The 115,343-nt window shown below is 39.2% G+C and carries 99 protein-coding genes and 1 tRNA gene (2 of these 100 cut by a window edge); 44 read left to right on the forward strand and 56 right to left on the reverse strand.

From position 1 onward, the window contains the following. Positions 1–426, reverse strand: the beginning of a protein-coding gene (locus tag D0T08_RS11965; protein WP_116982876.1) for an ABC transporter ATP-binding protein. It extends 1,335 nt beyond the left edge of the window; 426 of the gene's 1,761 nt are visible here — the first part of the coding sequence; its start codon is at positions 424–426; its stop codon lies beyond the left edge, outside the window. A gap of 200 nt (positions 427–626) precedes the next feature. Here D0T08_RS11965 and D0T08_RS11970 point away from each other — a divergent pair, with 200 nt between their 5' ends. Together D0T08_RS11970 and D0T08_RS11975 are read left to right on the forward strand one after the other, a co-directional pair. Continuing rightward, positions 627–1,313 carry a hypothetical protein gene (locus tag D0T08_RS11970; protein ID WP_116982877.1) on the forward strand — a complete coding sequence of 229 codons (687 nt, stop codon included), beginning with the start codon at positions 627–629 and terminating at the stop codon, positions 1,311–1,313. Between the two features lie 54 nt (positions 1,314–1,367). Continuing rightward, entirely contained in the window at positions 1,368–2,537 is a 1,170-nt protein-coding gene (locus D0T08_RS11975) for a glutathionylspermidine synthase family protein (protein WP_116982878.1), read from the forward strand. Positions 2,538–2,558: 21 nt separating this feature from the next. Here the strand turns inward: D0T08_RS11975 and D0T08_RS28225 are convergent, their stop codons facing one another. From D0T08_RS28225 to D0T08_RS12005, 6 genes are all read right to left on the reverse strand, one after another. Continuing rightward, a complete protein-coding gene (locus tag D0T08_RS28225; protein WP_116982879.1) occupies positions 2,559–2,813 on the reverse strand; it encodes a T9SS type A sorting domain-containing protein in 255 nt (84 codons plus the stop codon). Further along, on the reverse strand, positions 2,813–3,334 hold the full coding sequence (locus D0T08_RS11985; RefSeq protein WP_116982880.1) for a fibronectin type III domain-containing protein: 522 nt from the start codon (positions 3,332–3,334) through the stop codon (positions 2,813–2,815). Before D0T08_RS11985 ends, D0T08_RS28225 begins: the two co-directional genes overlap by 1 nt. A 42-nt stretch (positions 3,335–3,376) precedes the next feature. Next, on the reverse strand, positions 3,377–4,585 hold the full coding sequence (locus tag D0T08_RS11990) for a T9SS type A sorting domain-containing protein (RefSeq protein ID WP_147322765.1): 1,209 nt from the start codon (positions 4,583–4,585) through the stop codon (positions 3,377–3,379). Between the two features lie 39 nt (positions 4,586–4,624). Further along, entirely contained in the window at positions 4,625–6,625 is a 2,001-nt protein-coding gene (locus D0T08_RS11995; protein ID WP_116982882.1) for a TIM barrel protein, read from the reverse strand. 101 nt (positions 6,626–6,726) lie between these two features. After that, entirely contained in the window at positions 6,727–8,193 is a 1,467-nt protein-coding gene (locus D0T08_RS12000) for a DUF1501 domain-containing protein (protein ID WP_116982883.1), read from the reverse strand. Positions 8,194–8,264: 71 nt separating this feature from the next. Then, entirely contained in the window at positions 8,265–10,985 is a 2,721-nt protein-coding gene (locus D0T08_RS12005) for a DUF1553 domain-containing protein (RefSeq protein ID WP_116982884.1), read from the reverse strand. Between the two features lie 230 nt (positions 10,986–11,215). Here D0T08_RS12005 and D0T08_RS12010 point away from each other — a divergent pair, with 230 nt between their 5' ends. The 5 genes from D0T08_RS12010 to D0T08_RS12030 all read left to right on the forward strand — a co-directional run bounded on the left by D0T08_RS12010 (position 11,216) and on the right by D0T08_RS12030 (position 16,402). Further along, positions 11,216–12,136: an alpha/beta hydrolase gene (locus tag D0T08_RS12010; protein WP_116982885.1), complete on the forward strand. Its 921-nt coding sequence runs from the start codon at positions 11,216–11,218 to the stop codon at positions 12,134–12,136. Between the two features lie 120 nt (positions 12,137–12,256). After that, positions 12,257–14,401 (forward strand): hypothetical protein, encoded by a 2,145-nt coding sequence (locus tag D0T08_RS12015; RefSeq protein ID WP_199538148.1) that lies wholly within the window; start codon positions 12,257–12,259, stop codon positions 14,399–14,401. Between the two features lie 7 nt (positions 14,402–14,408). Further along, positions 14,409–14,810, forward strand: coding sequence for a hypothetical protein (locus D0T08_RS12020; protein ID WP_116982886.1), 402 nt, complete (start codon positions 14,409–14,411; stop codon positions 14,808–14,810). Positions 14,811–14,988: 178 nt separating this feature from the next. Next, entirely contained in the window at positions 14,989–15,591 is a 603-nt protein-coding gene (locus D0T08_RS12025; RefSeq protein ID WP_116982887.1) for a hypothetical protein, read from the forward strand. A 4-nt stretch (positions 15,592–15,595) separates the two neighbouring features. Further along, on the forward strand, positions 15,596–16,402 hold the full coding sequence (locus D0T08_RS12030; RefSeq protein WP_116982888.1) for a DKNYY domain-containing protein: 807 nt from the start codon (positions 15,596–15,598) through the stop codon (positions 16,400–16,402). On the opposite strand, the gene D0T08_RS12035 is transcribed toward D0T08_RS12030, so the two are convergent. Continuing rightward, positions 16,399–18,465 carry a histidine kinase gene (locus D0T08_RS12035; protein WP_116982889.1) on the reverse strand — a complete coding sequence of 689 codons (2,067 nt, stop codon included), beginning with the start codon at positions 18,463–18,465 and terminating at the stop codon, positions 16,399–16,401. The two genes, D0T08_RS12030 and D0T08_RS12035, sit on opposite strands and share 4 nt — an antisense overlap. Continuing rightward, complete coding sequence (locus tag D0T08_RS12040; protein ID WP_116982890.1) at positions 18,462–19,202, reverse strand: LytTR family DNA-binding domain-containing protein; 741 nt, start codon at positions 19,200–19,202, stop codon at positions 18,462–18,464. Before D0T08_RS12040 ends, D0T08_RS12035 begins: the two co-directional genes overlap by 4 nt. 165 nt (positions 19,203–19,367) lie before the next feature. Between D0T08_RS12040 and D0T08_RS12045 the strand changes: the two genes are divergently transcribed. Next, the gene (locus tag D0T08_RS12045) at positions 19,368–20,069 is read left to right on the forward strand and encodes a hypothetical protein (protein ID WP_116982891.1); all 702 of its coding nucleotides are present in this window, start codon (positions 19,368–19,370) and stop codon (positions 20,067–20,069) included. A 1-nt stretch (position 20,070) separates the two neighbouring features. Here the strand turns inward: D0T08_RS12045 and D0T08_RS12050 are convergent, their stop codons facing one another. Further along, positions 20,071–21,006: a LytTR family transcriptional regulator DNA-binding domain-containing protein gene (locus D0T08_RS12050; RefSeq protein WP_158561252.1), complete on the reverse strand. Its 936-nt coding sequence runs from the start codon at positions 21,004–21,006 to the stop codon at positions 20,071–20,073. Between the two features lie 250 nt (positions 21,007–21,256). Here D0T08_RS12050 and D0T08_RS12055 point away from each other — a divergent pair, with 250 nt between their 5' ends. The 7 genes from D0T08_RS12055 to D0T08_RS12085 all read left to right on the forward strand — a co-directional run bounded on the left by D0T08_RS12055 (position 21,257) and on the right by D0T08_RS12085 (position 29,347). Further along, positions 21,257–21,697, forward strand: a complete 441-nt coding sequence (locus D0T08_RS12055; protein WP_116982893.1) for a LytTR family DNA-binding domain-containing protein — start codon at positions 21,257–21,259, stop codon at positions 21,695–21,697. 2 nt (positions 21,698–21,699) lie between these two features. After that, positions 21,700–22,611, forward strand: coding sequence for a hypothetical protein (locus D0T08_RS12060; protein WP_116982894.1), 912 nt, complete (start codon positions 21,700–21,702; stop codon positions 22,609–22,611). Between the two features lie 13 nt (positions 22,612–22,624). Beyond that, entirely contained in the window at positions 22,625–23,515 is an 891-nt protein-coding gene (locus tag D0T08_RS12065; protein WP_116982895.1) for a hypothetical protein, read from the forward strand. A gap of 93 nt (positions 23,516–23,608) precedes the next feature. Then, the gene (locus D0T08_RS12070) at positions 23,609–24,811 is read left to right on the forward strand and encodes an SMI1/KNR4 family protein (protein ID WP_158561253.1); all 1,203 of its coding nucleotides are present in this window, start codon (positions 23,609–23,611) and stop codon (positions 24,809–24,811) included. A gap of 89 nt (positions 24,812–24,900) precedes the next feature. After that, the gene (locus D0T08_RS12075) at positions 24,901–27,531 is read left to right on the forward strand and encodes a 3-coathanger stack domain-containing protein (protein ID WP_116982897.1); all 2,631 of its coding nucleotides are present in this window, start codon (positions 24,901–24,903) and stop codon (positions 27,529–27,531) included. Positions 27,532–27,711: 180 nt separating this feature from the next. Next, on the forward strand, positions 27,712–28,065 hold the full coding sequence (locus D0T08_RS12080; protein ID WP_116982898.1) for a YciI family protein: 354 nt from the start codon (positions 27,712–27,714) through the stop codon (positions 28,063–28,065). Positions 28,066–28,120: 55 nt separating this feature from the next. Then, positions 28,121–29,347 carry an RNA polymerase sigma factor gene (locus tag D0T08_RS12085; RefSeq protein WP_116982899.1) on the forward strand — a complete coding sequence of 409 codons (1,227 nt, stop codon included), beginning with the start codon at positions 28,121–28,123 and terminating at the stop codon, positions 29,345–29,347. 83 nt (positions 29,348–29,430) lie between these two features. Here the strand turns inward: D0T08_RS12085 and nusG are convergent, their stop codons facing one another. From nusG to D0T08_RS12120, 7 genes are all read right to left on the reverse strand, one after another. Beyond that, the gene (nusG, locus tag D0T08_RS12090) at positions 29,431–29,982 is read right to left on the reverse strand and encodes a transcription termination/antitermination protein NusG (RefSeq protein WP_116982900.1); all 552 of its coding nucleotides are present in this window, start codon (positions 29,980–29,982) and stop codon (positions 29,431–29,433) included. Positions 29,983–30,005: 23 nt separating this feature from the next. Next, a complete protein-coding gene (gene secE / locus D0T08_RS12095; RefSeq protein ID WP_116982901.1) occupies positions 30,006–30,188 on the reverse strand; it encodes a preprotein translocase subunit SecE in 183 nt (60 codons plus the stop codon). Positions 30,189–30,213: 25 nt separating this feature from the next. Then, positions 30,214–30,284 (reverse strand) — tRNA-Trp (locus D0T08_RS12100). A 132-nt stretch (positions 30,285–30,416) separates the two neighbouring features. Further along, positions 30,417–31,736: a tyrosine--tRNA ligase gene (tyrS, locus tag D0T08_RS12105; protein ID WP_116982902.1), complete on the reverse strand. Its 1,320-nt coding sequence runs from the start codon at positions 31,734–31,736 to the stop codon at positions 30,417–30,419. 139 nt (positions 31,737–31,875) lie between these two features. Then, positions 31,876–32,577: a porin family protein gene (locus D0T08_RS12110; protein ID WP_158561254.1), complete on the reverse strand. Its 702-nt coding sequence runs from the start codon at positions 32,575–32,577 to the stop codon at positions 31,876–31,878. A gap of 66 nt (positions 32,578–32,643) precedes the next feature. Continuing rightward, on the reverse strand, positions 32,644–33,837 hold the full coding sequence (locus D0T08_RS12115) for an S-adenosylmethionine:tRNA ribosyltransferase-isomerase (RefSeq protein ID WP_116982904.1): 1,194 nt from the start codon (positions 33,835–33,837) through the stop codon (positions 32,644–32,646). A 24-nt stretch (positions 33,838–33,861) separates the two neighbouring features. After that, positions 33,862–34,368: a DUF1648 domain-containing protein gene (locus D0T08_RS12120; protein ID WP_116982905.1), complete on the reverse strand. Its 507-nt coding sequence runs from the start codon at positions 34,366–34,368 to the stop codon at positions 33,862–33,864. Positions 34,369–34,579: 211 nt separating this feature from the next. On the opposite strand from D0T08_RS12120, the gene D0T08_RS12125 reads away from it, so the two are divergent. The 4 genes from D0T08_RS12125 to purH all read left to right on the forward strand — a co-directional run bounded on the left by D0T08_RS12125 (position 34,580) and on the right by purH (position 40,479). After that, a complete protein-coding gene (locus D0T08_RS12125) occupies positions 34,580–35,602 on the forward strand; it encodes a hypothetical protein (protein ID WP_116982906.1) in 1,023 nt (340 codons plus the stop codon). Continuing rightward, positions 35,556–38,036 carry a hypothetical protein gene (locus D0T08_RS12130; RefSeq protein ID WP_147322766.1) on the forward strand — a complete coding sequence of 827 codons (2,481 nt, stop codon included), beginning with the start codon at positions 35,556–35,558 and terminating at the stop codon, positions 38,034–38,036. Before D0T08_RS12125 ends, D0T08_RS12130 begins: the two co-directional genes overlap by 47 nt. Then, a complete protein-coding gene (locus D0T08_RS12135; RefSeq protein ID WP_116982908.1) occupies positions 38,037–38,588 on the forward strand; it encodes a cob(I)yrinic acid a,c-diamide adenosyltransferase in 552 nt (183 codons plus the stop codon). A gap of 370 nt (positions 38,589–38,958) precedes the next feature. Continuing rightward, on the forward strand, positions 38,959–40,479 hold the full coding sequence (purH, locus tag D0T08_RS12140) for a bifunctional phosphoribosylaminoimidazolecarboxamide formyltransferase/IMP cyclohydrolase (protein WP_116982909.1): 1,521 nt from the start codon (positions 38,959–38,961) through the stop codon (positions 40,477–40,479). Positions 40,480–40,653: 174 nt separating this feature from the next. On the opposite strand, the gene gmk is transcribed toward purH, so the two are convergent. The 4 genes from gmk to D0T08_RS12160 form a co-directional block, all read right to left on the reverse strand. Then, on the reverse strand, positions 40,654–41,256 hold the full coding sequence (gene gmk, locus D0T08_RS12145; RefSeq protein ID WP_116982910.1) for a guanylate kinase: 603 nt from the start codon (positions 41,254–41,256) through the stop codon (positions 40,654–40,656). A gap of 112 nt (positions 41,257–41,368) precedes the next feature. Further along, complete coding sequence (locus tag D0T08_RS12150) at positions 41,369–41,629, reverse strand: hypothetical protein (RefSeq protein ID WP_229238950.1); 261 nt, start codon at positions 41,627–41,629, stop codon at positions 41,369–41,371. 176 nt (positions 41,630–41,805) lie between these two features. Then, entirely contained in the window at positions 41,806–42,417 is a 612-nt protein-coding gene (locus D0T08_RS12155; protein ID WP_116982912.1) for a sigma-70 family RNA polymerase sigma factor, read from the reverse strand. Between the two features lie 254 nt (positions 42,418–42,671). Continuing rightward, entirely contained in the window at positions 42,672–43,559 is an 888-nt protein-coding gene (locus D0T08_RS12160) for a winged helix-turn-helix domain-containing protein (protein ID WP_116982913.1), read from the reverse strand. A gap of 143 nt (positions 43,560–43,702) precedes the next feature. Here D0T08_RS12160 and D0T08_RS12165 point away from each other — a divergent pair, with 143 nt between their 5' ends. The 4 genes from D0T08_RS12165 to D0T08_RS12180 all read left to right on the forward strand — a co-directional run bounded on the left by D0T08_RS12165 (position 43,703) and on the right by D0T08_RS12180 (position 46,861). After that, positions 43,703–44,101 (forward strand): hypothetical protein, encoded by a 399-nt coding sequence (locus D0T08_RS12165; protein ID WP_116982914.1) that lies wholly within the window; start codon positions 43,703–43,705, stop codon positions 44,099–44,101. Between the two features lie 122 nt (positions 44,102–44,223). Then, entirely contained in the window at positions 44,224–44,835 is a 612-nt protein-coding gene (locus D0T08_RS12170) for a YceI family protein (protein WP_116982915.1), read from the forward strand. 7 nt (positions 44,836–44,842) lie between these two features. Next, positions 44,843–46,003: a trypsin-like peptidase domain-containing protein gene (locus tag D0T08_RS12175; protein WP_116982916.1), complete on the forward strand. Its 1,161-nt coding sequence runs from the start codon at positions 44,843–44,845 to the stop codon at positions 46,001–46,003. Positions 46,004–46,072: 69 nt separating this feature from the next. Then, a complete protein-coding gene (locus tag D0T08_RS12180; RefSeq protein WP_116982917.1) occupies positions 46,073–46,861 on the forward strand; it encodes an SDR family oxidoreductase in 789 nt (262 codons plus the stop codon). Here D0T08_RS12180 and D0T08_RS12185 read toward each other — a convergent pair. Both D0T08_RS12185 and D0T08_RS12190 read right to left on the reverse strand, forming a co-directional pair. After that, positions 46,858–48,201: an NAD(P)/FAD-dependent oxidoreductase gene (locus D0T08_RS12185; RefSeq protein WP_116983030.1), complete on the reverse strand. Its 1,344-nt coding sequence runs from the start codon at positions 48,199–48,201 to the stop codon at positions 46,858–46,860. The genes D0T08_RS12180 and D0T08_RS12185 overlap by 4 nt on opposite strands. A gap of 152 nt (positions 48,202–48,353) precedes the next feature. Then, on the reverse strand, positions 48,354–49,229 hold the full coding sequence (locus D0T08_RS12190) for an AraC family transcriptional regulator (RefSeq protein ID WP_116982918.1): 876 nt from the start codon (positions 49,227–49,229) through the stop codon (positions 48,354–48,356). A 142-nt stretch (positions 49,230–49,371) separates the two neighbouring features. On the opposite strand from D0T08_RS12190, the gene D0T08_RS12195 reads away from it, so the two are divergent. From D0T08_RS12195 to D0T08_RS12210, 4 genes are all read left to right on the forward strand, one after another. Further along, positions 49,372–50,229, forward strand: coding sequence for a sugar phosphate isomerase/epimerase (locus tag D0T08_RS12195; RefSeq protein ID WP_116982919.1), 858 nt, complete (start codon positions 49,372–49,374; stop codon positions 50,227–50,229). Between the two features lie 51 nt (positions 50,230–50,280). After that, positions 50,281–51,405 (forward strand): Gfo/Idh/MocA family protein, encoded by a 1,125-nt coding sequence (locus tag D0T08_RS12200; protein WP_116982920.1) that lies wholly within the window; start codon positions 50,281–50,283, stop codon positions 51,403–51,405. Positions 51,406–51,489: 84 nt separating this feature from the next. Further along, a complete protein-coding gene (locus D0T08_RS12205) occupies positions 51,490–55,179 on the forward strand; it encodes a PVC-type heme-binding CxxCH protein (RefSeq protein WP_116982921.1) in 3,690 nt (1,229 codons plus the stop codon). A 41-nt stretch (positions 55,180–55,220) separates the two neighbouring features. Continuing rightward, complete coding sequence (locus D0T08_RS12210; RefSeq protein ID WP_116982922.1) at positions 55,221–55,601, forward strand: hypothetical protein; 381 nt, start codon at positions 55,221–55,223, stop codon at positions 55,599–55,601. A gap of 81 nt (positions 55,602–55,682) precedes the next feature. Here D0T08_RS12210 and D0T08_RS12215 read toward each other — a convergent pair whose 3' ends face one another. Further along, a complete protein-coding gene (locus tag D0T08_RS12215; protein WP_116982923.1) occupies positions 55,683–56,132 on the reverse strand; it encodes a GatB/YqeY domain-containing protein in 450 nt (149 codons plus the stop codon). A 255-nt stretch (positions 56,133–56,387) separates the two neighbouring features. Here D0T08_RS12215 and D0T08_RS12220 point away from each other — a divergent pair, with 255 nt between their 5' ends. Together D0T08_RS12220 and D0T08_RS12225 are read left to right on the forward strand one after the other, a co-directional pair. Next, on the forward strand, positions 56,388–57,113 hold the full coding sequence (locus D0T08_RS12220; RefSeq protein WP_116982924.1) for a pyridoxine 5'-phosphate synthase: 726 nt from the start codon (positions 56,388–56,390) through the stop codon (positions 57,111–57,113). Positions 57,114–57,221: 108 nt separating this feature from the next. Next, entirely contained in the window at positions 57,222–58,136 is a 915-nt protein-coding gene (locus D0T08_RS12225) for a T9SS type A sorting domain-containing protein (protein ID WP_229238951.1), read from the forward strand. Between the two features lie 86 nt (positions 58,137–58,222). Here D0T08_RS12225 and D0T08_RS12230 read toward each other — a convergent pair whose 3' ends face one another. The 5 genes from D0T08_RS12230 to D0T08_RS12250 form a co-directional block, all read right to left on the reverse strand. Continuing rightward, positions 58,223–58,915, reverse strand: coding sequence for a molybdopterin-dependent oxidoreductase (locus tag D0T08_RS12230; RefSeq protein WP_116982925.1), 693 nt, complete (start codon positions 58,913–58,915; stop codon positions 58,223–58,225). A gap of 92 nt (positions 58,916–59,007) precedes the next feature. Beyond that, entirely contained in the window at positions 59,008–60,342 is a 1,335-nt protein-coding gene (locus D0T08_RS12235; RefSeq protein WP_116982926.1) for a GntP family permease, read from the reverse strand. Positions 60,343–60,354: 12 nt separating this feature from the next. Then, positions 60,355–61,704 carry a glutamine synthetase family protein gene (locus D0T08_RS12240; protein WP_116982927.1) on the reverse strand — a complete coding sequence of 450 codons (1,350 nt, stop codon included), beginning with the start codon at positions 61,702–61,704 and terminating at the stop codon, positions 60,355–60,357. 68 nt (positions 61,705–61,772) lie between these two features. Then, positions 61,773–62,978 carry an acetyl-CoA carboxylase biotin carboxylase subunit family protein gene (locus D0T08_RS12245; protein WP_116982928.1) on the reverse strand — a complete coding sequence of 402 codons (1,206 nt, stop codon included), beginning with the start codon at positions 62,976–62,978 and terminating at the stop codon, positions 61,773–61,775. 348 nt (positions 62,979–63,326) lie between these two features. Beyond that, positions 63,327–63,752: a DUF1573 domain-containing protein gene (locus D0T08_RS12250; protein ID WP_116982929.1), complete on the reverse strand. Its 426-nt coding sequence runs from the start codon at positions 63,750–63,752 to the stop codon at positions 63,327–63,329. Between the two features lie 283 nt (positions 63,753–64,035). Here D0T08_RS12250 and D0T08_RS12255 point away from each other — a divergent pair, with 283 nt between their 5' ends. After that, a complete protein-coding gene (locus tag D0T08_RS12255; protein ID WP_116982930.1) occupies positions 64,036–66,453 on the forward strand; it encodes a thiamine pyrophosphate-dependent enzyme in 2,418 nt (805 codons plus the stop codon). 627 nt (positions 66,454–67,080) lie between these two features. Here the strand turns inward: D0T08_RS12255 and D0T08_RS12260 are convergent. Then, complete coding sequence (locus D0T08_RS12260; RefSeq protein ID WP_158561255.1) at positions 67,081–67,725, reverse strand: response regulator transcription factor; 645 nt, start codon at positions 67,723–67,725, stop codon at positions 67,081–67,083. Between the two features lie 266 nt (positions 67,726–67,991). On the opposite strand from D0T08_RS12260, the gene D0T08_RS12265 reads away from it, so the two are divergent. The 7 genes from D0T08_RS12265 (at position 67,992) to D0T08_RS12295 (ending at position 76,264) form a co-directional block, all read left to right on the forward strand. Then, a complete protein-coding gene (locus D0T08_RS12265) occupies positions 67,992–69,626 on the forward strand; it encodes a glycosyltransferase family 39 protein (protein ID WP_116982932.1) in 1,635 nt (544 codons plus the stop codon). Positions 69,627–69,648: 22 nt separating this feature from the next. Continuing rightward, entirely contained in the window at positions 69,649–70,035 is a 387-nt protein-coding gene (locus tag D0T08_RS12270) for a VOC family protein (RefSeq protein WP_116982933.1), read from the forward strand. Positions 70,036–70,115: 80 nt separating this feature from the next. Beyond that, entirely contained in the window at positions 70,116–70,889 is a 774-nt protein-coding gene (locus D0T08_RS12275) for a type III pantothenate kinase (protein ID WP_199538149.1), read from the forward strand. Between the two features lie 24 nt (positions 70,890–70,913). Then, entirely contained in the window at positions 70,914–71,765 is an 852-nt protein-coding gene (nadC, locus tag D0T08_RS12280; protein WP_116982935.1) for a carboxylating nicotinate-nucleotide diphosphorylase, read from the forward strand. 197 nt (positions 71,766–71,962) lie between these two features. Then, the gene (locus tag D0T08_RS12285) at positions 71,963–73,585 is read left to right on the forward strand and encodes an FAD-dependent oxidoreductase (RefSeq protein ID WP_229238955.1); all 1,623 of its coding nucleotides are present in this window, start codon (positions 71,963–71,965) and stop codon (positions 73,583–73,585) included. Positions 73,586–73,628: 43 nt separating this feature from the next. Then, positions 73,629–74,648 carry a bestrophin family protein gene (locus tag D0T08_RS12290; protein WP_116982937.1) on the forward strand — a complete coding sequence of 340 codons (1,020 nt, stop codon included), beginning with the start codon at positions 73,629–73,631 and terminating at the stop codon, positions 74,646–74,648. A gap of 32 nt (positions 74,649–74,680) precedes the next feature. After that, the gene (locus D0T08_RS12295) at positions 74,681–76,264 is read left to right on the forward strand and encodes a Na+/H+ antiporter (protein WP_116982938.1); all 1,584 of its coding nucleotides are present in this window, start codon (positions 74,681–74,683) and stop codon (positions 76,262–76,264) included. Positions 76,265–76,401: 137 nt separating this feature from the next. Here D0T08_RS12295 and D0T08_RS27440 read toward each other — a convergent pair whose 3' ends face one another. Further along, complete coding sequence (locus tag D0T08_RS27440) at positions 76,402–76,626, reverse strand: hypothetical protein (protein ID WP_147322767.1); 225 nt, start codon at positions 76,624–76,626, stop codon at positions 76,402–76,404. 573 nt (positions 76,627–77,199) lie between these two features. Continuing rightward, complete coding sequence (locus tag D0T08_RS12305; protein ID WP_116982940.1) at positions 77,200–77,424, reverse strand: hypothetical protein; 225 nt, start codon at positions 77,422–77,424, stop codon at positions 77,200–77,202. A gap of 532 nt (positions 77,425–77,956) precedes the next feature. Between D0T08_RS12305 and D0T08_RS12310 the strand changes: the two genes are divergently transcribed. From D0T08_RS12310 to D0T08_RS12325, 4 genes are all read left to right on the forward strand, one after another. Continuing rightward, positions 77,957–80,695 carry a family 78 glycoside hydrolase catalytic domain gene (locus D0T08_RS12310; RefSeq protein WP_116982941.1) on the forward strand — a complete coding sequence of 913 codons (2,739 nt, stop codon included), beginning with the start codon at positions 77,957–77,959 and terminating at the stop codon, positions 80,693–80,695. A 187-nt stretch (positions 80,696–80,882) separates the two neighbouring features. Continuing rightward, complete coding sequence (locus D0T08_RS12315) at positions 80,883–82,367, forward strand: hypothetical protein (RefSeq protein ID WP_116982942.1); 1,485 nt, start codon at positions 80,883–80,885, stop codon at positions 82,365–82,367. Positions 82,368–82,591: 224 nt separating this feature from the next. Beyond that, complete coding sequence (locus D0T08_RS12320) at positions 82,592–83,119, forward strand: ABC transporter permease (RefSeq protein WP_147322768.1); 528 nt, start codon at positions 82,592–82,594, stop codon at positions 83,117–83,119. Between the two features lie 50 nt (positions 83,120–83,169). Then, positions 83,170–85,998, forward strand: coding sequence for a hypothetical protein (locus D0T08_RS12325; RefSeq protein ID WP_116982944.1), 2,829 nt, complete (start codon positions 83,170–83,172; stop codon positions 85,996–85,998). A gap of 135 nt (positions 85,999–86,133) precedes the next feature. On the opposite strand, the gene D0T08_RS12330 is transcribed toward D0T08_RS12325, so the two are convergent. The 5 genes from D0T08_RS12330 to D0T08_RS12350 form a co-directional block, all read right to left on the reverse strand. Continuing rightward, positions 86,134–87,594 carry a sulfatase gene (locus D0T08_RS12330; RefSeq protein WP_116982945.1) on the reverse strand — a complete coding sequence of 487 codons (1,461 nt, stop codon included), beginning with the start codon at positions 87,592–87,594 and terminating at the stop codon, positions 86,134–86,136. A gap of 90 nt (positions 87,595–87,684) precedes the next feature. Next, positions 87,685–88,023, reverse strand: a complete 339-nt coding sequence (locus D0T08_RS12335; protein ID WP_116982946.1) for an L-rhamnose mutarotase — start codon at positions 88,021–88,023, stop codon at positions 87,685–87,687. 3 nt (positions 88,024–88,026) lie between these two features. Then, complete coding sequence (locus D0T08_RS12340) at positions 88,027–88,800, reverse strand: SDR family oxidoreductase (protein WP_116982947.1); 774 nt, start codon at positions 88,798–88,800, stop codon at positions 88,027–88,029. Between the two features lies 1 nt (position 88,801). Further along, the gene (locus D0T08_RS12345) at positions 88,802–89,665 is read right to left on the reverse strand and encodes a fumarylacetoacetate hydrolase family protein (RefSeq protein ID WP_116982948.1); all 864 of its coding nucleotides are present in this window, start codon (positions 89,663–89,665) and stop codon (positions 88,802–88,804) included. 40 nt (positions 89,666–89,705) lie between these two features. Then, entirely contained in the window at positions 89,706–91,358 is a 1,653-nt protein-coding gene (locus tag D0T08_RS12350) for a UxaA family hydrolase (protein WP_116982949.1), read from the reverse strand. A gap of 141 nt (positions 91,359–91,499) precedes the next feature. Here D0T08_RS12350 and D0T08_RS12355 point away from each other — a divergent pair, with 141 nt between their 5' ends. After that, positions 91,500–92,378 (forward strand): AraC family transcriptional regulator, encoded by an 879-nt coding sequence (locus tag D0T08_RS12355; protein WP_116982950.1) that lies wholly within the window; start codon positions 91,500–91,502, stop codon positions 92,376–92,378. 4 nt (positions 92,379–92,382) lie between these two features. Here D0T08_RS12355 and D0T08_RS12360 read toward each other — a convergent pair whose 3' ends face one another. Beyond that, entirely contained in the window at positions 92,383–94,311 is a 1,929-nt protein-coding gene (locus D0T08_RS12360) for a c-type cytochrome (RefSeq protein WP_116982951.1), read from the reverse strand. A gap of 26 nt (positions 94,312–94,337) precedes the next feature. Next, positions 94,338–96,173 carry a family 16 glycoside hydrolase gene (locus D0T08_RS12365; protein ID WP_116982952.1) on the reverse strand — a complete coding sequence of 612 codons (1,836 nt, stop codon included), beginning with the start codon at positions 96,171–96,173 and terminating at the stop codon, positions 94,338–94,340. Between the two features lie 317 nt (positions 96,174–96,490). On the opposite strand from D0T08_RS12365, the gene D0T08_RS12370 reads away from it, so the two are divergent. Both D0T08_RS12370 and D0T08_RS12375 read left to right on the forward strand, forming a co-directional pair. Then, complete coding sequence (locus D0T08_RS12370) at positions 96,491–96,790, forward strand: phosphotyrosine protein phosphatase (protein WP_116982953.1); 300 nt, start codon at positions 96,491–96,493, stop codon at positions 96,788–96,790. A 187-nt stretch (positions 96,791–96,977) separates the two neighbouring features. Then, positions 96,978–98,015 carry a DNA/RNA non-specific endonuclease gene (locus tag D0T08_RS12375; RefSeq protein WP_116982954.1) on the forward strand — a complete coding sequence of 346 codons (1,038 nt, stop codon included), beginning with the start codon at positions 96,978–96,980 and terminating at the stop codon, positions 98,013–98,015. 32 nt (positions 98,016–98,047) lie between these two features. Here the strand turns inward: D0T08_RS12375 and D0T08_RS12380 are convergent, their stop codons facing one another. The 17 genes from D0T08_RS12380 to D0T08_RS12460 form a co-directional block, all read right to left on the reverse strand. Beyond that, positions 98,048–99,250, reverse strand: a complete 1,203-nt coding sequence (locus tag D0T08_RS12380) for a Gfo/Idh/MocA family protein (RefSeq protein ID WP_116982955.1) — start codon at positions 99,248–99,250, stop codon at positions 98,048–98,050. Between the two features lie 165 nt (positions 99,251–99,415). Continuing rightward, complete coding sequence (locus D0T08_RS12385; protein ID WP_116982956.1) at positions 99,416–99,673, reverse strand: hypothetical protein; 258 nt, start codon at positions 99,671–99,673, stop codon at positions 99,416–99,418. Positions 99,674–99,677: 4 nt separating this feature from the next. Then, positions 99,678–100,211, reverse strand: a complete 534-nt coding sequence (locus D0T08_RS12390) for a DUF420 domain-containing protein (RefSeq protein WP_116982957.1) — start codon at positions 100,209–100,211, stop codon at positions 99,678–99,680. A gap of 11 nt (positions 100,212–100,222) precedes the next feature. Next, positions 100,223–100,927, reverse strand: coding sequence for an SCO family protein (locus D0T08_RS12395; RefSeq protein WP_116982958.1), 705 nt, complete (start codon positions 100,925–100,927; stop codon positions 100,223–100,225). Further along, positions 100,924–101,262, reverse strand: coding sequence for a cytochrome C oxidase subunit IV family protein (locus D0T08_RS12400; protein ID WP_116982959.1), 339 nt, complete (start codon positions 101,260–101,262; stop codon positions 100,924–100,926). The genes D0T08_RS12395 and D0T08_RS12400 overlap by 4 nt, the downstream gene beginning before the upstream one ends. Positions 101,263–101,324: 62 nt before the next feature. Further along, on the reverse strand, positions 101,325–102,071 hold the full coding sequence (locus D0T08_RS12405) for a cytochrome c oxidase subunit 3 (RefSeq protein ID WP_116982960.1): 747 nt from the start codon (positions 102,069–102,071) through the stop codon (positions 101,325–101,327). A gap of 68 nt (positions 102,072–102,139) precedes the next feature. Next, entirely contained in the window at positions 102,140–102,718 is a 579-nt protein-coding gene (locus tag D0T08_RS12410) for a cytochrome c oxidase subunit 3 (RefSeq protein ID WP_229238952.1), read from the reverse strand. Positions 102,719–102,761: 43 nt separating this feature from the next. Next, complete coding sequence (gene cyoE, locus D0T08_RS12415; protein ID WP_116982962.1) at positions 102,762–103,643, reverse strand: heme o synthase; 882 nt, start codon at positions 103,641–103,643, stop codon at positions 102,762–102,764. Then, complete coding sequence (locus tag D0T08_RS12420) at positions 103,643–104,620, reverse strand: heme A synthase (RefSeq protein WP_116982963.1); 978 nt, start codon at positions 104,618–104,620, stop codon at positions 103,643–103,645. Before D0T08_RS12420 ends, cyoE begins: the two co-directional genes overlap by 1 nt. 66 nt (positions 104,621–104,686) lie before the next feature. Beyond that, the gene (locus tag D0T08_RS12425; protein ID WP_199538150.1) at positions 104,687–106,564 is read right to left on the reverse strand and encodes a cbb3-type cytochrome c oxidase subunit I; all 1,878 of its coding nucleotides are present in this window, start codon (positions 106,562–106,564) and stop codon (positions 104,687–104,689) included. Between the two features lie 37 nt (positions 106,565–106,601). Then, positions 106,602–107,744: a cytochrome c oxidase subunit II gene (locus tag D0T08_RS12430; protein ID WP_116982965.1), complete on the reverse strand. Its 1,143-nt coding sequence runs from the start codon at positions 107,742–107,744 to the stop codon at positions 106,602–106,604. Between the two features lie 83 nt (positions 107,745–107,827). After that, positions 107,828–109,180, reverse strand: a complete 1,353-nt coding sequence (locus D0T08_RS12435) for a quinol:cytochrome C oxidoreductase (protein ID WP_116982966.1) — start codon at positions 109,178–109,180, stop codon at positions 107,828–107,830. 87 nt (positions 109,181–109,267) lie between these two features. After that, positions 109,268–109,882 (reverse strand): cytochrome c, encoded by a 615-nt coding sequence (locus D0T08_RS12440; protein ID WP_116983032.1) that lies wholly within the window; start codon positions 109,880–109,882, stop codon positions 109,268–109,270. Between the two features lie 109 nt (positions 109,883–109,991). Then, a complete protein-coding gene (locus D0T08_RS12445) occupies positions 109,992–110,513 on the reverse strand; it encodes a DUF3341 domain-containing protein (RefSeq protein WP_116982967.1) in 522 nt (173 codons plus the stop codon). Positions 110,514–110,543: 30 nt separating this feature from the next. Beyond that, entirely contained in the window at positions 110,544–111,923 is a 1,380-nt protein-coding gene (gene nrfD, locus D0T08_RS12450) for an NrfD/PsrC family molybdoenzyme membrane anchor subunit (protein ID WP_116982968.1), read from the reverse strand. A gap of 61 nt (positions 111,924–111,984) precedes the next feature. Then, positions 111,985–115,038 (reverse strand): TAT-variant-translocated molybdopterin oxidoreductase, encoded by a 3,054-nt coding sequence (locus tag D0T08_RS12455; protein ID WP_116982969.1) that lies wholly within the window; start codon positions 115,036–115,038, stop codon positions 111,985–111,987. A 106-nt stretch (positions 115,039–115,144) separates the two neighbouring features. Further along, on the reverse strand, positions 115,145–115,343 hold the final stretch of the coding sequence (locus tag D0T08_RS12460) for a c-type cytochrome (RefSeq protein ID WP_116982970.1). 1,040 nt of this gene lie beyond the right edge of the window; 199 of the gene's 1,239 nt are visible here — the last part of the coding sequence; its start codon lies beyond the right edge, outside the window; it ends in the stop codon at positions 115,145–115,147.

Genomic DNA, 115,343 nt, shown 5'->3' on the forward strand with positions numbered 1-115,343 from the left:
AAAGGCTACGTTAATAAACGAAGTAATAAATTTCTCGGAATCGGTTCGTACTTTCTGTAAAATCGAAAGCGTCTCGCCGCTTCTCTGGTCTTCAAATTGTTGATACGGTAGTTTCAGCGTGTGTTTTAGTCCATCAGTAAATACATTTGCGCCCAATTTCTGAATAATCATATTTACCATGTAGTCCTGCAATGTTTTGGCAATTCTACTCACCATTGCTACGCCAACGATAGCTAGCAACATCAACAATACACCTTTCAGAAATTCGGGTTCGGTGTAATCTTTGGCACGATTGGCATATTTGTCAATAAGCTTTCCAAAGATATAAGGGTCAAGCAACGAAAAAGTTTGATTGATAGCGGCTAAAAACAATGCCAGCACAACCTGCCAGCGGTAGCGGCTAAGATAATGTAAAAGAAGTTTCATCTAATATTTCCCTGGGAATAAGTATAGGTTATGTATTAAGAGAACAATGGGTGATTATAAATAATTCCACGCTTTTTTATAGCTTAACTATAATTTCACATCAATTTTCACCCAAAATCATCCTATAAATTACCATTCTTCCAAAGATTCTTTTTTTCTCTTTATTTTTAAGAAAACTTTGTCTTATAAACTGAACCGATATGACACCCGTTAGTACTAATACTTTCATCAGGAAAGTGAAAGATATTACCATCAGCAGTACGCTTGCTCTGGCTATTTTAGGAAGTAGTTTCACGCTACAGAGTTGTAATAATGACTCTGACAGTGATTATGAATATGATCAGGTAGATGTCTATACCAAAGGTGTAAAAACATACATCTCTGAAACTTCTAAAGGCATTTTCAAAATCACAGACGAGGTAGAAGTACCAGCAGATAGTTCCATTGCCATTGTTACTTATTTAGATGGTAAAAAAGATACGCTTTCACCCAAAGCTGTAAAGGCTTTGATTGATAACGAGGTGCATACTAACCCTAATAATATCGGTAGAAGTGATAATTTATCGAATGCACTTTTATTTGGAGGAATGGGATATTTATTGGCTAAAACACTAAGCCCTAACTATGCCCAATATCGTCCTGATGTAACCCCAAACAACGGAATTGCTCAAAATCTTTCTTCAAAAAATGACACGACTCATCGTCGTCGTCATGGGTATTATGGTGGAGGTATGGGTATGCTGCATTATTATGCTACGGCAGCGGCATTTCAGAAATCAAGTGCTATACACCATAATATCAGTCAATCACGCACGACTATGTCCAGGCCGTCAGGTGGAAAAAGCGGCTTTTTCCATCGTTCAAGCCATAGTAGTCATCACTCTTAATTTTTATAACGACTTTAAAGTCGTTCAGCCTAAGTCTTAATTGAAATCCATTCTATGAAACTGAAAAAATTAGTAACACCTCCACAACAGTCGCTTAGAAACGCCGGTTGGGATTGGATGTTGGGAGAAGATACTTTGCCTTATATTACCGACGATGTCGTAGTAATATCAGGACAAGAAGCCGAACAATATTATGAAGCAGCTAATGAGCTTTATGAGATGTTTATTGCAGCCGGCCAACATGTGCTTGATAATAACCGTTTGGAAGAATTAGGTATTCCCGAGAATCTGCATAGACTGGTAAAATATTCCTGGGATAATGATAAGCAATGGCATTTATACGGGAGGTTCGATTTAAGTGGGGGTCTTGATGGCAAGCCTATTAAACTCATTGAATTTAATGCTGATACAGCCACTTGTATTCCTGAAACGGCTGTTGTACAATGGGCTTCGCTGAAAGCTAATAATTTAGATGAGAGCCAGCAGTTTAATACGCTTTATGAGCAATTGGTTGAGAATTTCAGAGAAATACAAAGGCAAAACCCAAACTTTGAGCCAACTTTATTGATCTCTACCATGAGAGACTATCCCGAAGATGATACCAATATGCAGGTATTAGGAGAAGCGGCCAAAGAAGCAGGTTTTGAAATAGCTTTTGAATATATTGACGAAGTAGAGTTCTCGCCCATCGAGGGCATTTATAAGCAGAACTCAAAAGATGGAAGTTTTACTAAATATGATTATTGGTTTAAACTGATTCCCTGGGAATATATCGGTTGGGATGAACCGGAACTGGCGGATATTCTGACAAATATGGTTATTAATCAGAAAGCCGTTATTCTGAATCCGGCTTATACCCTACTATTTCAATCGAAAGGTATTCTGAAAGTATTGTGGGAATTATATCCTAATCACCCATTGTTATTGCAAACCGAAAATAAAGCCATTCAAGGCAAAGCTAGTGTAGAAAAGGTATTGTTTGGCCGTGAGGGCGCTAACGTCAGAATCCTTTCAGCTGATGGCTATGCCTTAGAAAAAAATGATGGCGAATATTTTGAACAAAACACCGTCTTTCAGGAATATACTGAATTTCTGCAGGATAAATCAGGCAATTATTATCAGGCAGGTGTATTCTTTGCCGGAGAAGCGTGTGGTTTAGGCTTCCGTAAGGGCGGCAAAATTATTGATAACAAAGCCCAGTTTTGTGGGCATATTATAGAGTAATTGTTATTGTGAAGTGGTAGGTTACCACTTCACAATATTTTTTGTATTCAGCATCTTCTTATTTGCATCGTATAAGCGAAGAATATACCTACCCTTTTCAAATTCTGAGAGGTTAAAAGTATCGCCTGACATTTCACCTTTATAAATCACACGGCCTTTTATATCTATTAGTTCAATAAACCTTACTGGTGCTCCTGATGAATTAATCAGAATCCTATCCACTGCTGGATTAGGAAAAACAGTCAGATTGGTTTTTGAAGATTCATTGCCTAGGATTAAATAAGGAGATAAACAAAAACTGTATCAGTTATGGGCCAGATAGGGACAGAATTAATCGTTCTTCCATCTTCATCCATTTGTGCAATACGAACTATCGGCATCCCTGTTGTATCTATTTTACTCCATTCAAGCTTTACTGCTTTGTCGGAAAGCAATGTAGATTTGAAGTAAATTGAGCAGACTTCATTAGAAAGAATCTCAGCCTTGGTAACGGAGTCCCTTTGAATAACCCGGAAACAATAATTCTTATTAATTTCCAGACCTGTTACTGTCCCCCCTGTAACATCTGTATTTCTTTTTATCTTTACCTGAGAGTCCGTCCAACTTGAGGTATTTTTCAATCGGTATTGTATAGTGTAATCTTGCCCGATAACACCATCCGCTATAGTTATTTTAGTCTCTTTGCCTTCATTGAGGCTCTCTAATTGGCTAATAAATGGTGTTTGTGAGTATGCAGTTAAACATGATAAAAGTAAGGCAATTATCACAGCAGGATTTAAATTAGAATATAAGCGCATTCGTAGATGTATTTCAATGGGTTTTGAATTTATATGCAGTTTTTACCACTTCATTAGAGTTCTGGTATCGAGTAGCTTTTTGTTGGCATCATATAAACGAAGAATATACTTAACCTTTTCAAACTCAGAGAGGTTGAAAGTATCGCTTGAAATCTCTCCCTTATAAATTAATCGGCCTCTCGTATCTAATAATTCAACAAACCTGACTGGTGCTCCAGATGAATTAATAAGAATTTTATCCTCTGTTGGGTTGGGAAAAACATTTATACTTCCTTTAGTATATTCTGTACTTAACACAACTGGGGTACACATTTCATTTGAATAAGAGATAGCATAATTGCACGTATCTTTTTCAACCAATCTGAAACAGTATTGAGAGGTTGACTCTAACCCGGAAACAGTAGCCGTACCTGTAGTATCTGCTGTATTTCTTTTTATTTTAATCGCAGACTCAACCCATTCAGTGGCAGTTTTTGCTTTGTACTCGATATAATATTCTTTGTTAGGCTTCCCATCCTGCATCTGTATTTTCACCTCTTTACCATAATTCAGGCTTTCAAGTTTTTGTATTCTGGTAAAGTCTTTAACAATAAAAACAGAGGGCTGACCAAAGCAGGCTTTAATTCCTTGTCTCTCATAAAATCCTTGTATTTTAGGAGGTGACGATGGCGTAACTTCATAAATATGGGATATAGTCAAAGGCAGACCCGTTGGTTTAAATGTTAAAATATCTTTGTCATTCCATGCTATTGTGTAGCCGCTTTGTTTACGATTAACCGGAGAATCCTTTATCAGAATATTAATTGTTTTAGGCCCACAGGTTGAGAACTCTAACTCAGGTACTTCAGTCTTTATAACCTCTAGAGATTTACAACTTAATACAATCTTTGAAATACCCTCTATGGTGATCGTTCCTCTCTGAATAATCCAATAGATGCCTTCTTTGTTAGCTGAATATCTAGTTTCTTTAGTAAAAACAAGTGAATCCTTGTCTTTGTAGTTAAAGAGATATCCTTCAGAACCTTTATCAATTCCAGCCGGACTATAAATTGAAAGCGCAGAAATATTGGTGTTATAATCTAAACAAGCTATCATCGGACTTACTGTGAAATCACCGCCTAATTCATATCCTTTAGGCGGATTCTTACAGATTTCCGGTTGAGTTATTTGTTGTCCGTTTGTTTTTATAACCAGAGAAAACAAAAGCAAACCAATATAAATACAATTTTTAAAAGCAGTTTTCGTCATCATTTTTTAGAAGCTTTATAGTCAAAGCATGTCTTCAACGTTCTATTTGAGATTTTTTAAATATTTCAATGTCAAAGGTAGATGTTGCTTTACTTCTGCATTTTCGTCTTCTATATAGTAGTATTTTACACCTGATTGAATAGCCGCACGCAGGATTTTAGGAAAATTCAGTTGTCCTGTACCCACTACTACATCTGAGGTCAATGGTGTATTGCCTGATAACTCTCCGGTTTCTTGCCCGGGCATCATGTCTTTTATATGAATAGCAATGAATCTGCCTTTGTGCTTTTTCAACAATAAGGCAGGGTCTTGCCCGCCATGAAAAGCCCAATAAACATCACATTCAAAGCTTACATTTTTAGCATCGGTTTTCTGAACGATATAATCAAATAATGTACCTTCTTCGCTAGGTTTAAACTCATAGCCATGACAATGGTAAAAGAAATGAAGCCCTGCCTTGGCCAGTTCTGCACCTGCTTTATTAAAAATGGCAATAGCTTTATCAGCATCTGCTTTGCTGAATTGATTGGTTTTATGAGGAATCCAGGAAGTACCTATATAGGTTACACCCAAACCTTTCGCAATGGCAATAACTTTATCAAGGCTATCTTTAAATAATCCGAAGTCCAGAAGCGTACTATGAGGCGTCAGACCTGCATTATCCAGTTCTTTTCTGAAATCTTCAGGCTTCATACCATAAGTACCTGCTACCTCTACCTCTTTTATGCCGAGGCTCTTTATATAAGCTAATGTTCCGGGAACATCTGTTTTAAACTCATCTCTTAAACTATAGAGTTCTAATCCTATTCTACCTTCAAGTGATTTGGTGATATTAGGTAGTTTTTTACCATTGCCATTCTGCAACCACATATCCAGTCTTGGTGCGTTCCAATTGTAAGGTTTAGAAACTATATCCATATCGCCATCACCATCTACATCATATACCCGCCCTTCATGAAAATCAAGACCTTTCTGAAAAGTTGTCTTTCTGAATCCTCCTTTACCGTCACCGTAAAGAATGAAGGATTCTGCATTAGGATTATCCGGCTCTGTTTTCTTCTCCGACCACTTGGCCATTTCAGCACAAAAAATATCCAGATTCCCATCATCATCAATATCTGCTGCCTCTAAGGTATGACCATGTATCAAATCCCTTCCAATTAAATCTTTAGCTTTCCAGTTGGCTGTCACTTCTGCGCTGCCTGTGCATTCATAATACAATAATCTGCCCGTACCATCTCCCGGGGACACAACAATCTGCATCTTTTTGCCTGCACGAAACTTGGCGGCCACTACCCTACCGCCCTCTTCTCCGAATTGAATCGCTTTGAATTTACCGTCTACATACTTAAACCAGTAATTACCTGCAATCAAATCAGTAAAACCATCGCCGTCAACATCAGCAGCCGTACAACCCTCGGCATACCACGATTTCTTTTCTTTCTCTCCGGCCACAAAAACAGGTTCATAGGCCCATTTTCCACCTCTCCAGGCTTCTTCCGGTACATCAGCAATAAATAAGGTTTTTGCGCCCTGATTCCAGAAAGCCAATTGGGCTCTGCCTGTTTGTTTGAAATCGCCAAATGCCTGATCATGATGCTGTGGCTGTCCATCAGTTTTAATTTCCTTACGTTTCCAGGGTACATTTGGGTTATAGAAAGGATACGGGTTTTCCCACCACCAAAGTTTAGTGCTTTGCCAGTCGCCACCAAATACTATATCTTTATCACCATCATTATCTATATCATAAAAAGCTCCTCCGGCTTCAATTGTCAGAAACTCTTTTTCGATGGCAAACTCACGCCAGCCTATAGAAGATTCGTATTTAAAGTAAATCAAGGCAGGGGCTTTTTCGCGGGCACCCAGCACCAGTTCCTGAATACCGTCGTTGTCAATATCTACTACCAGAGATGCTGTTTGTTGTGTGGTTTTCCAGGATAGTGGAAGCTCGCCTGTAGCCGATGAAATGGGTTCCCATTTTTGCGCTTTAGTAACAATAATAAATGTCAAACAAAATACAATTGAAAGAATCAGTTTTTTCATAGAAGTAGTGTATTGATATACAATCTTTGCAAAGATAGGATATAAAAATAGCAACACATATAAGGTGTTGCTACTAATTTGATGGAATGAATAAGTGCCAATCAGGCAATTATCTCACTTATTACTTTTCCGCCTACATCTGTCAATCTGAATGGTCGACCTTGAAAATCGTAGGTGAGTTTCTCATGATTCAGCCCTAACTGATTCAGAATAGTAGCCTGTAAATCGTGCACATGGGTTTTGCCCTTTATACCATAATATCCGATTTCATCTGTTTCGCCATGTGTAAATCCTTTTTTGATTCCACCTCCGGCCAGCCACATGGTATAGGCCTCTACATGATGGTCCCTACCTAAAAAAGGAGCAGGTTTATTATCCCGGTTTTCCTGCATAGGCGTTCGGCCAAATTCACCGCCCCATACTACCAAAGTTTCTTCTAACAAACCTCTTTGTTTCAGGTCTAACAATAAAGCAGACATTGCCTGGTCTATCTGGCGACATTTTTCCCATAGAGCAATTTCTATAGATTCACCTCTGCTTGAGCCATGCATATCCCATCCCCAATCATATAGCTGCACGAAGCGCACGCCGTTTTCCACTAATTTTCTGGCTAAGAGACAGTTATTAGCAAAAGACGTTTGTTCGGGAGTAGTCCCATACAATTCATGGATTTTCTGCGGTTCTTTAGAAATATCCATCGTTTCGGGCACGGTCATCTGCATATTAAATGCCAGTTCGTACTGAGAAATACGTGTCAATATTTCAGGGTCTTTAAACTCTTCGTATTGGCGTTGATTGATTTCATTGATGGTATTAATCGCTTCTCTGCGTATGTCTCTACTAACCCCAGCCGGATTATTGACATATAATACAGGCTCACCATTGGAACGACACTGCACGCCCTGATATACCGATGGAAGAAAACCACTCCCCCAGATACTTTTGCCACCCTCCGGATATTTACCCCCTGAAGTTAATACTATATAACCTGGTAAATTCTGATTCTCAGAGCCTAAGCCATAGGTTGCCCATGCTCCCATACCCGGACGGCCTAATCTAGGGCTACCTGTCTGCATGAATAATTGTGCCGGAGCATGATTAAACTGGTCGGTGTGCATGGCTTTCAGAAAAGAGACTTCATCGGCCATGTTATGGAAGAAGGGTACATAATCAGACATCCAGGCGCCTGATTGTCCGTATTGAGCAAATTTGCCTTGGGGACCTAACATCTTCGGTACTCCTCTGATAAAAGCAAATGTTTTACCTTTCAGAAATTCTTCCGGACAATCTTTGCCGTGCCATTTTTCTAAGGCTGGTTTGTAATCAAACATTTCCAATTGTGAAGGAGATCCTGCCATGTGCATATAAATCACATTCTTGGCCTTTGCCGCAAAGTGTGGTAGCTTAGGAGCCAGAGGATTCTCGGTCAATGAATCTTTTTTGCCATTAAAACAACCCGTGAGCGAGCCTAAGGCCATCATGCCTATGCCGGTAGTGCATTGTTTAAGGAAATGCCTACGTTTAATCGCCTGTAAGTTTGCTTCGCTTACTTCGTGAAAGAGATTCATTGTTTTAATCTTAATTTTCGTTTAATCAAATTATTCACCGCTCATTTACCTCGACAGATTACCAATCCGTACTACTGCTTCGTCACAAATTCATCTAAATTCAGAATAGCATTCGCAACAATTGTCAAAGCGGCTGTTTCAGCCTGTTGTTTTTCTTCTTTTAAAAATGCCTTGCTGTCTTGTGGCTTTGCCCTAAACTCCTGTAATGATATTTCATATAAGCGTTTAAGGGCTTCTAAATCTTTGCCGGGTGGATTGTGTATGAAAATGCGTTGATACGCCCAGTTGATTTGTCCATCTATCGTTTTCGCATTCTTTTGCATTTGTAGGGCCAGACTCTTAGAGGCCTCCACAAACACAGGGTCGTTCAGCAATTGCAAAGCTTGTAAAGGAGTATTCGTACGGATACGTCTTTGCGTACAGATTTCCCGACTTGATGCATCAAAAGTAATTTGTTGCGGATATGGGCCTGTCCGACGGGCAAAAGTATAAATAGCCCTCCGATACTGGTCTTCACCCTCACTTTGTTTGTAATTAAGGCTACTATTCACTGCTTGCCATACACCATCAGGCTGATAAGGCATTACAGGCTTGCCATACATTTTAGGACTCAACAAGCCACTTACTGCCAAAGTCTGGTCTCTCACCATTTCAGAGGTCATACGGATACGAGGGCCGTGTGTGACTAGTCTGTTGAGAGGGTCTTTTGTAGCTAAATCTTCATTACCGACAGACGATTGCTGATAAGTAGCTGACATGACTATGTATTTAACCAATGGCTTCATCTGCCATTTGTAGTCATCTCTGAATTTTATAGCTAAGAAATCCAGCAATTTCATATGAGACGGTTTAGCACCTTGTGTGCCAAAATCCTCTAGTGTTTCTACCAAACCTATCCCAAATAACTGCTCCCAGAAACGATTTACCATCGTACGGGCTGTTAGTGGATTATTTTTATCAAGTAACCATTCTGCTAATCCTAAACGATTTCTTGGTGCATTCTTCGGAAACGGATTCATTGAATGTGGCACATCAGGTTGTACTTCCGGCCCATGTACTAACCAATTACCTCTGACAAACGTATGTGTCTTTCGCTCATAGTCTGCATCGCTTTTCAGCATAATTGGTGTGTTCTGAGTCTTGGCTGTAATCAGGTATTTAAAATCATCAAATTTCTTAACATCGCCTTTGGGGAAACCTTCCAGAAAAGTAAACCAGTTGATTGAAAATACATCCTGCTCTGGTTTCAAACGTCCGTTTGTTCCAACCAGATATAAGTTGTGGCGTCCTTGCGTAGCTTTAATGGGAATAAAAAGTAGCTTGTTTCTGGCTGTAGTATCCAGTTTCAGTTTTGCCAGCACTTCTCCCGTGGGACTACCTTTTCTTAATTCTAACCAACCACCAATGTTTTTGCTTACATAGCTAATCAGAAAAGTTGATTTATTATCTAATTTTATATCAGGCAGGCGGCAAGTACCTTTGTGACGTAAGCCGATATTTCTATCACCTAATAATGCCCCATTTACATAGTTATCGGCATAATGGGCGTGGTGGCGTGGTTCTAAGCTCCTGAGTAGCTGATTATAATATTTACCCTGTTCATTACCCAAACGCGTTTTTATCCAGGTAGTCAGGCTATCCAGTTTCTTTTCATCATCCTCTGAAAACTGGCGGTAATTTGGTGCTTCATCCTGTGTATCTTCATCGCGGGTATTATTGAAGAACGCCATGATTTTGTAATATTCCTCATGACGGAAAGGGTCGTAAGGATGGCTATGGCATTGCACACAGGCAAAGGTGGTTCCCTGCCATACATCAAAGGTCGTGTTCACTCTATCAATCACAGCCGCCACTCTGAACTCTTCATCCACTGTACCGGTTTCATCATTATTCATGGTATTGCGGTGAAAAGCCGTAGCAATTAACTGGCTTTCTGTGGGTGAGGGTAATAAGTCTCCGGCAAGTTGTTCTTTCGTAAACTGATCGAAAGGCATATTGGCATTAAAGGCGTCAATTACCCAGTCACGATAACGCCAGATGGTTCGTCCATTATCTTTCTGGTATCCCCTACTATCTGAATATCGGGCTAAATCAAGCCACATAGAAGCCCAGCGCTCACCAAATTGTTTTGAGGCTAATAGCTCATCGACCAAGTTCTCGTACGAGCCCTCTTCGGTTACATATTTCTTTATTTGCTCCTGCGTAGGTGGCAGCCCAATTATATCTAAACATACTCTTCTGACAAGTGTTGCCCTGTCTGCTTCATCGGCAGGTGAGAGGCCCTCTTCTTTTAATCTGTTTTTGATAAAATAATCAATATCATTCTGCTCCCAGCTTCCGAAACTGAATAACCCTGCAAAAAGCCCTTTATTAGGCACTTGCACGTATTTAGGAGCTACATAAGCCCAATGGTCACCCCATTTCGCACCTTCTTTTATCCATTGAGTTAAAGTTTCAATATCTTCTTTGCTCAATTGAGGGGCTTTATAAGGCATTCGTTCATCAGGGTCTGTATGTGTCAGTCTCTTGATGAACTCACTTTGTTCGGGATGAAATGGAATGATGGCTGGCTTACCGGATTTTGTTTTGGCTACGGCTTCACTACGGAATAAGAGACTGAAATCACCCTGGCGTTTTACACCTCCGTGACACGAAATACAATGTTTATTCAGAATAGGTTTAACGTCTGTACTATAATCTATGCCATCAGAAGACCCGTCTTTGAAGTAGTTCCATCCAATCGAGAGTGTGGCAATAATGAGAGCTGATATGAAAAAAAAGCGAATCCGCATGAGTATTTAAGCCAAAAATATCTAACAAATTTAGTTGATACCTAAACGATTTGCCAATATATTTCAACTATTTTCTTGTACTTTTTTGATATTAATTGTGATATATAAAAGTATACTATCAGCACTGCAAATTCTAAAAGCCTTTAACAAATGGGGATTAATTAATAAACTGAGGTTTTAAAAGCATTTTTAATGCTATATTTAAATCCAAAATCTAGCTCCTACTCTCTATGAAATTTCATTTCTCAAATAAAAACGCCCTTTATGTTCTGATTTTAATCTTTATAGCTAATCTATGCTTCGGACAGGCTACTAATCGGGTAATTTCTTTTTTTCCACCTGATACCAAATTATATGACAATATTCCCTACGCTAATGATACACTCAAAAAACATCAGTTAGATATTTATATTCCCGCTAATGCGAAGGCAGATGTACCCTTGGTGGTTTGGGTACACGGAGGTGCCTGGATGCTGAACGATAAATATGCCGATATGAGCTATATGAAGAAAACCATTGGGGCTATAATCAACAACAGTTTTGCGCTGGCTTCTATTGATTATCGATATAGTACCGAAGCTGTTTTTCCAGCACAGATACAGGATTGTAATCAGGCATTGGAATTTCTCTACCAACATGCCGCACAATATGGATACAATAAAAACAAAATAGCTTTAATTGGCTTTTCGGCAGGAGGGCATCTAGCCTCTTTATTGGCTTTGTCGCACAATAATCAGGTGGCTTCATTTTATGCTCCTAATGCTAAAAAATCATTCAAAATTAATGCGGTGGTTGATTTTTACGGCCCTGCTGATTTTCTGGCCATGCTAAAACCACAGGAAGAGCATACACCAAAAGATGCGGTTACTACTTTGTTGGGCGCGTCTCCAGTTGATAGACCTGACCTGGCTAAAATTGCCAGTCCGGCTACTTATATAGATAAAAGCGACCCTCCTTTTCTGATCATTCATGGAGAGAAAGACGCTTCTGTACCCCCTACTCAATCTAAATTATTAAGCTCATGGCTGAGTCTGAATAAGATACCCAACGAGGTAATTATTGTAAAAAATGCCCCTCATTACGGCGAAATGTTTGATGAATCTTATATAAAAGACAAGATTATTGCTTTTCTGAAAAATATGTTAAAATAAATTTAATAAACGGGACTGCCAGTTTTCAAATACCACTTAGAAAGAATTGGGCTATTTTTTCATAAAGAAAATTGTAGTATTAATAATACGGCTATAATTTTCGAAAAAATTATATAGCTCATGAAAACAATTAAACTTCTACTTATCTTCGCGATAAGTGCGCACAAACTTATTGCCCAAACGGCTCCGCCTCCTCAGCCAAATCCTCATATTGATGTTGTTAATCCTAATACTGAATCGTCAAGATTTGCTATCAGAGGTATTATGTCTTCTACTGCGCCCGGTGGTTTTTCAACAGGTGTCAGAGGCATCAGTAATGGAACCGGAGGGTTAGGTATAGGTGTCTATGGTAGCCACAACGGTAGTGGCTGGGGGGTTTATGGTACTACTCCCAATGGCTTAGGCGTATATGGGAATTCCTCTGCAAATGGCTATGGTGTATATGCCAATAGTAACACAGGAATAGGCATGAATGCTACCTCAAATAATGGGATAGCCGCCAATATCAGCATATTTAATAATGCTAATAATAATAATGTATTAAATATCAATACAGTAGGTAATGGCACTGTGATTAATGCCAATACATCTGGCAATGGTACCGGTATACGAAGTTCTACGGGTGCGGGCTTTGCTTTGCACGGTATTACCAGTTCTCAAACTTCTGCAGGTCTTGTGGCCGATAATAATGGTGCCGGAGAGGGAGTAGTTGGTAGAATTACAAGTGATATTGCTGGTGCCGTAGTAGGCCGCAATGATGGTGGTGGTTATGGGGTAAGAGGTTTTGTTGCTACCAATACCACAGGTACAGCTGTAGGCGTTTTAGGACAAATAGGGCTCAATAACAGTCAAGGCCGGGCCGGAAGATTTGAAAACTTCAATACTACTAATACGTTAGGTAATACATTAGAAGTAGAAACGAATGGAAACGGGAATATTCCGGATAATACTTTAGGCAATGCATCTTCTTTTTTGGTAGACAACACTAACAGCGTAGCAGCGGCAGTAAGAGGAGAAGTTAAAACGATTTTCGGGAACTTTGGCGCTGCCGGTATATTTGGGCGCTCATCTGGTACTGGCGGCTTTGCGGGACTTTTTCATGCTTCCAACCCTTCAGGCAATGGCAATGCCCTTGTGGCTATAACTGATGGTAATGGCAATGCCATCACTGCTAATGCCAGTAAAAATGGCAATGCGGTTGAAGCCAATATTGATGGTGCGGGAAATGCGCTCTACGCATGGGTGCCCACATTTGCCACTGGTAGAGCAGGTAGATTTAATAACTATAATGAAGATAACAGGACTGACGTGGTTACTGTAACCAATATAGGCAACGGAATAGGAGTCAATGTTAAAATAGATAATACCAATGGTACATCTCCAGCTTTAAAAGGAGAGGTTAACTCGCAGTTTGCTAATTTTGGAACAGCAGGAGTATATGGCTTATCTTCAGGTACAGGAGGCTTTGCCGGTTTATTTCATGCTTCAAATACTAGTGGTAATGGGCCTGCCATTATGGCTCTTACTGACGGCGCTGGAGATGCTGTAATCGCTAGTGCAGGAGGTAATGGCAATGGCGTTGAAGGTAGCGCCGATGGGACTGGAAATGGTGTTTACGGATACACCCCAAATTTTGGTACTGGCAGAGCTGGTCGTTTTGCCAACTTCAATAATTCAAATGCAAATCCAGCCGTTCATATAACTACTACAGGCACCGGAAGCGGCTTATTCGTGAATCATACAGGCGCAAGTGGAAGTATTGCTATATTTCAAAGCGGCAATAGTAATGTGGCTCGCATTGACAAGAATGGCAGAGGCTATTTTAATAATGGTACGCAAACCGGTGGAGCCGATTTAGCTGAGGCTTTTGATGTAAATGGCAATACTAATGACTTTGAACCCGGCGATGTATTAGTAATCTCTGCAGATAAAGACCGTACTGTTGAAAAATCAGCTGAACCTTATTCTACGCTTGTTGCCGGGGTATATGCAACCAAACCAGGTATTTTACTAACTGAAGAAAATATTGATTCAGAATTAACCGGTAAAGTTCCGATGGGAGTTGTGGGAGTTATTCCAACCAAAGTTTGCTTAGAGGGTGGCCCAATCAAAAGAGGAGATTTACTGGTAACCTCTTCTATTCCGGGTGTAGCTATGAGAGCCAATCGGTCGAAAGTAGAAGTAGGTCAGGTATTAGGCAAAGCACTACAAGAATTTGACTCTGCAACAATCAATAAAATCAATGTATTAGTAAATGTAAAATAGAAAGACTATGAAAGCGAAATTTTATATAGGTTTATCCATCGTGCTTTTATTAAGCATACAATTGAAAGCACAAGAAGAAAATAAAGCTAGCCAGATAAAAAACAACAGACTACCTGGAGGGGTATATGCTTCGCCCAAAGTAAGTAATACAGCACCTAGTAAGGGTTTTGAAGGTTCAAGTCTGGCCAAAGCTTATCGTGAAGGAAAAGTGGAGGGTTTGAAGTTTATATTTTCACCTCTTACTACTACTAATTCGGTTACTAATAATGCCATTAAGCCACAAGGCTTAGCCAGTGAAATGAGTTCAGGCGAAGCAAAATCCGCTTATGATAAGGCAGTGAAAGAAGCGCAGACAAATGCTGCCCCTCCAAATTTGCCGAATCTTACGCAGGAAGCTAAAAAAGAGTAAAAAATCGTTTGTTTATATATTGAACCAATTCAAAAGCTACTCCATTAAAGTAGCTTTTATTATTTCCCACCTTTCAAAATAATACCACCATTTACAAAGGGAATCTTACCAGCTAATGATTATGGCTTTCGAGACATCAATCTCTTGCACAACTTTGTATCAATAAAATACAACAGCAATGAGCAATACAGTAAGTGTAAGAACATCAACAGGCAGAATCATCTTCGGGTCGGCTTTAGGCGGCATAGTAGTTATGGGATTAGTAGCTTTGGGTGTAAGCGAATATGATGGCTATGTAGACGAATTATTGGTTTATCAGAGCTTAGCCATCGGTTTGATTGGTGGGCTTATTTTAAGTGGCGCCTATTTGCTTTTTACCCGAACTAAATCTATACAAAGACCTAAGTACCAACCACCCGTTATTGGCTATACCATGCCTCTTCAAAGTAAGAGAACGCCTGTTACTACTGTAGAGACCTCTATCAGTATGCCTGAGGAGCGTAAATCTCTTTTCAAAAAAATCTTATCTTATATTGCCTATTTATCGGTTTATACACTTATAGGTATGTCTTTAGGTTTTCTGGGCGGTGTCATTTATTTGTGCATTAATGTAGGTGAGATTTTTGAAGATTCGTCTAATCAATATTCTATTCTGATGTTTATTTTCTTACCGCTTCAACTGATTTGTACATTACTGGCAAGCATGGCTGTTGGTGCAGTAGCAGGTGGTATTACTGGTTTTATTCGCAAGATTTTTAATAAACAATCTCAAACGCTCTAAATCTATGTTAAAGAAACTATTCCCCTTTAGCCTGTTGGGTTTCCTGTTCAACAGTTGTAGTCTTGAAGGGTTCAAAAATGGATATTATATTGAATCTGATACCGTGATGTATTACAGTGGTTTTCCGGCCCACAAATATTTAGTACAAGGTGCTGATGCTTCAACATTCGAGACAATCAATAAAGATTATGGGAAAGATGAAACCCACGTATTCTACCGCGAATATATTGTCAAAAATGCCGATCCAGCTACATTTAAAGTTCTTGAGGGTTTCTACTCTAAAGATAAGAGCTATGGCTTTGCTATAGGTTCAAACGGCCCGGATGCAGTGGTGATTATCAGCCATGAACCGGATTTCTTTGAGACAGTACCTAATCCGGAAGAAACACCCATGAATCATACTGCGGAAGGAACTATATACGCTCGTGACAGACAACATGTTTACGATGGGAAATACATTGTAGCTTTAGCCGATCCTGCTACTTTTGAATATATACCTATGCGAAGCGGAAGTGGTTATAATCTGGCCTGGGATAAAAAATATGTTTATTGGAGAGACAAGCCTCTTGAAGGAGCTGATGGTGGTACTTTTGAGAAGATTGCTAACGATTATTTTAAAGATGCCAAAGCGATATGGTCTACAAAGATTGATAATAGAGGGAATTCAAGTTGGGTAATATTAGCAGATGCAGACATGGCTACTTTTAAGATAGTTGATGAAGATAGAGGTATTGCAAAGGATAAAAATTTTCATTACTCCAATGGAGCAGCTTATATACCGAAACCTCCGCAGCAAGCGGCAAATCCTTAAAGAGGAAAATGTATCTGTATTCGTGTCCCCAAGGATTCTTTATTAACAGACTCTAAATCAAATATTTCGACTTCTATATCCAGTTTATGAAGTTCGTGCAATACTTTTAACCGCTCGCCATTAATCTGTAATCCCATAGACTTATGTGGCCGAGCGGTTTTACTATGTATCTCAGCCGATTTCATTCGGCCTATACCATTATCTTCGATAGTACAAAGTACTTCATCCTGTCCCATTTTTACTTCTATTTTCAGTTCTCCTTTGGTTTCTTTATGCATCAGTCCATGCCAGATGGCATTTTCTACATAGGGTTGCAGAAGTAAGGCTGGTATCTTGATATAGGTAGTATCTACACGATCATCAATATTATAACTAAAATCAAACTTGTTTTCAAAACGCATCTGTTCCAATCGGATATAGAGCTCCAAAATTTCCAATTCATCTTTCAGTGAAATAAATGACTGCTGACTTTGCTGCAAAACCGAGCGAATTAGATTGGCAAAATCAGTCAGGTATCTGGCTGCGTCAGTAGGCTTGTTCGTAAGAATATAGTTCTTAATAGAGTTTAAAGAGTTGAATATAAAATGCGGATTTATCTGTGATTGCAAAGCTTTCAGTTCAGCCTTTGATAGTTTCTGATTAAACTCTGCCAATAATCTTTGTTGGGTTTCGGTCTCGAGAGCTTTAGTTTTCTCTTGTACCAGTTTTTCTAGTTCATTATTCAAACGAACCTGTAATTGCTGATTGGTTTCCAGTTGCGCAATCAGTTGTTTCTGGGTTTCGTTTTTTTCGATATAAATCTGTTTGATTTTAGTAACGAAGGCTAAGACAAATAACAGGTTTTCTACAAATATTCCGGTTTCTACATAAGGGAAAGTCATCACATAGTACACATAGGTTTCTCCCGACATTCGCCGGACAATAGCCGTTACAAACGAAATCACCAGAAATATAAATAAGAGGCTCGTACCCAGGGCTATATAAGTAGCTACTCTATTACGTAGTTTAAAAATAAGGACAATAGAATATGTAGTAAAAGGAATCATGCCAAGCTTTACCCATCTGTACAGGCTTAAACTAAGCGCATATTCATTGAACATATATTGCAGCACACAATCAAAAATGAAGTAAATGGTAAGGGCTTTTATCTGCCATCTGAAAAACTTATACATCTTCGGATGATTGGTAGGAGTCAGATTAAGTAGGTACTGGCAGAAAAGCAGGTACCAGATATTAGGTAAAATATTCAGTGGTACTTCGGAAGTAAGAAAAGACCGGGGGAAATAAGAAAAAATAATAGCGGTATCGGTCAATGCCTCTATTCTTCTGATAAAGTACAAGTACAAGCCCAACAAATACAAAGCATAATAGATAAAAGCTATCTCACGGGTCTGACTATACTGGATAATACAAAAGATAATCAGGAATAAACCAATAGCTAAAAAAGAGGCACTATAGAAGAGGTCTTTACGACTTTTGAAGAAAGATTTCGAGCGGAGATTTTCTTCAAAATCATAGGTCATCAGGCTTATTTTTGAGTCTTTATAAATGCCATTTTTATCATTTACCTGCACATATATTTCTTTGGTTGTATGCGCAGGAATCGTAACCGGAATCACATATTTACTATCTTCGAATATCTTTTCATCAGGCTTAACAAGCATACCTGCTTTCTTTAGAGTATATTCTTTTCCGTCATAATCAAATAAGTATATATAATGGTATAATCCATAATCAAACAGCAATGGTTGGTCTTCTGCCGTATTATTCTGTACCTTAAATCTTAGCCAGTGATTATATGTTTTTTGTAAAGAAGAGTTCTGTATCTTAAAATCTTTGAAAGGAATAAACTTCTGATTCTTGACTGTATTAATTGTCAGTGTTTCAGTAGGCTCGTAGAATATCTCCGCATAGTTATTTAAAAATAGAGAATCTTTAACAGGCTGATTAAGAATATAGGTTTTTTGGGCAAATACCTGAGTAGCAAAGAAGAATAGCAGGTAAACAAAAGGCAGTGTTTTGCCTATTGCACGTTTTTTATAATCGGTTAAAAAAGATGTCATATCATTATCATTTCCATCAATCTGGGGCGGCCTGAGCGGGAAACGGGAACCTCTTTACCATCATTCATCACCAGGGTTCCACCTTGTCCTTTTATATATCTACGAATTTGGTTTAAATTAACTAAAAATGTATAGTGTACCCGTAAAAAATTATGACTCTCTAACATGCCTTCAAGGTCTTTCAGTGGTTTTGACAACAGAATTCTTTCCTTATTTGAGAGGTGTACGATTGTATAATTATCACTGGCTTCTGCATAGGAGATTTCGTCTACATTTACAAATTCTAATCCATCTAAAGTAGGTAAAGCAATTGTCGGACGAATATTCTGTAAACCTCTGATATTCGCTAATACCATATCCAGTTGTTGTTTGCCTATTATTTGCGATTGCTTCTTTAGTTTCTCAACTGCCTGAATCAATCTTTGTGGATCAATAGGTTTCAGCAGATAATCAATGGCAGAAAACTCAAAGGCTTTCAAGGCAAATTCATCATAGGCCGTTGCAAATACCACATCAAAGGCTATTTTATCAAAGGCTTTTAGTAGTTCAAACCCATTCATAAAGGGCATTTCAATGTCTAAGAAAACTACATCGGGTTTATAAAGTTGAATGGCCTCAATACCTTTTTGGGCAGTATTACATTCTGCCAGAACACTCACATCAGGACAATATTCGTTTAACTCAATCCGTAAGTTCTGAGTACATTTTACTTCATCATCAATTAAAATGGCGGTCATGCAATATGCAAGTTTATACTATCAAATGTATGGAACAATTTTAATTTTTACCCATACCTAAAGCAATTGGTTATGTAAATATTTATTTAAGATTCCACCGACACTTACTACTAGTTTTATTAATCAAAAATCTCTTTATTTGTTGTTAGAGTAAAACTATCGAAGATGTTTAACAGATATAAATGGTTGTTGATTATTGTGGGTTTAGTGTTGTTTGCCTTAGGTATCTGGTATTATTTCCTACAAACTAAAACATTAAAGAAGGTTAACGGAACTGCTGAATATGATACGCTTGTTCAACCTACTCATTATAAGAAAATCCCTTTAAAACCATTCAAATATGTAATGGTAAACTGTGATATCGGGCCTGTAAAAGTGTATTTAGAGGCCGACCAAAAATCGGCTATCGAATTTCACCAGACCTTTATGAAATACGTTGAGATAAGTTATAAAGGTGATACTTTACTGGTTCATACGCTCAAAACTCCAAAATCGACCAAAGAGAATCTTATTACTAAACAAATTTATATTCATACGCCTGAAATCAGCTATTATATGGGCGAAGCCACCCAGACTACGCTCTCGAATTTTGGTACTGACTATATGAAAGTCGACAACCGTAGTAGTTATATCAGGTTTTATGCCTGCGAAATTAAAGATTTAGACCTCACCACTAATAAGTCCTGCACTTTTATGCTTGACGATAACTCCTCTTTCGACAAAATTGATGCATCAATAAACCCCAATAGTGCTTTTATTTGCAGAGGTATGGTTCATACACAGTTATTTCTAAAAGCCAATAGTCTGGCGAATATCAGATTTGGTTTAAATGTCAAAAAACTGATTATGCGAAAATATAAGCCATAATTCAGATGCCCAGATGTTCCCGAACCTCTTCTTTTTTTCTTCTCGAGATTTCTACCTCAGAAGTATCTTTCAGAATTAATGATTCACGGCTAGGCGAAAGGCTCACAATATGTTTTTGATTCACTAAATGAGACTTGTGTACTCTCAGAAACTGATGATTAGTCAGGGTAGTTTCATACTCTTTCAACGTTTTGGCTGAAACAAACTTACGTTTTTCTGTCAGGTACAAAACAGTATAGTTCCTGTCTGCTTCTAAACGGATAATTTCTTCTATAGGAAAGAAATGTGTACCCTCAGTGCTTGATACAGGCAATCTGAAACCTTGTTTCTGGGTTTTCAATGCATCTATTTTTTCCAGATACACAGCCAGCTTTTGCTCCTTTTCGTGCAGTCTCTCCTGCATTCTTACACCGGAAATCTTATTGGCACAGAGGTTTGCAATAGCAGTCAATGTACGTAAATGCCAGTCTTTGAAAAACGCCTTTTGTGGGTGTTCTGAATCTATTACACCTAATATTTCTCCATTATAAATAATAGGTACAGTAATTTCAGATAAGCGGCACTCATCATCTACTATATAACGGGCATCATTTGATGTATTCTCAATTACTTCCGCCTTGCCTGTTTTGGCTACTGTTCCCACAATCCCTTTTCCTTTGGGTATTACTATGGGTTGATATATCTCAAAATTTACCGGATTTTTAGGACCATAAGCCGCTTTCTGCAAGAGGTTTTCCTGCTTATTATCAAAAAGGTATATTACGCAATCTTCCAGACCTAAACGCCCTATGCAGTTTTTAGCAATATCCCATACAATATCTTCTTCTGTATTCTTGCCAAATAAGGATGTAGCAAAATAACTGATGATTTCGATAAGGTTCATCTCTGAAACATAGCCCGATGATTTAGATAAGGTCTTCTGATAAAAGGTGGTCATAGTCTTAGCGTAAATAATGCTTAAAAATAAGTCAATTTTAAGGCTAAGAGTAGTCAGATTGAGTATTTGGTAAATTTTAGCCCGTAGCCTGCAAAAAATGAGTGGTATTTGGTAAGTACTCATTTTCTATTAAAAACGGCGCGTTTTTAAGTAAAACCGTTAGATAAGCGAAACTTACCGTTTGATAAGTGATTTTGGAAGAGGGCAAAAGTGGCTTTTACCTTTGCAACCGTAAAAACAAAATAAAGCCATGAAACGTAGAATGAACAAAAATTGTATCACAATTTATCCGACAGAAAGCCCGAGCCCGGTATTATGGATGCTCTATAAAAACAGAAGGGTAAGGGTTTTTCTGGAAGATATTATTTACCTGGAAAGTCAGGCCAATTACACTATTTTTTATCTGAAAAACGGCAAGAATATCATTAACTCCCGCACGATGGGCCTTTTTGAAAATGTACTTGAAAATGAATCTTTCTTTCGTGTACACAGGTCATTCATAGTTAATCTGAATTATATCGACCATGTAAATATTATTAAACATACCTGCGGCACAATTGCACTTAGCAATGGCAAGGAGGTTATCTTATCCAGACGTAAAATCAAGCCTTTTCTGGAAGAATTTGCCAATTGTGAAGAGATAAACCCAGGAGTAACTGTTCAGATAACTAACCATCAGATTGCCGCTTAATTATGAAAACTATTGTATTTGTTTTTTTTCTCCTTGGCATCTATTATATCAGTCAGGCTCAAAGTGCAAGTATAACTATATCACCTGAAAATGGCATCAATATTACTAAACTTGTTTATCAAACTAAGCATAAAATCAGTGTTAATACCCAGTCTGACAATTATGGATTAGTCCAACAAGCAGGCCCTGTTGAGGTAGGCACTTACATTAGTGAGAACAATGACGGTTATGCTTCTTTTGGTACTACAGGGCCTTATAATTTACTTTTCAGCACTAATTCAGCAGAGCCGCAGCTTATACTTAATACCCTGAATTTTATGGGTATAGGGGGAGTACCTTATAATGCTCTACATATATATGGAAATATGCGAATTTCTGGAGCAGCCAATAAAGATGGCAATACTACAAATTCAATCTTAAAGGCAGATAATGATGGAAAGTTAATTACTGAATTTCAAACAAGGTATCACAGTTTTCCTAAAAGCGCTTTTATGCCATTAATTTTATCTGATGGAAATTCAATCGCAGAATCAGCACAAGGTGGCATTTATTATACTCTTGCTAAACCCACTCCTGACAGACTTGAAGCACCGATAAACTTACCAGTTGGCGCCTATGTAACAGGTGTAGAATTTCACTATATTGATAACTCAACAGCCAATCTGGTATTTATTATAACTTCAATCATTCCTGGCGTTAAAACCGAATTGGGTCATGCTATTTTAGTTTCAGACAATGCCAGTCCAGGAATTAGAAGCATTGCTGAAAACAATATAAACGGCGGCTCTGGTTTTCCAATTAGTCCTGACAGAACGTATCAACTTAGAATAAGTCCCTATCAATCCGGGCCCAATCAAAAATGGGATGGACAAAATACGCAGATAATATCTGCTAAAGTAACTTATAAATACTAAACACCGTAAAATCATGCTAAAGGCTTACCTGATTGGTTTAATTATAGCCATTTTTTCTTTTAAAACTATTGCCCAATCAACTACTATTACGCCGGAAGGGGGAATTCTTGGGCAATATACAAATCAGAAAATTTCTATCCTGACCGAATCCAATGGATATGGAATAGAACATACAAATGGCAACATTTATTTATCTACTTTTATAAGCACTAACACTGCATGGCTTTTAACAAAAAGTAATCATCCACTATTTTTTACGACTAATAATAAAGTTGAGGATGGAACAGCCGCTTTATCAATTTTAACAAATGGTAATATAGGAGTAGGCACAATCTTTCCGAGTGAAAAACTTCATGTAGAAGGCAACGCCCGTATTACGGGTTTGGGAGGAAATGGGGTAAAATTTGTCAGAGCAAATAATATTGGCATTCTATCTTCTGGTCCTCAAATTTCCTATCTGAATATACCTAGGTCTACTTTCTTATCTGTAAGCGGACATATGGTCGGGTTCAATGAGAATGGAGGCATCTATTGTATGGGCAATACTGCAGGTTTTCTTGAGGCTCCTGTTAATCTACCTGATGGCGCTATTATTACAAATATAGCTGCATATTATGCAGATAATAGTTCGAAAAACGTAAGAATACAATTTTACCGCCGTACTTATGCAGATAATTCAAGTTCTCTTCTATCCACGCTCAGTTCAACAGGGGCAGCCGGGAATATGGATATACAGAATAAGGATGTAGATATTGATACAGATAATGTGATAGATAATAACAACTATGTATATTATGTACGTGTATCTGCAATTGCCATAGTTAATAATAATGAGATTCCTACTACCTGGGGTGATGGTACCAATCTTACAATTAATCAACTAAAAGTTACATATAGCTACTGAAAACTATTTTATGTTGGATTATAGAGGATGGAATGTTGGGTAGTGTATCAAAGCTACCCTCATTTTAAAATCTCAATCAAAAAACATCTGATTATGAAAACATTACTCTTATTATTTATCGCATTTATAAGTATCAATTGCCAGGCGCAAAAAAATATGAAAAAGCGAGTAGAAGAAATGCGCCAGCAATATATGTCACGAGAGTATGAAAAGGCTTATCAGTTAGCCCGGAATATATTGAAGGACGACGCTAAAAATCTTTCAGCGCTTAATTGTCTGATGAATAGCGCTTATGAGCTAAAGAAACCGAAAGAAGCTGTTGAGGCAAGCACTAAGATTATATCCTCTATCGACCAGAGTACTTTATTCCCTTATCTGGAAGAGCATTCTTATTATCGCCAGTTATTGCGCGAAGCCTATAATCTTCGGGCATGGATAGCATATGAAACAGGCAAAGATTTGCCTAAGGCATTAGAAGATGTGAATAGGGCTTTATCCATTACCTCTCCCATTGATAAAGACCAGAATCTTAATGCCTATATTGATACTAGAGTGCGGATTCTTTTAAAATTGAATCGTACCAAAGAAGCATACGCAACCGCTGAAAAGGCATTGCGAAAAGACCCGGATATAAGAGACTTGCAAGACATAAAATCAAGCGAAGCCTATAAAAAATATGTGGCAGAGGTACATCAATCAGGCTGGGGAAAATATACCAAAGGAAGTTCTACTGAAACAGCTATAGAAGCACTGAATCGCTATGAGAATTTCATTAAGCTATATGAAAAAGACACTGAACAGCCCTTACCTTATCATCAACTGAAATGGTATAAAAATAAATTTTCGCAGAAAGAACTACAGGAGGTTGAGAAGAGATTAGGTATTACACTCCCGCCAGATTATATAAAATTTGTTACGACCTACGGCAATTTTTCCATTCAAGAGGGCTACAATTTGCTGAACCCTAAAGAAATCACCCGTTTATCAGATGCCTTGCGGAAAGAATGGGAAATTAATCTGGATAAAAAATGCACACCAAAACAAAGAGAGAATTTAGATAATCTGATATGTTTTGGCTACGGCACCGAAGACCAACAGGACGTTTGGTACTATGTATTCAGCTACAAAACCCGCAATGCACAAACGGGATATATGGAAGTACAACCATATAATCAGGATGATTGGTGGGATTTAACCAAGACTCCTGAGCGTATGTATTCAGATAAAAGAGGTGGTTTTGATACTTACATTTCAGAATTAGTTGACTCATTGATTCAAAGTATTATAGAAGAATAGTTTTCATGTTAATTGCTCAATGGTAATACTATTCCACACACACTTTACTCATTTCTTAGCTTAGTTGATTCTATTTAATTCATTCTGCCATGAAAAAACTACTACTTGCTTTCCTGTATTGGGTTATCAGTATTCACTTACAGGCACAATTGCCTGTGGTTAATACTCGCCCACGTATTATGATGAATGCCGATTTAAGGGCCAGCCTCCTAGCAAAAAAGAATGCTAATACGCCTGAATGGCAAGCTTTGTTAGCAGAGGCAAACAGCTATTCTAATAAACCCGTAATGGCCTGGACTCCGGCTACTGTTAATACGTGGGATACCAATTACATTTTTTACAGCTATCAGGCCAGTAGCTGGGAGGATGCCACTATGCCTTTGGCCTTTGCCCATTTGATGACCAAAAACTCAAATCCGGGAGCAAATCCAACAGTATACTCGAATAAATTGATGCAATTGGCAGATTCTATTATGTCAGCCAATCGTCGGTATCGCTCACAGATTAATACATGGAATCACCCATTGAGTAGAAACGACTACTATCCTACCCGCCATTTAGGCCGGATTATCGGCACTATTTACGACTGGTGTCATGATGAATTGGGACAGGCTCGAAAAGACTCACTGATTCACCTGATGAAACAATGGTTTGATGATATCAGAGGCAATGCCTACCAGAACAACGACCGTGCTACGGGCAACTATTTCTTTGGCCATGTTTTTTGCGTAGCACATTTTGGTTATGCTTTAGGGAGTGACGACCCTCGGTCGCAGGAAATGATTGATTGGGCAAGGATTCGTTTTGATGGAACGCCCTCACCAAACGTTGAGCCACAGGATATACCCGATAATAATGTAGCCGATGCATGGGAGAACGGTTATAAAAGCTATAAAGTAACGGCTTATGGCTTTCCGGCGGCACAAATGTATACGGGCTTGCCTGCCAAAGGAGGCTTGCAGATACAGGGTTGGAGTTATGGGGCCACTAATAGCGTAAAAGTATTGGATTATATGGCTCTGGTAAAAATGGCTACCGGAGAAGATCTCATAGACACCAAACTCTCGTGGATACAGGATTTGGTAAAAGCGATCCACCATTCACTATTACCTAATGGTCACGAAGTTGATCATGATGGCGACTGGGGAGATAATTATGGGCCTTACCTGAATCACCATTTTTCTGAAAGACTGGCTTTTGTGCTGGAAGGTAAGCCTTTAGGCGAGCAAGCGCAATACTTTCAGAAATCAGAATACAAACCTTTTTTTGTCTATGGCAATACCGTTAATGGTTTATATAACTGGGAGAAATTTTACTTTCCTAGTACCACTCGTCCTTCTGCTCCTTTTGATAATCAATTATGGTATAGCGGGTTCAATCAGGGATATAATCTAGGGATTGGCAACCGAACCTCACCTGTTTTTCTGATGCGGAATAAATGGGCCGATAGCACAGCTACGTGGGCAGTTTTCAGGGCTGATGCGGCTACCTACGATGACCATAAACACTTTGCCGGCGGCAGTTTTGAGATTTGCCGGGGAGGTAGTTATATACTCACTAATGCTTCAAATGTAGGCAAAGCCGGGTATCCACTTCTGGGAGATAATACGCTGGCTGAAAATACCGGAGCTAATAATACACTTTACTTTAATGATTTCGGCGATTATCAGCAAACCAGCAGCGCTTTTATAGGTGGGCAAGGCTACTATGGCAAAGACGATTTGAAAGCCGTGCAAATGGATGATTCACTGACGTATGTACGTACTGATTTAACTTCTTATTACGATAAAAGCTATTATCCTGAAATTAATTTAAAGAAGATTAATTACTTTATCAGAGGTTTTCTTTACCTGAGAAGTAGCAACCTGTTTTTATCTTATGACCAGATTTCGGCTAAAAACTCTACTAATCCGCAAGGACAGTATAAGAAACACCTGCGTTGGCACTTCCTGAAAAATCCTGTGGTGACTGGCAATCTGATTAAATCAAGCCATAGAGGTTCGGATATTTATGTAAAAACACTTATTCCGGCTAATCCTGATATTACGGTTGTGGATGAAAGTAATAATCCTGATAATACTTCGGGGTCTAGTATGAATTATTATTTCAATAGTCCTACCTGGCGAACAGAAGTAAAATATGCCGATAATCCGCTTGACCAGATATTTCTGACTGTGCTACAACCAACTATCAGAAATACTACTGCACCGATTATTGATAATATTAATTCGACTGATGGGAAAATGAAAGGGGCTATTGTAACGGCGAACAATGGCAAAAAAGAAATTGCCTTTTTCAATACTGATCTTACGCCTTTGCAGACGGGTATCACAAGTACGCAGTATACATTCCCTAATACGGGCGATATTCGTCATACTATTTGTGGGGTAGTACCTAATGCAAAGTATCTGGTGACAGTAACAGGCGATGAGGTGAATATCGTACAAGATGCTAATGGGAATAGAACAGCATCTATTGCAGGGGTTCTACAATTTATGACTAGTGCCGCTCCTTGTCCTAATGAAATGACTTTTTCTAATACAGTTGCAACAGGTAATTATAAAACGGGGAATACTATTTCGACTCAAAACGGAGGCACCACACAAATTCCGAATGGAACGAATGTTACTTTTGACGCTGCTAAGGCTATCATACTGAATCCCACTTTTGAGGCGCAAAGTGGTAGTGTGTTTAAGGCGCATATTGGGGGGTGTAATTGAAAAATATTTTAGAAGTTATAGGCATAAATTAATAGATAATCCGCTATTTTCATCATTTCAATGAGGATAGCGGATTATCTATTTAAATTTTTGAAAAAAGTCACCCACCATGTCCAATTCTTTTCAGTTCATTTGATATGTAGTTGTAAAACAATTACTCACATTAAATCTTTAAAAACAATGGACGAATATCTATTGATTTTCAGACACGAGGATGGTGGCAAAGTAGCTTCACCTGAGCAAATGCAAATCTGGATAAAACAAACAATGGACTGGATTGGGGGTATAGCTGCCCAGAACAAATATGTAGGTGGCAACGGGTTAATTTTTGAAAATAGCAAAGTAGTTGGCCACAACGGTGTGGTGACTAATGGCCCTTTTGGTGATGTGAAAGAAACCATAGGCGGTTATGCTATTGTAAGGGCAGAATCCATTGAGGAGGCTGTTGAGTTTGCTAAAGGTTCCCCTATCTTACAGGGCCCAGGCAATACTATGGAAGTAAGGAAAATTGCCAAGGGAGATGGTGTTCATTAAATAATAATAGATAAGCCTCTGCTGCAAACAGAGGCTTATTTAGCATCAGTTTAATATGCAACGGCAGGAACTCATACCACATTTATTCAGAACTGAATTCAGGAAGATAACGGCTGTGCTATCTAAATTGATGGGTATTGAGCATATAGAAACGGCTGAGGATATTGCCAGTGACACATTTTTATCAGCCGTTGAAAGCTGGCCTTATCAGGGAATTCCTCCTAACCCGACTGCCTGGCTTTATTCGGTAGCCAAAAACAAAGCCCGGAACCATATTGTACGGAATCATATTTTCGACAATAAGGTAGCTCCACAAATCACTCAATCAGCAGAAGAAAACCAAGGTATTGAGATCGACTTATCAGATAAAAACATCAGTGATAGTCAATTGCAAATGCTGTTTGCTATCTGTCATCCGAGTATTGCTATTGAAGCACAGATTGGTCTGGCCCTCCGGATTCTTTGCGGTTTTGGCATCGATGAAATTGCCAATGCTTTTCTGAGCAATAAAGAAACCATCAATAAGCGTCTTTTCAGAGCCAAAGAAAAACTTAGGACTGAGAAAGTAGCCATTGAGTTTCCGGCTGAAGCAGAAATTCAGCAGAGGTTAGCCGCAGTTTTAAGAACGCTCTATTTGCTATTCAACGAGGGCTACTATTCAGAAACTCAGGATACTGTATTGCGTAATGACCTTTGCCTGGAAGCTATGCGATTAACCTATCTTCTGATTGAAAACGAATCAACTAATCTTCCGGAAGTAAAAGCTTTATTATCTTTGATGTGTTTTCATGCTTCCAGATTTGAAGCCAGAAAAAATGCCAATGGCGAGATAGTTTTGTATCAGGATCAGGACGAAAGTTTGTGGAATAAAGAACTGATTGAAAAAGGGGCCTATTACCTACATGAGGCATCGCAGGGCACTCAATTATCGAAGTATCATTTAGAGGCTAGCATAGCTTATTGGCATACTATCAAGGCCGATACTCCACAGAAATGGGAAAGCATTCTGCAATTATATAATAAGCTGTTGGTCATAGAATACTCACCCATTGCTGCATTAAATAGAACATTTGCTTTATCAAAAGTTTATGGCAAAACTAAAGCCATTGTTGAAGCTGAAAAATTGAAATTGGTGGTTAATCCTTATTATTTTACCCTATTGGGGGAATTGTATAAAGAGATTGATAGAGCAAAAGCCAAAGAAAATTTTCAGGCAGCTTATAATTTAGCTAAGACAGTGGCGGATAAGCACGTTATATGGAAACAGATTGAGGGGTTATAAGAACCGATTTAAAATCGGTGATACATTAAAACAAAAATCCCCATTGCTTGCACAACAGGGATTCAGTCGAATAATATATTGTATTACATTTTCTCTACTTGTACGTAGCCTAGTTCTACAGGTGTGCTGCGACCGAAAATCTTTACGCTTACGCTTAGTTTTTTCTTGTCTTCGTTGATCTCTTCTACTGTACCATCAAAACCACTGAAAGGCCCATCGATTACTTTTACGTTCTCGCCTTTTGTGAAAGTCAATGATGGAGAAATCACCTCGCCAATTACTTCTTCCTGTACTCCTAAGATACGATTAATTTCTGACTGACGGAGAGGCTCCGGAGTCATAGATGTACCATTGTTACGGCCAAGAAAACCGATAACACCCGGCATACTTTTAATCATGTGCAATACTTCCCCGTTGTTCAGGTCGGCATTGATAAGAATATATCCCGGAAAAAAGCTTTTCTCACGTACTCGCTTCTTACCGTTACGAACTTCTGTTATCTTTTCAGATGGAATTAAAATTGTAGGAACCAACTCACTTAATTTGCGACGAATGGCTTCATTTTCGATGTAGGATTTTATTTTTTTCTCCTGCCCCGAAACTGCTCTTACAACATACCAATTGATTTCGCTCATATCGTTAGCAAAAATTAAAGGTTTTAGACTGATTGGTAAAACAAACGGAGACCGTTCTCAATCAAAAAATCAATTACGCCTACAACCAAAGCAAAAATAATAGAGGCTACTAGTACAAGCGTTGCACTTGATTGTAGCTCACTCCACTTCGGCCATGTTACCTCTTTAGTTACTTCTTCCCAAGAGTTCTTAAAAAATTGTATCATAAACTTATGTTCAAAAAAATACTTGCACGGGCACCAGGATTCGAACCCAGACCAAAGGTTTTGGAGACCCTCGTACTACCCTTATACTATGCCCGTGTATATTACCAAAATTCCTTTGGGGATGCAAATATAGACAGTTTTTCTGTTCTTCACAAATCCCAACGCAAAATAAACTAAATATTCTTTTGGTAATAGATAAATATTGATGTGTCAAGCTTAATACCCTACTTAGCCAATTTTCACTATATGGTTCTTTTTGCCTTTACCCACCAATAAGTATTTGCCTTGTAAAAGCTGTAATTCGGCTAAAGCCAGTTTCTCATCTGCAATCTTTACTTTATTGATGCTCACCCCATTGCCTTGAATCGCTCTGCGTGCCTCCCCTTTTGAGGGATACACTTCATTGCGGGTAACTACAGAAATCAAATCAAGCACATTCGGACAATTATCCCACTCTTCTTTGCTGATTTCGGTTTGTGGTACGCCATCAAAAACACTGGTAAAAGTTTTTTCGTCAAGGCTCTGTAACGTTTCTAATGTACCTTTGCCAAATAAAATATCAGCCGCCTTTATTGCCAATTCATATTGTTCTTCACCGTGTACACGAATCGTTACATCTTTACCCAATGCTTTTTGGGCAATACGTAAATGCGGTGCTTCGGCGTGTTGTTTCTCAATCTCCTCAATTTCAGCTTTTGAGTACAAAGTAAATACTCTCAACAGACGCGGTACATCAGCATCGTTCTGATTTAACCAGAATTGGTAGAACTCGTATGGAGACGTCATGTTAGCATCAAGCCATACATTACCACCCTCTGATTTGCCGAATTTTGTTCCATCAGCCTTAGTTACTAATGGGGTAGTTAAAGCAAATGCTTTGGCGCTGCCACTTTCTGCGTCGTTATCTTCTATTTCGGCCTTTGCTTCTTTTCTGCGGATTAACTCTGTACCGGTAGTAATATTACCCCATTGGTCAGAGCCACCCATTTGCAGACGGATATTCTTATTTTTATATAACCAGTAAAAATCGTAGCCTTGTAATAGCTGGTATGAAAACTCCGTGAAAGAAATACCCGTCTCCAAACGATTCTTTACCGAATCTTTCGACATCATGTAATTCACGCTCAGGTATTTCCCTACTTCGCGCAAAAACTGCAAAAACCCGATCTCTTTAAACCAATCGTAGTTGTTTACAATTTCGGCAGAGTTTTCACCACAATCAAAATCAAGGAATTTTGCTAATTGCTTGCGAATACCTTCCTGATTTTCTCGTAGAGTGTCTTCAGATAAAAACTGACGTTCGGCAGCTTTGAAAGATGGGTCGCCAATCATACCGGTTGCTCCCCCTACCAGCGCAAAAGGTTTGTGCCCTGACAACTGAAAATGTTTCAGCAACATGATAGTGGCCAGGTTACCGATATGCAATGATTTAGCCGTCGGGTCGAAACCGATATAGGCTGCCGTCATTTCTTTGTTCAGTTGCTCTTCTGTACCGGGCATGGCATCGAATAGCATTCCACGCCAGCGTAATTCTTCAATAAAATTCATACTCAACCGATTCGTCGGCACGCCCGTGACTCACGGGGAATATAGAATGGATATTTAATAAGTGTGCCACGCTTTGCAGGGCGTGGCACTAATATTTTTGCAAACTTACAAACGATTCCTTATTTCCTCATTATCAAGCTTACTTCTTTTTAGTGCTTTTGCCGTGTTTTTTCCACCAGTTATAATAATCACTGAAATTATAAGTAGCAGAAATTTGCAGTGTTCTGTTCTGGAAGGTCAGCGGAATAGCTGCTCCCCCTGTTGGTGTATAGGTTTTGGTAGTTGTATTCGATAGCCCATGCACGTAACGGATATTGATGCTGAATAAATGCGCCATATCCAACATGTCAATTCTTACCCCTCCTACCAGATTAAAATCGCTGGCAACATCAGGTCCTTTATTAGTATTGGCATTTAAGGCGTAGCCGTATTCAGGGCCTGCTACAATTGATATATTTTTGGCTACTTCATAACCAAATAATAAAGGTACGCTCACATATCTATAATAATTTCTTAAAATAGAGTTGCCTGTTTCAGCAAAGTTAGTCGTTGCTTTAAAACTCCCACCTCTTACCTGATAATATAGTTCGGGTTGTATACTGAATTTATTGAAATTACGACGGTAGAATAAACCTACATTAAAATCATTTCTATACTTTGGTGTAATATTAGACGGGTTGTCAATAATAGCAGTTTTTGAAATACCTGTTCCTACTTTGAAGCCATATTGGCTAAGTGGTCTTAATTGAGCAGTAGACAAGAAACTTACAAAAAGAAGCAGCGAGGTAAAACCCCAGAAAAAAGTATTTGGTGTATGCTTTTGACTAAATGATTGTTTCATCAGCGAGTATAAAAATGATATTTTAGAATAGTGGTTTTTAACCATAACGAATTTCGAACAGCAAAATTACGGAATCAAAAGCGAAGAATCACCATAACTCAGGAAACGAAAGTTATTTTCTAAGGCAAAATCATAAATTTTTCTCCAATCTTCACCCACTAATGCCGCTACAAGCAGGATTAAGGTAGAATCTGGCTGATGAAAATTTGTGATAATTCCTTTACAAATTCTGAATTGATAGCCCGGAAAGATAAAAATTTCGGTTTCGCCAACCAGTTGTTCTATATTCTGGGCTTCCATATAGTCAAGAATTGCCTGTATAGATGCCTCAGCACTAATGGTTTCTGCTTGATTATACGGAAATAATTTTTCGATGAAAAAAGTCTCCTGTCTTTGTAGTAATTTTACCCCAAACCAGTACAAACTTTCTAATGAACGCATAGAAGTTGTACCCACCGGAATAACAAAATTTAGCTTTCTAGATAATTGCTCTATAAATGCTTTATCAAAAACAATCTGCTCGGAGTGCATCTGGTGTTCTACCACATTCTGCACTTTAATCGGCTGAAAAGTACCTGCGCCTACGTGTAGAGTAATGAAATCGTAGTCGATATCCTGGTCTACTAAATCAAAGAGTACTTTCTCTGTAAAATGTAAGCCTGCCGTCGGGGCCGCTACTGCGCCATCATTTTTGGAATAGACTGTCTGGTAGGTCTCGTAATCCTTTTCTTCGGTATCTCTTTTCAGGTATGGGGGTAATGGAATCTGCCCGAAATATTTTACAATTTCGGCAAAGGTCAGTTGAGAGTTATTCCATGTAAATTGTACGTAGTTCTTTTCGCTGTCTACCAGTTCGGCCACTAATTCCAGATCATTGGTTGTATGAATGGTATGGGTGCCAACCAATTTTCCCTTAAGCCGCTTCTTGTTTCCTATTATACACGCCCAGGTGCAAGTTTGGGTAGTTTCCATCACTTGTGAAATGATACCCGAGGGCACAACAGGATTAAGCAGAAATATTTCAATAATTGCCCCACTTAATTTCTGAAAAAAAAGACGGGCGGGTATCACCTTTGTATTATTAAAAACCAGAAAAGATTCCTGCGGTAGATGTTTAATCAGATTATAGAATCTGTCTTCACGGATTTCTGCTTGTTTATAGACCAATAACTTAGATACATCCCGAGGTTCTACAGGAAACCGGGCTATGCGTTCATCGGGCAGATGATACGTATATTTTTCTAAATCCAGAGTTATCATAGGTAAAAAAGCTTGTAGAAATTCTTACTCTTTCGTAGCCGGACTGGTATAAAGTAATCGGATTGGTAAAAAGAAAAGTACAATGAGCAAAGCCACCGCTCCTCCTACTATTACCCAATCATAATTAATATCTAATTTCTGGTCTTCTACACGATTAATTCGGTTTAAGGCGATTAGGAAAACAAGCATAAAACTATTAATAACCGCGATTAAAGCATTAAACCAGGCTTCTAACAGGTTTTTCAGGGCTTCGGGATTCTTTGCCCACACACTATTGGCATTAAGCTGGACAAAATTTATTTTCTGTACCTGTGTTCTTACTAAGTTTAATAAAAGATTCAAACCTATAATTATGGCAAATGCGATATAGAAAACATCCTGTTTACTCATATAATCATCCGGACGGCCTGATGAGGTGTGATGAATGGCAACATCATCAGGAAAAATAAAATAACAAACAACTAAGGTAATAGCTAATGCAGGCATAGAAACCTTGCGCCAGAAACTAAAAAATATATGCGATATTGACATTAGAGGGTAATTTTCGGTTTATATGCTACACTATAAACGCTAAAAAACAATATACATCTTGTAGCACGAGGCTGCAAAGTTACATCAGAGAATTAGATTTTTCTCAAAAAATCTTAGCAAAGACCTTGTTAAAAAATTATAGTTCGACCTGCAAAGGCATCTTGTTCAGCAGATTTGTATATTTGGTAAATTTTTCCGGCCACTAGACTCCATGCGATTTTACCTGCTTTTTCTGATTATATTGTTACAGTCTTGTGGGTCTGATTCTCCCCCAAAAAACGTTACGAAGGCTTTTTATTATTGGAAATCTATTTTTCAGTTAAGCTCTCAGGAACGAAAAACCCTTGATAGTTGCGGAGTAAATAAGCTATACATCAAGGCCTTTGATATAGACTGGAATTTTGCCACCAATAAGCCTGTTTTAAAAGCACCGGTAATATTTCAGGATAGTATACCTCAAAATCTGGCGCTTGTTCCGGTAATATTTATTACTAACCAGACGCTCAAACAAATATCCGATACTTATCTTGATGATTTTGCTAATTATGTCCAAAGTCAACTAAAACACGTATGGTCAGTCAGACCTTATATAGAAATTCAATTTGATTGCGACTGGACTATCAGCACCAGGACAAAGTACTTTAAGTTTCTGGATTTATATAGAAAGCATTGCCACGGCAAAACGTTATCAGCTACTATCAGGCTTCATCAGATTAAATTTGCACATAAAACAGGCATTCCACCAGTTGACAGAGGCATGCTGATGTTTTATAATATGTCGGACTGGAAAAAGCCAAAGATTAAAAACTCTATCTACGACCTTGATGCGGCTTCTCAATATACTGCTACGCTTAGTAAATATCCACTAGATTTAGATATAGTCTTTCCACTATTCAGATGGGCTGTTATTTATCGGGGTAATCGATTTATGACGGTTATTAATAAGTTGGGGAGTGAGACTTTGAATCGCCAGGAATTCCTGAAAAAAGAAGGTAATAAGTATTATGTGCAGAAAGATGTTCAAGCCTTTGGCATATCGTTACGAAGAGGAGATATGATTCGGGCAGAAGACGTTGATTATGAAGAACTTTTAAAAGGTTCGAGGGCTTTGAGTAAGCAAATATCCACACAAAAACTTACATTTGCATTCTATTATTTAGACCGAAATATCGTATCCAACTATACCCATGAACAACTCCACCAGATCTTTCTTTCATTTGAGTTACCGGACTAAATCTATCATCATTTTATTGCTGATGGCATGCGGCCCACAGCCATTTGATTATGATGAATTCAAAAGCTTTTTTGCGCCTGAAAGTGCGGCTAACGAAGCACAATTTCATAGCTATAATTTTACCTCTCAGTTTTTATATGACGATGATTATTGGAACGAAGCCGATAAAATCGATATTTCGGAAGCAGAAAACACAAAGGCTTGGGCTGCCTATGCCGGAGTTTCTGAAAAAACGGTAACGGATGAACTATATATCAAAGCAGATAGCAAAAATACAACGGGGCTGACAGAGGCATTGCAACAAAAAGGTAAAACTGAGGCTGTTGAATATCTGGCTCTGGCTAGAAAAATTGAGAGTGCAGATAATAGTATATCGGGCGAAGAGGCTTCGACCACTCCAACAGTAAATACTGCAGAATACGATGTCTGGCTTACGGCTATTCAATCCAAATATGAACAGAGTAAAGATAATTTTCTAAAAGAGCGTTTAGCTTATCAGGCAGTAAAAGTTGCTGATATGGCAGGTACTCCACAAAAGAGTATTGAATTATACAAAAAACTGGTGGAGCCTATTTCACCAAAAACCTTTATCAGCGATTGGGCACGTTCTCGCATGGCCGGGGCTTACACTCATGCAGGAGATTCGACTCAGGCTTATTATCATTTTTCACAGTTGTTCGTTACAGCGCCTACCCGTAGAAAAGCGGCTCATTTAAGTTTAAGAAACAATTTACCAAAACTGCAGGACGAGGCACTTAAACTATGCAAAAGCGATGCGGAAAAAGCCAATGTCTATGCTGCTACTGCAGTTTTGCCCTTTCAGGATGCTTTGCCCATGATGGAGCAAATGCAGGTTTTAGACGTAACCAATCCGACATTGGAATTTGTAATGGCTCGTGAAATCAATAAAAATGAAGAGTTTTTCTTTACTAACTGGCAAGACTTAAAATACTCTTACTGGAGTATGGATTCTACCAAAAAAGGAAACCTCAAAAAAGAATCAGCTGATTATTTCAGTAAACTCTTAGACTTTTCACTTGAATCTGCTGAGAATCCGACTTTGAAAAAATCTCCTTTCTGGTATACAGCTGCGGCTTACCTGACATTCATTGCGCAAGATTATACAAAGGCTAATGAATTGCTACAAAAAGCCAAAGCGATTGGGACTACAGACAAGGGTGTACAAGACCAGATAGCTATGCAGGAAATGATATTGACGGTAAGTGAATCGCCTGTAGTAACACCTGAAATGGAAAAGAAAGTGATGCCCCTATTGGAGCGTTTTTCCCGTTCTGACAAATTCCGTACAGCTAATAATTTCAATGCGGCCTGCAAAATTTTAGTAGCTAAATATCTGGGAGCAACCCCTATCAATGAATTTGCAGAGGGAGGAGAAACGAGACCATTAAAAAAAGGGAAGCAAGTGAAAGAAAGCAAGCCCTTAGGTTGGTTTGCGAGTTGTTTTGGCAAAAAAGATGATACACGAAATGTAAAGGCATCACCTGAGGGGAAAGCAAAAGCTTTTTTAGTTTCACTACTTACTTCTTATCAATTAGGGTATTCTAAACAGGAAGAGGGCTGGGTGGCCAATGCAAATTTCATGAGTAGTTCAGACCAATATTCCATTGAGGATTCTACATCATCGGCTACTATTAATTATACACTTGACTATTTCGCTAAAAATAACCAGTCGGATTTCGATAAGCGGTTAATTAAACTCACCGGACTGGATAATAATTACCTCTATCTGGTCTTAGGAAGAAGGGCCTTAGCCGAACATCAATATGCCAAAGCTGCCGAAGCATGGAAACATATTGCACCTGCTACATGGGAAGCTGAACCTTTCAAAACTTATTTAGATGTAAATCCTTTTCATCTGAACGGTCAGGGAGAAGCAGACCCTAAAGAGACCGTCACACCTATATCTTTTGCTATACGTATGGCAGAATTGCAGGAGAATGTGAACAAAAATCCAAACGATTATGAAAGTTGGTTGCTGTTAGGCTGTGGAAGCTACAATATGGGCTATTTTGGCAATAGCTGGATTTTGCTGCGCAGAGCCTGGAGTGGTGGTGAACAGAAAAACGAAACAGATGATTATTATACTTCTGAAAAAGCTTTATACTATTTTGACAAGGCGATGAATGTAGCACCTAATGCAGAAACTGCTGCAAAGGCTTGTTATCTTGCTTCGGCCTGTCAGAAAATAAGATATGAGTTGGCTTATGGTGCGATGTATGACGGACTTTATTCGCTGCCTGATGGAGAGCGTGAAAAGAAAGAGGCCGAAATAGCCAAAACTTTGGAAACGCTTAGAAAAGAAAAATACGCTACTTATTTCAATTTGCTGAAAACCAAATACCAACAAACCAACTACGAAGAGCAGTTGATTAAAGAGTGTAGCACTTATAAGGATTTTTTAGCAGGTAAGTAAATGAAAATATACACCAAAACAGGCGATAAGGGTACTACTGCATTGGTAGGTGGCCGGAGAGTCAGCAAAGGAAATTTAAAAATTGAGTCTTATGGCACAGTAGATGAACTTAATTCGTGGATAGGGTTAGTAAGAGACCAGCCCATCAATGAATCACGACGGGGTTTATTAAAAGAAATTCAGGATAGGTTATTTACTATTGGCGCTGATTTGGCTTCTGAACCGGAGCAGGTCAGAAAGAAGCCTATACCCAGTTTAGTAGAAGAGGATATTGCCTTATTGGAAAATGAGATGGATCAAATGGATACTGAACTCCCACCGCTAAGGGCTTTTGTTTTACCAGGCGGAAATCAGTCTGTTTCATTTGCTCATCTTGCCCGAACAGTTTGTCGTAGAGCCGAACGTCTGGTGATTCGTTTAGCAGAAGAAGAAGAGGTGAATTCGATGGTGATTAAATATCTCAATCGCCTATCTGATTATCTGTTTGTACTCTCACGCAAAATGACGCAGGAATTGGGTAGCGAGGAAATTACGTGGAAGCCGAGAATGTAGAAAAATAACTTTCACAGACCCAATGTAAAAAGAAATGCAAGCCTCCTCGCGAAAACTTGCACTCAGTATAGAAACGCTCAGTAGCGAGGATATTCGTTCCTCCACTACTTTACGTGATAGAATGTTCTGAACAAAATTTGTATTTTTTTTAGAAGTATTTCTAAAAAAACACCTCATCTCATCATTCACAAAGTCCCGAAAAACGCTATTTTTACTACGAATAGCGACTATTTTCTAATGTTTTTCGAAAAATGCTGTCGTATTCCAAAAAAGCAGTAATTTTGCACTTTCATTTTTTTGCCAACCGTTTAATCAGTTTGGCACGAGACTTTCAGATTTACGTATAATATATCGCAAAAATCATTCCAAAATGGCTAAGAAGATTCAATCGGCTCTTATTTCGGTTTATTACAAAGACGGTTTAGATAAAATAGTTAAACTCCTTCACGAAAACAACGTACAGATTTTCTCTACAGGTGGTACACAAAGTTTCATTGAAGACCTGGGTATTCCTGTAACAGCAGTAGAAGACCTGACCAGCTACCCATCTATCTTTGGCGGACGTGTAAAAACGCTTCACCCAAAAGTTTTCGGTGGTATTTTATATCGTAGAGATAATGAGGGAGATATTCAAACTGCCGCTCAGTTCGAAATTCCATCTATTGATTTAGTGATTGTAGATTTATATCCTTTCCAGGAAACAGTTGCCTCAGGCGCAAGCGAAGAAGATATTATTGAGAAAATAGATATTGGTGGTATTTCATTGATTCGCGGAGCAGCTAAAAACTTTAACGATGTATTGATTGTATCTTCTCGTAACCAATACGATGATGTATTCGAAATCTTACAGAGCAAAGGTTGCGCAACTGATTTAGAAGATCGCCGTCGCTATGCTATGGAAGGTTTTGGCATGAGTTCGCAATATGATACTGCTATCCATGCGTATTTCAGTGGCGATGTGTATACCCAGGTACAGAATTTTGCAGCTTTACCGCAAAAGGCACTTCGTTATGGCGAGAACCCACACCAAGCTGCTACTTTCTATGGTGATTTAAACCAGATGTTTGAGCAGATTCATGGCAAAGAGTTATCATATAATAACCTGATGGATGTTGAAGCCTGCGTGCGTTTGATTGATGAGTTTGAAGAGACATCGTTTGTGATTATCAAACATAATAATGCTTGTGGTGTGGCATCTGCCCCGACAGCAAAAGAAGCTTATGTAAATGCTTTGGCTTGTGACCCTGTTTCAGCTTTTGGTGGTGTGATAATTACCAATACTCATGTTGACGTAGCAACTGCCGAAGAACTACATAAATTGTTCTTTGAGATATTGATAGCACCATCTTTTGATGAAGAGGCATTGACTATCTTGAAGAAAAAGAAAGACCGCCGTTTATTAATCAGAAAGCCAGTTGAATTGAGTAAAAAACAATTCTGTACGCTTTTGAATGGCGTTTTGGAACAGGATAAAGATAACTCGATAGAAACAGCGGCAGACTTTAAAGTAGCTACTGAAAAAGCCCCTACGGCTGATGAAGTAAAGGCATTAGAATTTGCTTTGAAAATCTGTAAACACCTGAAATCTAATAACGTAGTTCTAGCAAAAGACGGACAGTTACTAGCATGTGGTGTAGGCCAGACCTCACGTGTAGATGCCTTGAAACAAGCCATTGAAAAAGCCAATACATTTGGTTTTGATTTGAAAGGTGCAGCCATGGCGTCAGAAGCTTTCTTCCCTTTCCCTGATTGTGTGGAGATTGCACATGAAGCAGGTATCACCAGCGTAGTTCAACCGGGCGGCTCTATCCGTGACCAGGATTCAATTGATTTCTGTAATAAGAATGGTGTTGCTATGGTATTGACTGGTGTGAGACATTTCTTGCATTGATCTGCCAAGTGTGTCACGGCTATACTCGTCCGTAAACGGCCGTGGCACGCTTACTTTGGCAAATAGATATAAAGCAAAACTTAATACAAAGACAAAAAATAAGCGTGCCACGGTCTTTCTCGGATGAGTATAACCGTGACACGCTTTATTAATGCTTCTTATTTCAGGGCCTTATCAAACCTCCAAAGGCTTCTTTTCAATCTTCAATTCATCTCTAACAAAGCTTTCGTAGAGCTCTTCTGCTTTTTGCCAGGATGATTCAATATCATCATTCAACAAAATCACATCAAATCTGTTCTGGAACTCCATTTCAAATTTCATTTTGTATAAGCGTCTTGAAATGCTGTCTTCATCATCGGTACCTCTGCTTCTCAATCTCCTTTCTAACTCTTCCATAGATGGGACTTTTACATAAATAGCCAGTGCAGCATCACCAAAATAGTTTTTCAGATTAACGCCACCTTTTACGTCCACATCAAAAATTACATTCTTTCCCTCTGCCCATAACCTTTCAATCTCCGTTTTTAAAGTACCATAATAAGCTCCCGGATATACCTCCTGCCATTCTATAAATTCTTCGTTATCAATTCTTTCTTTAAAATCGTGGATACTTAAAAAGTAATAGTCTTTTCCGTTTTCCTCATTACGACCGCGTTTGTCGCGGGTACATGCCGAAATTGAAAAACCCAGATTACTGTATTTACTAAGCAAATGCTTAACGATGGTTGTTTTTCCCGAACCGGAGGGAGCGCAAAAAATGATGGCTTTACCTTTCATTGAGAATGTTTTATGACCTTGCTCAAGCAAGGTGGGTAGCTACAATAAAATTATTAAAAAAGCCACCAAGTTTAAAAACCTGATGGCTGAATATCTTGCAAAGATAGTGAAATCAACAACTAAACAACAAATGATACAGTTTTACTTCTGCTATAATAAACCCTAACAATACTAATCCTAATCCAACTTTTGCCCTTATATCTACCACCGTTGACTGTGGGCAACATTTTTTCTCCATTTTCACCAGAAGCGCATCTTTAATGCTTTTCTCCAGTTTATAACCCTCTATACAAGGCAGACAATCGTCCATATGTAACTTAAAATGTTCTACCTCAGCGGCAGATGCCGATCCATCAAGTACAGCCTGTATCATCTGCATACACTTTTGATGATTTTCACACCTCTCTTTCATTGGTATAATGTTTAGGGGACATTAATCTACTTCCCTCTCTATTAATGTTTTTGTTAATGATGCCCCTGGTTTATCGACCACAAGCATATATCGTTAGTAAAATATTTTCTGTTTAAAAGTCCCTTAAGACCACCTGCTTAATCCTGCTCTGCCATCTCGTCGGTTTTGTATCCCATTGATGAGGCATAGTTTTTCAGCTTCTCTTTCAACAAATTCCGTGCTCTGTGTAAACGCGACCTTACCGTTCCGATTGGTATGTCTAATATCTTTGCCATCTCTTCGTAAGTGAATCCTTCAATATCACAAAGGATAATTACTGTACGAAAATCAACCGGCAAGCTGTTAAGTGCATTAGCGACTTCATCGCCAATCATATCCTGAACAGTCTCTGTACGCAAGTCGGTTGTTGCCTCCATTTCGGCATCTTCTACCGAATTGTAGGTGGTCTCAACGTCCTGATAATCAACCTTTGATGGTTCCTTACTTTTCTTGCGATAGTCGTTGATGAAACTGTTTTTCAAGATTCTAAACAACCACGCTTTTGCATTAGTTCCACGTTCAAACGAATTGATAAATCGAAAAGCTTTCAGATATGTATCTTGTACCAGATCGTTGGCATCGTCTTCATCATTTGTTAAGCGAAAAGCAAAGTTATACATCGAGTCTATGTGTGGCATAAACTCTTTGTCAAAGACAGCATATTTTTCTTTTTCAGAATATCTTTCTATTTCTATTATTTCTTCTTCCATAAGCGTATTTGCTTTTTTATGAGACCTATAAAGAGCATTTTATAGGCACTGTAGTAGCTCAATTGTATAGTCCTCCATAATTTCGGTAAAGTTACGAATTTCGGCAAGAAAAAGATAATATTATTGCCAGAAAACAAAAAATACTTAGGAGGAAGAAATATACGTATAAATGGAAAAATTTACCCAGAATTTTTAATTTCCTAACACCAAAAAGCCCTTTTTTAAGAAATTATTATGGTATTTTTCTCTTTTTATTAAGCAATCACTTCCAATTTATAACCTTTACCATGAATACTGGTAATCTTGATAGACTCGTCTCCCTGTAATCTTTTTCTGAGTTTAGACACAAAAACATCTAAACTTCTGCCTACTACAAATACGCCTTCGTCTTCCCATACCTCTTTTAAAAGCCTGTCGCGCTCTATCACCTGATTCTGATTGGCGGCAAATATGCCCAGCAATTTTGCTTCTTTATCAGACAACTCAATCTGTTCTTCTCCCTGTTTCAGCAACGCTCTATCGGGGTAAAAAGCGTATCTGCCTATACCTACAAATGATTCTTCTTCAACAATAGTGTTAACAGTTTCTGCTTCACTTTTTTTCTTAAAAAAATTTTTATTAAATACTGAAAAAAGTGTTCCACCTGCCAGAATAAATCCAATTGCCCACCAGATATTCATAGGTTTTGTAGCCTGATAATTTCCTGTAAACTGAATCTGAATCCGGTAACAATCTTTGGCTTGCGGCCTGCCCATACACGCCAGATTATCTTCTCCTTTGCTTTTAACCTCGTAGCCAAACACGACTTGCGGACTAACGCAGTTATATACGTTTACCATATAATCGAGGGGTAATTGCGCAGAAGTCAGGCGCTGATGCACCACTTTAGCCAAGGTGTCAGGCATGAAAGCAAACTTGCTCTGAAACTCTAACTGGAAAGTATTTTCGTCTATTTTTTTCACAGGCAATACCCGTGAGGTAAAATCTCCCGAACGCTGCAATAACTGATGCCCGATTTCGCGCATGACTAATATGGCTCGCTTCTCAAGAAAATCATGCGAGTCATTGACGGTAAGCGTTCCTGCTGAAAGCGCAATTACGGAAAATACCGCCAGGCAAATGATATAAATCTTAGGTTTCATAATTCTGACAAAATTATGGTAAAGCTATCTGAAAAACAGTAGAGTTACATGCAATTTACACTTTTTTACATTCATTTTACTTCTGCCTGTTTTCTCTCTTCTACATTTGGCTCATCGTTCAATTTTAAAAATCGGAAATAATTATGAAAAAACTTATCGCAACCATATTGTGTTGCTGCGCTTTCGCACAAGTCGGTTTCAGCCAGCACATTTGTTCAGCTGCTTTTTTAGGCAATAAAATGATAGTAAACCAGTACACAGATAAATGTTATAAAAATGAACTTCCATTAAATGCAACCGGAGAATTAAGTGTAAGTACTGTATATCTGGACAAGAACGAAAGTAAAGCCGTAGATAGAATACCCTTTAAAATCGCTATAAAAGAGCAAGGAACCAAAACAATTACGATGTTTTCAAGAGAAGATTTTATGAAAGTTGATGTACAGAAGGTACTATCACAATGCAAAAAAGGCGACCAGATTGTATTGCTTACCCTCGACAAGCAATATTTCCTGCCTCACAACGAAATTTTAGTTAAATAAACTATTACTATGACTTTAAATTGTGGCGCGAACTTCCAGATCTCGGTAGGGTTGAAAAGTCACGACAAACAGGAAGTTCGCGCCATAATATTTAAACATACTTGCTTAAACCTACATTATCAATGAAAAAGCTATTTATCGTATTATTCTTATTTTCTTACGCTACATTCTCACAGGTCAAGCCTGCTGCTGATATTACTTATGAGATAGCCAATAAAGAAAGTCAGCTTATCTGGCAGGACGTTCCCTTTGCTGGTAAACCTCATGAAGGAACTATCCAATTAACTTCTGGTACTTTAGTTACGGCTGCGAATGGAAAAGCAAAAGGAGGTAAGTTTGTGATAAACATGAAAAGCATTAATAGTGTTAATCCGAATACCGGAGAAATTAATAAAGGTGTAGTAGAACATTTACACTCTGATGATTTTTTCTCAACTATGCGTTTCCCCCTTTCTACTTTCACTATTACAAAAATCATCCCCGCAACCAAGCCTAGTGAATACACTATTACTGGCAACCTGACGTTGAAGGGCATCAGCAATGTGATTACTTTTCCAGCCATCATCATTATGGAGGGTACTCAATTAAAGGCACAGGCAGCTGTTACAATTGACCGTACTTTGTGGGGCATCACTTATAAATCTTATAGCTTTTTATCCCAGATGAAAGATGATTTGATTCCGAATAACATTAAACTTACCATGAATCTGGTATTTAGCAAAGCTATTAATTAAGTGTAGTATGAAACAAATAAGCTTTATTTTTTGCTTTTTGCCACTTGTGGCTTTTGGTCAGTTAAAAGAATCCTGGGTAACAAAACCTAAAGAACTGTGGCCTCAGATTGCCCTCGTAAACGACGTAACTTATAAAAACGGCAACAAATACGAAGACCCAACTATTAGTTACGCTGCCAGCGGTTTTTTGTTAGATACAGGCAAAGACACTTTAGCCATTACAGCCAAGCATATTATCTGGGTAGCAAGAAATAAGGCTTCCGACAAGGTTTATATCAACGACCATCTGAAAACCTGGAAAATGTATCCAAAACATAATCTGAAAGACTCAGTTATCATTGACCGCCTTATTAACGAAGATTTAAACGAAAAGCTTTTTAATGGCCCTGAAAATGGTGTATTGCAGCGGGATTGGCTGGTATTCACTACCAAATATGTTTCTCCAAATATTAAGCCAGTTAAATTAAGAGAAAAGCCGGTGAAAGTGGGTGACAAAGTCTATCTGATAGGGAATCCTTATCGGTTTGATAAAACACTAACAGCAGAAGGGTATATCAGCAAGAAAGCAGGCAATACACTATTTGTGAGATTTAATGACCCGGCCATACGTACCGCTTTTCTGGGTGGAGCAAGTGGCTCGCCTATTCTGGATGAAAATGGACAATTGGCAGGTATTTTTTCTAATGGACAATTAGACCCTAAAACGGGTGAGCGAATTACTTATGTTAATTCAACTGCCTATTTAAAAAAGGTATTGGCAAGAGTAAAGCCACTCAATGTAGATAAGGAACAAATTTCTACTTATGTTGATTCACTGATTGAGGCGGTTGGCACAAAAAAAGCGATGAGCCAGTTTGAGAAATATGTAAAGACTGAAAAAGCCCAGGATATTTATGAACTGACTTATATCAATTATAATAAGCTAATAACAATAGGAGAGAAATTAAGCAGTGAGGGCAACACGAAAGATGCGGTTCTCTATTTTGAAACACTTCTGAGAACTTATCCTGAAAATCACTTAATGATTATCGCTTTATCAAAAGCCTATAATGCCAATCAACAGAAGCAAAAAGCGATTGACCTCCTTGAATTGAATAAAGATAAAGTTGACCCGGATGTGAAAGGGGAGATAGAAAAGAACTTGAATGAGATAAAAGCTAAGAAATAAACCGAACTTTCAAGAAGTGTCTTTTATATCAATAGTAAACTATTACATTTGAGCCAAAACACACGTAACATGAATCTGGATTTAACTGGCAAAACCGCATTGGTTTGTGGAAGTACACAAGGGATTGGCAAGGCAGCGGCTATCGAATTGGCTTTATTAGGGGCAAATATCACTTTAGTCGCCCGTAATGAAAATAAATTGAAAGAGGTGATGAAAGAATTACCGCGTAAGAAGAATCAAAAGCACCGCTACCTGGTGATTGATTTTTCTAAAACCGCTCAGATAAAACCTAAGATTGAGCGATACTTAGCTAAATATCCCGAAGTACATATTCTTATTAATAATACTGGTGGCCCGGCAGGTGGGGCTATTATTGAAGCTGATGTAACACAGTTTACTCAGACATTTAATGAACATATTGTATCGGCACAAATACTTACGCAAGCTGTAGTACCCAGTATGAAAGAAGCCGGGTTTGGCCGGATTGTGAATATCACTTCTGTGGGTATGAAACAACCGATTATTGGCTTAGGAGTATCAAATACTATTCGCGGAGCAATGGGCAACTGGGCAAAATCAATGGCCAATGAATTGGGAAAATATGGTATTACCACTAATAATGTATTGCCTGGCTACACTACAACAGCCCGTTTAGAGAAAGTTAATGAGACCAGAGCCAAAGCAACTAATAAGAGCATTGAAGCCGTCGAACAAGATTTAATCAAAGATATTCCGATAGGTCGATTTACTTCGCCTGAGGAAACAGGCGCAGTGATTGCCTTTTTATGTTCGCCTGCGGCAAGCTCTGTCAATGGCGTGAGTATTCCGGTGGATGGCGGTCGCACCAGTAGCCTTTAAATAGCTTCTAAAACCGCATCACGACCTGATACGATTGCTCCTTCCATAAAGCCCTGCCATTCAGCCAGATGCTCTCCGGCAAAATGGACGTTCAGGTGGGGCTTTTTTAATTCCGGCTGTACCGTAAACCATTGCCCTGTGCCATAAATAGCATAGGCTCCTTTTGAATAGTTGTCTTGTCCCCAATTATAATTGGCTACTTTTTGAAGATAATTTCGGGCATCACCTACAGGTCTGATAGAATCAATAATGGTTTGTCGGCGGTAATCATCGCCATGCCAGCCAAACATATCTGCTTTTTCGCCTATACTATAAGAAGTAAGCGCGCCTCTGGCATGATCCTGATTTTTGGTAGCATGATAGAAATAATGTGCAGGCGTATCGGTTATCATATCAAAATCCTCCCGTTTCCAGAAACGTTGACTAAACAAACCTACACATTTATTGATACGCGCATATTGCAGGGCATCTATCGCATGCAATTTTGATTTCGGCAAAGCAGGTGCGAAATTGATTTTCGACAAAGCAAAGGTTGGAACGGTACAAATAACTCTATCTGCCTCGAAAGTTTTTCCGTTGGCGCATTTGATGGTAATGCCTTTACCTTTCTGAATAATGGCATCTACATGATGTTCGGTTAGGATTTTTTCCCGACCTATTAAATCAGCAATTTTGTTGGCTAAAGTGCTATTACCACCTTCCATTTTCAAATCCATTTCGTTTTTCTTGCTCGAATAGGCATATTCGCTGATGGCAGCATAGGCTGATACATGTCTGATGCTTTCGCCAAAATCGGTACTATCCAATAACTCTCTGAAATACAGGTCGTTTTCAGGGATACCATTGTTGACAAGATATCTCCACCAATTCAATCGGTCGAATAATTTCTGCTGCTCTGAGTTCAGGTTTTTGAACGATTCAAGCAATCCCTCCAGTTTCTTCTTCCAATCGGTATCAAAATCCCATTTATTTACTTTGCTATATTTGCCTCTGAAAAACAAATCCGTATCAAAGCGATTGTCATTCAGTTGAATCTTGAAGCGCTCGCATAGTTTCTTTACTTCTTCGTGCGACTCTCCTACCCATTCGGCGCCCAATTCTACCCGTAAATCAGCCTGCTCGTCAATTTTATGCGTAAATACACGTCCGCCGATACGATTGCGTGATTCTAAAACCACAAAGTCTATCTTCTTATCAAAAAGTGTTAGAGCAGCAGAAAGTCCTGAAAATCCTGCGCCAAGTATGACAACTTTAGCCGGTTTAACAGTATGAGCAAAAGTCTTTTGATTGAGCAGGATAGCGCTTGAAGCAGCCAGACCAAGGAATGAGCGTCGTTTCATGGTTAAATAATAGATATCGTTGCAATGAGGTATAAAAAAAGATGATGCTTCTCCTTTTTGGAAAAACATCATCTTCAAACATCCTTTACAAATATACCCTATACGCAAGGATAAAGATAGTATTTACTAAATTTTTTATTATGTGGCAAAGGTCACCTAATACCCTTTGTATATTCTTTCTGATATAAAAGAGGAGTCTTCCCGGTAATCTCTTTAAACTGGCGGTTAAAATTGGAGATGGTATTATAGCCGCTTTCGTAGGCGACTTGCGTAATACTTAAATTACCCTCATGTAGCAATTTACAGGCATGACCGATACGAATCTCGGCTATGAAATCGAAAAATGGTTTGTTAGTGCGGCTTTTAAAGTATCGGCAAAAGGCGGAATCGCTCATACTGACCAAAGACGCTAATTCACTTAAACGTACTTCTTCTTTAAAATGCTTCATTACATATTCATGCACTTTTTGCATGCGTTCGGTCTCAGACACTTTGTGCGTATTCACATAGCCAAAACTGGCAATGTATTCGTAGTCGGTTGATTGGGCTAAATGATGAAGCATCGAGAGGAATTTCAATACCCGCTCAAATCCCTCATATTGATGGAGGTTCAGCAATTCATGTCTGATGTACTCTTTAGATTCACCTATTATATCCAGTCCTCTTTCGCCTCTTTCCAATAATTGCTTCAGGTTGTGCATTTCGCTTTTTTCAAAAAAGCCATTTCCTAAGAAATCTTCGGTGAAGTAGATTACGATTCCATGCGTAATTAGCTCAGAATTATGCTCAAAATAAGCAAGGTCGCTTTGCCATAGATGTGGAATATTGGGGCCAAGAAAAACCGTATCTCCTGCTTCAAAATGCTTGATATTGTCTCCGATAAACCTGGTACCGCTTCCTTCCAGCACCGTGAACAACTGATAATGCGGGTGAAAATGCCAGTTTGGATCGAAATGTGGCTCCACTAACTCCTTTAATGTAAAGGAATAAACCGCACTTTCAACCGATTTTTTGAGAAGAGGCTTCATAGATTACTATTCTGAATTTTAACCATAAATTTAAAGATAAAAATAAATAAAGTCAAAATACAGTCAGTATTAGTAAAAGTAGGCTTATTTTTTTGTACTATTTTAAGATAGTTTTGTAATGTGAAAATTTAAGAAAATCAGCATGAAGTTTGGAATGAATCTCCTTTTGTGGGGAACAGAAATTAATGAAAGTCTTTTTCCGGTATTAGAAGAAATAAAGGAGCTTGGTTTTGATGGTGTTGAAGTACCTATTTTTGATACAGACCCGACAAACTGGTATAAGTGGCGAGAGAAATTAGATGAATTGGAGCTAGACAGAATTGCCGTAACGATTTGCGGCCCTGATTTTAACCAGATCAGCCCAGACCCTGCCATCAGAAAAGCCACTTTAGAACGTAATAAACTGGCAGTAGATTGTGCGATGGTATTAGGAGCAAATTTGCTCAATGGCCCTTATCACTCAGCATTAGGAGCATTTACAGGTAAACCTGCAAGCGAACAAGAGTGGCGTTGGGCAGTAGATAATCTCAGAGAATTAGCTGATTATGCTGATAGCTTTGGTATCACTTTAGGATTGGAATATCTGAACCGTTTTGAAAGCTATCTGGTATCGTCAAGCGATGAGTTGATTAAACTGGTTGAGGATATTGACCATCCGGCCTGTAAAATCATGTTTGATACTTTTCATGCTAATATTGAAGAGAAGAACCTGGGAGATGCCATCAGAAAATTGTCAAAACATCTGGTACACGTGCAGGTTTCTGAAAACGACCGAAGTACTGTTGGTACAGGAAATGTGAACTGGGAAGATGTTTTTAAAGCATTGCATGAGGTCAAATATGACGGTTGGTTATCGGTAGAGGCATTCAGTCAGAAACTGGCGGTTGCTAATATCTGGCGAAAAATGTTTGACTCAGAAACACAATTAATGAAAGATAGTCTTAGTTTTTTAAAAAATAGTCTTGCAGAAAATCCTGGCACACCGAGTATTCCTTATTGATTAGAGGAAGAGATTTTAACGGATTTGACGCTAACCTAAAACAATTAAACCATGTCGAAAAAAATCAATATTGCTATCGTCGGGCTTGGCTTTGGTGCTGAGTTTATTCCTATCTACCAGCGCCACCCAAATGCTAATATGTATGCCATTTGCCAACGTAATGTAGAAAAACTCAATCAGATTGGCGATGCATTCGGCATCGAAAAAAGCTATTCTGATTATGATGAATTATTAAAAGACCCGGATATTGATGCAGTACATATCAACTCCCCTATCCCGAATCATGCCGAACAAAGTCTGAAAGCACTTTATGCGGGCAAGCACGTGGCTTGTACCGTACCAATGGCTACTTCGGTTGAAGACTGTATAGCTATTGTAAAGGCAGTAAAAGAAACAGGTAAGAAGTATATGATGATGGAAACGGTGGTATATGCCCGTGAGTTTTTATTTGTCAAAGAAATGTATGAAAAAGGCGAATTAGGAAAAGTACAGTTCCTGAAAGCAAGCCACCAACAAGATATGGATGGATGGCCTGATTACTGGCCGGGCTTACCTCCCATGCACTATGCAACACACTGCGTTGGCCCTGTGGCAGGTTTATTGAAGCTTGAAGCTGAGTATGTTTCATGCTTTGGTTCAGGTACTATCCGTGAAGAGCTGGCTCAAATACATAACTCTCCTTTTGCAGTTGAATCGGCTCATATTAAGTTTAAAGACAGCGATTTGAGCGCTTATGTCTATCGTTCATTGTTTGATGTAGCTCGCCAGTACAGAGAAAGTTTTGAAGTATATGGCTCGAAAAAATCTTTCGAGTGGGCATTGGTGGAGCATGAAGAGCATATCATTCATACCGCGAAAAAACCTGAACACGAAATTCCGGAAAAAGTAACTGTGAAAGATTATGCGCATTTACTACCGGAAGGCATTCAGGATTTCACGACCAAAGGTGTCTATGATTTAGGTGAAAACAACCACTTATCATTTACACAAGGTTCTGGTCACGGAGGTTCTCACCCGCATTTAGCACATGAGTTCTTAATGGCATTGGTTGAAGACCGTGAACCATTCCCGAATGCAGCGCAATCAGCTAACTGGACAAGCGTGGGTATCCTGGCACACGAATCAGCTATGCAAGGTGGTAAAATCATGAATTTACCTGACTTTCACAACGTATAAATTTATATAGGGGCGAGGCTCTGCTTCGCCCTTCTGCTTACGCCTATCACTACGAGTAATAAAACTCTGCTATTTTTAACTCTCATGAAAAAAACGTTAATACTCTTGATGCTCTTGCTTTGGCAAGGCGTTCAAGCCCAAAAAGGCCGTCGCTTAGAGATTTTGTTCTTAGGCGATAACGGACATCACCGTCCCATAGAAAGGCTCCCGACATTAATGGCTGCCCTTGGTGCCAAAGGTGTCAATTTTACTTATACTGACCGTCTGGAAGACATCAACCAAAAGAATCTGGCTAAGTATGATGCCCTGATGATTTATGCCAACTGGGACGAAATCACACCAGCGGCAGAAAAAGCCTTATTAGATTATGTGGCATCAGGCAAAGGTATCTTGCCAATTCACTGTGCGTCTTTCTGTTTCAGAAACTCACCTGAGTATGTGAAACTGGTAGGCGGGCAATTCTGGCGTCATAAAATGGATACCATTCAGGCAAAAGTGGTTTTGCCAACTCACCTGATAGTAAAAGATTTGCCAGCTATCAAGTCTTATGACGAAACCTATCTTCATAGCCAATTGCAGCCGGATAATAATGTGCTGATGGTTCGTGAAATTAAAGCTGACCAGAAAGCAGACCGCCCGGAAACTAATATTGAGCCTTATACCTGGACTCGCACTTATGGCAAAGGCCGTGTATTCTATACAGCTTACGGACATGATGATAATACCTGGAGTAATTCCGCTTTTCAACAATTGTTGTACAATGGTATCATCTGGGCAGTTGATGAAGGCGCAAGGTCGGCACATGCAGCTTTGAATCCGAAACCTTTTGAGTATAGAGAAGCTAAATTGCCCAACTACGAAAGACGTCCGGGTGTGCAGTTGCAGCAATTCCCGCTTTCGCCGGAAGAGTCAATGAAGCATATTCAGGTGCCTGTTGATTTTACCTTAGATTTATTTGCAGCAGAGCCGAATGTACAACACCCGATTGCGATGTCATGGGATGAGAAAGGCAGATTGTATGTGCTGATAACCAAAGATTATCCGAACGAAAGAAAAGATACAGGTGGTAGTGACTTTATCCTGATTTGTGAAGATACTAATAAAGATGGTAAAGCAGATAAGTTTACCCGCTTTGCTGAGGGTCTAAGTATCCCAACAGGGATGGTATTTGCCAATGGTGGCCTGATTGTCTCACAAGCACCTGATATGATTTTCCTGAAAGACACCGATGGTGATGATAAAGCAGACGAAAAGAAAATTTTATTCTCAGGATTCGGCACAGGTGATACTCATGCCGGTCCATCGAATTTGCACTATGGATTTGATAACTGGATATGGGGTTGTGTAGGCTATTCCGGCTTTAAAGGTAAAGTAGGTACAGCAGATACCCTAAAATTCGGACAGGCACTATTCCGTTTCAAGCCGGATGGTTCTAAAGTAGAATGGGTAACGAGCACATCTAATAATACCTGGGGAATGGGCTTTAATGAAGCGGGTGATGTATTTGGTTCTACTGCCAATAACTCACATGGCTGGTACATGGCTATTCCGCACAGAAACTTCCTAAATCCGGGTTTTAATACGGATAATGGTAGCCGCTCGACTGATACGCACAAAGACATGAAGCCTATTACAGAAAAAGTAAGGCAGGTGGACGTTTTCGGAGGCTTTACTGCAGCCGCAGGGCATAATTTCTACACTGCGAGGGCATTCCCGAAAAACTACTGGAATCAGATTGCTTTTGTATCAGAACCAACAGGGCATATTCTTCACCAGAACCTGATGGAGAAAAAAGGCACAAACTATGAAGATAAAGAATCATTTAACCTGATGGCAGGCGCTGATGAGTGGTTTTCTCCGGTATTTGCAGAAGTAGGTCCTGACGGTGCAGTTTGGGTGGCTGACTGGTATAGCTTCATTATTCAGCATAACCCTGTGCCAAAAGGATTTGACAATGGTTTGGGTAATGCTTATCAAACCGATTTACGCGATTATACGCATGGACGTATCTATAGAGTAGGTTGGAAAGAAGCACCTGCTTATACTCCTCTTACATTAAGCAAAGACCGTCCGGATGAACTGGTAGCTGCTTTGAAAAACAGCAATATGTTCTGGAGAAGTCATGCACAAAGATTATTGGTAGAACGTGGCAAAACTGATATTGTACCCGCTTTGATTGCTTTGGTAAAAGACCAGTCAGTTGATGAAATCGGTTTGAATACAGCCGCAATACATGCTATCTGGGCATTGAAAGGCCTAGGTGCCATTGAAAGTAATAAAGAAGCACTACAGGCAGTAATCGGCGCGTTAAAACATCCATCATGGGCAGTTCAGAAAAATGCCATTCAGGTTTTACCAAATACACAAAATTCGACAGAAGTTATTTTACAAAATGACTTATTAAATAGCAAAGAGCCAATTATCGTATTAAATGCAGTTCTTGCTTTAAGCGAATTGCCATTAACTCCTGCTTCTGAACAAGCGTTGTTAACGCGTATGGAGCAAGCAACAGAAAGCAACGACCGTTGGTTACCAGATGCTTTTGCCGTTGCCTTAACAAGCCATAAATCAGTTTTATTGAAAAAACATCTGAATAAGCTGACAAGCAGTGCAAGCACCATGCCGATGAATCATGACCACTCGGCTATGAATCATGGTAGTGCAACAGCATCAACTACTAAAGAAGCGCCTAAAGCACTTCCTGCTCCGGCTAATGGGATTGATTTGATAGTGACCAATTTACGTGCAGAGCCAAGTTCTCCTTATGTTCGTGAGGGTATGCGTTATTTTATTGATGTAAAGAATAATGGTAAAGATTCATTGAAAAAAGGCATTGCCGTTGCGCTGAAAGTTGAAATTAGCGGACAAGGACAAAAGTCTACTACCTGGAGCTGGTTTCATAATACAGGTATAGCTGCCGGAGAAACAGTATCTATTGCAAAAAATACCAATGGCCCCTGGGTTGGTGATTTTTATTTCACAACCGATAAAGCAGGTGAATACACTTTCGATGTTACACTTGATTATGAAAATAAAATAGAAGAAAACAACGAGAAAAATAACTATTTCAGCAAGAAGATTACTTTCCAACAGGCACAGAAACTCTCGACATTTGCTTTGGAAAGAGCTGCCAGAAGTTATGCTTCAGTGATGCCTGCTGATACTGTGGCTGCTATGTTGAAAGCCTGGGATAAACTACCTGCAACTGAAAACGTAGCTTTATTAAAAGGGATATCAAGTGGTTGGAACCCTCGCAAGAAAGGCACAGTAAATGCTGATAATCAGAAATTCTTAGCTTCCTTAAGCACAAAGCTGACAGAAACCAATGCTGATAGATTGAGTAAATTATTGGTAGCATGGGGCTTGAAAAGCAGCAATGCTGATGAAGATAAAGATGCTATTGTTATCAATATCAAATCTATTAAAGAAGAAATGAAATTTGATAAGAAAGAGTTTACTGTCAAAGCAGGTAAACCAGTAGTATTGGTATTCGAAAACCCTGATGCGATGCAACACAATATCGTAATTGGCAAGCAGAAGAGCATGGAGATTATCGGCAAAGCTGCCGATAAAATGATTACACAGAAAGATGCTGCCGAGAAAGGGTATGTACCAGGTATCCCACAGGTTATAGCGGCTACTCCTCTGGTGAATCCAAATGAAACCTATCGCTTAAAATTCACTGCTCCTGCTGAAGTAGGAAACTATCCATTCGTATGTACATTCCCAGGTCACTGGCGATTAATGTTCGGTACAATGAAGGTAGTGAAATAAGATTTTGACAAAAGAATACGTTACAATAGATTGTAATTAATTTGGCAAACAGCCCTTCAATTGAGGGGCTGTTTTTGTTTTTTTTTCTATTTTGTTTAATAAAAGAGAAAACACAATGGAATTATGGCGCATATGAGGAAATTCAAGGTAGACAGGAGATGGAAGATGAAATAGAAATATTAATTAAATGCGCATTAGAAGCTTTTCGTGAAGCAATAAGAGAATCAAAAGCTCTTGGCTTAAGAATAAAGTTTATAGAATATAACAAAATTATTGAAGAAAGTCCTAATGGAGAAAGAAGAGTACTTAGAGAACTAGAGAGAGAACCTATTACATACGGCGAGCTGAAAAAGGAACGATTCTACACAGGAAATGAAGAGTATTTTTATTCCAAACTGGTTCAACAAATATGTTCTAAGTAACTTTATCCAGTGAAAAGCTTTTGTATACCAATGCCATGCTTACAATAAGCATGGCATTGCTACAAAGTATAAAAAGATATATTATGCTAAAAGTGCTTTTACATTCGCTGAAATAGCTTTACCATCGGCTAAACCTGCCAATTCCTTCGAGGCTACTCCCATTACTTTACCCATATCCGACGGACCTGAGGCACCTACACGAGCGATAATCTCCTGTAATTTTGCTTTCAGTTCGTCTTCTGATAATTGTTTTGGTAAAAACTCTTCAATGATAGCCAATTCCGCCAATTCTTTATCCAATAGATCAGGACGATTTTGTGTACGATAAATATCTGCCGATTCTCTTCTTTGTTTGGCTGCTTTTGTCAGTAATTTCAACTCATCGTCTGGTGTTAAATCACCAGTTTTCCCCTCTTTGGTCTCTTCTAATAAAATTACTTTTTTAATATCGCGTAAGGCTGTCAGCCTTACCGAGTCACGAGCGAGCATTGCTGCCTTAATCTGTGCGTCAATTTCTGTTTTTAATGCCATTTTGTTGGTAGTTTATTATATATTAGATAGATTATATCCAATTTCTTCTGAACAATACAATTCGTATATTCGTTTCGCAGTGTTAGTAGAAATCAGAAAATTCTTATTTTTACTTCATATATCGGGAACTCAACATTAATTCCAAATAGTTATTAATTCAATTTGGAGAAAGGAAAACGGAACAAGGAAAAAGTAGCCGCTGCGCAGTCTTTTCCGTTCTCCTTTATCCTTGTTCCATTCTCCATCCATAAAATCATGACAAAATTATCAGTAAATATCAATAAAATAGCAACTTTAAGAAATTCTCGTGGCGGAAATATGCCCAACGTGGTAAAAACCGCTATTGATTGCGAGAGATTCGGCGCTCAAGGTATCACAGTGCATCCTCGTCCGGATGAACGCCATATCCGTTATCAGGATGTGTATGATTTAAAGGAAATTGTAACGACTGAATTTAATATTGAGGGAAATCCTACTGAGACGAAATTTATTGAATTGGTATTAGCAAATAAGCCTACACAGGTCACTTTGGTGCCTGATGCACTCAATGCTATCACTTCAAACGCTGGTTGGGATACAATTACCTATCGTGACCGACTGAAAGATTTAGTGGCTACTTTCAAAAGCGCAGGTATAAGGGTATCTATCTTTGTTGATCCTGTCGAACGCATGGTAGAGGGGGCTGCTGAAACTGGTACCGACAGAATTGAATTGTACACTGAGCGCTATGCGCACGTTTATCCTGAAAATAAAGAGGAGGCCATCAGAGACTATGCAAAAGCTGCAAAAGTAGCCGAGCAAGTGGGTTTAGGTGTTAATGCCGGGCATGATTTAAGCCTTGAAAATCTGGCATATTTTAAACAGAATATTCCGAATCTTTTAGAGGTTTCTATTGGTCATGCGCTTATCTGCGATGCACTCTACTATGGCTTAGAAAACACTATTCAATTGTATTTAAGGCAGTTACAAGAGTTTCGTTAACAATTTTTAAGAAACTTTAACAGCCAGAAAACAATACTGTTTGCTATGTTTGTACAGCATTCGACCGGATCTTTTGTTTCAAACAATTATTTCAAACATTATAAAATTATGAAAGCTTCATTCAGTAAGTCTCTAAAAACAAGCCTGCTGGCCTCATTGGCCGTTATTTCTTTCGCTTCTTTTGCACAAGATAAGAAAAAGGACAAAAGTACAACCCGCATCAGAATTGAGCAGGATATTGACGGACAAACAAAAGTTCATGAGAAGAGTTTTGATGTTACCGGATTAACCGACAAGCAAAAAGAGAGTCTGATTCAGAAATATCAGGATTCTGTGATGGCAAAAAATAAAGACAAAGTGCGTGGTACTAAGGTTGAAGTGGAGAGCTTTACTGGTGATGAAAAAGAAAGAGAATTCCGTAATGATAATGGCGATCATTTCAGTTATAATTACGATTCAGAAAGACCTCGCGTAAGAGCTTATAGTCGTGGAAGAAACGGCAATGACAATGAGCATTTTGAATTCCGCAATGATGATAAGGATATTATTATCAAAGACAAACCTCGTGTAAGGGTCTATCGTCGTGATGGCGATAACCATTTTGAAGAGGACTTCAATTTGGATTTAGACATGAAAGATTTCGACTTCGACATGAAAGATCTGAATAATAATCTTAATCAATTGGGTAAAGATTTACAGTTTCAGTTCCGTGACATGCCAGATGTTTTCGGCTTTGATGGTGGTTCTTCCAGCAAAACAGTTCGTGGTTTAAATGTTTATCCGAATAATCCTAAAACTGATGTATTAAATATCCGTTTCAATAGTCAGGAAAAAGGCGATGTATCGATTAAAGTGATGGATTTGAAAGGTAATGTAATAGCCAAAGACGAAATCAAAGATTTCACCGGTGAATATGTTGGTCAGATCAATATCGGGAAGCAAAAAGGTGTAGTATTTGTGATGGTTACGCAAGGAGAAGACGGTACTGTGAAAAGAGTAACGCTTCCGTCAGATAAAGAATAATTCATTAGATTTATAAAGGTTAGAAACACCAAGGCGCCGTATAATTTATACGACGCCTTTTTTATATCTGAATTTATCAGAGCAGATCAACTATATCTATCATTTCTCCACGGGTAGGCAGTATTAGAATAGCCTCTCTCCTCCCAGAAACCCAATTTGTTTTTAGGTAAAAACTGGATTCTTTTTATCCATTTTGAACCCTTCCATGCATATAACTGCGGGGTAATCATTCGTACAGGGCCACCATGCTCTTTAGGTAGAGGTTCGCCATAGACAGTGTGAGCTAGTAGCACATCTGGTTTTAAGGCTTCTTCCATTGATACATTGGTAGTGTAGGTATCATATCCATAGCACATAATATGCGTGGCCGTTTCTTTGGGTTGAACCAAGGCCGCGATATCCATCAATCGAACACCCTTCCAGACCATATCCATTTTTGACCAGGTAGTTACACAATGGAAATCGCTTGTATCTTCGACTTGTGGCAAATCCATAAAGTCGTCCCATTTCAATACAACCGGATTTTCTACATCTCCATCTACTGTCAAGCGCCAGCGGTCGAGGGAAATATCTGGGTGATAACCTAAGTCCAGAACTGGCCATTTCTGGGTGATTGTTTGTCCGACTGGTAATTGAGGCATTCCGTGTCGGTTTATATCTCCTTTCCCCATCGGACGGTCGTCTGCTACCGAAGGGGTATTTTTCATTTTCTCTTCGAAGCGAGCTTTCAGTTTCATTCTCGCATCGATGATTTTATCTAATTTGCTAACCTCTTCCATTTTTATTGTGTTTATTCGGAAGTAAAATAGTATAACATTATTCTGTGCTTTTTAGTTACTTCTTTCAAATTTTCAATATCGCATCAGAGGTATCAAAGATGAGATAGCAGATATATCAGGCAGACAGTAATAATGCTTATGATACCCTGCAAACCCGTAAGAATAGTATGTGTGCGATAAGCATCGCCTTGCGTGAGTCCTGTAAATTGTGATACCACCCAAAACCAGGCATCATTGGCATGAGAAACAGTCATAGCCCCACTCCCTATGGCCATTACTAATAGCGTTAAGTCAAGTGGTTCTGAGAAGCCCATTGATACGAGCAAAGGGGCTAAGATACCTGAGGTGAGTACCATTGAAGTAGTGGTTGAGCCTTGTGCCGTTTTGAAAAAGGCTGCTACCAGAAAAGCAATCAATAAAAAGACTATGCCCGAAGTCTGATTGGCTACTAACCATTCACTCACCATGTCTTTCAAAGATGTTTCTTTGAGTATTGCTCCAAAAGCACCACCTGCGCCTACTAATACCAATGTTGTACCACAATGCTCTATCCCACTCTTGAAACAGGCAAATATTTTCTCAAAGGGTTTTTCAGGAAATAAACTATAAGAGAAAAAGATAGCTATCAGAAACGAAACTAATGGGCTACCCAGAAAACTGAGCCATTTGGTCAATGTTTCGTTCAATTCCAATATCTTGGCAAAGGAGGCGACGGTGATTAACAAAATAGGCAATAGAATAGGCATAAACGCTTTCCAGCCTGCGGGCAAGGTTGTATGATGGGTATTATTCCAGTTCTCTTCGGGGTCTTCGATAATGGCTAAGTTTTTGGCATACTTTTGTGCAAACCAGGTTGACAGAAACAAACTCGGGATAGATACTACCAAACCTACCAGAATAACCAACCCTATTCCATGAGATAGGTTCAAATTACCTGCGGCAGATAATGGGCCGGGAGTTGGCGGTACAAGCGTATGTGTAGCAAAAAGCCCTCCTGATAGGGCAATGGCAATTGTGCCTAGAGGCTTGTTTGTCTTTTTTGCTACAATTTTGTTGAGTTTTGCCAGAATGATAAAGCCAGAATCACAAAAAACGGGTATGCCCACAATAGCCCCGATTACCGACATGGCAAAGGAAGGATATTTTTCACCAAAGAGTTTTAAGATAATATCTGCTACTTTAATGGCTGCTCCTGACTTATCGAGTATTGCTCCAATGACACAGCCCAAAATCACCATCAAGCCAATTTTTGACATCAGTTCGCCAAAGCCTTTGCCAATGGTATCAGCCAGTTTATCAATTGGAAGCCCGGCAAAAATACCAACACCCAAAGCAGCTACTAATAGCCCTACCAAAGGGTGTAGTTTAAACCAGGTTGAGGATAAAATAATGAAAACAATAGCCAGAAAAACAACAAATATAATCATGTAGAGCAGTAATTAAACAATCTCAAAATACCTTTTTAACTCCCAATCCGTCACGACTTTGGCATATTGGCGCCATTCCCAGTCGCGGGTTTGGGTGAAATGGGCTACAAATTTTTCACCAAACAATTCTTTTGCTACTTCTGAGTTTTGCATAGTCTTGGTGGCTTCATCCAGATTTCTAGGTAATACGCCATTGCTTATATCTCTGTATCCATTGCCAATCGTAGCTGGTTGATTGAGTTTTAAGCCTTTGCGGATACCATACAACCCTGTGGCTAAACAAGCAGCCAGAGCAAGATAAGGGTTCGTATCGGAACCCACTACACGGGTTTCAATTCGGCACGATTTTTTGCTGATAGGTAAGGCCCGTAAAGCTACTGTGCGGTTATCTACTGCCCAGGTGAGCGTAGTTGGTGCCCATGCTCCCTCCACCAATCGCTTGTAGCTATTGATGGTTGGAGCTACCATTGGTAAAATATGTGGCAGGCAGTACAATTGCCCAGCCATATAGCTTTGCATCAATTCACTGATGTGGTTGGGGGCTTTTTCGTCGTAAAAGAGATTTGTTTTGGCATCAGCATCCCAAAGACTTTGGTGAACGTGACCGCTACAGCCCGGTAAGTTTTCGTTGATTTTTGCCATAAATGTGGCCATAATCCCTTGCTGATAAGCTATTTCTTTTACTGAGGTTTTAAAGAGTAATGCTCTATCGGCAGCACTTAATACATCGGAATAGGTAATGGCGGCTTCATAAACACCCGGGCCTGTTTCAGTGTGTAGCCCCTCTAATGGAATATCAAACTTAGCCAGATGCTCGAATAAGGCCGTCATATAATCGTTTTTCAGTGTGCTTCTCAGAATTGAATACCCAAACATACCCGGAGTCATGGGTGTAAGATTCTGGAAACCTTTGGCATTGGCCGATACTGGGGTTTCCTCAAAATTGAACCATTCAAACTCCTGTGAGAAAAAAGGTTTAAAACCTGCTTGCTCTGTCTCGGTTATTACTTTTTTTAACACATTTCTCGAGCATATTTCGGCCGCATCTTCGATAAACTCGCCTAAGAAAAACGGAATATCATTTTCCCACGGAATTTTGCGGAAAGTAGATAGGTCTAATTTGACTTTGGCATCAGGGTAGCCAGAATGCCAGCCCGTAAAATCGGTATTATCATAGCAAATGTCGGCCATATCCCAGCCCAGTACCACATCACAAAAGCCTAAATCTCCCTCAATTACAGATTGAAATTTTTGTTTGCTGATATATTTACCTCTTAAAATTCCATCAATATCGGCAACAGCCAGTTTCACCTTTCCAGATGGGTGTGAATTTACGTAGTCAATTATTTCTTGTGTAGTCATGTTAGGTTTGAATTATAGATGGTGTTTACTTTCAGATAATACAGCCAGATTAACAATCCGTACTACTATTAATGCACAGGCTTGTCAGGTGCCGGAGCAGAGGCATGGTAACCTAAATCCCGAATCATCAAGGCATATTTTTCCATAAGTTCTAAAACTCTTTCGCGGCTTCTTGAGCGAACAATTAAGCCTATATGATATTCGTCATTCATTTTCCAGACTACTTCGGGGTCGTTAAAAGGCGCATAATCAGGCCATTGGTGGGATGATAATGAGATAATAATGCCTGAATAATAATCATCGACCGGAGGTAGTTCGTAAGTTCCGTCGGTAGCAACGGCCGTTTCTATTTTTGCCCATTCGCGCCAAAGATTAATTCCGGAAGAGTATTCTACCATTTCGGCCAGATTGGCTCCTCCTACCCTGGATGCAGTTTCAAGGAAGTAGAATTTCCCGTCTTCATGGCACTTGATTACCTCAGTATGTGAAGCGCTGAACTTCATGCCAAAGGCTTTCATTACCTGGTCGTTTACTTTTTTAAGAGCCTTTTCATCTTTTGAATCGTGCTCTACCGTAACCGAGCGGAAGATTCCTCCACCATGCGCTACTTCAAAAGGTGTATTGAGATACTGGCTGCATCTTGAAAAAATCACTTTGCCGCCAACCGTAAGCGAATCCACATGATATACATCTCCCGGTTTAAATTGCTCAATCAAATAATTATGTCTTTCTTCTCCTAAACTATGGATGGTATCCCAGGCTTCCTGAAAACTATGTACTTTTTTGATACCTGCCGCCGATGCTTCTGAACGTGGTTTAATAACCCATGGAGCGGAAGTAGCGTTGAGGTATTCAGTAATATCAACATCATGAAAAAGAGGGCTGAAAGGAGGCACATTAATACCTGCATGCTGGGCCTGTACACGCATAGCCAGTTTATCGCGAAAATATCGGGCGGTTGTTTGTCCCATGCCCGGTATTCTGAAATGCTCACGGGCAAGTGCTGCTTTTTCTACATCAAAATCATCTAATGCTACAATACGGTCTATTTTCTTGCTGCGCATCAGATGCGCCAGACCTTTGATGATGTTGCCATAGGTATCAAAGGTATTATCAATATTTTCTAAATAAAATGTCTCGTCTATCGACTCCCACGGCCAGTCCTTATTTTCAAGCTTTTTATTGGTTAAGAGATAAACGGTGTTTCCTTCGGCTTTACAAGATCTCAGAAACTCCATTCCTTTATAATACGTACAAATGCAAAGAAAATTCATAAGGCAAGGCTTTTAGTTTATGATTTAGTTTTATTGGGTTAGGGAAACTTGTTAAACCAATGTTCGTTGAATTAAAGCGAATAGAAACGGTCCGCCATCGCGGTTGCCGTCTAAGATAACAAAGGTATTTTTTTGCATTCATAGCCGGAATTAAGTTCGGCTTACATGTATATCCTTTGTACGTATTTCATAAAACAGTTCCCAATTCGATATTCGATATTTTTTTTCACTTAGGCAAGTTCATACAGCAATGAAATTAAAAATTTATCGATTGGTGTGATTCAAACACAAAGAAGCCACCTGCTGTTGAGCAGATGGCTTCCTGTTAAAAGAATATATTCTCTAGAATTATGCTTTTTTCTTACCGTTTGGCGACGAAGCAGGTGCAGAAGGTGCCGCTGATGGAGCAGTCACTTCACCTTTGATTGTAAGGATTACTGTTGCGTTTTCAGCGTTGCTGGTAACAGTAATGGTTTTTGTAAATGCACCTGGACGACCTGATGTATTATAACCTACTTTTATAGTACTTTTAGCACCTGGCATGATTGGATCTTTAGACCACTCAGGTGTAGTACAACCACATGAAGCAGCAGCGTTTGAGATAACAACCGGAGCAGTACCTGTGTTTGTAACTTCGAAGCTATAAGTTGCTAGTGGGCCTTCAGATACTTTACCGAAATCATGTACTTCTTTATTGAATTTTAATACTCCTTGAGCTTGTACAGCTGCTACAAATGCAAAAACTACCGCAATTGTTGAAATTAATTTTTTCATTAGATTTAAATAATTTAAAGTTTAAAATAAATTCTGTTCTATTAGTAAAGCTTATTTCTAACGCAAATAAATAATAAATACCATATATATACCAAATATTTAACAACTCATTAACAAAACTCTTTCATGCTTGGTTTTTTTTGAAAAAGAAATATTTTCGCTTAACTTTACATCATAATTAGTTAGTATGACAACTAATTTCAGTTTTATTAGTTGAGTAAGGTATATTTACAATTTTTTGTATGGATTGGCCTTCTTATTTTAACCATTCAAAATTGAAAGCATGACTGGAGCATCAGACCTAATTACCTCAACAGATGTTTTATTAACTAAAGAAGAAGTTTTAAATGATTACCGAATTGCCTGCGAAAGTCGCGAGGTTAGTACTATAGGCCGGAAAGATGTGTTCATGGGGCGTGCTAATTTCGGGGTATTTGGCGACGGCAAAGAACTGGCTCAGATAGCCATGTCAAAGGTTTTCAGAAAAGGTGATTTTCGTTCAGGATACTATCGCGATCAAACATTTTTAGCTGCTGTTGATGGCCTTACCTGGCAACAATTCTTCGCTCAATTATACGCTCACCCGGATCTTAATCACGACCCATTCTCTGCAGGCCGCTCGATGAATGCGCACTATGGCAACAGGTGGATTGACGACAACGGAGAGTGGCTTAACCAGACTGAATTATACAATACTGTTAGTGATGTGTCTTCTACGGCCGGACAAATGCCCCGTGCTATCGGGCTGGGCTATGCTTCCAAGCTATTCAGACAAAATCCTGATTTACAATATCTGACCAAGTTTTCAAGAAACGGAAATGAGGTTTGTTTTGCCACTATCGGCGATGCTTCTACCTCGCAAGGGATGTTTTTTGAAGCAATCAATGCAGCAGGCGTTTTACAGATACCTGTCATTTTCTCAGTTTGGGACGATGGCTACGGTATCTCGGTGCCGATTGAATACCAGACTACCAAAAGCAGTATTTCGGAAGCGTTGGCCGGATTCCAGAGAAAAGATGGTTCTAATGGAATAGAAATTCTGGTGGCCCGTGCCTGGAATTATGTGGAACTGATAGAAACTTATCAGCAGGCGGCAATTTATGCCCGCGACCAGCATGTGCCGGTTCTGGTGCATGTAATAGAGGTTACACAACAATTAGGACACTCTACTTCCGGCTCTCACGAGCGCTATAAATCGAAAGACCGGTTGAATTTTGAGCATGAGTATGACTGTAATCTGCATCTGAAAGAATGGATTTTATCAAATGGTTATGCGACAGAAGAAGAGATAAAAGAAGTTGAAACAAAAGCCAAAGAAACTGCTCAAAAATCGCGCAATGCGGCCTGGTCGGCCTATAGAGGGTCAATCAAACCTGATGTAGAGATTGCTACTCAACTGCTGAAAAAAGCAGGAACAGAAAGCAAGCATGCGGATGCCATAGCAAAATTAAGAGAGGAGTTAGAGCATACGCCAAACCCTGTTCGCAGAGAATTGATTAGCTTGATTAAAAAAGCACTGGTAATCATACGTCAGGAAGAAATTCCTGCAAAAAAGGCTATTATTAGCTGGCTTGGACAAGCAGCTTCTGAAAATAAAGAACGCTATAATACGCATCTGCTCAGTGAGTATCCTACCTCACCCATGTATGTGAAGGGTATTGCGCCTGAATACGATGAGCGTAGTGTAGATTTAAGTGGACATGACATTATTAATAATTACTTCAATCTATTATTGGCTCGTGACCCCAGAGTATTTGCTTTGGGTGAAGATGTAGGCAAAATAGGTGATGTAAACCAGGGTTTTGCCGGATTACAGGAAAAGTATGGAGAACTACGCGTAACTGATGCTGGTATTCGTGAAACTACGATTATCGGACAGGGTATTGGCGCGGCCATGCGTGGTTTACGCCCGATTGTAGAGATTCAGTATTTTGATTATATCTATTACGCGTTGGCTACGCTGACTGATGATTTAGCTTCGCTTCGTTATAGAACGGTAGGCGGTCAATTAGCGCCTTTGATTGTTCGTACCCGTGGACACCGTCTAGAGGGAATCTGGCACTCAGGTTCACCGATGTCGGCTATGTTAGGCTCACTGCGTGGAATCCATGTATTGGTACCTCGCAATTTTGTACAGGCTGCAGGATTTTATAATACTATTCTTAAAGGCGATGACCCTGCATTGATTATTGAGTGCCTGAATGGGTATCGGATTAAAGAAAAAATGCCTAAAAACCTTTCAGAAGTTTGTGTGCCATTGGGCATACCAGAGATTCTGAAAAAAGGAGATGATATAACTGTAGTTACTTATGGCTCTATGTGTAGAATTGTGATGGAAGCTGCTACTCAGTTAGAGCAGGTAGGTATTCATATAGAAGTAATTGATGTGCAGTCGCTACTGCCTTTTGATATTAATCATAGCATTGTTGAGTCAATTAAGAAAACCAATCGGGTGATTTTTGCAGATGAAGATGTACCCGGTGGTGCTTCGGCCTTTATGATGCAGGAAGTACTTGATGGACAACAAGCCTACCGTTGGTTAGATTCTGCGCCAAAAGCTATTGCAGCGCAGGCGCACCGCCCGGCTTATGCGGCCGATGGTGATTATTTCTCGAAACCTAATGCAGAAACGATTTTTGATGCAGTTTATGAAATGATGCATGAGGCGAAGCCAAAAGACTTTCCGGATTTATATAAATAAATTCTTACTGTGGGGTTAATTGCGATTCGAACCGAGCGATTGTTGCAATAGTAGGATATGCCTTATGTTATTTTGTTTTCATCGTCTCGGGTTGTTACTTTTTTGAGCTGCAAAAAAGTAACCAAAAAAGCAGCCATCATTTAAACTCGTACAATTAAAAACCTGTAATATCTCTTATTTACGCATAATACATCTCTCGGTTTTTAATCGTACTCAAACAGAAAATGATGTTTTAAGGTTACAATTTTTAGTTGTTATTTTTAAATTGTTATAACTTCAGATGGTCTTTTTTATGTCAGAAAGGTGGTTAATAATTTAACCGTATGGTAAGAATAGACTCAGATTAAGAAATAAGATTTTACTAAGGAGAAACGCAGGCACTATGTTTGCGTTTTTTTGTTTGGTAGGCTCCCTAAAAAAGGCAAAGGGGGCAAAATCTGTCCCCCGATGAACCCAAAACAACTTTTGCTGTGACTAAAAAAGTGAGTTTTTTAGTTAAGTGTGCGATTTCTATATAATTTGCGGATATAACAATAGTCATAATGACTACTGAGTCTCTTAAATTATACAAATCGCTTATTACCAGACACTTACTAAATATTAAAATATCTTTAGAAATGAAATATCTTAAATAATCCCTGTTAGCTTACATAAATGAATCAAGGCCGTGGTATCACGTGTGCCGGTTCTTGCGAGCATGTTCCGACGATGATTATCTACTGTATTTGGACTAATGTCTAAAACGCCGGCAATTTGCTTTGTGTTCAGACCTTTTATTATATATTTCAAAACTTCTTTTTCTCTTTCAGAAAGAATCTCCTGCTCTACAGTTTTATTTTCCCCAGAATGATAGAAAAAAATCCTCTTTTCTTCTTTTCCTAAAACCCCTCTTATCCAATAATCATCTCCTTTCATCAAATGGGTAATGTCCTGAAGAGAAAGAAAAAGTAACAACGGTTTACCTTCTGCATCTAATTCCAGGGGCAAGGCACTTATATGCCATTTCATTGTTTCCTTTGACTTATTATAGAATTTTACTCCCCAACAGTTAAAAAAGTGTTCAACTCCATAATTTTTCGGAATGTTCTTAAGTACCTTTTGTATCCAGGTAGCAAAAACATTAAGAAGAGAGGCATGTTCAGGAGCTAATAGTGATACAAAACTCAAAGTTATGTTTTCACCTAACTCTTTTCTGTTATAGCCTGTAAAGGTAGTAATATTTTTGCTAATATTTACTATTTTAAAATTTTTTATATCAAAAATTAATGTCAATGCCCCCTGATTCTGGTTGAATAAACTAAAAATAGCTGTTTGGGTAAGGTATTTTTCATAATTAATATCAACCGAGTTCTGATAATGCTTATTAATCGTTTCTCGTAATCTTAACAAATTGTTCTCTATTTCCCGCGACAATAACATAATACCTATAGCATTTACAATTAAAGTGTTTTTCTTTCATAGCATCATTGTTTGATGGTTGAGATGAATAGGCAATACTATCTTTTTGCTTACCTTTGGCAAAAAAATATCCTTTTTGAATGCGTATTCAAATTCAGCAAAAATATTACCCACTTATTGTCTTAGCTCTTGGAGTTGTTTTCTTCTTTCCTTTCTTAGGAAATGTTCATTTGTTTGACTGGGACGAAATTAATTTCGCCGAATCCGCCAGAGAAATGATTCTCACCGGAAACTACAGCAAAGTTCAGATTGATTATAAGCCCTTCTGGGAAAAGCCTCCGCTCTTCTTCTGGATGCAGGCTGGAGCAATGCAGTTATTGGGCATAAATGAGTTCGCAGCACGCTTCTCAAATGCCTTCATTGGTTGTATTACTCTTTGGGTTCTTTTTTTAATTGGCAAAAGTATCCGGAATGCTAACTTTGGATTAATCTGGGCTTTAATCTATTTAGGTTCTTTTACTCCCCATTTGTATTTTAAATCCGGCATCATAGATCCGACATTTAATCTGTTTATCTTTCTGGGGATTTATTTCTCCTATAGGGCTCAAACCAAGCCAAAATATATATGGCTATCCGGCATATTCATTGGCCTATCAATACTTACAAAAGGTCCGGTTGGCGGACTGATATGGGGATTGACAGCAATTTCGTATTGGATACTTTATAACAAATTTACTAAACTTTTTACATTTAAACAAATCCTGTTTTTTTCGATCGCTTGTATCGCCGTTGCTTCTCTATGGTTTGCTAACGAATTGATACGCAATGGCTTCTGGTTTTTTCAGGAGTTTATCGAGTATCAGATACGCTTATTTAGTACGCCTGATGCTGGGCATGGACAACCTTTTTACTACCATTTTGTAGTGGTACTATTAGGTTGCTTTCCGATGTCAATTTTTGGTATTCCAGCCCTGGCTTCCCGGCAGGACGGTTTTGGCAAATGGATGAAAATTACTTTCTGGGTGGTCATGATTTTATTCAGTATTGTTACTACAAAAATCGTCCATTACTCTTCTATGGCCTATTTTCCACTTTCATTCATGGCTGCCAGCTTTTTATATGACTGGCTGAGCGGCAAAAAAACGTGGAGCAAGTGGCTAACATTCGGACTGATTTTGATAGGCTCGCTATTCTCGCTTTTGTTGGTTGCAGTACCTCTGGCAGGTATGAATACAGCAAAGATTATCCCTTATATAAAAGACCCTTTCGCCGTAAAAAACCTGAATGCAGTTGTCCACTGGAGCGGCTTCGAGCTTTTAATAGGACTTACGTATTTTATTATACTTTTGGTTTTAATTTTAAGAAAAAAAGATTCAACTGAAAGAAAATGGACGTTTATAAGTGGCATTACACTTGCAACTGCCTTATGTCTTTTTGTATTCGGGGCGGTGGTTGTTCCTAAAATTGAACGCTATACCCAAGGCGCAGCCATTGATTTTTATGAATCGAAGCGTGGGCAGGATGTGTATGTTGGTGTAATCGGTTTTAAAAGCTTTGCCCATTTGTTCTATTTTCAGAAACAACCGAATAGTGCGCCTGCTTCAACGGCTCAAATGACACAGGATGAATTTGGTCAATGGTTGCTGAATGGGCCGGTAGATAAACCTGTATTTTTTGTTACACGGTTTGATAGATACGAAGACTTTAAAAACCATCCGAATCTTGAATTTATTGACGAAAAGAATGGCTTTGTATTTCTGAAACGAAAAAATTGATAAATAATCAACACAATCTCTTATGAACTTAAATCAGATAACCATCCCCGTCAGCAATATTGAGCAATCGATTGAATTTTATGAAAAACTTGGGTTAAAGCTCATTGTCAAAGACGTGCATTATGCAAGGTTTGAATGCATGCAGGGAGATAGTACTTTCTCTATCCACCAGGCCGAGACTATCCCTGCTGATACAGGTGTCTGGATTTATTTTGAGGTGGAAGATGTAGACGATAAAATCAGTGAACTGCTACGTAAAGGCTTTGTAATTGAAGAATTGCCTATGGATAAACCGTGGCTATGGCGTGAAGCCCGAATAAAAGATCTGGATAATCATTTGTTGATTATTTATCATGCTGGTGAGACTCGGAAGAATCCACCGTGGCGAATTAATGAACAACCGCTATAATCCTATTAATTCTTAATGAAAAATTTTGAGAGATTGATAAGATTTTGCAAACTTTGGCTTCCAAACTTAACATTTACCTCTTGAATAATTTATTAGTTATAGATGTCGGTAATACCGATGCAACTTTCGGGATTTATGAAGTCAAAACGCTGCTTCATCAGTTCAGGATAAAGTCGCTGAAAGACGAAAATTACGTCTTTTTTGAATATCGTTTCCGGCAATATTTCTTAGAAAACCGTCTGCGATTTTCTGACATTACTAAAGTTGTTCTGAGTAGCGTGGTTCCTCCCCTTACTCCTATCTTTAAGCGATTGATTAACAATATGTTTGGTATTGAGCCAATCATCGTTAATGCCCATATTTTCCCATCTATTGAGATTTCGATTGATAATCCGAATGAAATCGGGAGTGATTTAGTGGCCAATGCCGTAGCCGCCTTTACCAAATACAAACGCAATTGCGTAGTAGTTGACTTTGGTACCGCCCTGACTTTTACGGTAATCTCAGGCAAAGGGAAAGTTTTAGGGGTATCTATCGCACCGGGTTTAAGAACAGCCGTAAAAGCTTTGTTTGCTAATACAGCTCAATTACCTGATGTTCCATTGGAAATACCAACCTCTGTATTAGGCAAGAATACAGTACATTCCATTCAGGCAGGTATTCTATGGGGTTATGAAGGTTTGGTAAAAAATATGATTCAGAAAATACGGGCAGAACTCAATGGAGATTGTATAGCCATTGCTACAGGAGGGCTTTCGTCTATTATTTCAACACTCCACGGTGAGTTTGTAGAGGTAAATCGTGAACTGACTTTAGAAGGACTCAGAATTATCGGAGAATCGCACACATCATAAAAAACGCCCTTGGGGCTTAAGACTATGGAGATAGACAAAAGAGTGCTTAATAAATTTATTAAAAATGCCTTAGCAGAAGACGTAGGTGATGGCGACCACACTTCTTTATCAACCATTCCGGCTGATGCGATGGGTAAAGCAAGGCTTCTGGTAAAAGACAACGGCATACTGGCAGGTATTGAGTTGGCCAAGATGATTTTCAAAGCCGTTGATAAGGATTTAAAAGTGAAGGTTTTAATTAAAGACGGTGCGCCCATTAAATTCGGAGATGTAGCCTTTTTTGTGGAAGGAAGAGACCGCTCTATTCTTACTGCCGAGCGTCTGGTATTGAATTGCATGCAACGCATGAGTGGCATTGCTACCACCACCAATCAGGTAGTGAAGTTATTGGAAGGCACTAAAACAAAAGTGTTAGATACGCGTAAAACCACACCGGGTTTCAGAATGTTAGAAAAATGGGGAGTCCAGATTGGCGGGGGTGTGAATCATCGTTTCGGATTGTTTGATATGATTCTGATTAAAGATAATCATGTAGACTATGCCGGAGGTATCAAAAATGCCTTAGATGCGGCACATAATTATCTGAAGAGCACTAACAGAAATCTGGATATCGAGATTGAAGTGAGAAATTTAAGTGAGTTGCAAGAAGTGCTGAACATTGGTGGTGTAGTGCGTATCATGGTTGATAATTTCAGTTATGCAGATATAAGACAAGCCGTAAAAATGGTAGATGGCAGATATCCGATTGAAGCATCTGGTGGTATTTCCCCATCGAATGTAAGACAATATGCCGAATGTGGGGTTGATTATGTGTCTTTGGGCTATCTTACTCATTCGGCTAAAAGCCTGGATTTGAGTTTGAAAGCGGTTAAATAAGCACCTATTTTGGAATTAAAATGTGTATTAGCAGTTATACTTTCAAGAAGTATAACTGCTTTTTTTATGTCAGATGATTAATCTTGTTTTTTCAATTTCACAATTTATTTAATAAATTACCACCTTATTCACTATCCGTCTATTTATAATCAACCTCTATGAAAAAAATCTCACTCTTTATCTGGCTCATCGGAGTCATGATTATTTTTCCGGGTTATACTCCTTCTAAAACAACAACTGCTAAAACTTATAAAGCCGATGTAATTATTTACGGAGGTACATCTTCGGCAATTACTGCAGCTGTGCAGGTGAAGAAAATGGGCAAATCTGTCATTGTGGTATCGCCTGATACACACTTAGGTGGGCTTTCGTCAGGAGGCCTGGGCTTTACTGATACAGGTAATAAAGAAGTAATTGGTGGTTTATCCCGTGAGTTTTATCAGCGTTTATATACCCACTATCAGAAACCGGAAACATGGAAATGGCAGAAAAAAGAAGAATTTGGTAACAAAGGGCAAGGTACACCCGCCATAGATGGTACTAACCGCACCATGTGGATTTTTGAACCCCATACTGCCGAGCAGGTTTTTGAAGATTTTGTAAAAGAATATCAATTAACGATTTATAGAAACGAATGGCTTGACCGCTCGAAAAAAGGGATTAACAAGCAAGGCACAAATATCCGTTCGTTCCGCACGTTGAGTGGGAATATATATGAAGGACAAATGTTTATTGACGCTACCTATGAAGGCGATTTAATGGCCGCTGCTGGTGTATCTTACCATGTAGGACGTGAAGCCAATAGTGTGTATGGTGAAAAATGGAATGGGGTACAGACAGAAGTTTTTCAACATGGGCATCATTTCAAAAGCAAGATAAGTCCATATAAAATACCAAATGACCCAAAGAGTGGTTTGTTGCCGGAAATTTCAGCTGCCCCTCCGGGAGAATATGGTATGGGCGATAATAAAATACAGGCATATTGTTTCAGAATGTGTTTGAGTAATAGCCCTGATAACCGGATTCCATTTACCAAACCACAAGGTTATGACCCCGCCCGTTATGAATTATTGGCACGCGTATTTGCTTCCGGTTGGAGAGAAACTTTTGATAAATACGATCCGATTCCAAATCGTAAAACCGACACTAACAATCATGGGCCTTTCAGTACGGATTATATCGGTAAAAACTACGACTATCCGGAAGCCAGTTATGAGCGTAGGAAACAAATCATCAAAGACCATGAGCTATACCAGAAGGGCCTGATGTATTTCTTGCAGAATGACCCGAGTATCCCGGCCGATGTGCACGAAAAAATGCAACAATGGGGCTTACCTAAAGATGAATTCAAAGACAATGGCGGCTGGCCGCACCAACTGTATATCCGAGAGGCTCGTCGTATGGTTGGGGAGTTTGTGATGAAAGAAGCTGATGCATTGGGTAAAACTAAAGTACCTAATTCGGTAGGTATGGGTTCTTATTCTTTAGACTCACATAATATTCAACGCTATGTAAAGCAGGATGGTTATGTGCAGAATGAAGGAGATATTGGCGTGCATCCTGATAAACCTTATTCTATTGCCTATGGGTCTATCCTACCCAAAGCCAATGAATGTACTAACTTATTGGTATCTGTTTGTGTATCAAGCTCACATATTGCCTATGGTTCTATCAGAATGGAACCTGTATTTATGATTCTTGGGCAATCAGCAGCAACGGCTGCAGTATTGGCCATCAACAATAAAGTTACGCCACAGGCATTGCCTTATACCACGCTGCAAGCTGAGTTATTGAAAGACAAACAACGTCTGGAGTTTTAGTACTGATAACTTTTAAAAACACACAAAACCCTATAGCACTGCCATGCTTGTAAGAAAAAACATTACCCTTAAAGGCATATTCGAATTTGCCGGACATCATATCTGGTGGTTGAGCACTTATATGCTTATTATTTCAGTGTTGTATAAAGTCGCGGGTTGGCATTGGATTTCCATTCCGTGGTTGCCTGTTTCGTTGATTGGTACGGCTGTGGCTTTTTATGTGGGCTTCAAGAATAATCAGTCTTATGACCGGATATGGGAGGCTCGTAAAATATGGGGTGCTATTGTGAATAGTAGCAGAAGTTGGGGTGCCATGGTTGATGCGTTTATTAAAAACAAAGACTTACCAGATGAGGAAATCAGGCAGATTAAAACCAAATTGATTTATCGCCACATTGCATGGCTTTATATTCTGAGAGAGCAATTGCTGGTTCCAACGCCCTGGGAGCATATTAGTTTGAATCCTCTTTTCAGGAGGTTAGCCCTTCGGCGGAGAGAACAGGGTGGTGTGGGGCTGTTTAAAGATTATCTGACTGAAGAACAGAAGGAAAAATATTTTGCTGATGCCGGACAATGGGAATCTGCGGCCAATAAAGCTACACAAATCATTCGTCTGCAATCACATTTGTTGGCCGACCTTGAAGAGAAAGAATGCCTGCACATGCGTAAGCAGTTGGATATGCAAAAAGTGTTGGGCGATTTTTTTGACCATCAAGGTAGAGCTGAGCGTATTAAAAGGTTTCCATTACCACGCCAGTATGCTAATCTGAGTTTTATCTTTAATTGCATGTTTATTTTTCTATTGCCTTTAGGTACAGTTGCCGAGTTTGCGAAACATGGTGAAGTAGGTGTCTGGTTAATGATTCCCTTTGGAACTTTAGTGGGCTGGATATACGTAGTAATGGAGTTGATTGGCGACTATTCTGAAAATCCTTTTGAGGGGTTCGGAACCGATGTACCTATGCTTTCGATATGCCGTACAATAGAAATTGATTTATTGCAAATGCTGGAAGAAACCGACCTTCCGAAACCTATACAAGCGGTTAATGATGTGCTGATGTAAGCACATTTTTGAAAAAAGAACCTATTATTTTAATGCATAACACTTTACCCTTTTTACTGGCTATGGTAGCCGCGGTAGTTCTACTGGAAATGTGGGCTACCAAACTAAGAATTGCTTACCCTATATTATTAGTAGTGGCTGGGTTATTGGTGAGTTTTATTCCAGGCTTGCCTGTCGTAAAAATCGACCCCGACCTTATCTTTTTCATTTTCTTACCGCCTTTGCTGTTTGAAGCCGCCTGGTCTATTTCATTCAAAGAGATGAAAAAATGGTGGCGTATCATTGGCAGTTTTGCTTTTCTGGTGGTGTTCTTTACGGCCTTATCAGTAGCCTTAATTACCAATCATTATATCCCAACTTTTACACTTGCTCTGGGTTTTCTCCTGGGTGGTATTGTGTCACCTCCGGATGCCGTAAGCACGGGAGCTATTACGAAATTTGTAAAAATTCCAAGGTCTACCTCTACCATTTTAGAAGGAGAAAGTTTGTTGAATGATGCGTCTTCACTGATCATATTCCGCTTTGCCATGATAGCAGTCGGCACAGGTCAGTTTGCGTGGCAGTGGGCTACTATGAGCTTTATGTGGATGGTGATTGGTGGAGCAGGGATTGGCTTAATAGTGGCGTGGTTATTTGTACAGGCTCATAAAATACTCCCTACTGATGCTTCATCAGATGTGGCTTTAACATTGATTGAACCTTATTTTATGTACTGGATAGCCGAACAGTTTCATGCTTCGGGTGTGCTGGCTGTAGTAAGTGGTGGGTTATATATGTCTGCTAAAAGATTAGTCTTTTTAAACAGCGCCAGCCGAATTATGGGATACAGCGTATGGGAAAGTTTCATCTTCATTTTGAATGGCATTGTCTTTCTTATTATTGGCCTTGGACTCCCGGATATTGTAGCTGGACTACGTTCGGAAGGAACTCCTTTAAGTACTGCTATTAGCTATAGTTTATTAGTAACAGTTACCCTGATTGTAGCTCGTATCATCAGTTCTTATGCCGCTATGGCAGCCACACTTATTTTCCGTCCGAGTGTAGCATCACGCGTATTTACAGGAAAAACAAGTCTTTTAACCCCGCTCCTACTCGGTTGGACAGGGATGCGTGGCGTGGTATCGTTGGCTGCTGCGTTAGCCATACCTGTTACTTTAGACAGCGGCATGGCTTTCCCTCATAGGAACCTGATTCTGTTTATCACTTTTGTAGTGATACTGCTTACACTCTTAATACAAGGACTAACACTACCTTATTTCATCAAACGTATGGCTTCTATAAGTGCAGTATTTAAAGTAGAATCAGATGAAGAAACCAGGAGACAAATGAAACAGGGCTTGAAACAACATGTGTATGAGGTTCTTAAAAATAAGTATGATAATGAATTGAACGGCCATGCGGGCATGGAGAAGTTTATGAAACACTGGGAAGAAAGAACGAAAGCTACCGATGACAGTTGGATGAATGAAAAAGCAAAAGTTATTTTTGTAGAACTACTCGAAAGCCAACGCCAATACCTGACCGAACTCAACAAAGACCCAAAGATAGACGAAGAAATCATCCGCCAGCAATTGTATCAATTGGATCTGGAGGAGGAACGGTTGAGAGTTATTTAAGAGTAGTATAATTTTGGGATGTAGCACATGTCTGTGGCGTGAGGTCGTCAACGGTCGGTTGCTGCTGTTCGAATCTTGTCATCCCGACTGTTTTATCCTCTTAGATTTATTCTGAGAGGATTTTTAGTTATAGGATTCTATTTGCTATTCAAATCAAAACTCATGAGACTTTCCATATAATTGGCAGGAGGTAGATAATGGTGCTTATCAATGTAGTGATAGATTAAAGTCGGGCTGGCATAAATAAGATTACTACTGATTGATGGAATCCATATTTCAGCATGACCTAATAATATTTTGCCGCTATGGTGAGGCACAGAAATTTCAGACTTGCAAAAGTCACACTTATATATTCCTCTCATCACATTACACTTTTTTAAATATATTATTTCTAGAATCTTATTTTTAATATCGGTATTTACTTCACCTTTATTAAATGCGAATTCATGAGAAAGCCACCCTATATTAATTATATCGTCTATTTCAGATTGTCTGCTATAGATATATTTTGAGCCATCAGGATAGTACATAGAATAAACTGTTTTTAGTTAAAATTTGAAATACAACTATCATCTCAATCTATATCTCTAAAGGTTATCGACTTTATCTTTTACTAAAACAGTGTTCACTCCTATTTTCTCTATTTCAATTTGGAATTTTCTGCTAGTAGGTCGTCCTCAATCTCCAAAATTATTTCTCTACCTTCTAAAAGAGAATCAACATTATCTTTAGAATCTTTAAGACCCATTCCAAGCATATTTTTTTTGTAATTTAGTCAAATTCACCTTTTCTAGCCCGTATCGTCAACTTTTCATTATTATTTTTGCCATTTTTTATTATTTTTAAAAAAGTTTTAATTTAGTCAAAAATCATTTACCACTTGTGTAAGATCAAAATTTATGTCTATTTTCACAAATAAGAATAAAATTCTATAGTCAATTCTCATCAAACAAAATCCTTTCAAACCTTTTCGAGAGCTCATCTAAATCAACCCAGCCAAAGTTTGTCAGCATAATAATAGTATATTTTTGCTCAAGGTAATAATCATTGATTGCATACCAGCCAGAACTATCTCCGGCATGGCCGATACTTTCATCTTTGGGAATAACCCCACTCCAGTGGAAGATCGTCCCAGTCCTTCCGGGCTGAGAATGACACAACAGTTTGATTCTACGAAAAAACTCCTCAAACGTTTTGAAAACACAAGCTTAAGTCGGAAATTTAAAAGATGCCCAGTCGAAAATAACAATTCACACAACAAGGATCGCCATGGAGGAAGAGAAGAGAACTCCCAGTCAAAGAAAGCGTTGCAAGCGCAAGATAGGTGGCATAGGCATAACCGACTTTAAGCGTATGTTAAAGTACCAATCACCAAAAACAGACCTGGAAAGGTTACCAATATGGTGGGAACCTTTTTGAATAAGGACAACGATAGTTTCCAAATATCGGCCACTAAAGTGGAACCAGAAAAGGTTACCGACACGGTGGGAACCTTTTGGGCGAGAGTGGCTCAACAACTGAAATTCCCAAATAAAGATGTCATTCTACCATAGTTAAATTAAAAAATTAAACAAGTTCAAAATTTAATTATCCCATTCTATTTGATTTATTTCATTAAAATATGCCTATTTTTATCAACCAATCTTTCAACCTCATAAAACATAGTAAGTCTATAAACTTGCGAATTCATTCATGAAATACCTATTCTTTCTCTTACTTTTTGTATCAGCAGAGTCCCTGTTTGCACAATTAGAAGTGCAAAACCTCACTTGCGAGTATATGGAAAACCCCTCAGTTGTTGATGCGTTGAATCCCCGGCTCTCGTGGCTCAATATTTCAAAAGTTAATGAAAGAGGACAGGTACAAACCGCTTATCAGATAAGAGTGGCTTCAAGTCCTGCGCTTTTGCAGAAACCTGATTTATGGGATACAGGTAAGATGATGAATGATGAATCTCATTCGGTTAAATATGCCGGAAAAAACCTACTTTCTCGTATGACCTGCTATTGGCAGGTTCGGGTGTGGGATAAAGCCGGGAAGCGGTCGGCCTGGAGTAAAGTAGCTAAATGGCATATGGGATTATTGAACCCGAGCGATTGGAAGGCCGAATGGATTGGTGCGCCGTGGCAAAATGAAGAAGCTATTCCAAAGCCTAAAGGCGGACCGGACCAACGAACACAGATATTACCCCCTCCTGCCCCATTATTAAGAAAAGCCTTTAAAGCTCCAAAGAAAATCAAAAGTGCCATTGCTTACACTACCGGCCTGGGTTATTTTGAATTCTATGTGAATGGACAAAAAGCATCTGACGATTATTTAGTGCCTAATCAGACGAATTATGGCAAACGTCCGCAATTGCCGGATGCCTATATTTCATTGCCGGATGAATTCAAGGATTATCGGGTGATGTATCTGGCTTATGATATCATCAGTAAGCTTCAAACAGGTATTAATGTGATAGGCGCTATTTTAGGGAATGGGTTTTATAATGCGCCTAAATTCTGGACAGCTTCTTATGGTTCACCGCGTTTTATTGCACAATTGCATATAATTTATGCTGATAATACAGAGGAAGTAATTGTTTCAGATAAAAGCTGGAAAGCCGCTAAATCGGCTATCATTTCAGATTTGGTCTTTGATGGAGAAATATACGATGCCCGACAAGAGCAACCTGACTGGTGCAAAGTGGGTTTTAATGATAGCCAATGGGAGAACGTAATTAACAGAGCTACGCCATTTGGCAAGATGTCTGCCCACACCTCTCCTACTGATAAAATCACGAAAGTTTATCAGCCGACTAAAATTGAGAAATTAGCCAATGGCAATTATAAAGTCTCATTTCCCGAAGAGATTTCAGGTTGGGTGCGTTTGAAAAACGTATCTGCTCCGGCTGGGCATACGATTAAAATGACTTTTAATGCCAATCTGTATTCTGGCGAAAACACTTATACTTTTAGCGGCAAACCCAATGCTACCTATGCTCCCCGGTTCAATTGGTTTGTATTTAGTGGGGTGGAAATCAGCAATTGGAAAGGTGAGCTAAAAGCAGAAAACATACAGGCGGAAGCCGTGAACACAGCCGTAAAAGAATCGGCTACTTTTGAGACTTCTAATAAGCTTTTCAATCAGATTAATCATATCTGGAAACGCTCTCAACTGGATAATATGCATGGAGGAATAGCTTCTGATTGTCCGCATCGGGAGCGTTCTGGCTATACAGGTGATGCACAAGTGGCTTGCCATACAGTTATGCACAATTTTGAGGTAAAGGCCTTTTACAAAAAATGGGTTCGGGATATGATGGATGCACAGATTCCGGCTACGGGTTATATTCCAAATGGCGCTCCGTGGCAACCGGGTTGCGGTGGTGGCGTAGCATGGGGCGCGGCGATTAGCATTATTCCTTACGAGTTTTACAGACTGTATAATGATAAAGACATACTGGTTGAAAATTATGAAGGAATGACAGGCTATATCAGGTATATGCAAACGTGGGTAAATGAAAAGGGCATTATGCACTCTAAACGAACAGGACATGATGGCAAGCCTTTACAATGGTGGAATCTGGGTGAATGGGCTGGTGTAGGTACACTTCCACCGGATGAGTTGGTGCATACATTTTACTTATGGTACTGTGCTGATATTACAGCTAAAGTGGCTGCTATTTTAGATAGACCGCAAGAGGTGGTATTGTATCAGTCAATAGCTGATAAAACCCGTGAAGCGTTTATGTCTACTTTTTATGATAAACAACAAGGGACTTTTGGCAGATATGGGGCAAATATCTTTGCCTTGAAAATGGGAGTAGATAAAGACCAATATCCACAAGTAATAGAAGCTCTGAAAAAAGATATTGCCGCGGCTGGCGGACATTTGGATACGGGCATATTCGGCACTCGCTTTTTCTTTGAGATACTGGCGGATAATGGTCTGAATGATTTGGCCTATAATGCCATGAACAAAACCACTGCTCCAGGTTTTGGTAGTTGGATAAGTTTGGGCAGTACTACTACACGAGAAGAATGGAACAATCAGGGGTCACATAACCACCCGATGTTTGGGGGTGCTTTGAGTTGGTTTTATACAAGATTGGCTGGTATGCAAACTTCTGAAAGCAAAGTTGGCTATCGGGAAATTATCTTTAAACCTATGCCTACCTCTGAACTTACATCAGCGGAATACTTCTCTGAAACCGTGCAAGGTAAGGCAGGTATTAACTGGAAACACTCTGCCAACAGTTTTGATATGGCTGTAAAAGTGCCTGTGGGTAGTACGGCTCTTATTTATCTTCCATCAGCTACCGGGCAAAAGGTGATAGAAGGTAATCGTGATTTGGATAATAGAAAAGATATTGAAACTGTCAAGTATGAAGTAGGATATCGGATTGTAAAAGTAGGCAGTGGGGATTATAACTTTAAGGTAATGAAGTAAATAAATTATTATCTCAATAAAAGCTGATTCTGGTGCGTTATTTTGGACGGAGTCAGCTTTTAATCTTTCGTATTTTATTGATTAATTAACTGTATTTCGTATCTTTATCTTTTAAAACTACAGTATATTTCTTCTGTCAGGAAAACCTAACCCTTGCCTTATAAGGCTGCTTTGATTAGTTTTGTTTATGCGTTATTCTTACTATTTTCTTACTTTCCTCTTACCTATTTTTACTTTCGGTACTTCTTTTGCACAGGCCGGCTCACAGGATTCTATCAAATATTATCAGGAGCGTTTAGCCATTCAAAGCAAACCTGAAGAAAGGGCTGTTACACAAGCCAAGCTAACCTGGTTTTATAGCGAAACCGGTGAATTTGAAAAAGCGATGAAATCAGCAACTGAAGCTATACCTATTCTTGAAAAAGCTAAAAATTATGAGCAGTTATCAAGAACTTATTCTGCACTTGCACAGGTTTTTCAGTATCAGAACGATTTCCGTAAATCAAATGAGTACTCTGCCAAAGCGCTCCAAACCATTCGCCTGACCAACAATAAAAATCTGATTGTTACGGCTACGATGAACTATGCAGTAGGCTTAAGTGATAATAAGAAGTTTCATGAGTCTATTAAGGTTTTCAATGATGCCCTGAAAATGGCTATTGAGTTAAAAGACAGTGTGCTTATCCGGTACTTATATCTGAATATAGCCAGTGCTTATTATGATGGTGGGGATTATGACAAAATTGTCCCTCCGGTGACAATAGGCCTTAAAATGTCAAGGGATGCAAACGATGTAGGCGGTATTTTAAGAGGAGAAGCTATACTGGGAGCAGCTTTAATCAGACAAAAGAGATTTGACGAAGCAGACGAGCATTTCAAAAAAGCAGAAGCTTTATTACCCGAAATAGGCTCGCCTTACTATGACCGACAAATGGCTTTTATCCGTACAGAATGGGCGGAGTTACAAGGTAATTTCAAAGAAGCTTTTAAGTATCAGAAAAAGTTCTACGAGATAGATACCTTATTGGTTAATAAAGAAAATAAACAGAAAGTAGGCGAACTTGAAACCAGGCTACGTATGAATGAGAAAGAATTAGAGAACGCTAATCTGCAGAATAAACTATCTCAACAAAAATGGCTTTTTATTGGTGGTACAGTTGTATTAGGGCTTCTGGTGGCTGTATTCTATTTACAAAGAAAAAGCCTTGCGCAAAAACACGACTTATTACAGGCACAACATAAACTTTCGGCGGCAGAACTTTCTTTGGTACAAAGTCAACTGGAATCTTTTGCTGATACTGTTAGTGAGAAAAATCTACTCATAAGTCAGTTTGAAAATGAACTGAAAGACTTAAAAATAAAAGACACCGCTTCTACCCATACCCTACTCGACCAGATTAACCAGGCAAGGATTCTCACAGACGAACAATGGCAGGATTTCAGATTGAAGTTTGAAAAGCTTCACCCACAATTTATTACTCGTCTGCATCAACAAAACCCTAATCTGACCGATACCGAAACACAGATGGCTTGTATGATTCGCCTGAATTTTACTAATAATCAGGTAGCAGGTATGTTGGGTATCTCTAATGAAAGTGTAACAAAAAACAGATACCGCCTAAGAAAGAAAATCGAACAAAGCGATTTAAACACCTATCTATCAGCCATTTAGTTGATTGTCCATATTTTGTCCATATACGTTTTTTCTCATTTTGCTCATTCAGGTGTAAGTTTGAACCAGAATTTCGATTGAGCCCTTATTCAGTCCTGTTCTGACAACCTATTGAGCGAAGCCATTTCTCCTCCCTATCAAATCCGGATTGATAGGTAGACAATCATCGGCTTTCTGATTAGGTTCTATGTATCTAAAAAATCATTATAAACTACATGAAACCCATGAAAAAAATTGTATTCACTACTCTGCTCTCGTTAAGCTTATTTGCAAGCAAAGCCCAAAGTGCCATTGATATTGAAGAAGGCAAAACTGTTGCAAGTAATGGCATTGAGTATAGCTATGCCATTACTAACGAACGCACCGAAGACACTTACTCCCGCTACGAAGTAACCATCAAAGCACAAAACAAAAGTGGCTGCCAGTTGATTTATCTGAAAAATGATAATATCACCAACATCTTCGACGGTGACCCTTCGGTTATTGCACGCTTTGAATGTTTGAATGCAACGGGCAAACGCCTTACCTCTAAAGGAGCGAATCTAAAAGCACGTCCGTTTACAATTCCTTATAACCAACCCGAAAAAACGGCTGACGGTAAAACTACTTTCCGTGCGGTAAGGGTACAAGGTGGCTTCTTATTGAAGAATGGCAGCAGCGTATCAAACGATTTGATTGTCATTGTGCCTAAAGGCGAAAGACCTCGTTTCAAAATCAATATCCAGAACTTCTCAGAATTAACTACTGAATAGTCGCACCGACCTTTGTCCCATAACCATCACCTCCCACTAAAAAGTACCTTATGCAATCTAAACACTTATTATATATTTCTTTATTATTTACTGCTTTTCAACTACAAGCCCAGACAGGTCCTCAGCCGTCTTCCATGAAGTGGAAGTACGTTGAAAACGACAAAGTAAAAGTAATCTTCTCTGAAAATAATCAGACAGAAGCTATCCGCATTGCCGACTTGGTTACTTATGTCAATAAAAACGCAACTGTATCAGTCGGAACCAAGAGCAAAAAACTGGATATTCTGTTGAATACCAACAATGCTCAAGGGAATGGTTATGTAGCTTTGGCACCTTATCGAAGCGAGTTTTATGCCACCGGTTTTCAGGACTTTAACGACTTAGGCTCTATGGATTGGCTTGATGCGCTAGCTATCCACGAATATCGCCATGCCTTGCAGTTTACTAATGCGAACAGAGGCTTTACCAGATTTTTGTACTTATTACAAGGACAATCGGGCTGGAGTTTAGGGGCTAATCTCTCAATTCCTGACTGGTATTTTGAGGGTGATGCCGTATTAGCCGAAACCGTATTAAGTGGAGCAGGGCGAGGAAGAACCCCAAGCTTTTTTGACGAACAAAGAGCGTTGCTATTGAGTGATAAAAAATACACCTATTTACAGGCCCGCAATGGTTCTTTCAAAAAACTATTGCCTAACCATTATCCACTAGGTTATGCCATCCTGAATTATGGACGGAATCATTTCGGGCCTGAAATGTGGCCTAAAGTACTGGCAGATGCAGGTATATACCGTACGATTCTTTATCCATTTGCCGGAGCCTTACGACGTCATACTAAAACAGGTGTTAATAAAATGTACCGACTGGCCTATCAGGAAATGAAAGAGAATTGGGAAAATGAGCTAAAATCTTTAGACCTTACTCCTACCACCCCAATTACTCCATTGCCTAAACGAACTGTTACAAATTATACCTTCCCGCATTGGTTGGAAGACGGAAGCATTCTTTGTATCAAAAGTAGCTTTAAGCAGATTTCTGCCCTGTATCAGATTAAAGATGGTAAGCAAAAATATCTTGCTACTATTGGTGCTGCCACTGAAGGTTATTTAGGTGTCAATAACAACAAGGTTGCCTGGACAGAAATGCGCAAAGATGCCAGAAGAGACGCTGTTATTTATAGCGTGATAATAAGTTATGACCTGCAAACAGGTCAAAGAACACAAGTAACCCAAAAAAGTAAATTCTTTAGCCCACAATTCTCGTCGACTGGGGATAGAATCGTAGCCGTAAAAGCAGATGAAAACATCAATAATGAGGTATGCATTCTTTCTCCTAATAATGGTAGCATCGTCAGCACGATTCCTAATCCGGAAAATGACTTTATTTCTTATCCGAAATGGACGAACGATGCTGCCTCAATTGTGTATCTGGCGAAAAGAAAATCGAAAATTGCTATGCTGAAATATGATTTAGCAAGCAAACAAACTACTGAATTGACTCCTTGGACAACACATACTATCAGTGGTCTTTCTATCAGTGATAAGCGCGTGATTTTCGGAGCATCCTTCAGTGGCATCAATAATATCTATGCCGTAAACCTGAATGGAGACAAGCAGATTACTCAGCTAAGTTCAGTAAGAATAGGTGCTACCCTACCTGCTATCTCAAAAGATGAGAAAAAACTCGCGATGGTAGAAATGACTGCTATGGGTAGACAATTAACCCAACTGGATGTAAAAAGTATCGGAAATACGAAACTTGCTGAGCCTGTTAATATGGATCGTTTTCATGTAAAAACTACTGAAATAGAGCATGATATACAGTATCAGTCGATGGGCAATAGCTATGAGGTAAAGAATTATAAGGGTTTACTGAAAGGAGTAAAACTACATAGTTGGAACTTTGGTAGTAGTGATGGCCGCAATATAAATCTCGGGGTTAAACTGGGCAATATCTTAAACGATTTTGCTGGAGTGATTGCCGCTCAATATAACTATAACGAAAAAACGATTCGTGTTTCAGGCGGCTTTGATTATGGTAGATTCTTTCTCCCTCTCTCGTTCAGAGTAAGTACGGGAGATAGAGCCAATGCAGTATTCCTGAATCCTAATGCATTAGGGACTTTGTCTTATAAACAAAATGATATTAATGTAGGCTTATCATTACCGCTTAGCTGGATAAAAGGAAATTATACTACCAACTTTAATTTAAGTTCTACTTTCTCAAATATCAGTACCTCAGCATATAAGATACAGGATACGCCAATAAACCATGGTTTGAATTTTAATGCCTTACAGTTCGGTTTAAACTTCGCGAACGTCCGCAGAAAGGCCAGGCAGAATCTGGTAAATAAATGGTCACAAAGCTTATCACTCTCTTATCAGAAGTCTATTTCTACCTTAACAACAGCTGAAAGAGTAATGGGTTCGGTAGGGTTTACGACACCTGGTTTTGGTAAGAATCATGGGTTAGAGATAGCTTTCAGAGGTAAAAAAGAATTGCTGAATAATAATTATCTATTTGAAGACCAGTTCTTACACGCCAGAGGTTATGCAGCCGCTCCCGGCGACGTAGAAACAGTGGTGAGTACCACTTATAGCCTGCCATTATTTAATATAGACCGCGGCTTTGCAGGAATATTCTTTATCAATCGTGCCAGAGCCAATGTGTTTTATGACTACGGCAATATTGAAAGAAAGTTCATCAATTTTAAAACTACCCAACGCTCTTACGGCGCAGAGGTAATATTTGACATCAAGTTATTAAATACGTTAGGGCCATTGGGTTTTGGTTTGAGAAACTCTTTCTTACTCGACACCGACCCGCTGAATCCCACAACAAAACAAAGGTTTGAATTTTTTGTAGCATCTAATTTGTAATGAGGGTTAGATACATAAGGTAAACCAGATTCTGGTAAGGCATTGCTTTATCAGAATTTTCATTTAAAAAACAGAGCCCAAATCCTGAATGATCTGGGCTCTGTTTTTGATTTCTTACTTATATTTCTATCTCTTCTACTCTTTCAAAACCCCCACCGGACGAACATTCTTCCCTTCTTTCTTCTGTAAAGCATCACCTAAATCTTCGCGGGCCATATCGGCTACTTTCTGAAGTTCTGCTACAATGGCAGGATTTTGTTCTTTTACATCATACTCTTCGCCTGCATCACGTCTTAAATCATAAAGTGCCAATGGTACTTCTATATTACCATATTTGCCTCCATGCCCATCATTGCCCGGTAAAACTGTCTCGTAGGTACGCTCTACTTTATGTGGTAGCATCAACTTCCAGTTATCGCGTCGAACAGCTCTTAACTCGTTGTTAGCATAATAATAATAGAAATATTTACGAGGACTCTCGTTGACATTACCTTTCATTAATGATAGAATCTCAACCCCATCAATTTTATTCTTAGGCAAGGTAGTACCACATATACGGGCTAAAGTCGGTAGAATGTCAATCGTAGAAGTCAATTGATTACAAATCAATCCCTGGGGAATTGTATCTGTCCATCGCATCAGACAAGGAACACGTTGACCACCTTCGAATACCGTTCCTTTGCCTTCTCTTAAACCACCTGTGGAGCCTGCATGATTGCCAAAGTTGAGCCATGGGCCGTTATCACTAGTAAAAATCACCAAGGTATTTTTATCCAGACCATTTTCTTTTAAGGTCTTCATGATTTGCCCAACCGACCAATCTACTTCCATCATTACATCACCGAATAAGCCCTGCTTACTTTTTCCTTTGAATTTAGGTGAAGCACCAAGCGGCACATGTACCATCGAGTGAGGCAGGTATAAAAAGAAAGGCTTATTGCGGTTTTTCCTGATGAAACCTACTGCCCTTTCGGTATAAAGTGTAGTGAGTTTATCTTGCCCCGCCAAATCCGTAATCGTTTCTTTTTGCTCATTGCCTTCTATTAATGGCAAAACAGGATATGTTTTTTTCCGGTAATCGTTTTCATCTGTAATAGGTTTACCGTCAAAATCCACGGGCCACATATCATTTGAATATGGAACACCCAGGTATTCATCAAAGCCTTGTTGCATCGGCAGGAACTGCTTATGATGGCCCAGATGCCATTTGCCAAAAATGCCCGTAGCATAGCCTTTTTGTTTCAGCATTTCGGCAATGGTAACTTCATCGGTATTTAATCCTATTTTTTGGGCAGGATTTAAGGCTCCGGCAATCCCTACTCTATTCGGATAGCAGCCTGTCATCAATGCTGCTCTTGAAGCACTGCAAACCGCCTGGGCTGCTAAGAAATTGGTAAAACGGATGCCTTCAAAACCTAATTTATCAATATTCGGGGTTTGATAATCTAATGCTCCGGTGCAACTCAAATCACCATAACCCATATCGTCCATAAAAATCAGAACGATATTTGGAGTAGATGTAGCAGTGGGCTTTTTCCATGAACTGGCGCCTAAGAGAAACGTAATGGCCAGGAGTAGAATAAGGTTGGTTCTCATGTATTAGTGGTTGAAAGTTTGGTTGCGCAAGTAAAAAAATAACAGCCACTTTTTCAAATGGCTGCCATAGGTATAGATTATAGAGATGGTCTATTGTTGTTTTAAATCAAAAATTTTGTCCATAAACAGCCATTTTTCACCGGGTTTTGCCATAGGCAGAGCCTGCTGGTATTTCCACATCAGATTTTCCCATTCCTGCACTTTCGGATTATTGGCATCCATTTCTGACTTCCGTTCAAATGAAAAATCGTCTTCGGTTTCCATAATCATAAACAGCCTATTACCGATACGATAAATCTCCATACCTGAAATGCCTGCCGAAGTAATGCTCTCGGCTATCTCAGGACGAATTTTCTCATGGTACTTTTCGTATTCAGCTATCATTGCTGCATCGTCTACTAAATCTAATGCCAGACAATATTTTTTCATAACTTAAATTAGAGCTCTGTCTAAATGTACATATCCCCCATCTACATGAATCAACTGACCAGTGGTATGGCTCGAACGCTCAGAAAGCAGGAAAACAACCATATTGGCGATTTCCTCGGCAGTTGTCATACGGTTACCTAAAGGTATTTTCTCAGTAATCTTCTGCAAAGTTTCGTCCGGATTTGGCAGGGTCTTAATCCATTTATCATACAAAGGTGTATAACATTCTGCCACTATCACTGCATTTACACGAATCCCATATTTCAATAACTCCACAGCCCATTCCCGGGTTAAGGCATTGCGACCACCATTAGCAGCAGCGTAGGCTGATGTCCCCCCTTGTCCTGTTTCGGCAGTTTTTGAGCCTATGTTTACGATGCTTCCTTTGCTTTTCTTCAATTCAGGCAAAGCATAATGCGCTATCAGGTAATAATGCACCAGGTTTTTATGCAAAGAAGCCATAAAAGCTTCATAGCTACCATTTTCCAAATTTACGCCATCATTTACTCCGGCATTATTTACCAATCCATCAATTCGACCGTACTTTGCTACTACCTGTTCTACAGCTCTGCGGCATCCTTCAGGGTCGCTCAATTCTGCTGCTACTTGAAAACCATTGCCACCGATAGTCTCTAAAGTTTTTTCGTTATCGGTCTCGTTTCTACCAATAATCACAGGAATTGCTCCTTCGTTTGCCAATGCTCTCACAATGCCCTCGCCAATACCCTTAGCACCACCTGTAACGATGATTATCTTATCACTTAAATTCAAGTTCATATTATTCAGCTTTTTTATAAGCAACTGCCGTTTGTCTTTGTACACCTAATCCGTCGATACCAAGCTCTACTACATCGCCTGCATTCAAATAACGAGGAGGTTTAAAGCCCAGACCTACACCAAATGGTGTACCTGTAGAAATTACATCACCCGGCAGTAAAGTCATGAACTGGCTCAGGTAATGAATCAGGAAAGGAACTTTAAAAATCATATCGTCAGTATTAGAGTTTTGCAGTTTTTCTCCGTTTACTGTCAACCACAAAGGTAGATTGTTTGGATTTTCGATTTCATCTTTAGTAGCCATGAAAGGTCCAAGTGGAGCAAACGTATCACAGCTTTTACCTTTTACCCATTGTCCGCCGCGCTCTATCTGAAACTCTCTTTCTGAATAATCGTTGTGTAAAGCGTATCCTGCCACATAATCCATCGCCTCTTCCTCTGATACATAAGATGTTTTTTTGCCTATCACTATGGCCAACTCCACTTCCCAATCTGTTTTTACAGAATTTTTAGGGATTATTACATTATCAAAAGGGCCGCAAAGGGCAGTGGTAGATTTGAAGAAAATAATCGGTTCTTTCGGAATCGGTGCATTGGTTTCTTCCGCATGTTTGGCATAATTTAAACCGATACAAACGATTTTAGACGGACGTGCAATACATGAGCCCAGTCTTGCTTCAACAGGTACTTTAGGGCAGCTATCTGCATTGGTTTCTACCCATGCAGCCAGGCGAGCCAGACCATCAGTAGCAAAGAATTTTTCTGTATAATCTTCTCCAAAAGCCGAAACATCTATGCGCGTGCCATCTAATAGTTCAACGGCCGGTTTTTCTTGTTCAAACTCACCAAATCTTAGTAATCTCATATCTCTATTTTTATCTGAATGGTCGAATAATTATTTTTCACTATAAATTTACACCTCTTTTCCAGGGCATGAAATCATCCTGGCCTAATTCCTGTGCTTTAGTCAGGATTTCTCCACTGGCTAAACTGATGCAATATTCTAATAAATCTTCTGCCGTTTGCTCAATAGTTTTTTCTCCGGTAATGATTTCACCACAACTAAAATCGATAATATCAGGCATTCTCTGAGCCAGTTGTGTATTGGTTGAAACTTTTACTACCGGACAAATAGGGTTACCCGTTGGTGTGCCCAAACCTGTAGTAAAAAGTATTATCGTTGTCCCTGAAGCGGCTTTACCTGTAGTAGCTAATACATCATTGCCTGGTGTACAAACCAAATGTAAGCCCGGTCCTTTAGCCAATTCTGTATAGTTCAATACATCAACAATTGGTGCGGTCCCCCCTTTTTTAGCTGCTCCTGCTGATTTGATGGCATCGGTAATCAAACCATCTTTAATATTTCCTGCTGATGGGTTCATATCAAAACCTGCACCTACTGCTTCGGCTTTAGCTGCATAGTCCCGCATCAGGTATTCAAATTTCTCTGCTTTCTCTGTAGTTACACAACGATTGATTAATTCCTGTTCAACGCCACATAATTCAGGGAACTCAGCCAGATAGGTTGTACCATTTAAAGCCACTACTAAATCGGATAAATGACCTAAAACCGGATTTGCAGATATACCTGAGAATCCGTCTGAACCCCCACATTTTAAACCAATCTGTAATTTTGATAGAGGAGCTGGCTGGCGGGTTAGTTTATTGGCTTCAATCAAACCTTTGAAAGTTTCCTTGATAGCTGCTGACATCATGTCGAACTCTGTCCCATAGGCTTGTTGTTCGAACATCAGAACAGGTTTATCGAAAGCTGGATTACGTTTTTTGATTTCATCCATCAAATCAGAAAACTGCGTTTTCTGACAGCCTAAGCTTAGAACGGTGATTCCTGTTACGTTAGCATTATTCGCATAAGCTGCAAACAAGGCTGCTAATAGTTCAGAGTCCTGATTGTTTTCACCACAACCTGACTCATGTGTCAGGAATTTAATTCCATCCAGATTCGGGAATAAACGTCTGCCAACTGAATCTGTTTTGACTTCCTGATTATAGGTATCTATGCCAGCTGCTCCGTTCTTCTGGTGCAGATGCACCAAATCCTCTACCTGACGCAGATATACATCCGGGAAAGCATAGCCTAAAGCTTTATCGAAAGCTTCTTTTAGTTTCAGTATATTACGATTCTCACAAAATACCAACGGAAGAACTAACCAATAGTTAGCCGTTCCTACCTGTCCGTCAGAACGGTGATACCCCATAAAAGTCCTATTTTCCCATTTCGAAACATCGGGGGCTTGCCAGTCGGTTTGAGGTACCCTTTTGCTGACCGAATACTCTTCTGATTCGTGTTTCAGGTTGAAAGTCGTGATTTGTTCGCCACGTTTGATAGGCTGGGTTGCTTTTCCTACCAATACACCATACATGGTTACATGGTCACCTTTTTCTAAATCTTCTGTAACAAATTTATGTTTTGCTGCAATTGACCTTGGTAATATGTAAGTCTCTCCTTCAAATTCAATATTCTCACCGGCTTCTAAATTACGAAGCGCCACTATCACATTATCTGAAGGATTTACTTTTAGAACTTTATGTTGCATAAATATAGGGGTAGTTAAAAAACATCTTACAAAAGTACAATTCATTCGCATAGCTTTTTTATGAAATATTATACAGTTTTGATGAAATATTATCAATTTTACATTTGAAGCCTTTTTATCATAACATTATATCAATAATCAGTGCAGGCAGTACTCCGAAAAGTTAATATTTCAGCCGACTATTCGTTTTTATCGCGCAAAGACGAATTACACTACCTCTATGATAAGTGGCATTTCCATCCTGAATTAGAGTTAACGCATATTGTGCAAAGCAGAGGGACGCGGTTTGTGGGCGATAGTATAGAAGATTTTGAAGAGGGGGATTTAGTTTTACTAGGCTCGTATTTGCCACATGTGTGGAAGAACGATGCCAGTTATTTTGCCGATAATTCACAATTAAAAGCTACGGCACAAGTGATTCAGTTTTTACCTGATTGCTTCGGTAAGGATTTCCTACAGCTGAAAGAACTGGAAAATATTAAATGGCTGTTTGAAAAAGCGAAGAGGGGTTTGCTGATTTCAGGGAATACCAGAACAGAAGTACTTATTTTGTTTAATAAGTTATTTGAGAGCACAAACGGAGTGCAGCGTATTAGTTTATTATTGCAACTATTAGAACTCATCGCTACTTCAAGCGAGGTCAGTTTTTTGAGTAGCGAGGGTTTTGTGGAATCCTATCATCGCTTTGATGCTGATACCATTAATCATATCTACGAGTTTACACTCTCTCATTTCAATCGTAAGATTCTGATTGAAGAGGCAGCTACTATTGCCAATATGTCGGTGCCTAATTTTTGTCGGTACTTCAAGAATCGTACACAGAAAACCTATATCCAGTTTTTAACGGAGGTACGCATAGGCTATGCCTGCCGTATGCTGATTGAAAACCGGAAGAGTATCCAGCAGATTGCTTTTGATTGTGGTTTCCATAATCTGTCCAATTTTAATCGGTCTTTCCGGCTCCTTAAAAAACAAAAACCCACCGGGTACCGGCAGGTTTTTGGGGGGTTGAAGTCTTAAATCATTATTTTAATGAGTTAATCCAGGCTGCAATCTTCAAGCCGTCTGCTCTAGGCACTTGCGGCATTGGAGGCATTTCGGTTGCATATCCCGGCCAGTTTTTAGGATCCGGCTTATGGATTAAATTCACGATTTTCTCGTTTGAATATTTGCGTTTAGCAATATCCTTAAATGCCGGACCAACCTGACGTTTTTCAGCCTGATGACAAGCTACACAGGTATGTTTCTGCAACAATGGTTTAATTTCATCGAATGTAGGAGCGGCTGCTTTAGCAGTTACCTTAACCGCGTTTTTATCATCCGGTGTTACCATTTTCTCTGCTTTAGTACTTGTTCCTGCTACAGGCAAATTCGCCGGACGAGGTACAAAACCCGTTAGTTTTTCACCTGCCGGAATATTGTTTAAGGTATAGAAAGCAGTGCTATGCAATAAGCCTTTACCCTCGATATCTTTCAACCCATCAGCTTTAATTTCGTGAATGAAATGGTCTCTTAGTCCTTCTACCAACAGACGAACTTTCATGCCGTCTTCTGATACTTTCAAGCCTTTTACATTCAGGAATTTCTCCCCTACCGGAGGGCTACCATATACCGGATGGTATTTGTAAATAAAGCTACGAACCTGAATATTTTTGAAATCGACAGCAGTAGCTTTATTTACCGGTTTAGTAAATTCAATTTCAAAACCATCTGCCGTTGCTCTCACGGCTTTCATTTCAAAAGGCATTTTACCTGTCCAAACTAAGCGCTCAACACCCGCAGTTAAATTACCTGCTGAACCCCAGCCTCGGTTGGTTTCACCTACAAATAGAGAACCATCTTGTCCCCAGGTCATACGCAAAATACCCGATTGGAAACCTTCACGGAACATGAAAGATGCCCCTTGATATTCTCCGTTTACTTTCTCAACAAATACACGGGAGATATTACTTTTACCCTGGTCACCCACAAATATCTGTCCTGCAAATGGCCCAAAACTACCATTAGTTTCGTCTTTCAGGATTTCAGAAGTAGAAATACCCAAAATACCATGAGGAAGCCATACAGCCGGAGTTTTTAACTCAGGAATATCCTTTTTCATTTCAAAAAGGTAAGTTCCTCTTTCGTTTTCGATATTCTCTGGTTTGATATAATACCCATTGGCATCTTTATCTTTTCTTGGGTTTATTTTGGCATACAATTGCTCAGTTGTCAGTTTCACCGGAGAGTTAGGGTCACTCGTCCAACGTAATCCTGCCGGGTGTCCCATAAAGTCTCCTTTATTAACCTGTGCAATAAAGCCTGAACCCATCCAGTCTCCCTGGTTATCACCGTACCAGAATTCGCCGTCTATCATGCCGATACCACAAGGCGAGCGCATACCTGTAGCATAAGGTTCAATCTTACCATCTTCTGTAATTCTTACAGCCCAACCTCTCCACGGTACTCTACTTTCACCTCTCCACCATTCTTCATCACCGAAAGCCACATTACCTGTTACAATCATAGAGCCATCCGGTAAAAACTTAGGGCCATAGCTATATTCATGGTAATGACCTGAAATAGGCAAAGTAGCAATAGTTTCATAAGTATCTGCTTTGCCATCTCCGTTTTTATCAGTCAGTTTGGTTAATTCACCACGCTGTGCACAGTAGAAAGAACCGTTTCTATAAGCTAAACCCAGGATTTCGTGTAAACCGCTGGCAAATTTCTTGAAATATGGCTGTGCAGTACCAGTCAGATATGGGTTACTTACTACCCATATATCTCCCCTACGGGTTGCCAAAGCCACCTCACCGGTAGGTAAGCTGGTAATACCACCTACCTCAAGCAACATATTCTCGGGTACGGGTAGCGTGATAATGCGATAATAATCATTTTCAGCAGTATTCTGCGCCAAAGCAGCAGAAACCATCGCCACCGAAAAAAGGATTGTTTTAAATATTTTTTTCATTATGCTCAAATTTTAAAGCCTCTGTTTTACCAAATAATCGAATAGCTGATTTTATCGCTCAATGGTGCAATTAATTCCTGCTTACCACCTACAGTTCTGATAGCGGCACTGCCACTATCTACTTTAATCAAATAGCTGCCATCGCCAATATTAAAGCTTCCATCGGCATTTTTGCTGATAGCATCTGCTGAAGCTAATCTCGCATAAAGGTTCTTAACTGCTCCTGTTACCGCAACATCGCGTTTCAGTATTTTACCTTCTTCAACCGGAATGATTTTATCTGAAACTTTAGCTCCATAAATATCATATTTGAAAGTAGGCTGACCATTTTCATCCAGTTCATAACCACGTGTACGGAAAGTGCCATCTACAGCGCCCCATGCTTTATCAGGTGTATCTAAAACTGCTACTAATGGCATATCTCCCAAAACTGTTAAACTCCCCATAGGTCTTGAGCTACCATCCCCTCTATCCTGCCACATCGGCGTAGTATTCAAGAAGCTACCTTTCCAAACCTGGAATAACGAACCGTTATCAAGATTATAAGTAAAGTGTATATTCTCTTTATTTCCTACCGAAATGGCATGTACAATTCGCTTGTTTTTATCCCCTTCTTTAATATCCATAAACGAGCGCAACAATACTGGTTCAACCGCAGTACCTAGTAAGATAGGAGAAGATGGATTGTTTACCATAGTAGAATTAGCCGAGTGCAAAGGATGTTTACGGATGGTGGCTGATTCGGCATATAAGCCTAAAGATGGTTGTAACCAGCCGTCAGCTTTCCAGTAGTACAGTTCGAATGGTACTTCTCCTGCAGGTAAATCAAGCGTTACTTTTCTACCCTCAGGGTCTGATTGCATCCAGCCATTTTTAAACGCCTGCTGACCATTGATTTTTACTTCGGTATTGCCGCCGTGTGTTGTAGTGAAAGTATAAGTTCCGGCTTCCGGTACTACAATTTTGCCCGCGTATTTTACAGCAAACTCGTTTTCAGCATTGGTTACTGCCCAGTTTAAAGCATTGAGATTTCCGCTTAGTTCCGGCTTAATTTTTTCTATATCACCAATCGTTCTGAAATTGCCTTTATAAACACCATATTTCAGGTCTTTGAACGATAATGTTTTTTGATTATAGCTTTTGTATCTGATATTACGGAAGGCTACATTACCATGGTCTCCCTGGAAACGAAGTGGCCCCATTGCTACTTCATTGTCTACCCATGCACCTCTGGTTTGGCCGGTCAATTCAACATTTTCATGAATTAATACGCCATTCAGGTAAATAGAAAGAATGCGGGCATTGGCTGTTTTCTTGCCATTTGCATCAAATCTTGGTGCCTGAAAAGATATCTTGATATTCTGCCATAAACCGGGAGCTTTGGCTACATTCAGACGGGGAGCAGTACCCTCATAGCCTTTTGAGCCTTCCGGTTTTGAATCGTCCCAACGTTCGTAAACACCTCCTACATCGCCATATTTAGGTGACTTTTTACCCCAGCTATCAAACAATTGGATTTCGTAACGTCCTTGCAGATAGATACCAGAGTTTGAGCCCTTAGCCATCATGAAATCAAGGTCAAGATCCAAATCTCCGTGCTCCATTTTGGTGAGCAAGTCCATTTCAATACCATATTTTCCAGGAGGGTGTTCACATAGTAAGATTCCGGTGCTCGTTGGAGCATCTTTTTTATGAAGGTCGTTGGGTTTTGTAAAATCTGCTTCCACCGCACCAACAATGCTCCATTGGCCTTGTGTCGGTCTGAAAGCATCCATGTTATTCAATGGAATCACTTGCTGTGCAGATACTGCATTAGCAAGTAATCCACAGAAAATGAGATTTGTTAGGATTTTTCTTTTCATTGTACATTTTGTTTGAAAGCGCAAATGTAATAGCAAATGTCAGTAATTGAAAGGGGTTAAGCTTAGAAATGCGACAAAATCGTCTAAAACATCTTCATTCATTTAAGTGTATTTTTCACAATTCATTGATAAAATATTAGACTTATGCTTATTATAACTAATGGGAGGATGATCTGTATTTTAGAATTTTATACAACATAAAAAACCTCTATTTTTACTTTTATATTATTGCATTTATGATTGATTTTTAAAATTCCATTTAAACTATAGTGGCTACTCAAAAACTTAAAATTTTGTTTGTGTGTACGATTAACCGCATGCGCAGTGCAACAGCACACGAAATATTCAAAACTGATGAAAGATTTGAAGTGTCATCCGCAGGTACACATAAATCCGCCCGTAATGTTATTTCATTAAGCTTATTAGAATGGGCCGATAGTATTGTTGTGATGGAAAAATATCATAGAAATTATATTCGTAAAAACTTCCCTGATATTTATAAAATTAAGAAAATCGTATGCTTATATATTCCGGATGAGTACGATTATATGCAGCCAGAACTCGTTCATTTGCTTCAGGAAAAATTTGAAAGTGTTCATACAAGGGGATTATTGTAAGAAACAATATTCATCTCATATCTCTTACTTATTACTGCGCTTAACAAAATCTTAAGAATAATATAAATAGTTTTTAATAAAGCTTCGCAGAAAAGTACATTCTTCTTCGTTTTGTTGTAAACTTGCAGTCGGAAACTGCTTAGCTAAATCCAGATTATTAAAAGATTCACCATCCTTAGCTCTTTCAATGAAATCCAATCGTATTATTTTAATTCTGATTTTTTTTGCTGTTGGGTATTTTCTCTATTATAAAGATAAACCAGGCCCAATCAGTAAACTATGGGAAACTATTTCTCAGGTTTTTAAAACAAAAGACTCTTCTTCTAATAAAGATAATCCTTACAAAGCACCTGAGCCTGATACTGAGGCTACAGCCACAAAAGATGATACAGAAGCCACGGCCACAAATAAGAAGAAAACTGAAGAAAGTACCAAAGAAGACGAAGGCTCTTTGTTTGATAAGATTAAAGATAAAGTATTAGGCCCCGACGAACAGGATGAAGTGACAGGTGATTATGACATACCAAGCTTTGCGCTGCCTGCCATTGGTAAAAGCGATGAAATTATAAAGCATAAAAACTATACGCTCCGCTACGAAGAGAAGTATGAAGTGCCTGCGTGGGTGGTGCATAAGTTGAGAGGAGAATACACAAAAGGACGAGCCAACAGGGGTGATAACCAGTTTATACCTGATAAAAAAGTGGAGGGTAATTCGGCACTATCGACTGATTATAGCAATTCAGGTTACGACCGGGGCCACATGGTACCTGCCGGAGATTTCAAGTGCTGTCAGGATTTAATGAATGAAACCTTTTATATGAGCAATATATGTCCACAGGTTCCTGATTTTAACAGAGGCATCTGGGAGAATATTGAAAGTCGCATTAGAGGTTGGGCAGTTCGTGACGAAGAATTGTATATAGTAACCGGTCCTGTTTTGACTAAAGGAATGACTACTATCGGACGTTACAATGAAGTAGCAGTGCCTAAATCATTTTTTAAGATTGTTTTGTACTATAACCCAAATAATCCAAAGAGAGCACGTGCTATAGCCTTCTTATTGCCAAACGAAGGATTATTTGGTAAAAAAATGAATAGTTATGTGGTTTCAATTAATGAAGTAGAAAAAATAACAGGTTTAGATTTCTTTACCAAACTACCTGACGATATTGAAAATAGATTAGAAGCAGAAAGTGATTGGGACGCCTGGACTAGGATACAATAAAAAAGGTGTGAGAGAACCCACACCTTTCTAATTTATAATACTCGCTGAATAATATTACCAGTGGCTTTCTCTTTCAGAATTACCTTTTTGCGACCATCAGGCAGGAATTCGTCCTTGATATGCCAGTGGTCTGCATCGTAATCTACAAATGGCGATGGCTCTGTTACATCGGTTCTTCCTCTCCAGTCTTTGATAATGACTGGTTCCCATTTCTTGGTTTTAGCAGATTTATAACAAGCGTCTATTACAGCATTCACTATGTAACCATCGTAGAAACTTTCCATTGGTATAGTGCCATTATCAAGGCTATCAAACATATCGGTAAACATATGAGTGTAGCCTAAAGAGTTTACCTCATCCCCTACAGGAAACAACCAGCCCGAAGCGCTTTCTGCCTTCTCAGCTACGTAGCTTGCTTCTTGTGCGGCTGTAAACATTTCGAAACCTGTGCGCATAAAATGGTCGGTTCTAATTACTCCCTCTGTTCCGGCTACCTCGTCTCTTAAATCCATACCACCTCTGAACGACCAGCTTACTTCAAACTGAGCTACGGCACCGTTAGCATATTTTACCAGAGCAATGGCATTGTCTTCTGCTTCGATAGGTTTTACCTGCGTAGCTGCCCAACACATTACTTCCAGCGGTTGAATATTTTTACCAATATAATTACGGGCGATTTCGATACAGTGGCAACCTAAATCCACAATAGCTCCACCACCTGCTTTCTTTAAATCCCAGAACCAGCTTGAGTGCGGGCCAGGGTGTGCTTCTCTTGAACGAGCCCAGGTTACACGACCGATTACTCCGTTTTTAACTGATTGTAAGGCGTGTAGTGTTTTAGGAGTATATGCCAGGTCTTCAAGGTACCCATGGAAGATGCCTGCTTTCTCCACCATTTCTAATATCTTCTTGGCCTCTGCTCCTGTGCGTGCCAGAGGTTTAGTACACAAAACACTTTTTTTGTATTTGCAGCAAAGTTTAATTGCTTCTAAGTGTAAGTCATTTGGTAAGCCCACAATCACTACATTTACGCTTTTGTCTTTGATAGCTTCTTCCATACTTGTCGTATATTTCGGAATATTCCATTCTTCGGCAAATGCTTTGCCACGTTCTTCGCTTCTAGAATATACTACTTGAACACGGTCTGGGCGACGATGTTCGTGAAGAGATTTTGTATAAAACCAGCCAATCAGCCCGGTGCCGAGCATGGCGATTCTATGAGGTTTATTACTCATGGTTAAATGTATTATTAAGGTTGAAAAATTTGAGTGGCTTGTCTATACAAGCACAATGCAAGTTACTAAAGAAATAGAAAACCCCATGAATGGAAACAAAAAAAGAATCTGCCATTCAGAATAGCAGATTCTTTTCATCAGATTCTGAAATAGTAGATAGGTTTATTATCTATTCAACTTCAGTTTTAAGTTCATCTCTTTTTTGGCTGTACGATACCAGATAAATATCAACGTCGGAATTGATAAATAGGTAATAGCCAATAAGTATAAAATTCCATCATTAATGCCTGTGCCTATTACACCGCGCCCTTCGCTCAGGTTGCTGCCTACTGAGGCTCTACACATAGCACATTGTGCTATTGAAACAGTACAACTGATTAAGAAGAAAACAGTTGTTACAACTATAGTTTTGAATGTTTTCATTGTCTTAATTATAATAAGGTCTTATCATTAAATAAGCGATCACTCCTGTAATAGATACATATAACCAGATTGGGAAAGCAATCTTAGCTATTTTTCTATGTCGCGCCAACTGATTAGTCCATGAGAAATAGTATGTTCTCAGCACTAAAGGTAAAACGATAAAAGATAGCCCGATATGACTAATCAATACGAAAAAATAAAGATAGCGCATAAAACCCTCTCCTCCAAATTTCGTACTCGGATTCGAAATATGATATCCTACATAGCATACTAAGAACAAACCGCCTAAAGAAAAGGCTCCCGTCATTACATTTTTATGTTGTTCTATCTTTCTTTGTTTTATCAGGTAGAAACCATATACTAATAATATGGCTGTCAAAGAATTAATAATTCCTATCGCATGCGGTAAAACCTTTGTCCAGGCACCTAAGTCAAATTTCTGACGGATGCCTAGCATTAAAGCAACTGCCAATGGTATAACCACTGATAGTATGTTTATCCATAGCATGGATTTCTTTTCTTCTAATCGCGCTTCCATATATTTGCCCTCTAACGAGGATTATTTTGGTCTTTATAAATTTCCTGCAACACTTTTACTTCTGCCAACAGACGCTCTATATCTGTATTAATGGTACCGTCATAAATTCCTCTGATATATCCCTCTTTATCTATCAGCATCAGTTTCTCAGAATGAATAAACATTTCATCTACATTCTTAATATTCTTGTCATACTCCGAAGCATCAGCAACCGGTAGCTTATAGCCCTTAATTGCTAAATCGTAAACTGCTTTCTTTTCGCCCGTCAGAAAGAACCATCTCCCTGCTTTGGCATCATATTTTTTTGCATATGCTGCCAATACTTGGGGGGTATCATGATTAGGGTCAACTGAGTGAGAAACCATCAGCACATCAGGGCTATCCGCAAATACATCCTGTACTCTTACCATAGCAGAGCTTAATTTGGGGCAGATAGTTCCGCAACGGGTAAAGAAGAAATCGGCAACGTAGATTTTACCTTTGGTTTGCTGAGAAGAAAACTGATTTCCGCTCTGGTCTGTCAACACAAAGTTCGGGATTTTGTGATAGACCGTATCTGCTCCTTTCATTAATACCTGTCCATGTTCGTCCATTTCAGGCATCATGTAGGGAAGCTTGTAATAATTATTTCCGAAGAGTTTCAGAAATATAAATATAAAAGCCGGAATTACTAATATCGCTATTAGTATTCCGGCTTTAGTAGCATTTTTACTCATTTTCCGAAAAAGAAACGTTCAAATCCAATATATCCACCCTCTATAATCAAGGCCACTACCAACCACACAACAAATATACAAGGCAGTACTATGGTCCATATCAACGACTTTACTTCATGTTTTAAGTGCATAAAGATACCTACAATGTAGTATGCTTTTACAATAGTCAGAATAATGAAAATTCCGATTTTTGTCCATTTATAGTGGTCTGCATCTACGACAAAAGCAATAACAAACTCTAGCGCTGTAATTCCTAAAAGAATCCAGAAGGTTTTCCAGATTTCTTTGGTTTGTGCTGGTAATTTCTCTCCGTGGTGTTCTGTATGTTGAGCCATTTTTAGTTCAATATTTTAAGTTTATCCAATCTTACGATTGAGAAATCATTATTTAGTCAAGACTACACAAGGTAGAAGAAAGTAAATACGAATACCCAAACCAAGTCTACAAAGTGCCAGTATAATCCTACTTTTTCAACCATTTCATAATGTCCTCTTTTCTCATAAACGCCATTAGCGGCATTATAAAAAATCAAGACATTCAGTACTACTCCAGATAATACGTGGGTACCGTGGAAACCAGTAATAAAGAAGAAGAAGTCTGCAAAAGCCGGAGGACCGTATTGGTTCTGTACCAGATTAGCACCGAATACCTTAGTACCATTAGCTAAAGTAAGACCTTCTTCAGTACCATGGATGAAGTGACCCCACTCCCAAGCCTGTGAGCTTAAGAAAGCAATACCGCCCAGGATAGTCCAAAGCATATATTTTTCTACATCAGCTTTGTCACGACGGTGACCAGCCTCTACAGCTAATACCATGGTAACAGAACTCATGATGAGGATAAATGTCATAATACCTACGAATACCAGCGGGGCACTAACGCCATGCAAAAACGGAACAGCTTCAAATACACGCTCCGGGATTGGCCACCAGGCATTCGAAAATTCAAAGTTTTTTCTTAATCCTTCGAAGGTTGGAAAACTAAAACGCACCAAACCATAAGAAACCAGTAAAGCTGAAAAAGTAAAGGTATCAGATAGTAGGAAAATCCACATCATTAATTTTCCGTATCCAACTTTCATTGGTTGGATTCCACCCTTCCACATCAAATGTTCAGCGGTCGTTGAGTTATTTGCACTTGCCATAGCTGATAGTTTCTGAGTTTCAAACAGGCTTTAAAGCCACCTGTTTAAAGCTTGAAATTGTAAAAAGTTTATCTAAAATACAATAAAAATACAAACAAATACACCCAAAGTAAATCAAGGAAATGCCATGCCGTTGCACAAACTTCAACTAGCAAAGTATTCTTTGAATTGATTTTCATTCTGAAAGCCATAATAAAAGTTGCTATCAGAATTCCCAATCCGATTAAAAGGTGCGCCATGTGTAAACCCGTAAATACATAGAAAAACGAGCCCGATGGATTCCCTTTTAAAAATACGCCTTGTTGTTGCAAATTCTGCCAACCAAGGTACTGCATGACTAAAAATGCTATTCCGAATGCAAAGGTAATGGCTACAGCCATTTTAAGCATTGACTGGTTGTTTTTCTTAGCTGATTGTAATGAGAAGTGCATTGAAACACTACTTATTAGTAACACTATTGTACTAAACCAGAAAATCTGCGGAATATCAAATTCTACCCAGTTCCCCTCTGCTCTTCTTACCAGATATGCACTTGTTTGGGAAGCAAACAGCATAATAATGGTAATAATAAAGAGCCATACCATAAACTTCCATTTATTGACCGTCAATACCTGTTTCGGTTCTTCGGACAATTTATTTATTGGCATTTTTAACTCGTTTTGTCTCATTTTATACTTAAATCTAATGGGCTTATATTTTATCTAAAAGGTAGGCAATCTGCACTACCGGAAGATAAATAAAAGACCCGAACATTAATTGCAATGCGGCTTTTCTATCTACTTTTCTCATCAGATGAAAGGTCTGTGCTAAGAAAAGTATTCCAAAAATCATCGCTACTATAGCCGAATTGATACCTGTCATACCCATATAATAAGGTACCCAACACAAGGGTAATAAAAACAAGGTATAAATCATTATCTGAATAGCAGAGTTCAGGTCTTGTCCATCTCTTGATGGTAATAATTTAAAACCTGCCTTACTATAATCTTCATCTAAAACCCAGGCAATAGCCCAGAAATGCGGGAACTGCCAGAAAAACTGAATAGCAAACAAGATACCCGGTTCTAACCCGAAATGGTTAGTAGCTGCTATCCAACCAATCATGGGAGGGAAAGCTCCAGGCAATGCACCTACTGCTACTGCTATCGGCCCTACTCTTTTCAAAGGCGTATATACAAAACCATACAGAACCATTGATAATAAAGCTACTAAACCTGCTCTGAAATTAAATTCATAAAACAGAATATACATAGCTAATACCGCTAATCCCCATCCAAAAAGTGCAGCTTCTCTTACTGACAATCTGCCACTTGGTAATGGACGATCTTGTGTGCGCTTCATCAATACATCCAGGTCTTTCTCAATAATCTGGTTGATGATGTTGGCTGCTGCTGTTGTTGAAAATGCCGCAATACAGAAAAGAACTAACTTTATCCAATCCAGTTTATCAGAGCCTAAGATAAATCCAAACGCGCCTGAAAAAACAACGGTTGCTGACAACCTGAACTTTGTGATGTCATATAAAGCTTTAAGCTTTACAGGAACTATATTCTGACTAATTGATTGATTCATTACTTTAATGAAAATTCCGGAACGCCTCTGAAAACTCTTTCTTTATTCAACAACAGATATAAAACAAACTGAACACCTAACATCAGAATAGCTATTGTTAAATGAATAGGTTGCGAATAAGCCGGAAGTCCTAAATATCCTAAAATTAAGCCGCTTACCATTTCAATGGCTATTAGCACTATTAAACCAATCGAAAACAGATAGATAAGTCCTTTCTGGCTGTTATTTTTAAGTATTCTATATAGAAATAAAACGTGTAATGCCACAACCACTAAAGAAAACCAACGGTGCATTTCAAATTTCCCGCCTAGATTAGCCGCCCATTCACTTCTTAATGGTTCTCCCATCATATTGGCTACATGGTCAACCATTTCTCTTACCTGAGTGCCTAATAGTACTTGCCCGAGGGTAACCAATATCAAGGCTGTAAGAAGAAAACTAATTGAACTTGCTTCTTTAATATCTTCTACTTCAATGACTCTTGTATAAGACCTTGCCACTGCATATAATAAGATGAACACAATAACGACTGACAACAACATATGGAGTGTAATCATTACCGGGTGTAACTCGCTAGATACTACTTTTGAACCCAACCACCCCTCAAAACCTACTAATACAAATGCAATAAAACTTAGCCAAACTATAGTTCTGTCTTTATTCCAGAAAGAACGTATTGAAGTAATAAATGTTGCAAAAACAAAGAGACCAATCAAAACACCCACCAGACGGTTTACGTATTCAACCCAGGTTTTAACGGCGTTAAACTCGACTTCACCTTTGAGTTTTGCGCCGAAAATTTCTTTGTAATTAATAGGTAACTGAGAAATATCTGTTGGAGGAATCCAACTACCAAAACATTTTGGCCAATCAGGACAACCCATCCCAGAACCTGTCGCCCGAACAATACCACCAACCAATATCAGCACATATACTGCAACTATTGTCCAAACACCCAGTTTTCTAAAAATTACCATGATTTTGTTGATTTATATGCTAAGTAGCTTTAGCAATAAAGCTACTTAGCTAAAATCCTGGTTTTATCAATCAGGGATACTGTGATTAAACTGTATGCCTTCAATCTCTCTTTCTTCTTTAATTTGCTCGTTTTCTTCTTCTAAGTTAGACTCAGGAGTAGCAGAGAATGGAATGTGCTGAGGGATAAAATCTTCAGCTGCACCTGGTTTGCTATAATCGTAAGGCCAACGATAGACTACCGGAATCTCTCCTGGCCAGTTACCATGACCTGGTTCAACAGGTGTAGTCCATTCCAATGTATTTGATCTCCAAGGATTGGCAGTTGCTTTCTTACCCCAGAAAATTGAATAGAAGAAGTTGAACAAGAAAATAATATTTGCTGCAAATACCACGATAGCGGCGATAGTACTTAACTCGGCCAAATCCTGATATTTATTAGTAAAGTCGAAACCTGTATAAGCATAATATCTTCTTGGGAAACCTGCAATACCTAAGTAATGTTGAGGGAAGAATACCACATATACCCCGGCAATAGTAACCCAGAAGTGAATGTACCCTAAAGTGGCATTCATCATTCTACCAAACATTTTAGGGAACCAATGGTATACGCCTGCTACCATACCAAAGAAAGCAGCAGAACCCATTACCAGGTGGAAGTGAGCTACTACAAAGTAAGTATCGTGCAATTGAATATCAAGCGCACTATTACCTAAAATGATACCTGTAACACCACCTGATACGAAGAAAGATACCAGACCGATTGAGAACAACATAGCAGGAGTAAACACAATGTTACCTCTCCACATGGTTGTGATATAATTGAAGGCTTTTACCGCTGAAGGTACTGCGATAATCAATGTCAAGAGCATGAACACTGAACCTAAGAATGGGTTCATACCTGTCATGAACATATGGTGAGCCCATACGATGAAGGCTAAGAACATGATACCTAACATTGAGAAAATCATGGCTCTATAACCAAAGATTGGTTTTCTAGAGTTAGTAGCAATGATTTCAGAAGTCATACCCAAGGCTGGAAGAATTACGATATATACCTCAGGGTGACCTAAGAACCAGAATAAGTGCTGGAATAAGATAGGGCTACCACCTTGGTTTGGCAATGCTTGTCCGTTGATATAAATATCTGATAGATAAAAGCTTGTTCCGAAACTACGGTCAAAAATCAATAGCAGAGCCGCAGAGAATAATACCGGGAATGATAGGATACCTAAGATAGCCGTAAAAGTAAACGCCCAGATTGTTAAAGGCATTTTATCGAAAGTCATTCCTCTTGTACGCAAGTTGATTACGGTAGTTACGTAGTTTACACTACCTAATAAACTTGATACAATAAATATAGCCATACTTATCAACCATAGTGTCATCCCTGTTGCCGATCCGGGTGCTGCATCTGGTAGTGCACTTAACGGCGGGTAAATAACCCATCCACCACCTGCAGGCCCATCATGTACAAATAAAGATGAGAACATAATCACACTTGACAGGAAGAAGAACCAATATGACAACATATTGATAAATCCTGATGCCATATCTCTTGCACCGACTTGTAATGGAATAAGGAAGTTAGAGAAAGTACCACTCAAACCTGCTGTCAATACAAAGAATACCATGATGGTTCCGTGCATTGTTACCAGGGCAATGTAATAGTTAGGGTCAAGCTTACCTGTATCATCAAACCATCTTTCTCCAAGAATAGGTTTCAACCAACCTAAATCAATTCCTGGATAACCTAATTGTAGACGGAATACTAACGATAAGAAACCACCAATTAAAGCCCAGATAATACCTGAAATCAAGTATTGCTTAGCAATTACTTTATGGTCTTCAGAAAAAATGTACTTTCTGATAAAACTTTGCTCATGGTGTTCGTGAGCGTGGTCATGTTCGTTGGCATGTACGTCTGCGTGTGCTGCTGCTGCCATAATATTACTATTTTTAAGAATGTTCTGTTGTTAATAATTATCTTAAAGATGCTGATGTTGCCGCTCCACCTGTAGCCGCAGTTGTGCTGTCTGCCGGTGCTGCTGGCATAATGTACTTCATCGCTTTGCCTTTCAGATTAGCAGGTACTTTATCCATAAACTCAGGTTTGCTTGCAAGCAATGATTTTTGCTCTTTTTTCCACTTTTCATACTCTGCAGGCTCATCAACAATCAGTTTCAACTTCATCGCAAAGTGGCTACGGCCGCAAACCTCTGTACAAGCAATTTCATAAACAAAATCAGGGTTACCTAATTCGGCACGCATATCAGCAGTACTCTTATCGGCAACAAACCAGAATTTAGTTGGCATACCAGGTACAGCATCCATTTTCACACGCATGTGAGGAATAAATACACTGTGCAATACATCTCTAGCTCTGATTTTTAATAATACAGGTTTGCCTTTGGGAATGTGCATCTCTGTATTACTTGTGAAATCATCAAAAGAGTTTTCATCCGTAAAATCGATACCAAATTCGTTACCTTCGGCATCATTAATTAACTTATAACTGTAATTACCTAGTTTATCGTTATCAACACCACCATAACGCACCTGCCATCCGAATTGTTTACCCATTACCTCAATCACTTCGGCGTCTTGTGGGGCATCTGACATGATTCTATTCCATGCTTGTAAACCTGTAAACACTAAGCCCGCCATTACAATTGCAGGAATCAATGTCCAAACTATTTCAAGGGTATTGTTATGAGGATAGAAATAAGCTTTTCTATCTTTTTTATAACGATATTTTATTGGGAAATAGAACAAAACTGAGTTTACTATAAAGAAAGCAATGGTAATAACAGCGATCCCGAACCAAAACCAGAAGTCAGTTTCTTTTCCGTGAACAGAAGAAGCCGTTGGTAAATCACCGAAAGCTATTAAGAAATCTTTCTTAGCATAGTTAAATGACCAAACTATTCCGATTACACTTACAATCCAGAATACAAATAAGCCAATGGCATTTGCATTATTTGCACCATCAGTAATCGTCTCTTCTATATCAGATTCCGATTGCTCTTTCTCTTTTACACCTTTCAATAGATTTTGAGTTTTAGATATAACCATGATGGTTAATACCAAAAACACAATAGCTAAAATAACAATTAATAAGGTCATGTTACTAAAATTTTACAAGTTATAAGTGCTTAATCCTTGTATGCTTTAAAATTAAAACTTTTCTAAAATTACCTAATAAACTATTAGATATCGTGGTGCAAACTTTCTTCCAAGAATGGGTGCTTTTTCGGATAAAGATTTGCTTTTGACAATTGAGTTCCTACAAAGTAGATGAACAATGAAGCAAATGTCAAAGTGGTTCCCCACTCAATGATACCGATACCACCCTGATCTTTAGCAATACCCGGCATGTGCATCTGATAGAAGTCAAACCAGTGACCTACCAGGATAGATCCACAACCTAATTTCAGGAACGTTGGTCTTCTTTTTGAATCTCTCGCCATCAATATCAGGAATGGGAAGAAGAAGTTCAATACGAAGTTAATATGGAATGGCCACCAGTAGCGTCCGTCGTGCCCGGTGAAACGCTCACGGAAATAGATTGTCTCTTCAGGCAAGTTAGCGTAGAATATCAATAAATATTGCGCAAACCATACATATGTCCAGAAAATAGAGAAACCAAAAATTAATTTACCTAAATCGTGCAAGTGGCTTTCGTTTACAGCTCTCAAATACCCTTTATCTTTCAATATCAAAACTGCATACATGATAGCAGCCAAACCCGCTACGTGCCAGCTTGCTAAGTGATACCAACCAAACATAGTTGAGAACCAGTGGGTATCAATTGACATTGACAAGTCCCAAGCTGATGTTGAAGAAGTTACTGCAAAGAACAGTAAGAATATTTTAGAAACATTACGGCTTTTGTAGTAATATTCTACCCCACCCTCTTGTTCTTCTGCAATAGAGTATTTACGAATTAAGGTCCATAAATAATACCATACGCCTACATAAGCTAATAAACGGATAGTAAAGAATGGCATATTCAAATACCATGATTTTGTAGCAATGATTTTATCATAATTCTCACTTCCTTTCTCCATGATACCATGATGTGTCCAGTGGAAAATCATATGACGCGTAGAAGGGATAGCGAATAAAATGATCAGGATAATACCTGGTACAATGATAAACGATGGGAAAGCTTCTGATACGCGTTTCATAGTTACCGGCCAACCTGCCTTCGCTACATAGTTATACGCGATGAAGAACATTCCGACGACCGAAATTCCAAGAAAATATACGCTGTTCATCCAGATGTTTGCAATGATGCGATTAATTAAAGTCGCTCCATGATGCTCGCCTCCACCATGGGCAGCAGCTGCAGCATGACCACCTTCGTGTCCGGCGGCTGCACCATGCCCTGCACCGTGCGATTCCCAAACACCAATTGACCAGCCTTTATTTAAAAGAAACGCTCCGAGTGCAACCAGAACTACGCCTAGGGCTGCAGCAATTAATAATTTGCTTTTCGATTCGGATGTAAACTCAAATCTTTCTTCTGTTGAAGGAATTTCGTGAGTATTATGAGCCATTATTCTTGAAATTTGAACCCCGCCCCTAAAGCGAAGTAATCATTGTAATATTTCCTAACACGCCCCTTTAGGGATGGGGGTGCGTTATTAATTTCCTAATTGTAATCTGTGTACATAGTGTACAATTTTCCAGCGTTCTTCAGGGTTTACCTGAGAAGCGTGTGGCCACATACGACCTTTGCCATAAGTAATTACATGATAGATGTGTCCATCATTCATGTTTTTGTAAGCTTCGCTAGCATAGTTTGGTACACCTTTATAAACTTTTCCTACCGGACCATCGCCTGCACCTTTCTCACCATGACAGTGTGCACAGTTTCTTTCATACAGTGCCTGCCCTTCGGTTTCTACTGCATCAGACCACGGAATAGGGTTCTTTAAAGTTGCTTCTGCTACAGCAATGCTATCTTTTGGTAAGTCATATACCATCAGGTCGTTCACTACTGTACTATCATCTTGTAGGAATGAAGTATGGTAATTGGTACGGGCAATAGTTCCCGGAACCGGTTGACGCATATTTTTCCCGTCAGGATTAATTGTATTTTCACGCCATTGTGTCAATGGTTCGTAAGCACGAGAGTTATACATATTAGGTGCAAACTCCCAACCTGTACTATTGTTATCATGACATGATGACATAACAACTGTAGAGAAAGTTGCTACTGCTACCGCAAGCGTGATATTTCGGACTGAAAATTTCATTTGAAAACAGATTAATGTATTATTGTATGAGCCAGCTTTTCTGATACTCATCAATGTTCTGTATGTATATTGTTTGAATAGCCTTACATCTATTCCTTGTTTTCTTCTACTAAACTTCTTTTACATTTACTTCAGAAGCGCCTGAATCTTTCAGAATATCGGTGATTTCGGCCTCTGATAATTTATTTTTAGATAAATCAATCGCCATGACAAATTTATCATCTGTACTTCTTACATCAAAGATGATTGGCTTAGCAGTTGGACCCATTCCTTCTAAAACAAAGAAAGTGAACGACATACCAAACGAAGCCAAAAGAACAGTACCTTCAAATAAGATAGGTACGTTAGTTGGCCAAGGGAAAAAGTTTTTACCCCCAACATTGATTGGCCAGTCGATACCCATCGTCCAGAATGTGAGTAATAGTACACAACATGTTCCTGTAATACCAAACAAGAAAGCTGCGATACCCATTCTTGGGCGGTCGTATCCTAAAGCGCGGTCAAGACCGTGAATAGCAAAAGGAGTATATACTTCGTGGATTTTAACACCACTGTGTCTTACTTCTCCGACTGCGTGTAATACTTCATCTTCGTCGTCAAAAACACCAACTAAATATTTGTTATCTGCCATTGTCTGATAATGGTTTCGTAATTCTAATGATTATGCTTTTTTCTTTACTTTTTCAGGATATTTCTCTGATGATGATTTCAATACAGATTTTACTTCGGCCATATTGATAACCGGTAAGAACTTCGAGAATAAGAAGAATGCTGTAAAGAAGAAACCGAAAGAGAAAATATAGTCTGAAATATCTCCCAAACGAGGAGTAAAATAAGTCCAGCTAGATGGAAGATAGTCTCTGTGAAGTGAAGTTACGATGATTACGAAACGCTCAAACCACATACCGATGTTTACGATAACCGCCATAACGAACGACACTACGATGTTTTGGCGAACTTTTTCGAACCAGAATACCTGCGGAGAAAGTACGTTACAAGTCATCATGGCTGCATACGACCACCAAAGTGGGCCAGTAGCGCGGTTAATGAAAGCATATTTCTCGTATTCAACACCTGAGTAAGCTGCAATAAAGAACTCTGTAATATAAGCGATACCTACTACCGAACCCGTAAGCGTGATGATTTTGTTCATTAAAGAGATGTGCTCTAATGTCACATAATCTTCTAATTTATATACTACACGTGTTACAAGCATCAGGTTTTGTACCATTGCGAAACCTGAGAAAATCGCACCTGCCACGAAGTATGGCGGAAAGATGGTTGTATGCCAACCCGGGATAACCGAAGTTGCAAAGTCGAATGATACGATGGTATGTACAGAAAGTACAAGAGGGGTAGAAAGACCTGCAAGAATTAACGAAATGTCTTCATATCTTGCCCACGATTTTGCACCACCTGTCCAGCCAATAGCTAAAGCACCATATACTTTTTTACGCATACCTGTTGCACGGTCACGTATGGTAGCCAAATCAGGAATCATACCGATATACCAGAACAAACAAGATACTGAGAAATAAGTTGAGATTGCGAACACGTCCCATACCAATGGTGAGTTGAAGTTTACCCACAAAGAACCAAAAGTATTAGGCAATGGTAACGCGAAGTAAGCTAACCAAGGACGGCCCATGTGCATCACGATGAACGACGCCGCACAAATTACAGCAAAGATGGTCATCGCTTCAGCAGCACGGTTGATAGAGGTTCTCCATTTCTGACGGAATAGTAACAATACGGCAGAGATAAGCGTACCAGCGTGACCAATACCTACCCACCACACGAAGTTGGTGATATCCCACGCCCAACCTACTGTTTTGTTCAAACCCCATACACCCAGACCTTCCCACCAAGTCCATAAAACCCATGCTGTACCATATAATAATACTAACACTGAGATTCCGAATGCTACTTTCCACTCTTTAGTAGGCGCTCCCTCAACATGTCTACTAATGTCTTCTGTTATATCATGGTAGGTCTTACCATTCAATACCAGCTTCTCTCTTATAGGTGAAACTACGTGCATAGTTTTTTTTGTTTATTAAATATGCTATTATCTTAATTAAATGCGACTTTTTCAGTCAAAATTATGAATGTTCCGGGCTTACGTGCTCTGATGGTCTTGTTTCAGTTTTCGGCGCACCATCTTTGTTACGAATCTTAGTTAAGTAACTTAGTTGAGGCAAAGTATTGATTTCTTCCAATACCTGGAAAGCTCTTCCTTCTCTCTCTACTTGCAGAATCTTAGAAATTTGTGATTCAGGATCCAGCATATCACCAAATACGATAGCGTTTGTAGGACAAGATTGTGAGCAAGCTGTTTGAATTTCTCCATCAACCGGACGACGTCTTTCTTTTTTGGCAACTAATTTACCTGCCTGAATACGTTGTACACATAGTGAACATTTCTCAATTACCCCTCTAGAACGAACTGTTACATCCGGGTTCAACACCATACGACCTAAGTCGTTGTTCATGTTGTAATCGAAGTTATCGTTTTCGAAGTATTTGAACCAGTTGAAACGACGTACTTTATATGGACAGTTGTTGGCACAATAACGAGTACCGATACAACGGTTATAAGTCATTTGGTTAAGACCTTCTGAACTGTGCGTAGTTGCTAATACCGGACAAACCGTTTCGCAAGGAGCATTTGAACAGTGCTGACAGGTCATAGGTTGGAAAACTACTTCAGGATTATCCGAAGGAATTTCCATTGCTTTAAAGCCAGCCGGGCTATAGCCCTCTTCGTGCGGTGCGTCAGAAGAATAATAACGATCCAGACGAATCCAGTGCATTTCTCTGGCACGTGCTACCTCAGCTTTGCCAACAACCGGAATGTTGTTTTCGGCCTGACAGCTTACTAAACATGAACCACAACCATGACAAAGGTTCAGGTCAATTACCATTCCCCAGCTATGGTTTTTCTTTTCATGTCCGTTCCAAAGTGTAATCTGACCCGGTTTCTTGTTACCTTCTGAAGTTTGTATAGTAGGCTCGAAACGACCCGCTTTTACATTCTTCACGTATTCGCTCAATACAGACTCCTGAATAACAGCCTGACGGCCCATTACTGTATGGTGTGTTTGTGTTTGAGCTAATGTATAACCACTCTTTGTTTTTTCTAATTTAACATCAGCTGCCCAGCCCTGGCCATTTGGTACTAATGGGAATACATTTGCACCTACGTTTCCGGCTTTACCAGCGGCTGTACGGCCGTAACCAATGGCTACTGATACTGTATTGTGCGCCTGACCCGGTTGAACTAATACAGGTAACTCTATTGTTTTGCCACCTACTGTCAATTTCGCCCAGTCACCTTGTTCAATACCTACTTCATTTGCTGTTTTTTGTGAAATAGCAATGGTATTTTCCCAGGTTACTTTAGAGATTGGATCAGGCATTTCTTGTAACCAAGGGTTATTTGCCTGAGTACCGGTTCCGATTGAAATACTTTCAAATACTGAAAGTTCGATACCTGAACCTTTAATACCTGCGATAGCTGAAGCTGCTCCGGCAAGGTTTCCTGCAAAAGAAGCACCTGAAGCTGCTACACTTGCACCCAGCTCATATACACCATCGTGTAATGCCTGAACCCAAGATTTACCACCAGCTAAGATACTCTTAGTCCAGTTAGATTTCAGGTAAGCCTGATAATCGCTTGATGCACCTGCCCAGGTTAATAAACTTGATTCAGCCTGACGCGTATTGAAGATCAATGAAATAGTAGGCTGGGTTAATGAGTAGAAACCTTTCTTAGGTTCTGCATCACCCCACGACTCTAAATAATGAGGAGCAGGAGCAATATATTTACATTTAGCGGCAGTTTCGTCTGCATTCGCTGCAAATGATACAGAAGTAGCCACTCTGGCAAGCGCTTCTCCTAATTCTGCACCTCTTACATGATCATAAACAGGATTTGAAAGGAAGATTACTGAACTTACCTGACCGCCTTTCACTTCGTTGATGAAAGCGTTCATATCAGCATCATTTCCCTGACGGAAGTTTACCGGAGTTCCTAAATCAATCGTTGTTCCATAGCTTCCTAGTAAGCTATTCAAGGCATTAACAACTGTCTGAATAGCCGGGTTGTTTGAACCTGATACTACTAAAGCGGCACCTTTAGCGGCTACCAGCTCCTTTGCACATTTATCAAGGTTCTGTACTTCAATAGCAGGGCCTGAGATTGGTGTTCCACCTAAAGCGGCCGCTACCTTATTATATAGTGCTACTACTACCGCACCCTCTTGCGAAGGCTTAATCATTGAACGATAGTCAGAAGAAGCACCTGTAATCGTCATTCCGGTTTCAAACTGGAAATGACGAGACATTTCATTTTTACCTCCTGTTTTAGCACTGCTCAAACGACGGGTCTCAGCCCATTGTACTGCATAAATATCCGGAGAAATCCAGGTACCTAAGAAGTCAGCATTGATACCAACCATTACTTTGGCTTTGCTGAAATCGTAACTTGGAACCACTGCCTGCCCGAAAGACTCACTGTTAGCCTGAATTAATCCTGAAACAGAATTGGCATCGTAAGTAACGTGTTTAGCAGTAGGATATTTTGTAGTGAAATCAGCAATAACTTTCTTGAATGTTGGAGAAAGAATGGTATTTGTTACGATACGGATATTGCCACCTTTTGCTAATCCTGCACCAACTTCTTTGTCAAGGTCTGCCCAAGAAATATCAGCACTACCTTTTTTAGGGCCTTTCAATTTTTCGTTGTCGTAGAGACTTAATACCGAAGCGTGTACTCTTGCGCTTACCCCACCTTTAGTAAGGCTTGACATCTTGTTTCCTTCAATTTTGATAGGACGTCCCTCGCGGGTTTTTACCAGGATGCTTGAGTAATCGCCACCTTCAGCGTAAGTTGAGGCATACCAGTTGGCAATACCTGGCTCAACGTCTTCAGGTTTGTTAAGATAAGGAATAGCCTTACGAACCGGAGCGTCGCAAGCTGCCAATGAAACGGCTGCTAATCCAAAACCTAACACTTTTAAGAAATCACGGCGGTGATTAGGTTCGACTGTGTCTATATCGTCTAAATTAAATTCACGATTAGCGTTTTTTACAAACTCGATATCGTTTTTTAATTCTTCAACCCCTTTCCAATACCTTTTATTAGTATTCTCCATGAGCATAACTGCTGATTTAAGTATTTATATATTAAATCCTTTTTTAAAGGGACTTAAGATCTTTTTGATTAATTTATTCTAAGTATTGTATCTGTGTATAACAAGATTAGTAGTGACATCTTGCACATTCTAATCCACCGATGTCTTCAACTTTCATTGAACCTTTGCTCACAGCACTATGTGCTTCCATTAACTTGTCGTAGTAAGCATTGTCTTTACCGTTTACTTCAGTTTTGCGGTGACAATCAACACACCAGCCCATAGTCAAAGTAGAACGTTGTTGTACAACTTCCATTTTTTCAATA

Origin of the sequence: Emticicia sp. C21, from assembly GCF_003418935.1 — a bacterium.
Lineage (GTDB): Bacteria > Bacteroidota > Bacteroidia > Cytophagales > Spirosomataceae > Emticicia.

What these genes read in the sequence shown, in the direction of transcription:
- gmk (WP_116982910.1), bottom strand. Translation starts at nt 41,256, where the DNA reads ATGAAAGGTAAAGCCATCATTTTTTGCGCTCCCTCCGGTTCGGGAAAA.
- D0T08_RS11995 (WP_116982882.1), bottom strand. Translation starts at nt 6,625, where the DNA reads ATGAAAAAACTGATTCTTTCAATTGTATTTTGTTTGACATTTATTATT.
- D0T08_RS12180 (WP_116982917.1), top strand. Translation starts at nt 46,073, where the DNA reads ATGAATCTGGATTTAACTGGCAAAACCGCATTGGTTTGTGGAAGTACA.
- D0T08_RS12360 (WP_116982951.1), bottom strand. Translation starts at nt 94,311, where the DNA reads ATGAAAAAAATATTTAAAACAATCCTTTTTTCGGTGGCGATGGTTTCT.
- D0T08_RS12435 (WP_116982966.1), bottom strand. Translation starts at nt 109,180, where the DNA reads ATGGCTCATAATACTCACGAAATTCCTTCAACAGAAGAAAGATTTGAG.
- D0T08_RS12310 (WP_116982941.1), top strand. Translation starts at nt 77,957, where the DNA reads ATGAAATACCTATTCTTTCTCTTACTTTTTGTATCAGCAGAGTCCCTG.
- D0T08_RS12390 (WP_116982957.1), bottom strand. Translation starts at nt 100,211, where the DNA reads ATGGAAGCGCGATTAGAAGAAAAGAAATCCATGCTATGGATAAACATA.
- D0T08_RS12420 (WP_116982963.1), bottom strand. Translation starts at nt 104,620, where the DNA reads ATGGTAATTTTTAGAAAACTGGGTGTTTGGACAATAGTTGCAGTATAT.
- D0T08_RS11970 (WP_116982877.1), top strand. Translation starts at nt 627, where the DNA reads ATGACACCCGTTAGTACTAATACTTTCATCAGGAAAGTGAAAGATATT.
- D0T08_RS11985 (WP_116982880.1), bottom strand. Translation starts at nt 3,334, where the DNA reads ATGCGCTTATATTCTAATTTAAATCCTGCTGTGATAATTGCCTTACTT.
- D0T08_RS12205 (WP_116982921.1), top strand. Translation starts at nt 51,490, where the DNA reads ATGAAAAAAACGTTAATACTCTTGATGCTCTTGCTTTGGCAAGGCGTT.
- D0T08_RS12395 (WP_116982958.1), bottom strand. Translation starts at nt 100,927, where the DNA reads ATGAGTAAAAATGCTACTAAAGCCGGAATACTAATAGCGATATTAGTA.
- D0T08_RS12370 (WP_116982953.1), top strand. Translation starts at nt 96,491, where the DNA reads ATGCGCAGTGCAACAGCACACGAAATATTCAAAACTGATGAAAGATTT.
- D0T08_RS12365 (WP_116982952.1), bottom strand. Translation starts at nt 96,173, where the DNA reads ATGAAAAGAAAAATCCTAACAAATCTCATTTTCTGTGGATTACTTGCT.
- D0T08_RS12375 (WP_116982954.1), top strand. Translation starts at nt 96,978, where the DNA reads ATGAAATCCAATCGTATTATTTTAATTCTGATTTTTTTTGCTGTTGGG.
- D0T08_RS12245 (WP_116982928.1), bottom strand. Translation starts at nt 62,978, where the DNA reads ATGAATTTTCTTTGCATTTGTACGTATTATAAAGGAATGGAGTTTCTG.
- D0T08_RS12330 (WP_116982945.1), bottom strand. Translation starts at nt 87,594, where the DNA reads ATGAGAACCAACCTTATTCTACTCCTGGCCATTACGTTTCTCTTAGGC.
- D0T08_RS27440 (WP_147322767.1), bottom strand. Translation starts at nt 76,626, where the DNA reads ATGAGAGGAATATATAAGTGTGACTTTTGCAAGTCTGAAATTTCTGTG.
- D0T08_RS12025 (WP_116982887.1), top strand. Translation starts at nt 14,989, where the DNA reads ATGAGCAATACAGTAAGTGTAAGAACATCAACAGGCAGAATCATCTTC.
- D0T08_RS12085 (WP_116982899.1), top strand. Translation starts at nt 28,121, where the DNA reads ATGCAACGGCAGGAACTCATACCACATTTATTCAGAACTGAATTCAGG.
- D0T08_RS12410 (WP_229238952.1), bottom strand. Translation starts at nt 102,718, where the DNA reads ATGCCAATAAATAAATTGTCCGAAGAACCGAAACAGGTATTGACGGTC.
- D0T08_RS12295 (WP_116982938.1), top strand. Translation starts at nt 74,681, where the DNA reads ATGCATAACACTTTACCCTTTTTACTGGCTATGGTAGCCGCGGTAGTT.
- D0T08_RS12070 (WP_158561253.1), top strand. Translation starts at nt 23,609, where the DNA reads ATGAAAACATTACTCTTATTATTTATCGCATTTATAAGTATCAATTGC.
- nusG (WP_116982900.1), bottom strand. Translation starts at nt 29,982, where the DNA reads ATGAGCGAAATCAATTGGTATGTTGTAAGAGCAGTTTCGGGGCAGGAG.
- D0T08_RS12015 (WP_199538148.1), top strand. Translation starts at nt 12,257, where the DNA reads ATGAAAACAATTAAACTTCTACTTATCTTCGCGATAAGTGCGCACAAA.
- D0T08_RS12120 (WP_116982905.1), bottom strand. Translation starts at nt 34,368, where the DNA reads ATGTCAATATCGCATATATTTTTTAGTTTCTGGCGCAAGGTTTCTATG.
- D0T08_RS12080 (WP_116982898.1), top strand. Translation starts at nt 27,712, where the DNA reads ATGGACGAATATCTATTGATTTTCAGACACGAGGATGGTGGCAAAGTA.
- cyoE (WP_116982962.1), bottom strand. Translation starts at nt 103,643, where the DNA reads ATGAATCAATCAATTAGTCAGAATATAGTTCCTGTAAAGCTTAAAGCT.
- D0T08_RS12115 (WP_116982904.1), bottom strand. Translation starts at nt 33,837, where the DNA reads ATGATAACTCTGGATTTAGAAAAATATACGTATCATCTGCCCGATGAA.
- tyrS (WP_116982902.1), bottom strand. Translation starts at nt 31,736, where the DNA reads ATGAATTTTATTGAAGAATTACGCTGGCGTGGAATGCTATTCGATGCC.
- D0T08_RS12235 (WP_116982926.1), bottom strand. Translation starts at nt 60,342, where the DNA reads ATGATTATATTTGTTGTTTTTCTGGCTATTGTTTTCATTATTTTATCC.
- D0T08_RS12010 (WP_116982885.1), top strand. Translation starts at nt 11,216, where the DNA reads ATGAAATTTCATTTCTCAAATAAAAACGCCCTTTATGTTCTGATTTTA.
- D0T08_RS12170 (WP_116982915.1), top strand. Translation starts at nt 44,224, where the DNA reads ATGAAAAAGCTATTTATCGTATTATTCTTATTTTCTTACGCTACATTC.
- D0T08_RS12175 (WP_116982916.1), top strand. Translation starts at nt 44,843, where the DNA reads ATGAAACAAATAAGCTTTATTTTTTGCTTTTTGCCACTTGTGGCTTTT.
- D0T08_RS12440 (WP_116983032.1), bottom strand. Translation starts at nt 109,882, where the DNA reads ATGAAATTTTCAGTCCGAAATATCACGCTTGCGGTAGCAGTAGCAACT.
- D0T08_RS12165 (WP_116982914.1), top strand. Translation starts at nt 43,703, where the DNA reads ATGAAAAAACTTATCGCAACCATATTGTGTTGCTGCGCTTTCGCACAA.
- nrfD (WP_116982968.1), bottom strand. Translation starts at nt 111,923, where the DNA reads ATGCACGTAGTTTCACCTATAAGAGAGAAGCTGGTATTGAATGGTAAG.
- D0T08_RS12380 (WP_116982955.1), bottom strand. Translation starts at nt 99,250, where the DNA reads ATGAGTAATAAACCTCATAGAATCGCCATGCTCGGCACCGGGCTGATT.
- D0T08_RS12125 (WP_116982906.1), top strand. Translation starts at nt 34,580, where the DNA reads ATGCGATTTTACCTGCTTTTTCTGATTATATTGTTACAGTCTTGTGGG.
- D0T08_RS12000 (WP_116982883.1), bottom strand. Translation starts at nt 8,193, where the DNA reads ATGAATCTCTTTCACGAAGTAAGCGAAGCAAACTTACAGGCGATTAAA.
- D0T08_RS12185 (WP_116983030.1), bottom strand. Translation starts at nt 48,201, where the DNA reads ATGAAACGACGCTCATTCCTTGGTCTGGCTGCTTCAAGCGCTATCCTG.
- D0T08_RS12320 (WP_147322768.1), top strand. Translation starts at nt 82,592, where the DNA reads ATGAAAAAAATTGTATTCACTACTCTGCTCTCGTTAAGCTTATTTGCA.
- D0T08_RS12150 (WP_229238950.1), bottom strand. Translation starts at nt 41,629, where the DNA reads ATGATACAGGCTGTACTTGATGGATCGGCATCTGCCGCTGAGGTAGAA.
- D0T08_RS12220 (WP_116982924.1), top strand. Translation starts at nt 56,388, where the DNA reads ATGACAAAATTATCAGTAAATATCAATAAAATAGCAACTTTAAGAAAT.
- D0T08_RS12050 (WP_158561252.1), bottom strand. Translation starts at nt 21,006, where the DNA reads ATGACCACCTTTTATCAGAAGACCTTATCTAAATCATCGGGCTATGTT.
- D0T08_RS12075 (WP_116982897.1), top strand. Translation starts at nt 24,901, where the DNA reads ATGAAAAAACTACTACTTGCTTTCCTGTATTGGGTTATCAGTATTCAC.
- D0T08_RS12285 (WP_229238955.1), top strand. Translation starts at nt 71,963, where the DNA reads ATGATTATTTTTCCGGGTTATACTCCTTCTAAAACAACAACTGCTAAA.
- nadC (WP_116982935.1), top strand. Translation starts at nt 70,914, where the DNA reads ATGGAGATAGACAAAAGAGTGCTTAATAAATTTATTAAAAATGCCTTA.
- D0T08_RS12335 (WP_116982946.1), bottom strand. Translation starts at nt 88,023, where the DNA reads ATGAAAAAATATTGTCTGGCATTAGATTTAGTAGACGATGCAGCAATG.
- D0T08_RS12160 (WP_116982913.1), bottom strand. Translation starts at nt 43,559, where the DNA reads ATGAAACCTAAGATTTATATCATTTGCCTGGCGGTATTTTCCGTAATT.
- D0T08_RS12035 (WP_116982889.1), bottom strand. Translation starts at nt 18,465, where the DNA reads ATGACATCTTTTTTAACCGATTATAAAAAACGTGCAATAGGCAAAACA.
- D0T08_RS12240 (WP_116982927.1), bottom strand. Translation starts at nt 61,704, where the DNA reads ATGACTACACAAGAAATAATTGACTACGTAAATTCACACCCATCTGGA.
- D0T08_RS12040 (WP_116982890.1), bottom strand. Translation starts at nt 19,202, where the DNA reads ATGACCGCCATTTTAATTGATGATGAAGTAAAATGTACTCAGAACTTA.
- D0T08_RS12130 (WP_147322766.1), top strand. Translation starts at nt 35,556, where the DNA reads ATGAACAACTCCACCAGATCTTTCTTTCATTTGAGTTACCGGACTAAA.
- D0T08_RS12405 (WP_116982960.1), bottom strand. Translation starts at nt 102,071, where the DNA reads ATGGCAAGTGCAAATAACTCAACGACCGCTGAACATTTGATGTGGAAG.
- D0T08_RS12190 (WP_116982918.1), bottom strand. Translation starts at nt 49,229, where the DNA reads ATGAAGCCTCTTCTCAAAAAATCGGTTGAAAGTGCGGTTTATTCCTTT.
- D0T08_RS12005 (WP_116982884.1), bottom strand. Translation starts at nt 10,985, where the DNA reads ATGCGGATTCGCTTTTTTTTCATATCAGCTCTCATTATTGCCACACTC.
- D0T08_RS12430 (WP_116982965.1), bottom strand. Translation starts at nt 107,744, where the DNA reads ATGACCTTATTAATTGTTATTTTAGCTATTGTGTTTTTGGTATTAACC.
- D0T08_RS12400 (WP_116982959.1), bottom strand. Translation starts at nt 101,262, where the DNA reads ATGGCTCAACATACAGAACACCACGGAGAGAAATTACCAGCACAAACC.
- D0T08_RS12345 (WP_116982948.1), bottom strand. Translation starts at nt 89,665, where the DNA reads ATGAGATTACTAAGATTTGGTGAGTTTGAACAAGAAAAACCGGCCGTT.
- D0T08_RS12255 (WP_116982930.1), top strand. Translation starts at nt 64,036, where the DNA reads ATGACTGGAGCATCAGACCTAATTACCTCAACAGATGTTTTATTAACT.
- D0T08_RS12340 (WP_116982947.1), bottom strand. Translation starts at nt 88,800, where the DNA reads ATGAACTTGAATTTAAGTGATAAGATAATCATCGTTACAGGTGGTGCT.
- D0T08_RS12045 (WP_116982891.1), top strand. Translation starts at nt 19,368, where the DNA reads ATGTTTAACAGATATAAATGGTTGTTGATTATTGTGGGTTTAGTGTTG.
- D0T08_RS12065 (WP_116982895.1), top strand. Translation starts at nt 22,625, where the DNA reads ATGCTAAAGGCTTACCTGATTGGTTTAATTATAGCCATTTTTTCTTTT.
- D0T08_RS12155 (WP_116982912.1), bottom strand. Translation starts at nt 42,417, where the DNA reads ATGGAAGAAGAAATAATAGAAATAGAAAGATATTCTGAAAAAGAAAAA.
- D0T08_RS12195 (WP_116982919.1), top strand. Translation starts at nt 49,372, where the DNA reads ATGAAGTTTGGAATGAATCTCCTTTTGTGGGGAACAGAAATTAATGAA.
- D0T08_RS12200 (WP_116982920.1), top strand. Translation starts at nt 50,281, where the DNA reads ATGTCGAAAAAAATCAATATTGCTATCGTCGGGCTTGGCTTTGGTGCT.
- D0T08_RS12265 (WP_116982932.1), top strand. Translation starts at nt 67,992, where the DNA reads ATGCGTATTCAAATTCAGCAAAAATATTACCCACTTATTGTCTTAGCT.
- D0T08_RS12110 (WP_158561254.1), bottom strand. Translation starts at nt 32,577, where the DNA reads ATGAAACAATCATTTAGTCAAAAGCATACACCAAATACTTTTTTCTGG.
- D0T08_RS12230 (WP_116982925.1), bottom strand. Translation starts at nt 58,915, where the DNA reads ATGGAAGAGGTTAGCAAATTAGATAAAATCATCGATGCGAGAATGAAA.
- D0T08_RS12455 (WP_116982969.1), bottom strand. Translation starts at nt 115,038, where the DNA reads ATGGAGAATACTAATAAAAGGTATTGGAAAGGGGTTGAAGAATTAAAA.
- D0T08_RS12215 (WP_116982923.1), bottom strand. Translation starts at nt 56,132, where the DNA reads ATGGCATTAAAAACAGAAATTGACGCACAGATTAAGGCAGCAATGCTC.
- D0T08_RS12425 (WP_199538150.1), bottom strand. Translation starts at nt 106,564, where the DNA reads ATGGCAGCAGCAGCACACGCAGACGTACATGCCAACGAACATGACCAC.
- D0T08_RS12225 (WP_229238951.1), top strand. Translation starts at nt 57,222, where the DNA reads ATGAAAGCTTCATTCAGTAAGTCTCTAAAAACAAGCCTGCTGGCCTCA.
- D0T08_RS12020 (WP_116982886.1), top strand. Translation starts at nt 14,409, where the DNA reads ATGAAAGCGAAATTTTATATAGGTTTATCCATCGTGCTTTTATTAAGC.
- D0T08_RS12350 (WP_116982949.1), bottom strand. Translation starts at nt 91,358, where the DNA reads ATGCAACATAAAGTTCTAAAAGTAAATCCTTCAGATAATGTGATAGTG.
- D0T08_RS12060 (WP_116982894.1), top strand. Translation starts at nt 21,700, where the DNA reads ATGAAAACTATTGTATTTGTTTTTTTTCTCCTTGGCATCTATTATATC.
- D0T08_RS11990 (WP_147322765.1), bottom strand. Translation starts at nt 4,585, where the DNA reads ATGATGACGAAAACTGCTTTTAAAAATTGTATTTATATTGGTTTGCTT.
- D0T08_RS12385 (WP_116982956.1), bottom strand. Translation starts at nt 99,673, where the DNA reads ATGAAAACATTCAAAACTATAGTTGTAACAACTGTTTTCTTCTTAATC.
- D0T08_RS12030 (WP_116982888.1), top strand. Translation starts at nt 15,596, where the DNA reads ATGTTAAAGAAACTATTCCCCTTTAGCCTGTTGGGTTTCCTGTTCAAC.
- D0T08_RS11975 (WP_116982878.1), top strand. Translation starts at nt 1,368, where the DNA reads ATGAAACTGAAAAAATTAGTAACACCTCCACAACAGTCGCTTAGAAAC.
- D0T08_RS12055 (WP_116982893.1), top strand. Translation starts at nt 21,257, where the DNA reads ATGAAACGTAGAATGAACAAAAATTGTATCACAATTTATCCGACAGAA.
- D0T08_RS12135 (WP_116982908.1), top strand. Translation starts at nt 38,037, where the DNA reads ATGAAAATATACACCAAAACAGGCGATAAGGGTACTACTGCATTGGTA.
- D0T08_RS12270 (WP_116982933.1), top strand. Translation starts at nt 69,649, where the DNA reads ATGAACTTAAATCAGATAACCATCCCCGTCAGCAATATTGAGCAATCG.
- D0T08_RS12325 (WP_116982944.1), top strand. Translation starts at nt 83,170, where the DNA reads ATGCAATCTAAACACTTATTATATATTTCTTTATTATTTACTGCTTTT.
- secE (WP_116982901.1), bottom strand. Translation starts at nt 30,188, where the DNA reads ATGATACAATTTTTTAAGAACTCTTGGGAAGAAGTAACTAAAGAGGTA.
- D0T08_RS12445 (WP_116982967.1), bottom strand. Translation starts at nt 110,513, where the DNA reads ATGGCAGATAACAAATATTTAGTTGGTGTTTTTGACGACGAAGATGAA.
- D0T08_RS12250 (WP_116982929.1), bottom strand. Translation starts at nt 63,752, where the DNA reads ATGAAAAAATTAATTTCAACAATTGCGGTAGTTTTTGCATTTGTAGCA.
- purH (WP_116982909.1), top strand. Translation starts at nt 38,959, where the DNA reads ATGGCTAAGAAGATTCAATCGGCTCTTATTTCGGTTTATTACAAAGAC.
- D0T08_RS12315 (WP_116982942.1), top strand. Translation starts at nt 80,883, where the DNA reads ATGCGTTATTCTTACTATTTTCTTACTTTCCTCTTACCTATTTTTACT.
- D0T08_RS12290 (WP_116982937.1), top strand. Translation starts at nt 73,629, where the DNA reads ATGCTTGTAAGAAAAAACATTACCCTTAAAGGCATATTCGAATTTGCC.